Below are 95,828 nucleotides of genomic sequence, written 5' to 3' on the forward strand. Positions count from 1 at the left end.
CGGCAGCGCCCGCACCCGCCACAGCCGCCCGCCGTCGGCCGCGACCGCCCCCTGTCCGCCCAGCGTCATCACGCAGGCGGTGCCGAGATCGGCCGCCAGCCGGTGGCACAGGGCCAGACCGTCGCCGCCGGTTCCCGCAGCACCCCCCACCAGCGCGGCGCCCTCCAGCTCGTTGACCACCAGCACATCGACGCTGTTCGCCACCGCCGTGGCGAGATGCACCGCCGCATCGGCGTCCAGCGCCGGGGCGGGGGCGAGGTTGAGCAGCGCGCGGGCGCCGGCCGCCCTGGCCCGCCGCAGCAGCGCCAGCGTCTCCGCCAAGGGCACCTCCATCTGCGCCACCACGGTGACGCCGGGGCGCAGCGTCGCGTCGGCCACGTCCTCGGCGCGCAGCTCCAGGTTGGCGCCGCTGGCCACGGTTATGCAGTTCTCGGCACGGTCGTCCACCGCGATGGTGGCGATGCCGGTGGGGTTGGCCCCCGCCGTCACGCCGGCGGCATCGACGCCGTTGTCCGTCAGGTTGGCGCGCAGCCGCTGGCCGAACCCGTCGTCGCCGACCCGCCCGACCATGGCGGTGGCGGCCCCGGCGCGCGCCGCGGCCACCGCCTGGTTGTTGCCCTTGCCACCCGGCAGGGTGCGGTAGGACGGGCACAGCACCGTCTCTCCCGGCCGCGGCAGGCTCGGCACCCGCATGATCAGGTCCATGTTCAGCGATCCGAACACCAGGATCACGGGCGTCTCCTTCTCCACTGTCCTTGCCGGATTTGGTAGCGCGTTTCGCCCCCGCCCGCCATGGCCTGCCGTGGCGTCGGCGGAGAAATCGTTCTGCCGGCCAACGATCGGTGCTGTTCCCGCCGCGCCACTTCGTTAGGATGCCGCCGGCTTCCAACCCCCGAGCGAGAGACCGGCAGCACCATGGACCTGACGACGCCCCGGCAGACCGAGATCCTGGCGCTGGCGCGGTCGAGCGGGCGGGTCACGGTGGACGATCTCGCCGCCCGCTTCGCCGTCACCCCCCAGACCATCCGCAAGGACCTGAACGACCTGTGCGACCGCCGCCTGCTCCAGCGCGTGCATGGCGGGGCGGTGGTCGGCTCGGGCACCGAGAATCTGGGCTACGAGGCGCGCCGCATGATGGCGCGGGAGGAGAAGCGCCGCATCGGCGCCCGCGCGGCGGAGCTGATCCCCGACAACTCCTCGCTCTTCATCAACATCGGCACGACGACGGAGGAGGTGGCGCGCTGCCTGCTCGGCCGCAGCGGGCTGGTGGTGGTCACCAACAACATCAACGTCGCCAACCTCCTGCACGCCGAGCCGGGGATCGAGGTGATCGTCGCCGGCGGTGTGGTGCGCCGCTCCGACGGCGGCATCGTGGGCGAGGCGACGGCCGACTTCTTCCGCCAGTTCAAGGTCGACCACGCGGTGATCGGCGCGTCCGCCATCGACGGCGACGGCGCGCTGCTCGACTTCGACTACCGCGAGGTGCGGGTGTCGCAGGCGATCATCGCCAACGCCCGCCACGTCATCCTGGTCGCCGACCGCAGCAAGTTCGACCGCACGGCCCCCGTGCGCATCGGCCACATGAGCCAGATCCACACCTTCGTCACCGACGGGCTGCCGTCCGACGCGGTGGCGACCCTGTGCCGCGAGGCCGGCATCCGGGTGGAGCAGGTGCAGGGCGACCCCGTCGATGGCGAGGCGACCTGACGCGGGACGTTTCCGCGCCCTGTCCGCTATCCTTCCCTCCCATGAAGCTCGACATCACGCTGCGCAGCCTCGCCGGCACCGGCTCCCCCGCGCTGATCCGCCAGATCGCGGGCGCCGGAGCCGTGGCCGACCTGCCGACCGAGTTTCCCAACGTCCGCGACCGCCGCGTGGATACGCTGGTGCGGCTGGAGGACGGGCGCATCCTGCACCTGGAATGGCAGTCGGTGCCGGACGCCGCGATGCCGCGCCGCATGCTCTGGTACTGGCTGCTGATCACCGAGGCCCATCCCGGCGTTCCCCTGGAGCAGGTGGTCGTCCAGATCGGCAACGCCCCGCGCGTCCCCGACCGGCTGGACACGGACACCCTGTCCTTCCGCTACCGCGTCATCGACAGCCGCGACCTCGACCCGGCGCCGCTGCTCGACAGCCCGGCGGTCGAGGACAACATCCTTGCCATCCTGTCCGGCCGGGATCACCTTACGGCCAGGATCGCCGCCATCCTCGCCCGCATCGCCCCGCTGGAGGAGCGCGAGCGCCGCGACGCCCTGACGAGGCTCATGGTGTTGGCGGGGTCCCGCGGATTCATCCATCTGGTTCTGGAGGAGGTCAAGGACATGCCGATCCACATCGACGTCAGTCAGGACCCCTACCTCAGCGAGCTCGCCCGCCGGAACTGGGTCCAGGGGAAGGCCGAAGGCAGGGTCGAGGGGAAGGCCGAGGGTGAAGCCCTCATCCTGATCCGTCTGGTCGAGCGGCGGTTCGGTCCGCTGGCACCGGAACTGCGCGAGCGCGTCCTGTCCGCGGAGCCGGCTATGGTGGAGGGCTGGGCCGACCGGCTTTTCGACGCCGACAGCCTGGACGCCCTGTTCGCCAACGGCTCCGGCAACTGAGCCTCCGCAGTCCCCCGATCACAGGATCATCGTGTTTCCGTCCGCTTCCGTACCCGCCCACCGCCTCAGCGTCGCCCCGATGATGGACTGGTAAATTTATCGAGTGAAATCAGATCATTATATGGCGTCGTGTGCAGTTTCTGCGCAGGTTCGTTCTTGTTCTCCCTCCTCTTCGTTCCTTCGCTGTAGGAGCAGGAGACCGTCAGGCGCGCGTCAGAGCCACACTCCTGTTCGCCGAAAGACGCGTGGGCATGGCGGGTCGATCCTCAGGCTCATATCGCCTTGGATTCGCGAGACGAAAATGCGCGTGACGGAAACCGGGTGATTGGAAGCGGCCTATCGGGTTCGGACTCGTCGGAGAACCTTCGATGCTCCCCGGCTTGGCACTACTCCTCTTCGAACCGTCCCGAATCCACGGAGAATCCTAGGTCGCGGAGATTGTCGCGCACGATGCTCATCACGTCGCCGGGGAAGCCATGCGGGGCGTCGGCGTGGATTTCCAGGGTGATCCGGATCCGTGCGCCGTCCGGCCGTGCCAATTCGGACACCACGCCCTGGGCGACCTGGGGGACCTTGGCGACCCAGCGGACCGGGTCGAGATCGAGCGAGGCGAAGAAGCGGGTCTTCGCCTTGTCCGCAACGACGGCGTCCGTCGCCGCGATGGTTCCGTTCGGCGGCTTGGCCAGGGGCGCGGCGGTGCCGGGCGTCGCGGCGAACGACGGGGCGGCGAACGACGGGGCGGTGAGCGGCTGGGCGGGGGAGGGCACCAGCGTCTCGGCGAGCCCGCGGCGGAGCAGCACGCTGTCGGCGTCGAACGAGACGGTGATGGCCGGCCGGAACGTGACATCCCGGTAGCCGGCTCCGCTCCCGTCGAGGCGGGCGAGGGCGAACAGGGACTCCTCGCCGGTCAGCGCGACGCCGGCGTTGATCGCCTCGGCGAGAACGGCACGGTCGCGCAGCCGGGGAAGATAGACGTACTCGGCGAACCAGGAGGCCACCTGCGCCACGGACAGGTGCGGTGCATCCTCGGGCCACAGTCGGCGCAGGAGGCCGGTCAGGTTCTTGGCGCCGAGCTTCTCCTGAATGGCCTCGCCCTTGAACTTCTCGAACGCGGCGACGTGGAGCGGCTGGTCGCCCGGCCGGACGGCCACATGCTCCAGCTCGAAGGGCTTCCGGTCCGCCCCCGCGTCGAGATCCTTGTGGGGATAGAACCCGTGGATCCAGGCCGAGCGCACGGCCTTCTGGGCGCCCAGCGCGCCGTTGCGGTCCTTTTCCTTGGCGTCGCGTTCCTGCGTCGCGGTCAGGGGCAGGACGTTGTCCTGCGCGTCCCGGACGATGCCGCGCCACGCCAGGGCCTTGCGGACGGCCGAGCGCGCCGTCTCCAGGGCGCCGATGTCCGGTGCCAGGAACACCAACGTGTTCCGGCGCAGCCGCTGGGTCTGCCCCCGGCGGAGCAGCGTGTCCTCGACCATCCGCGTCGCCGCGCTGTCGGCCGCACCCCGTCCGGCGTGGGGGTGGGCGGGACCGAGGATCACGAGGCCCAGCTCGGGCGTGTCGTCCACCTCCGCCGGATCGTCCGGCGCGGCGTGGACGCGGGCGAAGGCGCGGCGGGGTTTGCCGTCCTCCCGCAACAGGCGGACGATCTCCGCGTCCACCTCGTCGACGGACAGGGCGCGCGCCCGGTCCTCGGCCAGCTTGTTGACGGTGGGTTGCGGCGACAGCCAATAGCGGCCGGAGTCCTCGTACAGGAAGGCCGCCCGTTCCGCGTATTCCCGCAGCGCGTTGCCGAACACGTCGAGCTGGTCGCCGGGCATGGCGCAGGCAAGGCGGATGCTCGGCCCGGTGATGCCCTTCGTCGCCTGCTGGGCGGTGGGCACCGAACAGATGAACAGGGCGCGCGCGACACGGGTGGCGGCGCGTGCGCGGGCGATGTTTCGGGTGGGATTCGCCTCCATCTGGGCCGGCAGCGCACCGTTGCCGTCCACCTCTCGGTCGATCACCGCGCCGTAGCTGGGGTCGAGCGGCTCCATCAGCGTCGCCCGCACCCGGTCGTTGCGGATGGGGACATGGGCGGGCAGGATCAACGGATCCTGCCGTTCCTCGTCCCACAGGGTGGTGACCACCTTGGCCAGCAGCTTCAGCACGCCGCGGGTCCGGTGGAACTTCTGGAAGCCCGACCAGTCCTTGGCAAGCCGCGACAGCAGCTCCGGGTGGAAGGGATAGCAGCGCCGCAACTCCTCCAGATAGGCCGGCTCCGACACGCGCGGTGGGAACTCGCCGCGGTTGCGGCGGTAGAGGTCGTGGAACGCCTTGATCGTCTGCTCGCGCGCCTTCTCGCTGCGTGGATCCAGGGCGGCGAAGAGACGGTGGGTGACGATCACCATGGTCTCGTCACCCGAGGCCGGCAGCAGCGGCGACTGGATGCGGCCGAAGATCTTCTCCAGACGGATCAGGGTCTCCAGCCCCTTTTCGGCGCCGGCCTCCTCCTTCGTCTCGGGAAGCGAGGCGACCACGGCCACGCCGGGCACCCGCGCCGCGGCCTCCGTCAACTCCTGACAGAAGGAGAGGTGGGATTCGTAGCGCGGACCCGTCAGTTGCCGGACATAGGCCGTCACCTCGTCCAGCAGGATCAGGCAGGGCGCGGCGCGGCGCATCACCTCCTCCAGCGTGACCGAGCCGGGGCTGCTGCCGGCGGCCTCCGCCTCGGCCACGATGGCCAGTCCCTCCTCCCTCAGGAGCTGCCAGGCGAGGCTTCCCCAGACGGTGCGGACGGTGTGCCCGCCCTCGCGCACCAGCGGCACGTCGGGGCCGCGGTCGGTGCCGACGAAGACGGCGACCCGCGCCGGCTTCCAGTCCCACTGTCCTTTCGAGGCCGTGCGCACCACCTCGCTCAGGACCGGAAGCTCGGCCGGCGCCGTCAGCCCGGCCATGTGGTAGAGGGCGAGCAGGCTGTGCGTCTTGCCGCCGCCGAAGCCGGTCTGCAGCCCGATGACCGGCTCTCCGCCGGCCCCGGTCAGCCGCTCGTAGACGCTGCGCAACGCGCGCAGCAGGCCGTTGGTCGGCAGCGTCATCTGGAAGAAGGCGCGGGCGGTGGCGTACTCCTCCGCCGCCGAACCGGCGATCACGGCGGTCAGGTTGGCGGCGAACTCCGCGTCGGTGAAGCGGTTCTCCAGCACGTCCACCCGCGGGAAGGCCACGGTGCGCCAGGGTTCCAGACGCACCGATCCGTCCGTATCGGATGCCTCCAGCGTCATCGCCGCCTGGCGGGAGCCGCGGTGCGGCCCCTCCTCGAACCCCGCCGGTCGGTCCGTCTCCGCCGTCTCCGCCGGCGGAGCGGCGGGCTGCGGTGCCGCGGCCGCCTCGGGAGCGGCCGCCGGCCCGGCGGTGCGCTCGGCCTCCCACAGGGCCTTCAGGCGCGCGACCTCGTCCGGGGCCTTCACGGCGCGGGCGAGTTCCAGATAGGCGTCGATGTAGCGCAGGGCGTCCCGCACCTCGACCGGGCGGGCGGCGTGGGCGACCGCGTTCCGCCCGTCCCGCGCGCCATAGGCGAAGACCCGCGCCTGGAGCGGCAGGTGGTCCTTGAACACCTCGTTCCAGTTCTGGATCAGGGTCAGCAGCAGGCCGTAGAGGTCGAGATCGCCCTTGGGGTCGCCGCCCTTGGCGCGGCTGGCGTACATCCGCCAACCGCGCCCGAACTTCGCCTCCATGTGCCGCCCCACGAAGGGGGCGAGCGCCTTGGCGAGCACGAACTCGGCCTCGGCTAGCCGCTTGCGGGTCTCGATCTCGTTGGACATGCCGTTCCCTTGTCTTCAGCGGCCCTTGCCCGGAACCCGGCCGCACAGAAATACCACGTCGATTCCGTTGCGCTTCAAGGCAACGTCATGATCCCACCAGTCGCTGTCCACGGCATTCAGGACCGGCGCACCGGACTTCATGGCGACCGTGGCGCAGACCCGGTCGCTCGGGTCGAACGACGCAAGGGCCGGATCCTTCGGGAAGTCGATCACATGGCCGTCCGGGTCGCACGGTGCGTCGACCTGCCGGACCCGCCTCGGGTTGGCGAAATTCCGCGGCACGTGCTGGTAGAACTGGTCGCCCACCCCGGGCTGACCGTCCTGGTTGAGGTGGGTGCGGTATTCCTTGAGCATATGACGGCCGCTGTCCAGCACGGCGACGCCATTGCGCACCATCTCCGTCAGGGCCTTGATGCACGCCTTGCGGCATTCGGGGCTGTAGATCCCGTCCCGGCCGTTCGCGACGATCGGCACGTTGGTATCGACGGCGCCCTTCATGACCGGCTGATCCGGTCCAGGCGGGCCAATTCCGCCGCGGCGGTTTCACCGAAGGCGTCGCCGAAGAAGTTGTCGGGCCAATTCTCGATCTCGCCCAGTTCGTTCAGCCGGAGCGGTTCCGCGTAGGAGGCACCGCGTTGCGCCGAAATGAAATAGAGCTTCGCGTCTTCGGCCGAGGCCGCGGCTTCGGCGATCCGGCGCTGGAGGCGCAGCAGGAGGTGTTCGCTGTGGGTCTCGACGATCACCTGGATGCCCCGGTGCTTCGTCACATACAGGATGAGATCGGCCAACACGCCCTGCGCGCGCGGATGCAGGTGCAGTTCCGGTTGCTCGATCAGAACGGTGCTGCCCTTGTCGACGTAGTAGAGAAGCACGATGACCGGCAACACCTGCGACAAGCCGAAGCCCACATCGGTCAGCGCGACCTCGGCGGCGCCAGCCGACGTGGTGAGCTTGACGCCCCAGTAATTGGCGCCCGGTGCGATTTCCTCCACCGTGAAGCTGTCCACCAGACCCATGTCCTTCAGCCAGTGGGCGATCACCGACTGGAAGGGCTGATATCGTCCGCGGGGCCTGATTTGACGCCGGTCGTCTTCGAGAGTGGCGGCCAGGATCGCCTCGATGGCACGCTCGCCCATCTGGCCCACATCGGAAGGGCGCGTTCTCGACCATGGGTAGTCGCGGCGCGGGTGCATCCGCAATGGACCGAGATAGTACAAATATCTGAATTGCTCTTCGAACGCCCATACAAGATCGCTCAGGAATCCGGCGTTCTGGTAGTATCCCTTGATCTGGTCCGGATAAGCGTATGATTTTTCCGGACCGGCCAGGTCGCCCTTCCGTCCACGGGTTCTTTTGAATTGAAAAGGCTTCACATTTTCCGCGGTCAACTCGAACCCTGACGCGCCGTCGCGGGGGCACAGCCGGAACGACGCGCCGCCCAGCGTGTAGCCGAGTTCGCGGGCTTTCGGCGCGGTGTTCTCGCTGTCGACCCGGCTCGACACGCTCAGCCGGTCGCCCGTCGCGAAAGGCTTCTGGTCGGCGCTTTCGGGGTCGACCAGTTCCAGGTCCTCCCAATAGCGGAAGTCGAGCGTCCACTCGAAGGGACGAGTCTCGTCATGACCATGCAGCAGATCGCGCATGGTGCCGAGGTTCGCGTAGGCGCCGTCGAGAGCCAGGGCGATGTTGCGGTCCGACGACTCCACCGTCTGTTTGAGCAGCAGCAGGAACTGCTGGATCGTCGACTTGCCGGCGCTGTTCGGGCCGAAGAGCACGGTGACGGGGCCGAGCTCCAGGTCCAGTTCCCGGAAAGCCTTGAAGTTCCTCAGCCTCAGTCGCGTCAACATGCGGTCATCCCTTGAGTCGTCTTCGCGGGACGGTGGAGTGCCGATCTCGGGCGAGCCGGCGCGAAGCTTGTACCACTTTTCTGGCGACGGCTCTACAGCAGCACCCCCTGCGCGGGTGCCGCCGGTGCGGTGGCGGCCGCGAGGTCCAGGGCGCGGGATTCGATGGTGGGCCATTCTGTGGACAGGCGGTTCCAGACCAGGGCCTCGGCGGCGTCCTTGCGGTCGCGCTCGGCGATCTGGAACAGGCGGAAGACCAGCGCGATCACCTCGCCGGCCTGCGCGGTCATGCCGGCCAGCAGGCGGGCGGCGGCGTCGATGCCGCCGTCCTCCGCCACCAGTGTGCGGGCGAGGTGCTGGGCGCCCTCCCACACGGCGAAGGCGCGGTCGCTTTCCGAGCGCCAGTCGGCCGTCAGTTCGGCCCGGCGGACCAGCCGGGCCTTGCCCAGCGCGGTGTCGAAGACGCCGGTGCGCTTCAGCGCGTCCACCGAGGTGCCCTTGGCGTTCGCCAGCATGATCAGGGTGCCCGAGGGCTGCTCGCCCCAGCCGTACTCCCGGAACCAGGTGATGGCGACCTGGGTGGGGGCGTCGTATTGGGCGGGGTCGTCCTCCAGCTCCTCGATCAGGTTGTTGATCAGGGCGAGCGCCGTGCGCACCGGCATCGGCGTGTCGTCGGGCTCCAGCACGCGGGCGTAGCGGGAGAACACCCCCATGCCGGGGCCGATCGCCGCCTGCTGGAAGTCCACCGCCCGGATGCCGGCCTCGCGGATCTTCGCCAGCGCGTCCGGCATCTCCCGCTTCAGCGCGCGCAGGAACTCCGCCCGAGTCGACACCCCCGCCCCCTCCGGCCGCTTGCGGCAGACCAGGACGACGGAGGAGGCCAGGGCGTTGATCGTCTTTTTCAGATTGCCGATCAACTCCGTCCGAACCGGCCAAGTACCGTCGAATATCAATCCAGCATCGATTCCAGCCTGAAGGAATGATGCCCAGCCCGTAGAGGAAATGCCATCCTGGCCGGATTCCGATTGCTTAAATGCGTAGAACAGCGTCAAAGGTGAATTGTCTACGGAAGTCCGGCGCATTTCGCTCATGGCCTTCGCCATGCCTTCCAGGAAGAATTGCTCCGCTCTGTCCCGCTTGCCGGAATGCCGGAACGGCGCAGCAATGAGTTCTTCGGTTTTTGGAGTCAGCAGTCGGCGGCAGAGTTCGGACTGGACGCCGGCCAAGGTGCGCCGGAGCCATGGATAAAAATAATCGGAAAGTTCAGCATAACTGATGTTGTCGTAGTAGGGCGGATCGGTCGCAATAATAACGGTTGACGAACCGACCGAACTATCGGTGGCATCTCCCTGCCATACCATGCCGCGAGTGTTTGCGGCAGGGGCGGCTTGAACCACCGTCCGCATGTAGTCGATCTGCCCCATGAAGTTTCCGCTCGAATCGGAGAACGGATTTCCTTCGCAGAAATCCCATGTCATGGCTAGTGCTTGGCGTCCAAACACTTGCTGGATGTTGCCTGCGCCGGTGTCCCAAAAATTCAGCGTTGAGGAGCGATTGGTCAGGCGACTTACCCCCAAGCCCAAGTAAGTCGCCACCGCATCCGCGTATTCCCCATCGCCGGAGCCGTCCTCCGCCACCCGCTCCCGCGCCGTGGCGACAAGGTCGGAGAAGGTGGTGAGGGCGACGATCTGGCGGTCGGTGAACAGGTGGCCCCAGCTGCTGAGGCCGTAGGCCGAGCAGACGCCGCCGGTGATCATGGCGCGGGTGGGGGTGGCGCCGGACAGGAATCCGGCGCGCGCCTCGGCGACGCGCGGCTCGTCGGCCGCCCGCAGCGCCGCCTCCTCCATCGCCGCCGTGGGCGCCCGGTAGACCCGCTGGCGGTCGCCTTCGGCGACCACGGCCATCAGGCGGACGCCGAGCCGGCCGGCCTTCCCCTCCTGCTGGATGTAGGGGCGTTCCACCGGCGATCCGGAGAGCAGGCAGACGAAGGCCTGCGCCTTGGCACTCTTGGTTCCCTTCTTCAGCCGCGCCTCGTCCTCGGCCGGCAGGGGGCCGGTGCGCACCTCGAAGCGGTAGCCATCGGGTTCCTCGGCGTCGAGGACCGGCTCGACCCAGGACTTGCGGTTGTCCTTGGTGGACAGCATGAAGCTCGACACCAGGGGCACCATGGCGCCCCTTGCGGCGGGGTCGGGGCTGCGCACCGTGCGCGCCCACAGCCACGCGATCACCGTCGCCTCGCGCCCGTCGGGCAGGGTGGCCCGGGGGTAGAGGTGGCCGATGCGCCGCTCCGCCTCGTCGCGCATCCAGCGGCCGTAATACCGCACGTCCTCGGCCAGCCCCTCCGCGCCGCGGCCGTTCCAGGCGGCCCCGGCGGCGAGCCGCGCCCGCGCCCCCGGGTTCACCGGCGGGCGGCCGGCGAAGCGCGGCGGGATCTCCACCAGCGCCTTGCCGATCAGCACGGCCACCGGGTTGAGGTCGGAGCCGTAGGCGCGCAGGCCCAGCCGCTGCGCCTCCAGCGGGATGGACCCGCCGCCGCTGAACGGGTCGTAGACCGGCGGGGCCTTCGTCTGAAGATAGGCGAGCACGGCGGCGCGGTCGTCCTCCGGCGGCGGCTCCTCCCCCAGGCCCCAGGCGACCGAGCGCGCGATGTGCCAGCGCGCCCGGCCCAGGACCGTCTCGTCCGCCGACGCCTCCCACGGCACCATGGCGGCGATCACGTCGTGCAGCCGCTTGCGCTCCGCCTCCACCGCGTCCGGCGTGGGGAACCGGTCGGGCCAGGAGGAGGGGTCGTCCACGAGTTGCGCGAACAGCACCGCCCGGCACGCGGCCAGCGGCCGGCGCGCCCACCACAGGTGCAGCGTGCTGGGATGCCCGTGCCGGATCGACTTCTCCCGCGCGCTCGCCGCGTTGATCGCCTCCAGCGGGATCGAGACTTCGATGAGCTTCTTGCGCGCGGTCATGGGATGCCCGGTGGGAGGTGTCGCCGAGCCGGACTGGATAGCCGATCCCGCCGGCCGGGTCACGCGCGGCGTGGGGGCGGACGGGGGATGGTCAGTCCGGCGGTCCCGCCAGCGCCAGCACCTCGGCCAGCTTGAAGATCCGCGCCGTCTCCCGGAAGCCGGGCTCGGCGCCGAACAGCGTGCGCACGTCGCGGACATAGGCCGGTTCGCGCGCGAATCCGTGGTCGACCAGCACCACCGCCAGGACATAGGCGTGCGGCGCGTTCAGCCCCACCAGCATCTCGTTGCGGGTGACGATCACCGCGTCGCCGTCGGCGCGGCGGCCCTTCACCTCGATGAACAGGCGGCGGCCGGTGCGCGGGGCGACGCTTTCGATGTCGTAGCCGACCTTGCGGGCGGACACGTCCTCCGGCCGCCGCCCCAGGCACCGCTCGGCGGCCATCACCGCGTCCATGGCGGCGCGCTCCACTTCCACCGTCTCTTCCGCGAACACCATGGCCGGGACGTCGCCGGCCTCCGCCGGACCCGCGCGGCGGCGCGCCAGAAGGCCGGCGGGAACCACCAGCGCGACGCCCCGCATCTCCGGGGCCAGGGGGACGATCTCGCGCTCCCGCCCCAGCCGGGCCAGCCTCCGTTCCAGGCGGTCGGCCAGATGCCCGGCCCGGCGCCGCGCGACCTCGGCGTTCAGCTTGCGGGCCCTCCCCTCGCGCTCGTCCTCGGCCAGCTTGTGGGCGCGGTCGTCCCAGATGGCGATCTCGCGCATCAGGCGGCTCTTCACCTCCGCCTCGGTGCGGGAGACCAGCCGGAGACGGCGGTCGCGCACCGGCTCCAGGTGTCCGGGCACCAGATGCTCCACCGCGAATGCGACCGCCCGCTCCTCCAGCGCGCGGCCGAGCCAGGGTGCGGCGAGCAGATCGGCCACCGCCGCGCGCTCGGCGCCGTCGGCGGGGCGCAGGTCCAGATGGGGGGCGGGGCCGCCGTCCCGCGCCTGTCCGGCGGCGTCCAGCAGCACGAACTGGAGCCTCTCGGACACCGGGCGGGGCAGCCCGTTGCGGGTGGTCGTCCCGTCGCGGATCGCGTGGGCCAGGATGACCAGGGCGTGGGGCCTCTCCCCCTCGTCGCCGTCGTCCACCAGCACCGCGCCCCGCCGCAGCACCTCCCCGTGGCGACCAAGGACGTACTCCACGGCGGCGTCCAGCAGCGGGTGGCCCGGCGCCAGCAGCGCCGCCTGCGGCGGACCCGCGGCGTGCGTCTTGTCGAAGGCGACGCGGGCGTAACGCGGCAGGACGGGATCCCGGCGTCCCGCAGGCGCCTCGCGGTCGCGCAGCGGTGCCGGCACGTGCGTCACCTCGAACCGGCCGGGTTCGCGCTGGCGCAGGCTTCCACCCGCCGTCTGGAACGCCTCCTCGAAGAAGGCGCGGATGAAGCGCGGTTGCAGGCGGCGCGCCTCGGCCCGTTCCATCTCCGCGCGCACGGTGGCGACGTCGGCCGCCGTCATCGCCTCCGGCGCCAGCCGGCGTTGGGCCACCAGGGCCAGGATGCGGTCGTGGTCGACGGCGCTGTCCACCCGCGTGAACAGCCGCGCGCGCGTCTCCTCCCGCTCGCCGTAGCGGATCGCCTCGACCAGCAGATCCCGCAGCGCGCGCGACTCCAGCAGCTCGCCCAGCACGTCGTAGACCTTGCCGCCGAGCGCCCGGCGCGCCTCCTCGATCTTGTGGAGCAGGCGGGCGAGCACCGCGCCCTCGCGGGTTTCCGCCGCCACGAGGTTCCACAGGTGGCAGACCTCCGTCTGGCCGATGCGGTGGATGCGGCCGAATCGCTGCTCCAGCCGGTTCGGATTCCAGGGAAGGTCGTAGTTCACCATCAGGTGCGCGCCGCGTTGCAGGTTCACGCCCTCGCCCGCGGCGTCGTTGGCGAGCAGGACCCGCACCGCCGGGTCGTCGTTGAAGGCCGCGATGACGGCGCGGCGGCGATCGCGGGGAACGCCGCCGTGCAGTTCCACCACAGCCTCGGGGTCGCCCAGCATGGTGCGGATGCGGTCGGCCAGCCACACCAGCGTGTCCCTGGGTTCGGTGAAGATCAGAAGCTTGCGGCGGGCGCCGGTGCGGGGATCCTGGAGCAGCGGATCGTCCAGGATGGCGGCCAGCTCCCGCCACTTGGTGTCCTCCCCCGACCGGCGCAGGGCCAGGGCCTGCTGTTCCAGCGCCGTGAGGGTGGCGACCTCGGCCTCCAGCTCGGCGATGGTGCGCGCGGCGGTCGCCTGATCGACGATGGCATCCTCCGCCGCCTCCAGCTCGTCGCCGGGGGCCTCGTCCAGCTCGTCCTCGCCGGCCGGAAAGGCCGGCATCGGCGGGAGCGGGCCGTCCGGTCGGCGCTCACGCTCGTCGCCCAGTCGCTGGACAAGGCGGTCCCGGCGGCGGCGCAGCGATTCGTGGATCGCCGCCGGGGAGGACGCCAGACGCCGCTGAAGGATCTGGAGGGCGAAGCCGACGCTCTGGCGGCGCGTGCCGTCGCCCGCGATGGCGTCGGCGCGGTTCATCTCGTCGCGCACATAGGCAGTGACCGCCTCGTACAGGGCGGACTCGGCGGCCGACAGGGCGTAGCTCACGGTGTAGGCGCGCCGTTCGGGAAACAACGGCGTGCCGTCGAAGCGGACAAGCTCCTCCTTCGTCATCCGGCGCAGCAGGTCCGACACCTCGGCGCGACGGGCGCCCTCGCGGACGCGGCCCTCGAAGCGATCCTCGTCGAGCAGCGAGAGGAAGAGCTGGAAATCCTCCTCCTTCCCGTTGTGTGGCGTGGCGGTCATCAGAAGAAGATTGCGGCAACGCCGGCCGAGCAGCCGCCCGAGCTGATAGCGGCGGGTGTACTTGACCTCGCCGCCGAAATAGCTGGCGGCCATGCGGTGCGCTTCGTCCACGATGACGAGGTCCCACTCGGGCGCCGCCTCGACGCGCGCCTGCAGGTCGTCCGACCTGGCCAGCATGTCGAGCCGGACGATGGCACGGTCGTGCTCCAGGAAGGGATTGCCCGAGGCCGACGTCTCGACCGACCCGCGGCTCAGGATGTCGAAACGCAGGTCGAACTTGTCCGCCAGCTCGTCCTGCCACTGCTCGACCAGACTACCGGGCGCGACGACCAGGCAGCGCTCGAGGTCGCCGCGGATCAGCAGCTCCTTGATGAACAGCCCGGCCATCACCGTCTTGCCGGCACCCGGATCGTCGGCGAGGAGGAAGCGGAGCGGCTGGCGCGGCAACAGCTCGCCATAAACCGCCGTCAACTGGTGCGGAAGAGGCTCGATGCGCGCGGTGTGCACGGCCAGGAACGGGTCGAACAGATGGGCCAGGCGGATGCGCCATGCCTCCGCCGCGAGCCGGAAGAGGCCGCCGTCCGCGTCGAAGGCCGGCACATCCTGTGGCGTCGCCCTGGCAAGCGACGGCTCGTCGGAACGGTAGACGAGCCGATGGCCGGGAATCCCGTCACGGCGGTACACGACGTCGGCCGCCGTCGCCCCGATCCAGCGCACGGCCAGCACCTCGACCGGATCCGATCCGGCCAGGCCGCGGAGGTGGGTTCCGGGTGCGAGGTCTTCGAGCTTCATGGCCGGAACAATCGCCTACGCGTCGGGGATGCGCAATCCGATCTGCGGATTCCGTGCCGCGGCATGATCCATGGGACGCCGACACGGATGCCGGTGTTTCGTGACGGACCTGCCGGGGCATTCCCGCGCCCGGCCACATGCCTTGCCTCCCATTTTGACATTGCGTAAAATGTCGTTCATGGTTCGCACACGCAATCCTGAGGACCTGAAGGCAATCGGCAACCGTCTGCGGGTGGCCCGGTTGGCTCTCGGCCTGACGCAGAAGGACCTGTACGGACCCCTGGGTGTCAAGGCGGCGACGTGGAACCATTGGGAAAGCGGCAAGCGCCTCCCGGATCCGTTGGCGATGGCGCGGCTGAAAGGTCTTCACGGCATCACCACAGACTGGATCTTCACCGGCGACGGATCGGCGCTTCCCTTCTCTTTAGCAAGATCGCTCCTGGCGGCCGTATCGTGATCCTGCGCACGCGGCGTTCCAGGCGCTGGGCCGGGGGCCTTCACTCTTGCAGTTATACCACGTGTCAAATAGAGTTTGTCGGCGACGGTCGTGAAAGGCTGCTTTCGCCATGCGTCCCCATCCGACGGCCCCCAACGCTCCAGCTCCCTCCCGCGCGATGCGGGCGGCGGAGTATGTGCGGATGTCGACGGAGCACCAGCAGTACTCGACGGAAAACCAGGACGACGCCATTCGCCAATACGCCGCCCGGCGTGGCATGGAGATCGTGCGGACCTACGCCGATGCCGGCAAGAGCGGGTTGGCCATCGATGGGCGGGAGGGTCTGCAACGCCTGATCGACGACGTGCAGAATGGACGCGCCGACTTTTCGGTGATCCTGGTCTACGACGTCAGCCGCTGGGGTCGCTTCCAGGATGCCGATGAGAGCGCCTACTACGAGTACCTGTGCCGGCGCGCCGGTGTCCAGGTCGAGTACTGCGCGGAGCCGTTCTCCAATGACGGCAGCATGGGTTCCGACCTGCAGAAGATGATCAAGCGCAAGATGGCCGGGGAGTATAGCCGGGAGTTGTCGAACAAGGTCTTCGCCGGCCAATGCCGCCTGATCGAGTTGGGATTCCGTCAAGGCGGTCCTGCCGGGTACGGATTGCGCCGTCAGATGATCGACCAGGACCGGCGAGCCAAGTGCCTGCTGGGCCCCGGGGAGCGGAAGAGCCTGCAGACGGACCGCGTGATCCTTGTCCCCGGCCCCGACGACGAGGTCGAAACCGTCCGGCGGGTGTACCGGGCCTTTGTCCAGGACCGGCGGTCCGAGACGGAGATCGCGATCCTCCTCAACACCGAAGGCAAACGCACCGACTTCGGACGCCCCTGGACACGGGGCACCGTCCATCAGCTGCTGAGCAACGAGAAGTACATCGGCGCCAACGTCTACAACCGCGTTTCCCGGAAGCTGAAGGGCAAGCACGTCGTCAACCGGCCCGAGATGTGGATCCGGGCCAACGGGGCGTTCGCCCCCCTCGTCGATCCACGGATCTTCCAAGCGGCGCAGGAGCTCATCCTCGCGCGCAGCCAGCGCCTGTCGGATCAGGAGATGCTGGAGCGGCTGAAGGTCCTGCTCGCTCACCAGGGATATCTGTCCGGCCTCGTGATCGACGAACGCGAAGGCATGCCCTCCAGCAGCGCCTACCGACACCGTTTCGGCAGCTTGGTGCGGGCCTATTCCCTGATCGGCTACCATCCCGGACGGGACTACCGGTACATCGAGATCAACCGCCGCCTGCGCGAATTCCACCCGCGCGTCGTCGAAGACACCCTCGACCGCATCCGCAAGGTGGGCGGCCGCGTCGTGATCGATGCGCACACCGACCTGCTGCGGATCAACGAGGAGTTCACCGTTTCCCTGGTTCTGAGCCGCTGCCAGGAGACCCCGGCCGGCGCCCGCCGCTGGGTGATCCGGCTCGATGCCGGCTTGCTGCCGGACGTCACCGTGGCGGTGCGCATGGCCCCAGGCTCCGAGGAGGTCCAGGATTACTATCTGCTTCCCGCCATCGACATGGTGGCGGCGAAGCTGCGTCTGGCGGAGGAGAACGGCACAGGCCTCGACGTCTACCGCTTCGGCGGCCTGGATGCCCTGATGACGATGGCGGAGCGTATCCGCCTCAGGGAGGTGCCCAGATGAATTCAAGGACGCCCGCGACCGCACACCACATCGGCGGCCCGTCGGAAATCCAACCCATTCCGATCGACCGCATCCGGGTACTCAACCCTCGGAGTCGCAATCAGAAGGTGTTCGCCAGCCTCGTCGAGAGCATCGCCACCGTCGGCTTGAAGCGGCCCATCACGGTGACCGCAAGCGGCAACGGAGAGCCGCTCTATGATCTCGTCTGCGGGCAGGGGCGCATGGAGGCGTTCAAAGTGCTCGGCGAGACCACCATTCCAGCGGTGGTGGTACAAGCCGACGAGGCGGATCTCTACCTCATCAGCCTGATCGAGAACCTGGCGCGCCGCAAGCATTCCAACCGGGATCTGCTCACCGCCGTGCGCGTGCTGGAGGAACGGGGTTACGGCGCCGGGAAGATCGCACAGAAAACCGGCCTCGACTCCAGCTACATCAACGGCATCCTCGTTCTGCTGAAAGCCGGCGAGGAACGTCTCATCGCCGCCGTCGAGAAGGGCTGGCTCCCGATCAATCTGGCGTCCCAGATCGCCCGCGCGGGCGACGAGGAGATCCAGGTGGCGATGATGCAGGCCTACGAGACGGGGCTGCTGCGCGGCGAGCAACTGATCCAGGTCCGCCGGTTGATCGACCGCCGGCGGGTGATGGGCAAGCAATACGGTCGCTGGGCGAAGACCGACGTGCCGGTCACCCCGCGCAAGCTGCTTCAGACCTACCAGACGGAGGTTCGCCGCCGCAGCCTGCTAGTGAAAAAGGCCGAGATTGGTGAGCAGCGCCTCCTCTTCGTGGTCACGACGTTGCGCCGGCTCCTCGCGGACGAGCACTTCCGGACGCTTCTGCGGGCCGAGGGGATCGACGACCTGCCCAAGGTGCTGTCCGACCGGCTGCCGCGCGAGGCCCGGCCATGACTCAGGTCCAGAACGCTTTCGAAGGGACAACCATAACCCTCCCGGTGGAACGGATCCTGCCGACCCGTGCTTTGAGCAAGGACATCCGCTATTCGCCGAAGTACCGGACCATCCTGGCGTCGATCCGTGAGATCGGCATCATCGAGCCTTTGGCCGTGCATCCGGAAAGTGCAGGAGCCGGGAAGAACGGATACTACATCCTGCTTGATGGCCATCTGCGGCTGGAAGCCCTGAAGGACCTGGGCGCGGCGGAGGCCGTCTGCCTGGTGTCCACCGACGACGAGGGCTTCACCTACAACCGGCGGATCAACCGGCTGAGCCCGATCCAGGAACATCTCATGATCTTGAAGGCGATCGAGAAGGGGCTGTCCCCGGAACGCATCGCACAGTCGCTCAACGTCAACGTGGACCGCATCCGCGAGCGTCAGCAGCTGCTCACCGGCATCGCCCCCGAGGTGGTCGAGATGCTGAAGAACAGGATGGTGAGCCAGGGTGTGTTTGCCATGCTGCGCAAGATGAAGCCCATGCGACAGATCGTGGCCGCCGAGATGATGATATCGGCTGGCCGCTTCACCGCCAGCTATGCGCGGATGCTCCTGGCCACCACGCGCCCCGACCAGCTGGTCGAGGGACGGAAGCCCAAACCTGCAAGCGGCGTCACTCCCGAGGACATAGCGCGCATGGAGCGGGAGATGGAAAAACTGTACCAGGATTATAAACTGGTGGAGGATACACTTGGCGAGACGATATTGGTTCTGGTGGTCGCCAAGGGCTTCATGACCAAGCTGTTCAGCAACGCGGCCATCGCGGACTATCTCGACAAACACCATGCCGACATTGCCAAGGAACTGAGGCGCGTCATTGACGCGGTCACCTCCGACATCCGCGCGCCGGAGCGCGAGTGAGCGTTCCTCTCGCTCCGGCGCGGTGGCGAATTGGTCGCCCCCGGCGGTTGGTGGATCGTTGCCATTGCCCGCCTTGGTCCGGCTGGCCAACGCAACCGAATGCGGCGGATAACTTCGGCGATGACGCCGACGCATCAGACCGGACGCCGACGTCGGCGCGCTGGACGCCGTCGCCGCTGCTGTGCGACCTTCTCATCTCTGATCGATCGTCTGCCGTGCCGGCCTTCGATTGGGGCCTCAGCGTTCTATTCCATAGACAACTTAAACTTGTCATCGTCCTGATGCCGGAATGGACGGCCGTTCCCGAAAAGCGGCCACGGCCGCCTCAGCGATCCAGCCCTTCAGCCGATTGGCGGCACGTTCCTTGGCCGTGTCCGGTACACAGCCAGCGGCGCAGCGTCTTGCGCTCGATGCCAACGCCCGGCCGGTGGCTCAAAGCGTATGGCTCTGTCCGCGCAGGCGCACGGCCTCGGTGTACGTGCCTCCCGGTGTTGGCGGGCGGAGGTCCACGGCCGGTGTTTCCTGGTGCTCACCAACGCCTTGGGACCGATGCTGTGCCACGGCTGGGTGTTGGAGGCGCTGACAGCGTTTGCGGGTGTGCGCAACTCGGCAGTGTCCAAGCACAGATTCAAACGGCCTAAGGGGTAAGGCGAAGCGGCGAGAGCAAGAGTTGGGCGGATTTGGCCGTGACGGGATGAGGAGCTGCGGGGGAGGCCCGCGGCGGCCCGTCGCGGAGACCCGCCATGGCACGTTGCGCCATCCAGCCGGCGCCCGGCGCCGACCGGACCAGCCTTTACGCCGAGATCACCGCCCGCATCATCGCCGACCTGGAGGCCGGCTGCGTGCCTTGGGTTCAGCCCTGGGGCACGGCGGCAGTGAAGGCGCCGCTGGCCATTCCCACCAACGCCGCCACCGGACGTCGCTACTCCGGCATCAACCTGCTGATCCTCTGGAGCGCCGTCACCGGGCGCGGCTTTTCCGGCCAGAGCTGGCTCACCTTCCGCCAGGCCCGTGCCCTGGGCGGCAGCGTCCGCCGGGGCGAGCACGGCACCACCGTGGTTTACGCCCACCGCTTCGTTCCCGCCGACGGGCGCCGCCGGGCCGAGCGCGACGGCGATCAACCCGGCGCCATCCCGTTCCTCAAGCGATTCACGGTCTTCAACACCGACCAGTGCGACGGCCTGCCCGAATCCCTCGCCATCACCGCACGGCCGCAGGCCGAGGGGCGGATCCTGCCGCAGGCTGAGGCGCTGATCGCCGCCACGGGCGCCGACCTGCGGATCGGCGGCGGGCGCGCCTTTTACAGCCCGTCGCTCGACATCGTCCAGGTGCCGCTCCCGGAGGCCTTCGGCGAGCCGATCAACTGGCATCGCACCGCCTTCCATGAGCTCGGCCACTGGACCGGTCACCCGTCGCGCCTTGCCCGCGACGTCTCCGGCCGCTTCGCCTCGAGCGCCTATGCGCGCGAGGAGCTGGTGGCGGAGATGGCGGGCGCCTTCGTCTGTGCCGCACTCGGCATCGTGCCGACGGTGCGCCACGCCGATTACATCGGCGCCTGGATGGAAGTGCTGCGCGAGGACGACCGCGCCATCGTCCGCGCCGCCAGCGCCGCTTCGAAGGCCGCCGACTTCCTGCTCGCCTTCCGACCGGAGGCGGGCGAACCGGAGTTGGCCGATGCGGAGCCGCGGTGAGAGGCAGAGGAGGGCGGGGGATCGGGTGACGGATGAAGAGGTCGGGAGAAAGGCTCCCGGCCGTCCGTCGCGGAGAACCCGACCATGGCCACGCCGAAGATCGTCCTCAACGCCTCGCGCGACATTCCCTTCAACAAGCTGGTGCTGTCCCAGGCCAACGTCCGCAAGGTCAAGGCCGGCGTCTCCATCGAGGAGCTTGCCGAGGACATCGCCCGGCGCACCCTGCTGCACAGCCTCGCCGTCCGCCCGGTGCTCGACGCCGAGGGGGCCGAGACCGGCGTCTTCGAGGTGCCGGTCGGCGGCCGCCGCTTTCGGGCACTGGAGCTGCTGGTCAAGCAGAAGCGCATGAGCAAGACCCAGCCGGTGCCCTGCGTCGTGCGCACCACAGGATTCGCCGAGGAGGACTCGCTGGCCGAGAACGTCCAGCGCGCCCCGCTGCACCCGCTCGACCAGTTCCGCGCCTTCCAGACCCTGCGCGAGGCTGGGCTCGGCGAGGAGGAGATCGCCGCCCGCTTCTTCGTGGCTCCCGGCGTGGTGAAGCAGCGCCTCAAGCTGGCCGCCGCGGCACCAGCACTGCTCGACGCCTACGCCGAGGACCGCATGACGTTGGAGCAGCTGATGGCTTTCACCGTCAGCGGCGACCACGCCCGCCAGGAGCAGGTGTGGGAGGCGCTGTCGCGCGCCTACAGCCGAGAGCCCTACCAGATCCGCCGGCTTCTCACCGAGGGGGCGGTGCGGGCGTCGGACAAGCGGGCGCTGTTCGTCGGGGTGGAGGCCTACGAGGCGGCGGGTGGGACGGTGATGCGCGACCTGTTCCAGCACGACGACGGCGGCTGGCTGCAGGACCCGGCGCTGCTCGACCGGCTGGTGGCGGAGAAGCTCGAGGCCGAGGCCGCCACGGTGCGGGCGGAGGGCTGGCGGTGGGTGGAGGTGGCGCTCGCCTTCCCCTACGGCCACAGCCGGGGCTTGCGCCGTCTGGCCGGCGAGCCGGTGCCGCTGAGCGAGGCGGAGCAGGCCACCTACGACGCGCTGCACGCCGAGTACGAGGGGCTGGAGGGGAGCGAGCCGGCGGAAGCGGAGGAGCTGGATCGGGTGGCGCGGCGCCTCGCCGAGATCGACATGGAGCTGCGGGCGCTGGAGGAGCGACCGCTGGTTTACGAGACGGCCGAGGTGGCGCGGGCCGGGGTGTTCGTCAGCGTCGATGTCGAGGGCGGGCTCCAGGTCGACCGCGGTTACGTGCGGCCGGAGGACGAGGCCCCGGTCGAGCCGGTGGTTCCGGCCGGTGGCGAGGAGACGTCCACCGCCCCGGCCACCGCCCCGGCCGGCGGCGGGAGCTGGCCGGTGGCCGCCCGGCCGGCCGCCATCGCCGGTGGTGCCAGCGTGTCGGCCCCGGTGCCGGTCGCCGGGGCCGCGACCTCGGAGGAAGACGAGGGGCTGCGCCCGCTGCCCGAGCGGTTGCTGATCGAGCTGAGCGTGCACCGCACCCTGGCGTTGCGCGACGCGCTGGCCAACGACCCCGACACCGCCTTCCTGGCGGCGCTGCACGCGCTGTGCCTGCGCACCTTCACCCAGCGCCCCGGCGCCTCCTGCCTGGAGCTTGAGCTGAAGAGCGCCGGCTTCGGGGTGCAGCCGTCCGATCTCGCCGCCAGCGCCGCGGCCCGGTCGATCGACGCCCGCCAGCGCGCCTGGAGCGCCCAGCTGCCGAGCGAACCGGCCGCCCTGTGGGAGACGCTGTTGGGGTTCGACGGCGACAGCCGGGCGGCCCTGTTCGCCCACTGCGTCTCCTTCGGCGTCAACGCGGTGCACGAGCCGTGGAACCGGGCGCCGCAGCGCGCCGCCCACGCCGACCTGCTGGCCGGGGCGGTCGGTCTCGACATGGCGGCGGCCGGCTGGACAGCGACGGTGGACAGTTACCTCGGCCGGGTGCCGAAGGCGCGCATCCTGGAGGCGGTGCGCGAGGCGCGTGGTCCGGAGGCGGCGCAGCTGATCGACCACCTGCGCAAGCCGGACATGGCCAAGGAGGCCGAGCGGCTGCTGGCCGGCAGCGGCTGGCTGCCCGAACCGCTGCGCCGGCCGCTGGAGCCGGCCGGCAGCGATGCCGACGCGGCGGCCGATGCGGCGCGCGATGCGGAGGGGGACGGCGCTTCCCTGCCGGCCTTCCTGACCGGTGACGGGGAGATCCCGGATGCCGGGGACGAGGCGGACCGCACCGAAGCGGCGGCCGCCTGACGCGCGAGCTGCGGAGCGGGTCCGGCCGCTCCGCCCTGGCCCGTAGTCTCCAGGAGATCCCCCATGTCGATTCCCGATTTCGTGAAGGCGAATTTCGCGACGCTGCTGCGCGCCGCGGCGGCCGGCGATCTGGCGCTGGTGCAGGGCACCGACGCCCGCACCGGCGAGACCCGCTTCATTCTGTGCGCTGTCGCGCAACGCGGGGGCAAGGTGGCGCTCACCCCCTTCGGGCACTTGGCCGAGGGTGACCCCTACGAGCTTTACGATCCGCCGTTCGACCCCGGCGACGGGTAGAGGGCGAGGAGGGCGGGGGCAGGGCGAGCCGGAGCGGATCGAGAGAGCGTCCGCCGGCCGCTGGTCTCCCCGCTCTCCCGGACCCTCCGCCATGACCCTGACCGCCGACCGCCGAACCCCTGCTGCCGACACCCGTCCTCCGCCGTCGGTGGACGCCGCGGCGGCCCTGCTCGCCGCCGCGGAGCGGCTGCTGCCCACCCTCGAACGCGGCCGGGCCATCAATGCCGGCACGCTGCGCGCCGCGATGACCGCGGCGTTCGGCGGCTCCGACGCCGAGGGTGCCTGGAGCTGGAAGCTGGCCTACGACGCCGGCGAAGCGGCGCAGGTGCTGTTCCTGCGCCGCTTCGGCCCGGCCATGCGGGCCCGCGCAGCCAGCCCGGCGGCGTTCCTGGCCATGCTGGAGCGGCTGGCGGCGCTGCTGCCCAGCCAGACCCGCCGCTCCGAGGAGAGCCAGGCCCGGCAGCAGTTCTCCACGCCGCTGCCGCTGGCCGGCGTGGCCGCCGCCGCCGGCGCGCTCACCCCGGCCGACCGCGTGCTGGAGCCCTCCGCCGGCACCGGCCTGCTCGCCGTCTTCGCCGAATTGGCCGGCACGAACCTTGTCCTTAACGAACTGGCCGACACCCGCGCCGGCCTGCTGGAGCACCTGTTCCCCGGCGCCCCGGTGACCCGCTTCGACGCGGCCAACATACACGACCATCTCGTCCCCACCATCCGGCCGACGGTGGTGCTGATGAACCCGCCCTTCTCGGCATTGGCGGCGGTGGACGGCCGGGTGGCCGACGCCGCTGTCCGCCACCTCGCCTCGGCCTTGGCGCGTCTGGCCGAGGGCGGGCGCCTCGTCGCCGTCACCGGTGCCGGGCTGGCGCCCGAGCATCCGGCGTGGCGGGATGCTTTCGTGCGCCTGCAGGAGCGGGGCAGCGTCGTCTTCTCCGCCGCCATCGATGGCCGGGTCTACGCCCGCCACGGCACCACGGTGGACACCCGGCTGACCGTCATCGACCGCGTGCCCGCCGACAACCCGGCGGTCTTCCCGGTTTCACCGGGCATGGCTCGCGACGTCGCCACGCTGCTGGACTGGGTCCGGCGCGGCGTACCGCCGCGCGCTTCCGTTTCCTCGTCGGCAGCGGCTCCGTTGCCGGTGCTGACCCGCTCCTCGATGGCACGACCCGAGCGCCGGCCGGCGGCTGTGCCGACGGTGTGCACGCCAGTGTCCGGTCCGGCGGTCACCGAGTTGGAGTACGAGCCGCGCGACTGGACGCCGGAGGCCGGAGCCTGCCTCACCGCCGCGCTCTACGAGCCCTACGCGCTGCAATCCATCGCCATCCCCGGCGCTCAGCCGCACCCGACGCCGCTGGTTCAGTCCGCCGCCATGGCCGCGGTCGCCCCGCCCAAGCCCCGCTACCGCCCGCACCTGCCCGCCACCCTGGTCACCGGCGGCACCCTCTCCGACGCCCAGCTGGAAAGCGTCATCCTGGCGGGCGAGGCGCACGCCGGCCATCTCGCCGGTGCCTGGACCGTGGACGAGACCTTCGACGTCGTCTCGGCGGCGCCGGACGATGCGGAGGACGCGGTGCGCTTCCGCCGCGGCTGGTTCCTCGGTGATGGCACCGGCGCCGGCAAGGGCCGGCAGGTCGCCGGCATCCTGCTCGACAACTGGCTCAAGGGCCGCCAGCGGGCGCTGTGGATCAGCAAGTCCGACACGCTGATCGAGGACGCCCGGCGCGACTGGTCGGCGCTCGGCCAGGAGCCTCTGCTGGTCACCCCGCTGTCGCGCTTCCGCCCCGGTGTGCCGATCATCCTGGAGCGCGGCATCCTCTTCACGACCTACACCACCCTGCGCGGCGGCGGTGGCGAGGGCGCCGTGACGCGCGTCCAGCAGATCGTCGACTGGCTTGGCCGCGCCTTCGACGGCGTCATCGTCTTCGACGAGTCCCATGCCCTGCGCAACGCCGGCGGCACCACCGGCTTCGGCCGCGACGGCGGTCCCTGCACCCCGTCCCAGCAGGGCCGCGCCGGCCTGCGCCTCCAGCATGCCCTGCCGGACGCCCGCGTGCTCTACGTCTCCGCCACCGGCGCCACCACCGTGCACAATCTTGCCTACGCGCAGCGCCTCGGCCTGTGGGGCGGCTCGGACTTCCCCTTCGCCACGCGCGCCGAGTTCGTCCAGGCCATCGAGGCCGGTGGTGTCGCCGCCATGGAGGTGCTGGCCCGCGACCTCAAGGCCCTCGGCCTCTACAGCGCCCGCTCGCTGTCCTTCGAGGGAGTCCGCTACGAGATGGTCGAGCACCGCCTCACGCCGGGGCAGGTCGCCATCTACGACGCCTACGCCGCGGCCTTCCAGATCATCCACGCCAACCTGGCCGCGGCGCTGGAAGCCGCCAACGTCACCGGAGCCGCCGGCACCCTGAACCGCGCGGCCAAGGCCGCCGCCCGCTCCGCCTTCGAGAGCGCCAAGCAGCGATTCTTCAACCATCTGATCACCGCCATGAAGACGCCGACCGTGCTCAAGTCCATCGAACGTGACCTTGCCGCCGGCCACGCCGTGGTGGTGCAGCTCGTCTCCACCGGCGAGGCGCTGATGGAACGCCGCCTGTCCGACATCCCCAGCGAGGAGTGGGAGGATTTGTCGATCGACGTCACGCCGCGCGAGCTCGTTCTGGAGTACCTCGCCCACTCCTTCCCGACCCAGCTGCACGAACCCATCACCGACGCCGACGGCACCCTGTCGTCGCGCCCGGTGTGGCGGGACGGCCAGCCGGTGCTCTGCCGCGAGGCGGTGGAGCGGCGCGACCGCATGATCGAGCGGCTGGCGTCGCTGGAACCGGTACCGGGCGCGCTGGACCAGATCGTCCAGCGATTCGGCGCCGGCATGGTGGCGGAGGTCACCGGCCGCTCGCGGCGCATCGTGCGCAAGACCGATCCTGGTGGGGACGATCGGCTGGCCGTGGAGAGCCGCCCCGGCTCGGCCAACCTCGCCGAAACCCGGGCCTTCCTCGACGACGAGAAGCGCATCCTGGTCTTCTCAGACGCCGGCGGCACCGGCCGCAGCTACCACGCCGATCTCGGCGCCAGGAACCAGCGGCTGCGGGTGCACTATCTGCTGGAGGCCGGATGGAAGGCCGACGCCGCCATCCAGGGGCTGGGCCGCTCCAACCGCACGAACCAGGCGCAGCCGCCGCTGTTCCGCCCGGTCGCCACCGACGTGCGGGCCGAGAAACGCTTCCTCTCCACCATCGCCCGCCGGCTCGACTCCCTGGGTGCCATCACCCGCGGCCAGCGCCAGACCGGCGGACAAGGGCTGTTCCGTGCCGACGACAACCTGGAATCCGTCTATGCCCGTGCCGCGCTTCGCCAGCTCTACGGCCTGCTGCACGCCGGCAAGGTGGACGGCTGTTCGCTGGGGGACTTCGAGGCGGCGACCGGGCTGGCGTTGAGCGACCGCGACGGGACCTTGCGTGAGGAGCTGCCACCGATCACCACCTTCCTCAACCGGCTGCTGGCCCTGACCATCGGCTTGCAGAACACGCTGTTCACCGTGTTCGAGCAGCTGCTCGCCGCGAAGATCGAAGGCGCCATCGCGTCCGGCATCTACGACCGCGGCGTCGAGACGCTGGTGGCCGACAGCGTCACGGTGACGGACCGGCGAACCCTTTACACCCACCCGGCGACCGGAGCGGAGACCCGGCTGTTCAGGTTGGCCCGGCGCGACCGCAACCGGCCGATGGGTCCGCAGGGGGCGCTGGAGACAGGATCCGCGCCGCAGGCGCGGCTGCTGGTGAATGCCCGCTCGGGCCGGGCGGCGGTGGCGGTGCCCGCCGCCGGGCTGATGCTGGACGACGGCACGGTGGAGCGCCGGGTGCGCCTGCTGCGGCCGATGGAGCGCCTGACGGTGACCGTGGCCGAGCTGGCGCAGAGCCACTGGCGCCCGGCCGGGCCGGAGGCCTTCGCCGCCGCCTGGGAGGCGGAGGTCGCCGCGGTGCCGGAGTTTTCCACCAGCACCCTGCATGTGGTGACCGGGCTGCTGCTGCCGGTGTGGCGGCATCTGCCGGACACGAACCTGCGGGTGGTGCGGTTGCAGACCGACGACGGTGAGCGGATCATCGGCCGGGTGGTGGCGCCCGAGTCACTGCCCGAGGTGGAACGCAATTTCGGCGGTGGTGACGCAGCGTTGCCGTCGGCAGAGCAGGCCTGGACCCTGGTGCTGGAGGGACGGGCGGTGCTGCATCTCGCCGACGGGCTGCGGCTGCGCCGGGTCACGGCGATGGGCGGCCACCGGATCGAGCTGTCGGGCTTCACCGAGGGCATGGTGGAGCGGCTGAAGGCGCTGGGGCCGATGTCCGAGATCATCGCCTGGACGCTGCGGCTGTTCGTGCCGGTGGGCGAGCGCGGGCCGGCGGTGTTCGCCGCCCTGCTGGCCCGCCACCCGCTGCTCCGTGTCGTCGACCGGACGGGGCCGTGAGGGGGCATAGCGCCATGTCCGCCGCGTCGGAGATGGCGCAGCGCCTCGCGCGGGAGGCCGAGGCGGTGTGCCGCCACTACCTGCCGCTCGGGCGGCGGCAGGGGCGATACTGGCGGGTCGGTGACGTCCACGGCACGCCGGGGGAGAGCCTCTACGTCCGGCTGCAAGGGGGCGCTGTTGGCAGATGGGCCGACGCCGCCACCGGCGAACACGGCGACCTGCTCGACCTCATCGGGCTCAACCGCGGTCTCGATCGGCTGGCCGCGGTGCTCGACGAGGCCCGTGTCTTCCTCGGTTCGCCGCGGGCACCAACGGAACCGCGGTGGGAGCCTCCAGCCCCCGTCGGATCACCGGGGGCCGCCCGCTGCCTGTTCGCCCGCTCCCGGCCGCTCGCCGGCACGCTGGCCGAAGCGTATCTGCGCAACCGCGGATTTACGAATGTCCGGACCCTCGGTTGCCTGCGCTTCCAGCCGCGCTGCTGGTACCGCGATGGGGGTGACGGGCTCGCCCGAGGCCCGGCGCTGATCGCCGCGGTCACCGGTCTGGACGGTGGCCTCACCGGCGTGCAGCGCACCTGGCTCGACCCGTCCGGTGGCGGCAAGGCGGCGATGTCCTCGCCGCGCCGGGCGCTGGGCTACCTGCTCGGCAACGGCGTCCGCTTCGGCGTGGCCCGCGATGTGCTGGCGGCGGGGGAAGGCGTGGAGACCATGCTGGCGCTGCGCACCGCCCTGCCGGCCCTGCCCATGGTCGCCGCGCTGTCGGCCGGCCACCTCGCCGCCCTGTGTCTGCCGCCGACGCTGCGCCGCCTCTACGTCGCCCGCGACAACGACGCCGCCGGACGCCGGGCGGTGGAGCGCCTGGGGCGCCGCGCCGAGGCCCTCGGCATCGAGGCGCTGGTCCTTGCACCGGTGCTGGGCGACCTCAACGACGACCTGCTGGCGTTCGGACAGGCGGCGCTGCGGGCGCATCTGCGGGCACAGCTCGCCCCGGAGGATGTGGCGCGCTTCCGGATGGGCGGCGGCCGGCGGTGGGGAGCCTGAGCCTCGGCGGACGGGCACCGGTCGGCGCAGGCGGATGCCGGGTCCGGCCGGCGGGAGGCCGCGGCCACGGCCTTCCAGCGGGCGATCGGGTGGCAGCCGGGCCGGTTCCGCAACGGCGGGGGCCGGCTTTCTTCCCCGGCCGGCAAGCCGGCCTTCCTCGCGCGGCAAGAAAGCCGCCCCCCGCCGTCCTCCGCTGGCGCTGCGGCCCAAGAGGGTGCGGACCCGCCCCGCCCGCCACTGGGGGATCGCCACGAAGGCCGCGATGGACGCGGCCGATCCTCCAGCCGAAGGGCCACCGCCATGATCACCGAGACCGCCGCCGCCGGGCTTCATCACGCGTCCTCCCCCACCGACCACGCCCTCACCGAACTCCAGCTCTACGGCCACCGGCCCTTCCAGGATGACCCCGATCCCCGGCCGCTGCCCGACGAGACCGCCATCCGTGCCGCCCTGGCGGACGTCTTCGATGCCCTCGTCTCCACCCTGGCGGACACCCGCCTGGAACCCGACCTCGCCGACCTGCTGTGGTCCACCGTCAGCCTGTTCCACCGCGCCGCCGACCGCGTCCAGCGCGAGCTCGACGACAACGAGGATGCCCAGAAGCGAAGCCAGCGCGAACAGGACGGCTCGGAAATCCGTTCCGTCGAATTGGAGCGGCTGCTGGCCGAGGGACTGACGCTGATCGAGCGCCGCACCGCCATGGAGGCCTTCCGCGACCACGCCGCCGAGCTGTTCGAGCTCCACACCGGGTCCGGCTGGCGGCCGCGCGCCGGCTCGCTGGTGAGCCACCGCACCCTGACGGCGTCGCTGATCGACAGCCGTGACTTCCTAGCCGCCAAGCGGCGGGCGGAGACCGAGCCGCTGCTGCCGGCCGGTCCCCGCATCGCCTTCACCGGTGGCGTGGAGTGCAACGACCACCACCGCATCTGGGCGGTGCTCGACAAGGTCCGCGCCAAGCACCCCGACATGGTGCTGCTGCACGGCGGCAGCCCGAAGGGGGCCGAGCGCATCGCCGCCTGCTGGGCCGAGCACCGCAAGGTGGTGCAGGTGCTGTTCCGCCCCGACTGGGCGCGCCACGCAAAGGCCGCTCCCTTCAAGCGCAACGACCGCCTGCTGGAGGCGCTGCCCATCGGCATCGTCGCCTTCCCCGGCTCCGGCATCGCCGCCAACCTCGCCGACAAGGCCCGGCGCCTCGGCATCCCGGTCTGGCGCTTCGGCGACAGCGGCGCCTGAGCGCCGCCGTTCCGGCGATCCGTCGACGCGGATCGCCGGCTCTTCGTAAATCCGTCACCCTGGACAGCCGGATCGGCGGCTGCGCGCCGATGGTTGTTGAAAAGCCGGGTTCCGGTACCCGGCCTGCTCGAGCCCCCACCGACGTTGCACTGAGCCTCCGCAAGGCTGCTCCGCCGGCAGAGGCCGAGAAGCGGCGTTGTTAGGCTGCCAGCTGTTCCGAGCGCTCTCGCATGCGCTCTACGGCCCCGGAAATCGAGTCGATGTCGGGCTCGAACAGATCGGGCAGTGCGTCGAGCAGCCGTGGCAATTCGAACAACCGGTTATGCGCGAGATGATCGAGCGCCAGCGTTCGGGCAGGACCGTGTGACCAAGCGATCGTGCCGGCCAGCGTCGAGAAATGGGTCTCTTCTTCGATGCCGCGAATCCAAAGCCATGGATCCAGGCGCGTGACCCCGCCACCGGTGACACGCCACAATGGCTTGTAGTCCCGGGCGAAGGTGACGGTGGAACCATCCTTGAGCGTCCAGTAGCCATAAGGCAGCCATAGGCGGCTCGGCGCGAAATCCTCCAGCGGCACCCTCGGGGTCACGACTTCGAAATCAGCGCATATGCTGTAGCCCGTATCGTAGAAGAGGTGCGTGGGGCGTCCCATCGATTTCAGATAGGCCGGGGTTCTGTTCGAGCCGGGTGCCTTGACCCGGACGATGGTGCCAGCCTTGCCGCGCCCGGGCGGACCGAAGAACCGATCACGCCAAATCATTGCGCGGAGCCTGAGGGCCTCGTCGAGTGTCAAATCACCCAGCAAGCGGGACTTGGACAGCGCATACTGTACGTCGCCATGATCGGCCGCCAACCTGTCTGCGAGCGAGAGGATGATGCACTTGGCTTGTTCGAGATTTATCCGCGTGGCAGGCACCGGGCTGGCCGGCTTGGACGAGATCATATCGTGCCAGTCGCGGTAACCGATCGCGCCTGCGACCGCCTCTTGTGCAGCTGATAGTTTCACATGGTGCGCGTGGCGGACGAGCAGCTTTGCAGCCGCCTTGGGCCGGTTGAAGTCGGAGAAATAGAGTCGCATGTGAACCACTCCGGCGGTGCTTGAAGAGGCGTGTCCACTAGGCCCGCGCGCACCTGGAAGGCTCCGGGTCGCGATCACACTCCTGCCCTCGGGCTGCGCCAATGTGGACGGCATGGCCGGATCAGCCGTTCCTAGGATGACGGATTCCTCGACGCGGTTCAACACCGTCCTGCAACCATCGCTGGTCGATCACACGATCAATCGGAAAGCCGGTCACCCTCACGATTTGGCGCCCGCTTTGAGAAGCTCGACGCGGGTTCGGGCCTGGTTTTCTGGTTCATGACAGCCATCTTTTCGATGGCGTGGACGAGCGGCAGGTCGCCAAGGCGCTTCAACTCGGTGCCGACCACGCGGCCGCTGTCGGCTATCAGTACATCGTCACGATGAACTCGGACGCGCTTCCCCGTGATGGGTTCCGGCCTGGGTTCGATGTGCAGGCGTTCGTCAATCCGACGAAGTTGACGGATGCCACGGAGACCGGTGGCTTGTTCGGGCTGCGCTTCAACTGATCATCCCCGCTATCAGGTTGCTGACGCGGGTACAGCGTCAGTGCGCAACACTGTGATCCTGCTCCTGTATCCGGGGGGAATGAATGGCAGCGACGAGGTATCTCGCGGATAGGCTTCACAACCCACCTCTACGGATTGCCGCTGATGAGTAGGCCTCCGGACATGACGGCCAAGCAGCCGTTGCCAGCGATAATGGACGTCAACATCCTGCCCGACATGGGCACAATGGACGGGCAATGGCACTTGGCAGAAAGAACAACCCGTTCTCGGGCTCGGAGGCAGGCGGCCATCGCTGGGCGGTGATCGCCTCTCTGGTGCAGATCTGCAAGCTCAACGGCGTCGAGCTCTTCGCCTATCTCCGTGACATCCTGGAGCGCATGGCGAGCAGGCCCCCCGCCAGCCTCCTCCCGGACCTGCTGCCGTGGAACTGGACGCCGGCCGTCAACACCTGATCCAGTGCCATCCGGTCCCGCTTACGACCGGCGACTGGACCTGATATTTGTGTATGCTGATGGCTTTCCAGGATTGACCGACCATGCCGCCGCACGACGCACTCGGGCCTTTGATCGAGCATCTGGGTGTTTTCATCGCGGCCGTCGCCAGCCCGCTCACGGGCGCTGTCGTCGTGTTTCTCGCCATCGTCGTCAACAGGCAGCCGCTGTTCCTGTTCGCCGCCGCCTCGGCCGGGGTTTCGGATGCGGTGTTGATGGAAGGCTCCCCGACCGTGTCCGTCGGCATGGCCGGGGCGTGCGCGCTGGGTGCGGCGGGTGCGCTTCTCCAGGCGTGGGTCGTCTGGCCGTGCGTGCGGATGGGCAAGCGCATCGCCCGCCATATCCGCTCCCGGGTTTCCGCCTGAGTGTCTGCCGGCACCGGGGGGGCGGCCCTGATGTGCGCCGGCGGTCGCTGACCGCTCCTACGACGCCTCAATGGACACCGGGTCCGTTGCCGGGACCACCAGGATCTTGTCGATGCGGCGCCCGTCCATGTCCACCACCTCGAAACGCGCGCCGCCGAACTCGACCGCCTCTCCGGCCTTGGGCACGTGGCCCAGCCGGTTGAGCACGAAGCCGGCCATGGTGTGGAAGTCGCCGGCCCCGCGCAGGCCGCGCACCCCCACCCGGTCCTCGAACTCGTCCACCGGCATCCAGCCCTCCACCAGCCATGAGCCGTCCTCGCGGCGCACCGCCCCCTCCTCAGGCGCCTCGCCGGCCTCCGGCATGTCGCCGGCGATGGTCTCCAGGATGTCGGTGATGCTCACCACCCCCTCGATGCTGCCGTACTCGTCCACCACCATCGCCATGTGGAGCCCGGTGGTCTTCATCAGGTCCAGCAGCTTCAGGATGGGTGTGCCGTCGTGCACGATCAGCGGCTTCTCGACGCTGGCCTCCAGGTCGAAGGATTCGCCCCGCACGGCGCGGTCGAGCAGGTCGCGGGTGTGGACCACGCCGAGGATCTCGTCCAGCTCGCCCCGGCAGACCGGGTAGCGGGAATGATGGCCGGCCCTGATCTCGGCCAGCAGCACCTCCTGCGTGTCGGCGATGTCGAGCCAGCGGACGTCCGGGCGCGGCGTCATGATGGTGCGCACCGTGCGGTCGGCCAGTCGCAGCACCCCGTCGATCATGTCGCGCTCGGCCGGGGCGAAGACGCCGGTCTGCGTCCCCTCCGAGATCATCGAGCGGACCTCCTCCTCGGTCACCGTCTCCTCGCGTGCGCCATGCAGCCCCAGCAGGCGCAGCAGCAGGTCGGTGGATGCGCCGAGCAGCCAGACGAAGGGCGCAGCGACCCGCGACAGCACCCGCATCGGCGGCGCGATGAGCGACGCGGTGCGTTCCGGGTTCTTCAGGGCGATGCGCTTGGGGATCAGTTCGCCCAGGACGATGGACAGGTAGGTGATCAGCACCAGCACACCGCCGACGCCCAGCATCTCCCCATAGCCGGCCAGCGCCGGAATGCCGTCGAGCCACCGGCCCAACCGGTCACCCAGCGTGGCGCCGCCGAAGGCACCGGCGACCACGCCGACCATGGTGATGCCGATCTGCACCGTGCTGAGGAAGCGGCCGGGTTCGTCGATCAGGCGGAGCGCCGCGCGCGCGCCATGATTGCCGTCCTCGGCCATGGCCTGGAGCCGCGCCCTGCGGGAGGACACGACGGCAAGCTCCGACATGGCGAAGACGCCGTTCAGGAGCGTCAGCGCGACGATGATGGCGATCTCGAACGCGAGCATGGGTTCCTTCCAAGTTGGGGACTGCGGCCCGGTCAGTGCGGACGCCCGTGGTCGGGGCCGGGCCGCCGCCTGGAGCGGCGGACCAGCATGTTGAGCGCCTCGATCAGGGCGGAGAAGGCCATGGCCGCGTAGATGTAACCCTTCGGCACATGCGCGCCGAAGCCTTCGGCGATCAGCGTCATGCCGATCATCAGCAGGAAGCCCAGCGCCAGAATGACCACGGTCGGGTTGGCCTGGATGAAGTTGGCCAGCGGGGTGGCGGCCAGCAGCATCACGGCGACCGTCACCACCACGGCGATGACCATGATCGGCACATGCTCGGTCATGCCCACCGCGGTGATGATGCTGTCGATCGAGAACACCAGGTCGAGGACCAGGATCTGCGCGATCGCCGCGGAGAAGCCCAGCGAGACCCCCCCGCTGTCGAAGAGGTCCGGGCCCGGGTCGGGATCGACGTTGTGGTGGATCTCCTTGGTGGCCTTCCACACCAGGAACAGTCCGCCGGCGATCAGGATGATGTCGCGCCAGGAGAAGCCGTGGCCGAACAGGCTGACCACCGGTTCGGTGAGCTGCACGATGATGGCGATCGTGCCCAGCAGCGCCAGCCGCAGGATCAGCGCCAGGCCGATGCCGATGCGCCGGGCGCGGGCGCGCTGCGCCTCCGGCAGCTTGTTGGTCAGGATGGAGATGAAGATCAGGTTGTCGATGCCGAGCACGACCTCCATCACGATCAGCGTCGCCAGGGCGACCCAGGCGGCCGGATCGGCGGCCAGTTGAGCGATGTAATCCATCAGGGGCATCCGGGTGTGGGGTGTCGGTCGGGCGTCATGGAACGATCGGCGAGCCGGCGGGGTGGCGGGATTGACGCGGCGGAATCATGCCACATCTGTGGGTGCGCCCTGCCACCATGACGGATCGCCCGGAAATGACGGAGAACGCACCGGCTTCCAGCATCATCGAAACGCTTGCCGGGCGGTGCGCCGGCGGGCGCATCACCATCGGCGAGATGACCGACGCGGCGGGCTCGCGCGCCTTCGGCCTCGTGCTGCTGCTGTTCGCCTTGCCGGAAGCCCTGCCGCTGCCGATCGCCGGCATCTCCGCGGTGATCGCGGTGCCGCTCATCGTGCTCTCCGCGCAGGCGGCCCTGTTCGGCGCCGACCCGCGCCTGCCGGAGTGGCTGCGCCGGCGCTCCATCGACGCCGGGCTGTTCCGTGCCGTGGCCGGAAAGGCGGTCCCCATCCTGCGCCGCATGGAGCGGGTGTCGCGGCCGCGCTGGCAGGGCATGGCGCGCGCCGGCCGGGCGCTGGGGCTCGCCTGCCTGCTCCTGGCCGTCATCATCGCGCTGCCGATCCCCTTCGGCAACCTGCTGCCCGCCCTGTGCATCGCCGGCATCGCCTTCGGCCTGCTGCAGCGCGACGGCGTGATCATCGCCGCGTCGCTCGCGGCCGGGGCGGTGGTCGTCACCGGGATGACGGTCGCCGTGCTGGTGGCCGGCGACGCGATCCTGTCGTTGGTCGGTGCGGCGCCCGGCGCGTCGTGACGGCAGGCGCCGGGCAGGGGGGCGCCGGTCGGGATGGCCATCCGGCGTCATGGCGCGGCCGGACGGCGCAGACGCTCCAGGGCCAGCGCCACGCCGGACGCGCCGAGCCCCGCCAGAGACAGCAACAGCAGGGGCGAGTACCAGCCCGCGTTGCCGGCCAGGAGCGCGGTGGCGGCTCCGACGGTCGCCAGCTCCGGGAAGCCGGAGTCATCGCCCGTGCGGTAGGCGCAGGCGGCAGCACCGCCGCGCTTGGGCGTCCGCACGAAGGCCGATGACCGGCCGGCCAGCCCCTCGAACACCGCCCGTGTGTTGGACAGCAGCAGGCCGGCGTTGAGGCCGATGACGGCGGGCAGCAGCAGCAGCGTGCGCGCGGCCAGCGGGTCGGCGGCGCGATCCCGGCCGGCGACCAGCGCCGTTCCCGTCGCGAGCAGGCCCAGCCCACCGGCGGCCATCCCGAACAGCGCGACGGCGACGGGCGGCGTCAGCTCCGCCGCGGCGAGGGTCAGGCTCGTCAGGATCACCAGCACCGTCGCCGGCCACACCGCCCCGTTCGCCATCATCAGCGTCGCCGCCAGTTTGCGGCCGGTGGGGAGGTCGCCGGCCCAAAGGCGCGGAAGCAGCTTCCGCGTGCATTGCGCGAAGCCCTTGGCCCAGCGGAACTGCTGGGTGCGCCAGGCGGTCAAGGTTTCCGGCAACTCGCCGGGAACCACGACGTCGGGGCGCCAGGCTCCGCGCCAGCCGGCGAGATGCGCGCGCACCGCGAGGTCCAGGTCCTCGGTCAGCGTGTCGTGCTCCCAGCCCCCGGCCGCCTCGATCGCCGCGCGCCGCCAGACACCGCCGGTGCCGTTGAAGGGGAGGATGAGGCCGGCGGCGGCACGCGCGCTCTGCTCGATCCGGAAATGCGCGTCGAGCAGCAGAGCCTGCAGGCGGGTCAGCAGATTCGCACGGGCGTTGAGGTGTCCCCAGCGGGTCTGTACGAAGGCCAGCCGCCCGTCCGCCAGCAGCATCGCCATGCAGGCGCGCAGGAAGTCCGGAGAAGGCACGAAGTCGGCGTCGAGCACCGCCACGAACGGAGCCCCGGTCAGCGTCAGGCCGTGAGCCAGCGCGCCGGCCTTGTAGCCGGTCCGGTCGCCGCGGCGGATCAGGCGGATGTCCACCCCGTCCGCCGCGAGACGCTCCACCTCCGCACGTGCGATGGCGGTGGTGTCGTCGGTGCTGTCGTCGAGGATCTGGATCGACAGGCGGTCCGCCGGCCAGTCGAGGGCCGCCGCGGCCGTGATGGCCCGGCGGATCACGTGGCGCTCGTTGTAGGCGGGGATCTGGACGCAGACGGCCGGCAGCCGGTCCTCCGGCGGCAGGGGCGCCACAATGGGGGGGCGATGGCGGTGGGCGAGCACGGCCATCACCAGGAGATTGACCGCGAAGACCAGCAGGACCGAGAATCCGGCCACGAGCGCCATGCACAGCAGTACGGTCATTCGTCCCTACGCCCCCTCCTCCGGTTCACCCGTCCAATAAGGCGGGACGGGGGCCACGGATCGATGAACGCTCCAGGCCAAGGCTCGGCCCGATCTTTGGCACTGCGAAACGGCAAACCGAAGCTGGAAATTTTTCCGGAGAGATGGATTACGGACGGCTTTCGCGCGTATGCGGACGAGTTCGTCATTGGCATGAAGGGCAGGATGGACGTCGCCAGACACCGGCAAGCGCTGCGCCGCTACGCGCTGAGCCTCACCCGCAACCCCGACCATGCCGAGGATCTCGTGCAGGATTCGGTGGTGCGGGCCCTGGCGGGTGCCCGGACGTGGCGTGAAGGCGGCGACCTGCGCCGCTGGCTGATGACCATCCTGCACAACGCGCACGCTTCGCGCCGGCGGCGGGAGAAGATCGAGCTGGCGGTGCGGGAGGCGATGGATGGCGGCGGTTCCGGCTGGTGCCTGCCGCCGCAGCTCGCCCGCGTCGACCTGGGCGAAACCATGGCCGCGCTCGCGAGCCTGCCCCCGGACCAGCGCCTGGTGCTGACGCTGGTGGCGATCGACGGGCTGAGCTACCGGGAGGCCGCGAACGGCCTCGGCATTCCCGTCGGAACCTTGATGTCGCGCCTGGCGCGGGCGCGCGATGCCCTTCGCCGGGCGACCGAGCACACGGCGGGCGACGTGCCGGACGACGGACGCCCGCGTCTCCGTCTGGTGAGGTGACGGCATGACCGCGACGATCGACGAACACGACCTGCTGGCCTACGTCGATGAGCAGCTCGATCCGCAACGCCGCATCGAGGTCGAGCGCTATCTGGCGCGCCACCCGGCGCTGGCAGCGCGGGTCATGCGCGACCTGCAGCAGCGGCACGAGATCGGTCTGGCCCTCGGCATCGACGCCCCCGCGCGGCGCGGCGCCGGCCAGCGCACTGCGGCAGCGGGGCGTGGCGCCCTGGCCCGTATCCTCACGGGAGCGCTGCTCCTGGCGGTGGGCTGGGGCGCGCATGGCTGGGTCGGCGGTGCAACGCCGGACCCGGCGCCGCTGCCGGTGTTCGCCGACGAAGCAATGGACGCCCATCGCGCGTTCGCCGACCACGGCCCGTCCGGCGGCGGTGACGCCCCGCGCCTGTCCCAGGCCGCAGGCGCCCAAGCGACGGCGCCGATCCCGGCCTTTCCGAAGCGGCTGTTCAGGCTGGGCGTGCGGATCGTCCCGTGGGACGAGGGGAGCGCGGCGCAGGTCATTTTCGCCACGCCGGAGGGCGAGCGCGTCACCCTGTTCGCCGCGGAGCTTCCGGACAGCGCCACGAGCCCACCGCAGACGGCCACGGTCGGGGGCGTGTCGATTGTCCACTGGCGCATCGGTCCGCACGCCTACGCGCTCTGCGGGCGCGTGCCGACCGGGGATCTGCTGGAGATGGCCGAGGGCGCGCGGCCGGAGGAACCCTCCCTTTGATCGCGCGGCGCACCCGATCCTCCGGACAAGCCATCGGGGCGGGCACCTTCGGCCTCGCCGGCCGGCCGGCCGACACCAGCGACCCGGCGGTGTTCCGGAAGGCTCTGCACCGCCACACCCTGCACGTTTACCACACGATGGCGCTCGGGTTCGGCACCGGCGGCGTGGCGGCGCTGGCCGCATCCGTCACGCCGTCGCTTGCCGCGTTCCTTGCGGGATCATCCCTGAGGTGGGTGGCTGTGCTGGCCCCCTTCGCGTTCCTGATTCTGTTGTGGTGGCGTCTGGATCGCTGGTCCACGGCGGTCCTCTGGAGCGCCTTCCTGGGCTTCAGCGTGGCGGTGGGGTTGGCCCTGGCCGCCCTGTTCCCCAGCGTCGACGGGCCGCACGAGGCGGGCGTCCTGTTCATTCTGTCCGCGTTGTTCGCGACGACCCGGCTGTGGAGCCGGATCGCCGACGTCGATCTGTCGGAGGAAACCGCGTTTCTCGCCATGGGTCCCATCGCCACCGTCATCGCGAGCCTCGGCGCCGTCGCGGCGGGGGCCGACGGACCGCAGTTCGCGCTCACCACCATCATCGCCGTCGGCGTTGCCGCGCTCACCGCGCTCCAGGCCCGGCGGCTGAGGGAACAATACAGATTGCAGTTCGGCTTCATGCCTGAGCCAAAAGCTGCAATCATGAACGCGTTTTCACTTTACACTGGCCTCATCAATTTCTTTGATGTGGCGCTTCGTATTTTGGGTCAGCGCACCAGATAGGCGTGAGCCCGACAATGGGTACAGTCACCGGAAAAGGAGGAACAGGATGGATCCGACCGAACGCCAGATCATCGACGAGCTGTTCGGCAAGTTGCGCCAGGCCGAAGCCCAGTCCGGCCCGCGCGACCCGCAGGCCGAGGCCTACATCCGCGACCAGGTGGCCCGCCAGCCCGCCGCCCCCTACATCATGGCCCAGTCCATCGTGATGATGGAGCAGGGACTGGCGACGCTGCAGGCCCGCGTCGAGGAGCTGGAGCGCCAGCAGCGCGAGCGGCCCGCGGCGGGCGGAGGCGGCCTTTTCGGCAGCCTGTTCGGCGGCGGCCGTCCGGCCGCCCCGGCTCCGGCGCCGCAGCGGACGGGCATGGGCGCGTCGCCTTGGGGCCAACAGCCGCAGGCGCCCGCCCACGGCGATCCGCGCGTGGCCGCCTACGCCAACCCGCACCAGCCGCGTCCGGGCGGTGGCTTCATGGCCGGCGCCATGCAGACGGCGGTGGGCGTGGCCGGCGGCATGCTGCTGGGCAGCGCGCTCGCCAGCGCCTTCGCGGGCGACGAGGCCGCCGCGCAGGAGCCGCCCGCCGAGGAGCCGCAGGCCGAGCCGTCGGCCTGGGACGAGGGCGGCTTCGGCGAGGACGAGGAGCTGTGAACGCCCGTGGCTGGCCGGCGTGGACGCGCCGGCCGGCCCATTCCCGCGAGGTCCAATGATGCCCGGGTCAACGCGGCACCGCTCAGGGGACGAGCCTGTCCATCGCAGGACGGTCGCTTCTGATTGCCCGGTGCGGATTGTCGGTTTGAAGACGTGAACCTCATGCGCATGGAAGATCGGCTGGAGCGGATGATCTTTGCCAGCCGCTGGCTGCTCGCTCCGTTCTTCGTCGGCCTGATCGTTGCGATCCTGGTCCTGCTGGTCAAGTTCGCCAAGACGCTGCTGGCGCTGGTGCTCGGCGTCTGGGGAGCGTCCGACTACGAGGCGGTGATCGCCATCCTCACCCTCGTCGATACCGCGCTCATCGCCGGGTTGCTGCTGATCATCATCTTCAGCGGCTACGAGAACTTCGTGTCCAAGCTGGGGATCGGCGGTCACGAGGATCGCCCGGCCTGGATGGGCAAGGTCGGCTTTGCCGACCTCAAGCTCAAGCTGATCGGCGCCATCGTGGCGATCTCCGCCGTGGAACTGCTGAAGGCGTTCCTGGTGAGCACCCAGTACACCGACGCGCAGCTTGGCTGGAAGGTCGCGATCCATCTGACCTTCGTGTTCTCCGGCGTGATGTTCGCCGTCACCGACCGCATCGCGGAGGGCGGGAAGGCGACCAGGCTCCTCGCCAAGCCGGGCGCCTCGCCCAAGGAGGCGTGACCCGGGGGGCTGGTGTTCGGCTGAATGGCCGCGGCGATGAGGACGGTCCTCGCCGCGGCCATGCTGCTGGGCCGGCTGGAGTTCTTCATGCCGGTGGTGCTCCTCGGGCGGGCCTTCTGGCGCGGATGGTCCGTCCCGGGGATGGGCCGAACGCGGGGCCTTGACACGGACAGGGTGCGCCGACACCCTTGTCCCAAGGGGACAACCGCGATCTCCCCGTGAGGCGTCAGCCGAAGCGTCGCGTCCTGTGCTCCCATCTTTGAGGAGAGGACGCTGCCATGCCCTCACCCGATACCATCACATCCGCCCAACTCGCCCGCATGATCGGCCTGCCGGACGCCCCGGCGGTGCTCGACGTCCGCGACGACGCCGATTTCGGCGCCGATCCCCGCGGTTTGCCGGCGGCGGTGCGCCGGGACCACCGCTCGGTTGCCGACTGGGCGCCCGCCTTCGCCGGCCGGCGGGCGGTCGTCGTCTGCCAGAGGGGCCTGAAGCTCAGCCAGGGCGTGGCCGCCTGGCTGCGCCATGCCGGCGCGTCCGCCGAGACGCTGGAGGGCGGATTCGAAGCCTGGGCGGCGGCGGGCGGCCCGCTGGTGCGGCCCGACGCCCTGCCGCCGCGCGATGCCCGGGGCCGCACCGTCTGGGTGACGCGCGTCCGGCCGAAGGTCGACCGCATCGCCTGCCCCTGGCTGATCCGGCGCTTCGTCGATCCCGCGGCCGTGTTCCTGTTCGTCGCCCCGTCCGAGGTGATGGCCGTCGCTGAACGGTTCGGTGCCGTTCCCTTCGACATCGAGGGCGCCTTCTGGAGCCACCGCGGGGAGGCTTGCACCTTCGACGTGATGCTGGAGGAGTTCGGCCTGCGCTCGGAGGCGCTGGAGCGGCTGGCCGCGATCGTGCGCGGCGCCGACACCGCACGGCTCGACCTCGCCCCGCAGGCCGCCGGCCTGCTCGCCGCCTCGCTCGGCCTGTCGCGCATGCACCGCGACGACCTCGCCCAGCTGGAGGCCGGCATGACGCTCTACGACGCCTTCTACCGCTGGTGCCGCGACGCGGTGGGGGAGGCGCACAACTGGCCATCGCCGCAGGACCCGGCGACCGCGGAGCGCCGGCCATGAACGGCGCCGTGTCCGAGGCGCCGGCCACCGGCCACTCCCCCGCCGCGGCGGCGGACGCCGTTCCCCGCCCGCCGTCCTTCGGCGAGGCGCTGCGGCTGTGGCTGCGGATCGGGTTGCTCTCCTTCGGCGGCCCGGCGGGGCAGATCGCGCTGCTGCACCGCGAGGTGGTGGAGGAGCGCCGCTGGGTGGGCGAGCGGCGCTTCCTGCACGCGCTCAACTTCTGCACCCTGCTGCCCGGCCCGGAGGCGCAGCAGCTTGCGACCTATCTGGGCTGGATCATGCACGGCGTGCGCGGCGGGGTGGCGGCCGGGCTACTCTTCGTGCTGCCCGGCGCGGTGGTGATGCTGGCGCTGTCGCTGCTCTACGCCACCCTCGGCGACGTGCCGGTGGTCGCCGGGCTGTTCCTCGGCCTGAAATGCGCGGTGCTGGTGCTGGTGGTGCAGGCGCTGCTGCGCATCGGCCGGCGCGCGCTGCGGGGACGCGCCGCCTGGGCGCTGGCGGCGGCGGCCTTCGCCGCCCTGTTCCTCCTGGGGGTTCCGTTTCCGCTGGTGGTGCTGGCCGCGGGCGTCGTCGGCGCCCTGGCGCCCGGAGCCTTCGCCTCCCCCGGCCATGGCGAGGCGGCGGGCGACGCCCCGGCCCTGATCGATGCGATGCTGCGGGCCGACCCGGAGCGTCCGGCCCGGCTGGCGGCCGGGGCGCGCCGGGCCGGCATCGCGGCGCTGGCGCTGTGGCTGGCGCCGGTGGCCGTTCTGGCGGCCGTGGTCGGCGGCACCTACGCCGACCTCGCCTGGTTCTTCTCCAAGATGGCGGTGGTCACCGTCGGCGGCGCCTACGCCGTGCTGGCCTATGTCGCCCAGGACGCGGTGGCGGGCTACCGGTGGCTTTCGGCGACGGAGATGCTGGCGGGCCTCGGCCTTGCGGAGACGACGCCGGGCCCGCTGATCCTGGTGCTCCAGTTCGTCGGCTTCCTCGCCGGCTTCCGGGCGCCGGAGGGGTTGACGGGGGTGGCGGGGGGCGTTGTCGCCTCCCTCCTCGTGCTGTGGGTGACCTTCGCGCCCTGCTTCGCCTTCGTCTTCCTCGGCGCGCCGCTGATCGAGCGGTTGCAGGCCAACCGCCTGCTGTCGGGGGCCCTGGCGGCGATCACCGCGGCCGTGGTCGGGGTGGTCGCCAACCTCGCCCTCTGGTTCGGGCTGCGGGTCCTGTTCCGGAGCCTCAACGCCGTCCAGGCCGGGCCGGTCACCGTCGAGCTGCCGGTGCCCTCCAGCCTGGACCCGGCGGCGCTGGGGATGACGTTGCTGGCGGCGCTGTGCCTGCTGCGGTTGCGGCTGGGGGTGGTCCCGACGCTGGCGGTCACGGCGTCGGCCGGGCTGGCGCTGAGGCTGGCCGGACTGGCGTGATGCGCGCCCGGATGGCCGGGGGAATGCCGGCCCTCCGGGCGCACGGCTCACACCGCCATCACCACGGCGACGTAGCGCACCGCCTTGCCGATGGTGACGAGCGCCAGGAAGACCCAGATGTTCTCGCGCAGGATGCCCGCCACCAACGTGAGCGGATCGCCGATGAACGGCGCCCAGGCCAGCAGCAGCGACCAGAATCCCCAGCGCTGGTACCAGGCGGTGGCCCGGTCGATCAGGGAGCGCTTCACCGGGAACCAGCGGCGGTCCTGGAAGTGGATGAGGTAGCGTCCCAGCAGCCAGTTCACGACCGAGCCAAGCACGTTGCCCGCCGTCGCGACGGCCACCAGCACCGCCTTCGTGTGGGTTTCGGACATGTGAAGCGCACCGAGCAGGATCTCCGACTGGGCCGGAAAGACCGTAGCGGCGAGGAGGGAGGTCAGGAACAGCCCAACGAGGGTGGCGAGATCGTCCATTCTGCGTTCCGCGCGGGGGCCCGCCTCCGCCCGGAACCGCCCAGGCGGAGGCCGGCGGGCTTCACTTCACGCGCTTGACGGCCAGATAGTCGCCACTGGTGCGCAGGCGGATGGTCACGGGCTCCTTTCCGCGGTTGCGCCAGAACCATCCGTGATTGCCGTCGAAGGCGGCCTCCAGCACGCCCTCGTCGCCGGCGGCCCCGCGGCCCTTCTCGTAGCTGAGCGTGTCGTTGGGGGCGTCGTGCGGTTCGCCGTGCGTGTCGAAGTTCACCACGCCGCCCTCGGCCTTCCAGGCGAAGGTCGCCTTGGCGCCCTTGCGCATGTCCAGCTTGACCTCGGCGCCTTCACCGGGCCGCAGCGTCACCGTGGTCTCGTCCGACTTCGCCGCCTCCGCCACCGGCAATGCGGCGCGGGTCGCGCCGGCAGGAACGCCCGGCGGCAGCGTCGCCGCGGCGGCTGGCGGCACCAGCAGGTCCAGCAGCGCCGGCAGGAACGGACCGGAGGCGTCGGACCGCTGGTCCGGCGCCGGCCGTTGCTGCCGTTCGCGGGCGGCCCGTTCGTCCTCCGCCGCCTCCTCGGCGAGGGAGGCCTTGATCTCGCCCATCTCGGTCAGCCCGATGACGCGGCCGACGCCGGTCGGGTCGATGCCGTATTCGGCCGGCAGGACGACGGTGACCAGCAGCACCGCGGCGGTCGCGGCGGCGATGGCGGTGGAACGGAGGAGCTGGCCGGAGGTCGGCAGCTCGTCGGCGGTCGGGCCCTTCATGATGTGCATGGATGCGTTCCCTGTCAGGTGGCGACGGCCCAGCCGGTCAGCTGATGGCCGATCAGCAGGAACCCGGCGGACATCATCGCGACGTTGGCGGTGTAGGCGTGGCGGCGGAAGCTGGCGGTGCGGCGCCAGTAGCCCATGGCGATCAGGATGGTGGCGAGCGCCAGCAGCTGGCCGATCTCCACGCCGACGTTGAAGGCGAGGAGGTTCGGGATCAGCCCGTCGGGGGACAGCTCGTACTCGCGGATCTTGGTCGCGAGCCCCAGCCCGTGGAACAGGCCGAAGACCAGGGTCGCCGCCCTGGTATCGGGCTGGACGCCGAACCAGCGCCGGTAGGCGCCGAGGTTGTCGAGCGCCTTGTAGACGACCGACAGCCCGATGATCGCGTCGATCAGGTAGGAGCTGACGTTGGTGTCGAACAGCACGCCCAGCAGCATCGTCGTCGAGTGGCCGAGCGCGAAGAGACTGACGTAGAGGCCGATGTGCCTGGGCCGGTAGAGGAAGAAGATCACGCCGAACAGGAACAGGATGTGGTCGTAGCCGGTCATCATGTGCTTGGCGCCGAGATAGACGAAGGGCATCAGGTGGACGCCGGTGATCTCCTGGATGTAGCCCTTGTCGCCCTGCGTGACGGCGTGCGCCTGCGCCTCGGTGCCGGTGAGCGCGAGGATCAGGACGAGGGCGACGGCGGCGGGAAGGAGCGGTCGCGGCCATGCTGGCCGCCGGCCGCTCCCGTCGGGGCGTCGGTTCATGCGGGTCGTTCCGGAAGTCTTGTGGTGGACGGCGCGTGGTGGCGCGCGGGACTACGGCCTGAACCCGGATCGTGGCGGACGGTCGAGGGGGTAGAGCGGCTCGCTGGCGCCCGGCCGTGGCGGCCCGCCGTGCCAGACGGCCCCGGCGGCGGACGGGGCGGTGGCCGGCATCACCAGGGCGGCCATGGCAACATGCGAATGGTCCACCGGGTTGTGGCCGGGGCCGTGGCCGACGGGTTGCTCCCCGTCCGCATCATGGTCGTGACCATGGCCACCCCCGTCCTCGATATCCGCCAGGGTCGCGAGGATCGCGCCGGGGTCGTGGGACAGGGTGCTGTGGCTCCCGAAGGACAGCACGCCCGCCACCATCGCCAGCACGACGACGAGACGGAGGCCATTCATCAGGGAGGTAATCGACATGCGGACCGTGGCGGTGGATGACGCGGCGCATCATGGCCGCATCCGCCCGCGCCGCGCAATGGACAAGATCCCCTCCGGGAGGATAGGATCATCCCATGAGCCAGCACGCCTCCCATCCCGACATCGTCCGGCGCCTGAAGCGCGCCGAGGGGCATCTGCGCGGCACGATCGAGATGATCGAGACCGGCCGTTCCTGCCTTGACATCGCCCAGCAGCTCCACGCCGTCGAGAGCGCGGTGCGCGAGGCGAAGAAGGCGCTGATCCGCGACCACATCGACCATTGCCTGGCGGACGCCGTGAACGGCCCGCAGCGCGACTCCCGCCCGGTGATCGAGGAGCTGCGCGACATCACCAAGTATCTGTGAGCCGTGCCGTGTTCTCCCCGCTGCTCAACCTTACCTACCGCCATCTGTTCCTGGCGCAGGTCATCGCACTGGTGGGAACCGGCTTCCTGACGGTCGCGCTCGGGCTGCTGGCCTATGATCTGGCCGGGGCCGAGGCGGGGGCGGTGCTTGGCACCGCGCTGGCGATCAAGATGGTCGCCTATGTCGGCGTCGCTCCGGTGGCCGGCGCCTTCGCCGACCGGCTGCCCCGGCGCGCCTTCCTGGTGACCATGGACCTGCTGCGCGCCGCGGTCGCCCTGTGCCTGCCCTTCGTCACGGAAATCTGGCAGGTCTACGCCCTGATCTTCGTGTTGCAATCCGCCTCCGCCGCCTTCACGCCGACCTTCCAGGCCACCATCCCCGACGTGCTGCCGGAGGAGGCGGAGTACACGAAGGCGCTGTCGCTGGCCCGCCTCGCCTACGATCTCGAGAGCCTCGCCAGCCCGACGCTGGCCGCGGCGCTGCTGACGGTGGTCGCCTACCACGACCTGTTCGCCGCCACCGTCGTCGGCTTCGCCGGGTCGGCGCTGCTGGTGCGCACGGCAGCGCTGCCCGCCCCCAGGCCGGTCCATGGCCGGGGCGGCGTGTACGCGCGCATGACGCTGGGCCTGCGGGCGTACCTCAAGACCCCGCGCCTGCGCGGGCTGCTGGCGCTCAACGGCGCGGTGGCCGCTGCCGGGGCCATGGTCATCGTGAACACGGTCGTGCTGGTGCGGGGGCTGCTGGACGGGACGGATGCCGATGTGGCGGTCCTGCTCGCCGCTTACGGGGCCGGGTCGATGCTGCTCGCCCTTACCCTGCCGCGGCTGCTGGAACGGGTGGCCGACCGGCCCGTCATGCTGGCCGGTGCGGGCCTGCTGGCGGCGGGCCTGCTGGCGCTGGCCGCATTGCTGGCGGGGCGTTCCGCGGGGAGTTGGGCGGCGCTGCTGGCGCTGTGGTTCACGCTGGGCTTGGCGAACGCGGCGGTGCTGACGCCCACCGGCCGCCTGCTGCGCCGCTCGGCCCACGCGGAGCAGCGGCCGGCGCTGTTCGCCGCCCAGTTCGGGCTCAGCCACGCCGCCTGGCTGTTGGCCTACCCGCTGGCCGGCTGGCTCGGCGCCGCGGCGGGGCTGGGTGTCACCGCGCTGGTGCTGGGGGGGCTCGCCGCCGCCTGCACCGCGCTCGCCATGGTCCTCTGGCCGGCGGGGGATCCGGTGGAGGTGGAGCACACCCACGGTCCCCACACCCACGAGCACCCGCACGTCCATGACGAGCACCACAAGCACCACCACGACGGCTGGGACGGGCGGGAACCGCACGTCCATCCCCACCGGCACGGGCCGCTGCGCCACAGCCACGCCTTCGTCATCGACGACCACCACGGCGAATGGCCGCAGCCCACCTGAACGGACGCGGCCCTGGCGCGGTCAGGAACCCGGGCGTCCGGCGAGATGCTCCATCTCCCGCGCCCAGCCGGCGTAGTTGCGGTGGTGCTCGGCCAGAGCCGGGTCGCCGGCGGTGCGGGCGGCGTGGTCGGTCAGCACGGGAAGCTGCCGGCGCGCCAGCTCCGACGCGTCCGCCCGCCGGGTGGCGGTCAGGAAGGACGACAGGCTGGTGAACACCGAGGCGCCGGCCGGCTTCGCCGCCGCGGTCGTCAGCGAATCCAGGACCCAGGGCGTGTATTTCAGCGCATAGGCGGCGTAGGTCCGCATCACCGGCGCCTGCCGCTCCAGCGCCGTCCGCTCGCGGTCGAAGTCGCCGCGGTCGAGGATCGTGCGGTCGCGGTAGACCACCGGCGCCGCCGCCGAGATGTCGCACAGCCAGCCGGCCCGCGGCACCAGCAGGTCGGCCTGCTCCGCCTCCTCCCGGAACGGGTAGAAGGGCATGGTGCGGCAGCGCAGCGGCTTGGCGTCGTGGATGCCGCACAGCCCGTCCGGCGCCAGCGCCGGGCAGGCGAAGCTGGCCGGCAGATAGGCGGCCGGCACGATGTGCACGGCCGCCGCCCGGCGGTCGCGCAGCCGCACCGTCACCCCGAGCCGCTCGGCCAGCGCGAAGGCCTTCTTCCCCTTGGACACCGGCATCCACATCATCGCCAGCGGGAAGCGGCCGGCGTGCTCCAGCGCGTCCTCCGGCGTCAGCGGCAGGACGCCGTGGCAGCACTTGCCGCAGGCGGTGCAGTGGAAACGCCGCTCCATCACCGTATCCCCGGTGGTCCGGTCAGGCCCCGCAGCACTTCTTGTGCTTCTTGCCGGACCCGCAGGGGCAGGGATCGTTGCGGCCGACCTTGACCATGCGGCGCGGCGGCTGCTTGGGATTGACGTCGCCGTCCACGTAGAACCAGTGCCCGTCCTCCCGCCGGAAGCGGGAGAGCTCGTGGTGGCGGAGCTCCTGCCCGTCGCGGCGGAAGCGGATCGTGAACTCCACGGTGCCGGCGTCACCGTCCTCCTCCGCCCGCTGGACGTCGAGCGACAGCCACTCCACCTCCGCGACGTTGCGTTCGGCCTCCGCGCGGTTGAAGTCGGCGCGGATCTCGGGGGCGTGCGTGCGCTCGACATGGTCGAGCGCACCGCGGACATAGGCGGTGTAGCGCGAGCGCATCAACGCCTCGGCCGTCGGTGCCGGCGCGCCGGCGATGATCGGGCCGCAGCAATCGTCGTAGGTCCGGCCGGAGCCGCAGGGGCAGGGCATCTTTCTTCACCATACGTCAAGCGGCGGGAGTCGCGGGGTCCCGCCGGTCATCGAGATACAGTGATTTCCATGGACCGGTCGACGCCAATTCTGACAGCTTGGCTCCGGTCCTGGTGAGAATGCAGTAGCACTTCTGCACGCCACGTCACCCAGGCAGCGCCAGCAGCAGGCGCGAAAGCAGCACGAGGCCGTGCCGCATCCGGTGCAGGCGGCCGTCGTGGCCGTTGGCCGAACACGTAAAGTGATCCGGCGGAAGCTCTGATCAACACGGTCGCGGACGTGAATATCTGGGAGAACGGCGAGCAATGGAAGAGGGAAATTCATGGAGAGTTCCGTAATGAATGATGCTGCTCACTCATATAGAGTCTCCCAGATGCCGGCGGTGTGATAGAGGTACACGGGCATTTTGCACGATACATTCAACGTCTATTCGGCCACGCAAAATTGTCAAGAGGTGCCGCTTCCATCCCGATTGACACCTTGGCGATCAGAGTCATGGTACCGAATTCTGATTACAGAGTGCGGGATTGGCCAACTGCCGTCGTCTGAGCCGAGCCAATAGGCTCTACACAACAGTGGTGTTTCCGTTGCTTGCAAACGGGGACACCGAATCATGAGCAAGGCGCTATCCGGCAAGGCCGCCATGGTCACCGGCGGTTCGTGTGGCATCGGCGCCGGTGTCGCCAAGGAACTCGCCCAGCATGGCCCCGAAGGCGTCCGGGGCGGGATCGCGAAGCCGCTCCAGGGCGGCCGGCCTCGACACATCCCCGGCCAGGGTGCGGAATTCGCCGCCAAGCCCGGTGGCTACGGCGTTCAGCGCCAGCCCGTCGGTGTCGAACAGCACCAGCTTCATGCCGAGCTGCGCGAAATGCTGTGCTGCCGTCCTGCCGATGCCGCTGGCGGCACCGGCAGGACGGCAACCTGTCATGACGCACAGGGATCGCTCGTACCCTATTCCTCGTCCATTCGGAGGCACCCTCCGGCCTCGACCCAGGCGTCGAGAATGGGGTTCGTGATCGGCTGACGGACGTACACCGGGAACGACACCGTGCCCGTTCAGCGGTCATCGAGGTCGCGATGCAGCGGCGACGCGACCGAGGTTGCGTGCTTGTCCTGCGGGATCTCCCGGCTGACCCGGATGTCGTGGACTGTGAACCGAACGCCGGCGGGGGTGATGGCGACATCTACCAGCGCAAGGAGTTTGCCGCCGGCCGGTGCCTTCGGATGTGCCGCACCGGCCACACATCGGCGTCCCGAGCCCCACCAGTCCCCATAGCAGGCCTCGCCGTCATCCATGTCCGTCACCGGCACAGGCCCGGCCGGGACAGACCGCCGCCGCTGTCCCGGACAGCATGCGGGGCGTATGCCGCAGTTGCGGTTTTCCGTATGTCCGGAATTCCACCGTTCCGCAAAGTCGGTGAAGCGTCCGGCCTTGGCATCTCCGGCACCCGTGCCGATCGCAGGAACCAGCCCTGCTTGCTCCCGGTGGCGTAGAGCCCGCGCCGCTCCGCTCCAACCCTGCGGGCGGGGAGATTTCCCCTGCCGGTGCCCGGCATTCCTCGCGAGACAAATTTCCCCGCCCTCCGGGTCCTCCACTGGCGTTCCGGCCCGTCGCCGACGCTCCGGGTGCAACGGTGCGCCTTGCGGGCTCGTCCGCCGGAGCCATCGCAGGGATGGTCCCCGCGAACCAGCGAGCAGGAGACCTACCATGGCCATCACCCTCGGCACCTTCACCCGCCTCGACAACGGCAGCTTCACCGGCACCCTCAAGACCCTGAACGTCACCGCCGGCCTCACCATCGTTCCGGTGGCGCGGGCTTCCGACAGTGCCCCCGACCATCGTGTCTATGCCGGGAACGGCCAGCGCTACGAGGTCGGCGCCGGGTGGAGCCAGACCGCCAGGACCAGCGGCGAGACCTACCTGAACCTCAAGCTGGGCGCACCCGAGTTCGGCCCGCAATGGCTGCGTGCCCGGCTCGTCAAGCTGGAGCGTCCGGGTGAGGACGGCATCACCCACATCGCCCTCTGGGAGCCCCGCGATCCCTGATCCCGAGCCCCGGCCCCCTGCCGCGGGTCACCGCGGCAGGGGGCCTTTCCGGCTTTCCGGAATTGCGGTGATCCTGCCGGTGCGCGGCGGCCGCTCCGAGGCGGAACAAGGAAAAGCGGAGAAAGAGGAAAAGGGCCTCGTCTCGATCCTTCCAGCCTGCCAGCCGGGGCGGGGTGGCGGTCAAGGAGACGCGGTCCCCCCGCAATGCTCCCGTTCCGCTGGCGCTCCACTCCCGCATTCCGGCTCCCCCGCGCCCCGCCTCCCGGCGGCGCCCGTGCGGGCGTCCCTGACCGCCGCCCCGCCGGCTGACGCCGGGCGGCGTCCTCGATGAGGAGGACGTCAACCCCGGAGGTCTCCATGTCCTGCACCGTCACGCATCCGCACGCCGCGTTCGACCACTTCCCCGACCTGGTCGAGAGCCTGCGCCGGGAATTCGGGGCCGAGGGCCTGATGGCCTTGGTCGAGCGCGTCATCGCCGCGGAGGCCGCCGACCTCCACTGGGACGGCCGCATCGCCGAGCGCAACCTGGGCGCCGATGGCAGCGCCGATGACGATGGTGACGCAGGCTTCGAACGGGTCGCCATCCTCGGGGTCTTCCGCGGCTACGGTTACACCGCCGTGTGCATCGTGGATTCCCGACGGCGGGTCCGCCGGATGGCGCGGCTGAGCCGCTTCGACCGCATCGAGGACGCCGAGCGGGCGTTCCTGGACGGCGGGGGATGACCCCGCCCACGCCGAGCGTTCAGCCGATCGCTCCCAGGGCGGAGCGGAATAGCGGCGACGTCCTCGCCGCTTCCGCCGGGGGCGGGAGGCGGCCGGGAACCGCCACGCGGAAGTACCCGACCACGAACATGCGCAGGGCCGGCGTCAGCTTCACGCCGCCGCGGCGCCGGTCGACCAGGCTGCAGAGCTGGTTCAGTTCCAGCCCCTCGCGCCGGCCGATCTCCGCCAGACCGTCCCAGAACGCGGCCTCCATGCGCACCGTCGTGCGGCGGCCGGTGACGACCACGTTCCGGCAGACCTGCCACGACGGGTAGCGCCGACCGCCGACCGACTCCGTCCGCTCCTTGGTCTTGCCCGGACCCGCCATCGTCAATCCCGCCCGCGCCCCGCTTCACCGGTGCCACCCCGGCCGGTCGGCCCGAGTGGCAGTCGAGCGAATTCTTTCACGCGTCGTGAAACTCATCAACGAAGAAATTCACGTAGCGTGAAAGAATGAGCGGACGTCAGGTCGGGCCGTCGCCGGGAGTCTCCGCTGTCGCGCCAGCGGCGTCCGCCGGTGTGCCGAGTTGCGCCAGGATTCGTTGCGCCAGGTCGAAAGGCACGGCGCCGATGATGCCGCGATAAATCCAGTCGAGCGGCACTCCGAAACGGTCGGCGAAGGGCAGCATCTGCATCAGATCGGGAAAGCGCCGGCCGTTCTCATACTGCGACCACGCGCTCTCACCGATCCCGGTGGCGTGGTGGAGGTCGCGCGCCCGCAGGCCGAGTGCCAGCCGCGTCGCCTTGAGGCGGCGGCCGATCTCGCTGCGGCTGTGCGGAGGGGGCGGTGGGTGGGTCACGCCGCAAGAGTGCCGCAGGGGCTTTTCCCAAGTCAGTTAACACCGAAGAGGATATTGATTTCACGTTACGTGAACTCATGTGAGGCGGGCAGGCCATCCGGTGAGAGGCAGACCCGGCTGCGCTGATGCCCGGGACGCATCATATCCCAGTATGCGCATTCTGGGGCAAGGCCGCACACGCCGCGGCGGTGATCCGCCGGCACACGGAACCGACCTTCCGTAAAGCCGGGATTCCGGATCTGAACCGGAAGCATAGACCCGCGATTCATGGGCATATGCGCAAAATGCGGACGATATCCGGCCAATGACTGTTTGATGCGCGAACTGGTGTGCGGCAAGAGAATTGTGGCAGACGAAAGGCATCATACTCCCGTATGCTTGCGCGACGCGCCGATCCGCTCAAGACTCGTGACGCCGTTCGGAGGGGGGCAGATGACCGGGAGGCAGGGCTGGGAGATCGCCGGGATGGACCTTGGGCGTGCGCGCCGGCCAACCGCCGGTCGCCGCCGCCGTCCTATGCATACACCGCTCCATACGGGCGGCGTGGTCGCGATCGCCCTCCGGCCGATCCGCCGGTTCGTCCTGCGTGATGCCTTGCCGGATCGCGGTGTTGGCGGCGCGTCCGGCCGATCCGGGCCCGCGAGGGGGGCGCACGCATGAAGAAGCCCCGCCTCGACGCGCCGGTGTTCGACGAAGCACCCACCGCTCCCACGCTGACCGACTACGATCGGCTGCATCTGGTCACTTACCTGCGTCTGCTGGACGCCGAGGCGGCGGGCGCCGATCCGGACGAGGTGGCGCGGGTCGTCCTGCGACTCGATCCGGCGGCCGATCCCGAGCGTGCCCGGCGCGTCCATGCCAGCCACCTCGCCCGTGCCCGATGGATGAGCGAGAGCGGCTACCGCCATCTGCTCCGGTCGGGCTAAGCCATCATCGCTGCGGTGCGAAATCGGTGTGTGGATACCGGGCCGCATCGGGAGAATTCAGCCTTACCAACGGTTTGCCGGCCGTCGGAGGCGGCGTTGTGGGGCCGGCCACGGACGTGCCGGCCCCGCTCAGGCTCGCTGGCCGCGGCCACGCTCCACATCTCACGGAATCGACGGGCGTCCAGCCCCCCCTCCCGTGACGATGAGGGCGTTGTGATGGGCACGAGAGACTGGCGGTCCAGCAGCGACTACGCCGACCTGGTCGATCTGCCGGTGTCGGGCTGGGCGTGGGAGTTCCTGCGCCGCAACCCCGAGTACCGGGCCGAGGTGCAGGCGGCGGAGTCGCGGCCGAGGTCCGACAACGGTGTTCGCTGGGGCCTGACCTTTCGCCGAAAATCCTGACCGGGACGCCGCCGATACCACCATCTTCTGGCGGCCCGACCTGCTCCCCGGCCTTGTGCGGCTGGTGCCGGCCCCGCCGGGCTCGCCGCCGCTGCGAGCGGGGGCCGACCCGCTGGCCGGGCCGGGACGCCGCGCCACACTGGTGACGCACGAGGGCGTCCACGTCGTCCTCGCCGACGGACCGCGGGAACGACGCCTGTTGGTCGAGGCTCCTGAACTGCCACCACCGGGAACGCCGCTGCGCGCGGCCGTCTCGTTCGACCGGCTGCCGGCACCGCAGATCGCAGCCATCGGGCGACTGGCCGCCTGGATGACGGGGGTGGTCCCGCCGCCCGACCTCACCACCAACCAGACCACCCTCCTACGGCGCTCTCTGCAGGCGCTCGACGCCAGCCTCGCCGGCGCCAGCGTGCGCAAGACCGCCGCCGCGGTGTTCGGCGCCGACCGTGTCGCGGCCGACTGGCTGCGCGACAGCCCGCTGCGCGACCGGACCCGCTATCTGATCCGCCGTGGCCACCGCCTGATGGAGGGCGGCTACCGCGATCTGCTGGCCGGCAGGCCGGGGCGCAGCCCGGCGTAGGTTCGGCGGTTCGGGACCGGGGGGAATTCGGACGCCTTGGTCTTTCCCCTCCCTGGCCCTTCCCGGTTCCCGCGAGCCTCCCGCCATCGCGCGCCGGCTTCCGAGGCGGCGCGCTCCGATCAACGGAGGCCCCACCATGCACGATCCCACCGGCGGTCTGCCGCCGCGCTTTCTGCGCACGCCCGAGGCCGCGCGTCTGCTCGGCCTGTCGGGCCGGACGCTGGAGAAGCACCGCGTCTACGGCACCGGCCCGCGCTACCGCAAGATCGGCGGCCGCGTCGTCTATGCCCTGGCCGACCTGCAGGCCTGGGCCGACCGCGGCCTGCGGACATCCACCTCCGATCCCGGATCCGGCGGCGTGCCGCCGGCCCGGCGCCGCTGACGGAGACCGGCCATGCCGCAACGTCCGTTTCCGGCGGTCCTCGAGGCCGCCGCCCCGCGCGACCTCCGCGACCTGATGGTCTGGCCGTGGTTCAGCTTGGCCAAGACGCCGCGGCACCAGCCGATCCGTCTCGATCATGCGACCGTGCGCCTGCGGGTCGAGCCGGCCGGTTCCCTGGGCATCGCCACGGTGTGGGACGCCGATGTGCTGATCTGGGCGGTGAGCCAGATCGTCGAGGCGCTCGATGCCGGGCTGACGCCGGGGGCGCGCCTTGAAGCACCGCCCCGTCAAATTCTGCGCTTCCTCGGCCGCGGCACCGGCCGCAGCGACTACGCGCGGCTGCGCGCCGCATTCGACCGGCTGGCGGCCACCCGGGTCGAGACCTCCCTGCGCGCCCCGTTGCCGGAGCCGGCACGGTTCACGTGGCTGGATGGCTGGGAGACCACGGGGAACGGCGTCTGCCTGACCGTGCCGGAATGGCTGTCCGCCGCGGCGCGCGAGCGGCGGGTGCTGCGGCTGGACCCGGCCTATTTCGGCCTCACCGGCGGTACGGCGCGCTGGCTGTACCGGCTGGTGCGCAAGATGGGCGGCCGGCAGCGGGGCGGCGGGGCGATCGGCCTGCGCCGCCTGCACGCCCGCAGCGGCAGCCGGGTGCGCTACGTCGAATTCGTACCCCGCATCCGGCGGATCGCCGCGTCCGGCCTGCCGGGCTACCGGCTCACCGTGGAGCGGGGCGGCGGCGAGGAGCGCCTGCGCTTCGTCCGCCACCCCGAAAGCCCGTGCCCATCCACACAGGGCTGTGGATTGGCGGCGGAAGAGCTCGGGCGATCGGAATGGGAGGAACGCGGGACATCACCATGCCGAATCACGGGACATCGCCCCGCCGACTCGGCGTTATCATCTTGTCCCGCTTCGGAAATCCGGCCCTATAACTTTATAACCTCTCTCTATAACAGACTCTTGGCGGCTGACTCACCGAATCCCGCCCCTGTGGATGATTCGTCCGGCCGCCCGTGGAGACGGCCATGATCGCGGCGTTCCTGAACCAGAAGGGCGGCGTCGGCAAGACGACGCTCGCCCTGCATCTTGCCGGCGAGCTGGCTCGGCAGGGCCGGCGGGTGCTGCTGATCGACGCCGATCCCCAAGGCTCGGCGCTCGATTGGGCCGAGCGGCGCAACCGCGAGGGCCTGCCCCGGCTGTTCGCCATGATCGGGCTGGCGCGGGAAACCCTGCACCGCGAGGTGCCCGACCTGGCATCCGGGGTCGAGCACGTGATCATCGACGGCCCGCCGCGGGTCACCGCCCTGGCGCGCTCGGCGATCCTGGCCGCCGGGCGCGTGCTGATCCCGGTGCAGCCCAGCCCGTTCGACGCCTGGGCCTCGGCCGAGCTGCTGCGCCTGCTCGACGAGGCGCGCGGCTGGCGGCCCGGTCTCGACGCCCGCTTCGTGCTCAACCGCTGCATCGCCCGCACCCGGCTGCTGCACGCCGCCCGCCGCGAGCTGGCCGGCATCGTGCCGCCTGTGCTGGTCACGGCGGTCGGCCAGCGGGTGGTGTTCGCCCAGAGTGCCCGCACCGGCCGGCTGGCCTTCGAGCTGGAACCGTGCTCCACGGCGGCGCGTGAGATCGCCGCTCTGGCCGCCGAACTGCGGGAGACCAACCGATGAGCGGACCCATCGGCTTCGGTGCCCGGCCGACCACGCCGGACGCCTGGGTGCGCGACGGCAAGCCGCAGCCAAGGGCGGAGATCCACACCGCCCGGCTGACGGTGGACATCACGCCGGAGCTGCGCGGCCGGATCAAGGTCGCCGCATTCCGCAAGGGCGTCACCATGGCGGCGCTGCTGCGCGCGCTGCTCGAGGACCGCTTTCCGGAGGGGGAAGGACGCTGACCGGCGCGCGGGCGGTGCGGTTCGGCGCCCGATCCGCTTCGGACGGCCCTGGTTCCCCGCCACGAGGACCGGGCCGACCACGCCTGATTCCCGGCCCTTGGGATGACGGCCGGTCAGGGAAGCGGGTTCGTGGCCACCACGTAGCCGGTCGCCGGGTCCGGTTGAACAAGCACCTCCATGGCGTCGATCGGGCCGTGGGCGGCGATGTGCTCGAGGGCGGCTTCGAAGGCTCCCAGCTGAAAACGCCGGCCGCGCGTGGCCTGGGCGATGAACACGACGCCGGCGTGAAGGAGCTGGCGGTTCCGGTAGCGCGCGCGGAATTCGACGATGTTGTTGGTCACGAGCGTGTAGCCTTCGGCCTCGATCAGCGCGAGAAGGACGGGGTCCCCGTCGTTTTCCCGGCCGAGGGTGCGGACATGATACGCTTCGTGCCCGCGATCCCACGCAGCCGCCTCGAGCACCGGAGACAGGTTGGCGTCGATCAGGAACCGGTACTTCACACACCGCGGCCCTTGGCGGCGGGTCTTCCCCGCTGGGGGTACAAGCGGTCGAAGAGGATCGCAAGCTCGATCATCCCGTCGGTGACCTCCGGGAAATCCTCCATGATCTCCCGACGGTCGATCTTGTTCCGGACGAGGCCGGCGATGTGGCGGACCAGCACACGGGTTCCCTTGAAGGTCGGCGCGCCGCCCTGCACGTCCTCGTCCACGGCGATCAGGGCGCGCATGCGATCGATCGTCGCCAGACGTTCCGCCGCCAGCCGGGCAAGCTCGGACGTGCGGAACGTCGTCACCACCATCCGCTCGGTGTGGGCGACGTCCCGGACGTCGGCGAGGGCGCGGGCCTCCCGGATCGTTTCCGCGACCTTCCCCTCGATGCGCTTCTTGACCGGAGCCGGGTACCGCTTGAGCCGCTCCGCCACCGCGAGCTGGAGGGTACCGCGCAGGTCGAGCGTCCGCTGCCGGGGACGCCCGGCCACCGTGGTGACACGGCGGTCCTCGAAGGCCCTGGTGACCACGTCGTAGCCCACGTCGGCCACGAACGAGGCCTCGCGCGCCGTCAGCGTCGTGTCCATCCCGAACGCCATGCCCAACCCCGAAAAAGATGCCCATGCACAGGGTATAATTATGCCGGTCGGAGGCGTCGATCAAGCGGCCGGATCGTGCAGGTCGGCATCGGGATGGTCGTGCCCGGCCGGCACCTCGGCCAGCCGCAGTGCCTCGAGCTGGGCGTCGGTCAGGTCGCCGGGTTCGACGACGCGGCGATCGCGGCGCTTGAGGCGGGCGTACTCCTCGGCCGAGAGCAGCACGAGACGGTCACGGCCGTTCTTGGTGATCGTCACCGGCTCGCTGAGCGCCTTATCGGCCAGCGCGCCGTACCCCTTGATGAACTCGGCGGTGGAGACACGCATCGTCGGCATTCCTCGTATGACTCGGCTTTCCCGAATCATATGAATCCTTCGACTGGGCAGGCAAGGCCGGAGCGGATGACGGCCGGCTTGGGCGCGGCGTCGCAGGTGATCGCAAAAATACAGGAGGCCGGACGCTCCAGGAAGGAATGGAGGCGCAGATTGGGCGCGTGTGTGGAGGGGTGAATATACGGGTCAGCAAGATAAAAGGGCGTATGCGGCGGGCGGTTGCGGTCTTGTGTATCAATGGTTTGTCTGTATTGGGAAGGCGCTTCCGGAATTCATGCGCATACGGAGCCTGATTTCCCGCTACCCGATTGATTTCTGTTCTTGCGTCCTGCCCGGCGGCATCGTCTACGCCGCTGACCGGTCCCGCAGGGTGCCGGCCACGGCAGGGCAAGGAGCGATGTCCCGATGGGGTGGCGCGGTTCGATCTTCGACGGCCTGAGCGCCGACGACGGCTTCAAGGCCCGTATGAAGGCGCTGGCCGACCGCGGCCGGCGCCTGGCCCGCGCCTACACCCGCCGGCCGATGCAGCGGGTGCGCGTCAAGGGGGCCGCGCCGCAGGCCGGCGCCTACGCCCGCCCGGTCACCGTCAAGGTGCTCTACCACGACCGCGCCCGCGGCGCCTATCCGAACACCGTGGCGGTCCTGGCCAACTACCTGGTCAAGGAGGGGCCGCTGTTCGATCGTGACCGCACCGGCATCGACAAGGACGCCGTCGCCGAAGCGTGGTCGAACGACCGCCGCGTCTTCCACGTCATCGTCAGCCCGAACGACGGCCACCGCATCGACGACATGGTGTCCTACGGCCGCGACGTCGTGGCCGCCTGGGAGCGCCGGGTCGGCGAGCTCGAATGGGTCGCCGCGGTCGAGCGCAAGCCCGACATGGCCCACCCGGACGGCAACCAGCACCTTCACATCATGCTGCGCGGCGTCCGGAACGACCGCGACCTCTACCTCGAGCCCGACGTGGTGTCGCGCTGGCTGCGCTTCGACGCCGTCGAGGTGACCACCGACCGCCTGGGCTGCATGACCGAGCGCGAGCGCCAGACCTACGAGCGCCAGCTCATCGAGATGGAGCGCCTGCGCCAGGAGCGTGGCCGGGAACGGGAGGGACGGCAGGAGCCGGGAGGGCGCGAGCTGTGAACCGGCCTTTCGCTCTCCGTCTCGTTGGCTACGCCGCGGTCTGGCTGTTGGTGGTGGCCGTCGTCACCGAGCTGGTCGGCTGGGTCTTCGCCTGGCCGCCGGCGTTCGGCGGCTGGCGGCTGGCCGGGATCGCCCTCTACCCGCCCGGCGCCTTCGTCGGGTGGCACGAGCTCCTGGCCCCGGCCGACCGCTGGATCGTTGTTGCGGCGGTCGGGCTGTGCGTCGCCGCCGCGGTGGCGCTTGCCATACGGGCCTGGCTCGACGGCCGCGGCGACCGGCTGGGCCGCTTCGGCGCCGGCCGCTGGGCCCGCCGTGGCGACGTCCGTCGCAGCGGCCTTCTGTGAGAGCCGTACGATGACGGATCCCTCCGCCATCCTGCTCGGTGCGTACGGGCGACGCCTGCTGCGCGAGCGCACCATGCAGCCGGTCCTGGTGATCGGCCCCACCGGCTCGGGCAAGACCACCACCACGGTGCTGCCCACGCTGTTCACGGGCTGGCGCGACAGCGCCGTGGTCTGGGACTTCAAGGGCTCGCTGGTCCACGACAGCGGGGCGGCGCGCGAGCGAGCCGGCGACGTCGTCGTGCTCGACCTCGCCCGGCCCGGCGGTGCGCGCTACAACCCGCTGATGGCGGTGCGGCCGGGAACCCATCTGGTGCCCGACTGCCAGCACGCCGCCCGCATCCTCACCGAGGGCGAGAAGGAGGGGCACTGGCGCAACGCCGCCTTCTCCTACCTCACCGGCGTCTTCGTCTTCCTGCTCACCGCCGCGGCCGACAGCGAGAAGACCCTGGCCGGCGCCCGCCGCCACATCCTGCTGGGCGACGACGGGCTGCGGCTCATGCTGGCCGCGGGCATCCACCCCACCGCCGGGCGCGCCGCCCAGGAGCTGTGGGACAAGAGCGTCGCCGCGGCCGAAGAGGACCGCGACGACGGCAAGCCGAAGACCGAGCGCGGCGGTGGCACCGTCGACAAGAGCCTGCACTACCGCAAGTCGGTCTACGTGACCGGATCGGTGCTGCTCGCCGAGTTCGAGGATTCCGTGTTGGAGGCGCAGACCGCCGCCAGCGACTTCTCGATCGCGGATCTGGTGGCGGGCGAGCGGCCGGTGACGCTCTACATCGTGGCCCGGCCGATGGACGCCCGCCGGCTGCGCCGGGTGTTCAAGCTGATCCTCACCCAGATGGTCGATTTCCTCACCGTCGACCGCAACCTCGCCGACGACGGAAGGGCGCGGCGCTGGCGGCTGCTGGTGGTGCTCGACGAGTTCCTGCAGTTCCACATGGCCGAGGCCGCCGAGTGGATCCGCTATGTCCGCGAGTACGGCATCCGCCTGCTGCTGCTGGCCCAGAGCCTGGGCGACGTCGAGGAGCAGTACGGCAAGGGGCTGTCGGCCAACTGCCGGCTGGTGGTGTTCCGGCCGAACTCCTCGGACGAGGCCGAGCGGATCAGCCGGATGGTGGGTGAGGCGGTCGAGGAGGTGCCGACGCGCAGCACGTCCCGCGGCGTCTTCGACCTGCTGCCCACCGTCAGCCGCGGCGTCCGCCTCGACCGCCGGCCGGTGCTGCCGATGCACGCCGCCCTGGAGATGGATGGCGACGAGCTGATCGTCTTCGGCTACGGCAAGCCGATCCGCGGACGGCGGCTCCACCCCTACGCCGATCCGCGCTGGGTCGGGCTCTACGGGCCGCCGGTCCGGGTCTGGACGCCCCGGCCCGATGCCAACCGCTGGCTCGGCGCCGGAGCACCCGATGCCGCTGTCGATCCGGCCCCCACCGCCTCGCGCCGCAAGCCTCCGAGGATCTGGACATGACCGATCCGTCCGACGCCATGGCCACCCGGCCGATCTCCGCCCGCGTGCCCACCGTGATCGCCGATCAGATCGAGCTGGTGCAGACCCGCCAGGGCCTGCGCACGCTGAGCGACGCGGTGATCCACGTGCTCGACAAGGGGCTCGACGCCATCGCCGGCGAGCGGGCGAAGACCGAGCGGCTCGAGGCCACCGTCGCCCGCATCGACGACCTGGTGATCACCGTCGTCGCGGTGCTCAACCTGGTGCACGACCTCGACCCGGCCGCGGTCGCCGAGACCAAGGCCGCCGTCCACGAGCGGCTCGGCCACCCGCGCCGCCCCAGCCCCAAGGTGCAGGTGCACGACGGCTTCCATCCCAAGGCTTCCGGCACCGAGGGCGAGGCATGACCGGCCCGGCCGCCGACCCCGACCGGGGCGCGCTGCTCCTGTACGCGCTGGAGCGGCTGCGCGAGGCGCTGTTCGGCGACCTGCTGTCCGGTGGTGTCGCCAACGTTCTGGTGCTGCCACCCCGCCGAGGCTGCACCCGCTGCCGCGTGGTGGTGAAGGACGGGCCGGAGCCGCGCTTCGTCCGGGAGGTCGGCGCGGAGGACGTCATGCGGTTCCTGGCGCTGGTCGCCGGCTTCCACCGCAAGGAGCTGCGCCGCGACCGCCCGACGCTCGACGCCGTGCTGCCGGTCACCGGCGAGCGCATCCACGCCGACATCGAGCCTGTCACCACCGGGCCCTCCTGCTCGATCCGCCGGCCCTACCGCGGACGCGTGACGCTCGACGACTGGGCCGCCTCGGGAGCTGCGACAACAATCCAGGTGACGTTGATCCGCCGGCTGATTCTGGAGCGCCGCACCATCGTGATCGCCGGCGATGTCGATACGGGCAAGACGACGCTGCTGCGTGCCTGCCTGGAGGAGCCGGCCCTGATGGAGGGGCTGCCGGCGGTGCTGCAGGACCCTTATGAGTTCGAGCCGCCATGTCCCTTCGCCTACACCATGCTGGCCGACCCGCAAGCCGAGCCGCCGGTGACCCTGGAGACGCTGGTGGCCGGCGCCCTGCGGGTGCCGATGACGCATCTCGTGCTGGGCGAGGTGCGCCGCGCCGAGGCACGGCAGATGGTGGTGGGGTGGACCACCGGGCATCCCGGCCTATGCACGGTGCACGCCGGCTCGGCCTGGGACGCGCTCGACCGCATCGCCCAGATGGTCGGGCTGGGCGGCATCACCATGGATGCCTTGCAGATGCGCTGGATATCCCGCGCGGTGCACGCGGTGGTGCATCTCGCGCGCGACAGCACCGGCCGGCGCTTCGTCAACGAGATCGTCCGGGTCGAGGGCTACGACCCGGCCCAGGGCTTCGTGCTCCGCCCGCTGGGGGCGGGAGACGCAGACGGTGGAGGACCTCATGGAGTGGATGCGTAGTGTGCGCCGGGCGCTCGCCCCGGCGCTGGTGCTGGCCGGCGCCGCGCTGCCGGCCCGCGCCCAGGTGATCGCCGAGCTGGGCGCCGAGCTGTTCTCCTGGCAGGCGGTGTTCGACGTCAACTTCGTGCCGATCGCCGTCACCGCCGGCCTGCTGCTGGCGCTGATCGCCGCGATGTTCAGCCGCATGGCCGGGGTGGTGGTGTTCGTCTTCACCGTCGCCGGGGCTGCGGCCTATGGCATGCGCGACGGCATCATCGCGCTGGCGGGCTGACGATGACGGCCCCGCTGCCGCCACCATCCTCTTTCCCGGATGGATGGGAGAAGCCGGTGCGCCGCACCTCGGTGCGGCCGACCAAGATGCCGCTCGGCGTGCCGATGGAGCTGCTCGCCGTGGCGGTGTGGCTGGCCGCCGAGCTGTGGCTGGTTTTCGGCGCCGTTCCCCAGGCGGTGGCGGGGTTCCTCGCCGTCTTCCTCACCGCCCGCCACCTCACCCGCCGCGATCCCTGGTGGCTCGAGATCGTCCGCCAGAGTGCGGCCGCCTGGCTGCTGCGCGCCGCCCGCACCCGCGGCCGGTCGCTCGGCCTCTCCGCCTACAAGGCCCCCCGGTAAGGAAGGAAGGGTAGTCGTGCTCGACCTCTCCGCCTTCGACGACGGCTACGACGCGCTGTCGCGGCACCTGCCCTGGGACTGCTTCGTGTGGCCCGGTGTGGTGCTGCTGGAGGAGGACGGCGCCCTGATGGCGGTGGTCGAGTATAGCGGTCGCGACCAGTCGGTGCAGGACCCGGCCGAGATCCAGCAGACCGCCATGGCCGCCGGCAACGTGCTGTTCCCCTTCACCGGTGGCTGGACCTTCCACTTCGAAATGCAGCGCCGCTTCGGCCGCGGCTACCCGCGGAGCACCGGCGTACATCCCGTCTCCGAGCTGATCGACGCCGAGCGCCGCGCCCGGCTCGACTCTCCCGGCCGGCAGCTCCGCACCCGCAGTCTTGTGGCCATCACCTACACGCCGGGCAAACCGGCGACCCGCCGTGTGGCCTCCTGGTTCACCCGCAACCCGCCGGAGCGCGCCCGGCCCGACGTCATGCGCGATCATGTCGAGCCGTTCCGCCAGCTGGTGTTGCAGGTCGCCGGCCTGCTCGGCCGCGCCGTCGGCTGGGCCCGCATGCTGGGTGACGACGAGGTCCAGGCCTTCCTGCACTCCTGCGTCTCGCCGATCGACCAGCCCCGCGTGCTGGTCCCCGACATCCCCGGCTTCCCGATCAAGGCCAACCTCATCGACGTCGGCTTGGTGCCGGGCTCCTTCCCGGCCTGGAGCAACGGTGGGGCTGCATGGCACGTCCGGGTGGTGGGGATCGGCGGCTACCCGCGGGCCACCCATCCCGGTCTGATGAACGCGCTCGACGCGCTGCCATTTCCCATCCGCTGGTCGGTGCGTTTCGAGGCGATGGACCATGTCCAGGCCCGCGGCGTGTTCGCCGCTCTCTGGCGCAAGCACGACGACACCTCCTACGACTGGCGCTCGGTGCTGCTGCGCGCCGTCGGCGGCTTCACGGCACTTCGCCACGACCCGGTCGGCGTGATGGAGGCGCTGGAGGCCGAGGCGGCAAGGCTGGAGGCCGAGCAGGCCGGCACCAGCTCGGGCTGGATGACGCCCACCGCCGTGCTGTGGGGCGACAGCGTCGAGGAGGCCGACGCCCGGTGCTCCGAGCTGGTGAAGGTGCTGCGCGGGCTGGGCTTCACCGCCATCGAGGAGGGGTGGGGGGCCGAGCGCGCGTGGTACGGCACGCTGCCCGGCCATGTCCGCCCCAACCCGCGCAAGGTGCCGCTGACCCAGGTCCAGCTCGCCGATTTCCTCATCCTGTCCTCCGTGTGGGGCGGGCCGCGGGTGAACCCGCACCTGCGCTGCGATCCGCTGATGCAGCTCGAGGCCGAGGGCGGCACGCCGCTGATGCTCGACCTGCACCAGGGGCCGGATGGAGCCGCCCTGGTGATCGGCCCGCCGCGCACCGGCAAGTCCACCGTGCTTGCCATGCTCGGCCACCAGTTCCTCGCCCGCGTGCCGCAGGGCCGGGTGGTGTGGATCGACGTCGATGCCACCGAGAGCACCAGCCTGGTCGCCACCTGGGCCGCCGGCGGCGAGTTCCTCTCCATGGGTGCCGGTGATCTCGCCTATCAGGATCTCGCCCTTCAGCCTCTGGCCGATGTTGACACGCCGGGCGGATTCGCCTGGGGTCACGGCTTCGTGCTGGACCTGCTGCGCCTGCAAGGGGTGCTGGGACCGGGCGGCTTGTCGGCGGCCGAGGCCGGCGACGCGGTCGACATCGCCCTGCGCCTGCTGGCCGCGTCGCCGGCTTCCGAGCGCACCCTGTCGCATCTCGCCCATGTCGTGCAGGACAACATGATCCGCACGGCGCTGGAACCTTACACCCGTGGCGGCCCCTACGGCGACCTGATCGACGCCGCCGAGGACCGGCTGCTGTCCTCCTCCTGGACCACGGTGGACATCGGCGCCCTGATCGACCGCCGCGCGGGGGCGGCGCCGGTGATCCGGGCGCTGTTCCGCCGCTTCTACCGGCTGTTCGAGGACGGCCGTCCGACCCTGTTCCTGGTGGACGAGGCGTTCAAGGCGCTGAAGCACCAGCCGGCCGAGCTCGACGAACTCCGCCGGCGGGGGCCGAAGAAGAACGTCGCCCTGGTGCTCGCCACCCACCAGCTCGACGACATCGAGGGTTCCAGCATCGCGGCGATGCTGAAGACCATCCAGGTCCTGGTGCTGCTCGCCGACCCGAACGCCGCCAAGCGGCCGATCCTGCGCGACTGGGGGCTCAACGCCGCCGAGGCCGGTCTCGTCGCCCGTGCCATGCCGCGGCGCGACGTCTTCTTCAAGACGCCCGAAGGCAGCCGGCTCGGCCAGCTCAACCTCGATCCCGTCGCCTTGGCGGTCTGCGCCTGCGGCGGGGCCGCACACCGGCGCGCCGCCTTCGAGACCATGGCCGACGCCGGCCGCGACGGCTTCGCCGCCGCCTGGCTGCGCCGGCACGGACTTGGCACGGCCGCCGGCACCCTTGAGAAGGGACACCCCGATGAAGGAGTCACGCGATGAAGGCATTCCGCACTCTCCGCACCGTCACCGCGATCGGCATGGCGCTGGCGGTCGTCACCACCACCACGCCGGCCCACGCCTTCCTCGGCGGCGTGTTGAACAGCTTCTTCGGCGGGGGTGGCGGGGGCGGCTGTTTCGCCGACGAGGGCGACGGGCTCCTCGGCGCCGTCGGCTCCGCCGTGTCGGGGCTCGCCGGCGGTGGGGATCCCGCCGGCGGCTGTCCGATCGTCGAGAGCCGGCCGCTCGTCGTCGAGGAGATGGTCCACACCCAGGAGCTCGAGCTGATCGCCCAGACCGCGCACATGCTGACCCAGATCGACAACCTGGTCGCCATGCGCGCCCTGTCCGGCACCGACACGCGCGAAGCCGCCGCCGCCCGGCTGGCCGCGGCCCGCGCTGTCGCGGACCGGACGGAGCGGGTGCGCTGGAGCCTGGACGGGGTGGAGCGCCAGTTCGCCACCCTCTACCCCGACGCCCTGCCGGATGGGCTCTCGGCCGCGGGGGTGCTGGCCCACCGGGCCGAGCAGGCGCGGCTCGCCCGCGACGTCAGCCTGGCCAGCAAGCAGGTCTCCGCCGAGGTGATGACCGCGCTCGCCGGCTACCCGGACCGCATCCGCGAACTGGTGGCGGCGGTGAAAGCCTGCCGCGGCCAGACCTGCGCGCTCGACGCTGGCGCCCAGGCCACCCTGCTCAACGCCGAGCTCGCTGGCCAGTTCCTGGTGCTCCAGGCCGCCCAGGGCCGCGCCGTCGAAGCCCAGCTCGACTACGAGCAGGCCGCCATCGAGCGGGCGCGCCAGAACACCATCATCAGCTGGCGCGGCCTCGCCACCTACGGCGCGCCGGGGAGCTGATCATGACCAACCGTCGGATCCTCCTTGTGTTCGCCCTGCTGTTGGCGATCAGCGTGGCCGGGGCGGCGATCCTCGTCGGCGTGGCCCTGGTCGGCGACCGGCCGTGGACGCGGGAGCGGCTGCTCCAGCACCCCGACTGGCGCGGCATCGACCAGCACCGCTTCCCGCGGGAGTGACCGGCGATGGACGTCAGCGCGCTGTCCGTCGCCCTGCAGCAGCTCACCGCCGCCGCGGTGACCGGCCTCGGCCTGCTCGGACCCGACGCCGAGGCGGCGCTGCGCATGCTGGCGATGCTGTCCTACACCCTGGCGTTGCTGCTCTGGCTGTTCGAGGGCAAGCCCGCGGTGCACGGGCCCTTCCTGCGCATGCTGCTGAAGTTCGCCGTCATCGGCGCGCTGCTGGAGTGGTTCCCGGAGGGCTCGACGGCGCTGATGCAGGCCGCCGCCGACCAGGGGCTCAGCCTCGGCGGCGGGGGCTTCTCGCTCGACGACCCCGGCTACATCGCTCATCTCGGCATCCTGGCGGTGATCCCGCTGATGGAGCGGGTCAAGGAGATGCTGGGACCCATCGACTTCTTCCTCAACTTCGTCGAGATCGTCATCTTCCTGCTCGCCGCCCTCATCGTGCTGGTCAGCTTCTGCGTGCTGGCGATCCAGGTCTTCCTCGCCTTGCTGGAGTACCGGCTGCTGTCGCTGGCCGCCTATCTGGCGATCCCCTTCGCCGTGCTGGGGCCGACCAGCTTCGTGGCCGAGCGCGCCATCGGCTACATCGCGGCCTCCGCCATGAAGCTGCTGGTGCTCGGCTTCATCATCGCCATCTGCGGCACCACGCTGCGCACCATCACCTTCCCGGGCACTCCGACCCTGGCCCAGGCCTTCGGGGTGGCGGCGCTGGCCGCCGCCATCTTCGTGCTGGCGATCAAGGCGCCGCGCGCCGCAGCCGGGCTGGTGAACGGCGGGCCGGTGATGGACGGCGTCACCGCACTGGCCGCCCTGTGGACCGCCGGCTGGCTCGGCGCCCGCACCGTCGGCGGCGCCGCCAGTGCCACCGCGGCTGCCGCCGGTGGCGGCGCTGCGGCGCTCGGAGGATTGCGCACCGCGGTGGGCGGGGCGACCTCTTCGGTGGGCGGCGGTGGCGGGCCGTTGTCGGCACCGGTCGCCGGGCGGCGCTACCCGGCCGGAACCTACGGCGGGTCGAAGCCCGCCCAGCGTCCCAGCGGCTGGGACCAGCCGATGACCGACGCCCAGCGCGCCCAGCTCGACCGTCTCGCGGGCGGGCGCTCCTACGATCCCAACCTCAGCCGAGGCCAGGCCAGCCGCCAGATCCAGGAGTGGGGCGGCGAGGACTCCTGGTACCGCGGCGGCAAGCCCGGCGGCGGAGACCCATCATGACCCGCACCGTCAACGCCTACGACCCGCCGCCGGCCGCCGTGCCCGACAGCGCCAGGTACCTCGCGGCCATGACCTACCGCGCCAGCCGCGAGGCCAAGGCGCTGCGGCTGAAACGCTGGTATCTCGGCCTCACCGTGCTCAGCCTCGCCTGGGCCGGCGTCATGACCTGGGACAACCTCCGCATCGCCGGCAAGCTGGTGGAGATCGCCCGCCACAAGCCGGTCTACCGCGTCGAGCAGGCGCTCGACGGCCACCAGCGCCTGCTGCTCCTCGACGACACCGTCTCGGTGACCAAGGGCGCGCGGGTCAACGCCGTCCACTGGTTCGTGCGCTGGCAGCGCCAGCTCGGCACCGACCCGGTGGTGCTGGCGCGCGACCGCGCCGCCGCCCGCGCCCGCCTGATTGCCGGTGCCGAGCACAAATGGGACGCCCTCATCGCCGCCGACCTCGACCCGGCCGAGGGCTGGACCCGCGACGTCGCCGGCATCCGGGTCCAGGAGCGCGAGGCCGATCCGATGACCGGGGCCGCCGCCTTCACCGTGGTGTGGACCGAGACCGTCTACCGCCACTTCAAGCCGGAGGGCCGGTCGCTGATGAGCGCCGGCGTGGTGACGGTGGACGGCCAGCCGCGCGACGGTGCGCTCGACGGCGTCTCGATCTCCGGCTTCTCCCAGCCCGACGGCACGCCGCTGGCGCTCGACGGGCCGAAGCCCCGCGCACCCGTGCAGCCCCCTCCCGCCCCGGAGACCCGGCCATGACCCGCCCGACGCTCTGGCTCGCCCTGCCGCTGCTCGCCGCCTGCGCCGCCGACGGGCCGCCGGCCGATCCGGCGGCGGAGGACGCCTCGCCGCGGACCTACACCATGGCCGATCTGCGCATCCCGGCGACGGAGGTCGAGCGTCAGCCGCGCGAGAGGCTCCGGCCGCGGCCGTCGCGGGCGCAGACCCGGGCATGGGTCGGCCAGGCCAACGAGGCGGCGTTGGACCTGCCGACGCTGACCTGCTTCAAGGGCAAGAGCTGCGAGTACTGGTACCAGCCCGACCAGCACTTCCTGGTCTACATGGCCGAGGGCAACCAGACCCTGGTCTGCCTCAAGCCCGGCGAGGTGGTGCGCGACATCGTGGCGCCCGGCGCCCAGGTGTGGATCCCGCACCAGCCCTACAGCTACGGCAGGGGGGCGTCCCGCACCGAGTGCATCGCCTTCATGCCGCGGCGCGCCGGGCTCAACCAGCAGATCTCCGTCTTCACCAGCGAGCGCAAGTACGACCTCAACGTCGAGACGCACAAACGCGTCCATCACGTCGAGGTGCGCTGGCGCTACCCCGAGGACTGGCTCGCCGCGCTGAATGGGCAGGCGACCGCGTCCGCCGTCGGCACGCCCCGGAGCGACCGCACCACCGAACTGGCCTACCGCGACCGTCGCTGCGCCTACACGCTCGACGGCGACACCCCGGAGTGGCGGCCGATGCCGACCGCGGATGGCCAGCCGCCGGTGTGCGACGACGGCGAGGTGACCATCATCAACTTCACCCCCGGGGTGCTGGGCGCCCACGGCGCGCCGGTGCTGTGGCGCATCGCCGGGGATGGCACCCGGATGCCGGTGCAGTACGGCCGGATGAACGCCACCTACCGCGTCGCCGGCATCCACGACCACCTGCTGCTCGGCCTCGGCGCGCAGGAGGTGCACATCCGGAGGACACGGCCATGAGCGATCCGTTGCACGCCCCGGCCGACCCGCTGGTGCGCCACCGCGTGATCACCTCCGGCCCGCACGTCCTGCGCATCCTGCTGGTGGCAGGCGCCATGATCGCGCTCGGCGTCGTGGCCTACATGCTGGGCCGCGCCCAAGGGACCGGCTCCGCCCCACGCGCGGCCACACCGGTGGAGCGGCGGGCGCCCAAGCCGCCCTTGCCGAGCTACGCCGACCTGGCGGCCGCACCGCAGCCCCCGCCCGCGCCACGGGTCGGGCCGACGCCGACCACCCCACCGCCGGCCCAGCCGCGCGCCTCGGCTCCACCGAAGGAGGACGAGCTGCGCAAGAAGGCGATGGACGCCGGTGTCGGCGGCTGGAGCCGCAAGGAGCCCGACCCCACCGCGGCCAAGCCGGCCGGCGCGTCGGACGTCACCGGCTTCGGTGCCGACTGCCTGGTGCCGCCGGGCACACCCATCCCGGCGCAGACCATCAGCCGGACGGTGACCGAGCGCGGCGGCATCCTGACCGCCCAGGTGACGCGGGACGTCTGGGACGCCGGCTTCGCCTGCCTGGCGGTGCCGGCCGGGTCGATGGTGACCATGGAGGTCGGCAGCGGCGTGACCAAGGGCCAGAAGCGCATCGAGGTGTCGCGGCCGGTGATCGTGCGGCCCTGGCCGCGCAGCGACATGGTGCAGCCCGCCGCCATCGGCGCCGACGCCACCGGTGCCGCCGGCCTGCCCGGCCGGGTGGAGGTGCCGTGGTTCGAAACCGGCCTGCTGATCGGCGCCAGCACCGCGGTCGACCTCGCCGCGGCGGCCCTGACCGGCGGCGGCAGCCTGCTTGGCACCATCCTCGGCCGCGGCATCGAGAGCCCGCTCGACCGCGCCGCCAAGGACATGCTGGAGCGCGCCCCGGTGATCACGCTCGACGCCGGCGAGCCGCTGCTCCTGGTGCTCCGCGGCGCGCTGCGCGCGGCTGATTTCCGGTCGTGAGTCCATAGGACCATCAGGACGGCTCGTAGGTTCAACCGGTCCTTCCTCCCGCCGGTTCCAGCCTCTACCAATCCCGCAGGTTCCGCCGCGATCCTGACATTGCCATCCTTCGCGCCTGGGCCGGGGTTGGCGCGATCGCGGCGCGATCACTGTCTTTGCGTCGTGCGCTGAATGCGGCTGAGCCACGTCGCGACGTCGGCTGTCGTATGCTCGCGTCATCATGACACTGCCGATGGCGGCGACTGCTGATTTAGCTAACCGTTTGGTCGTGTTCGATTTCGTCACGTCGCGGAGGAATGTGTCGTACCGGGCATCGTAGGGTGGTCGTGCGGAGCTGATGCCGCACTGGATCGCCCTTCGACTCCGTGACCGTGCCGGACCACTCGGTCGCAGCCGTCCACCACCTTTGCGTCCTTCATGCTCGCCAGGAAGGCGTCGTCCTCCGCTTCGATGAGCGGCTCCAGCAGCCGGCAGGCGCCAGCGCGCAGGATGGCCCTCAACGGACCGTCGATCTCTGCCGGCTGACGTGGCCGGACAACCTTGCTATCCTCGTCGATCGCGTGTCGCTCTCCTTTAGGTTCAGGCTGGTTCCTCACCTGCCTCGGTACGCCACCTTCCTCAGGCCATCATCACCCAAATTCCCGGGTAGCTCGTGTCGAGTTCATCGAAGATTGGAGCGAGGTTATGAGGCACGAGATGCAAAAAGCTTATGGAGGGCGTCTGGTCTCAGATGTGTGTATCGCCGCAGCATCTTCCAGTCTTTGTGCCCGGTAACGAGCGCGACCTGCTCTATTGTGAATCCTGCTTCAAAAAGACGGCTTGTCGCCTCATGGCGAAGGTCGTGAAAGTGGAGATCATGAATCTTCAGATGTTTGCAACCACGGCGAAATGCCGTTCCAATTGACTTGCTGTTAAAGGGAAAAATTCTATCGTCACTGTTGTTGCGGAAATTTCTCTGCTCTTCAATGATCGACCAGGCGTCATAGCCACTTGCTGAAAACAGAGGTATCCGCTGATTGTTTCCATTTTTATGCCGTGGATCTTTTCGGTTTCGAATGAGAAGCATTCGGGTGCGAGCTTCAACATCCGACCAACGTGCCAAGCATATCTCTTCTTGGCGCATGGCTGTTGCCACGGCGAAGCGGATGATACGGCCGAGCGGAGCAATCTGGCGCTGTTTCTCGTCAAAATGGGCTATGAGTCTGTCGAGCTCGTCTTGTGTAGGGCGACGATCGCGTTCTTCACCTCTCCCGACAAGGCCAAGCCGTTTGAGGGCAATGCGAGCCAGATCGACCGGCTCAACCTTTACCGCCAATCCGTGAACAGCCGCAGCGTGCGACAGTATATGCTTGATCATCCCAATGTCGATGCCGAGGGTCACGGGGCCTGCGCCCTGAGCGGCGCGTTCTCGGCCGAAGCGGATCAACCGCTCCCGATCAAGTGAGGCCATGCTGAGTTTACCCAGCTGTTGTCGGAGGATTTCCAATGTTGCAGCTTTGGAGCGCCGGGGCGCCTTGCCGACAGCGCACATATCATCGATATGAAGCTCAATGAGTTCGCCAAATGTTTTCAAGCGTGCTGTGCGTGAATCACGTGGAGCCTCGCCACGATCGATTTGGCGCTCGGCCTCAACCGCCCATTGGCGCGCATCCTCCCGACGCAAGAATGTTTCGCTCACATAGCGCCCTTTGCGTCGCACCTGGACCCGCCAAGACCCTGAGGGAAGCTTCGTGAAGCTGGCCATTTCGTGTGCGCTCCGTGTGCACTGCGCCGTCGAAACGGGGCGAAAAACGTCGCATTATGGCGCGCTGTCGTGTGCACTCGATGCGACCTAATGAATTGAGCGTACAGGAAAAATCATGATTTTTCAACCACATAGACTGGCCGTGGCGCCGATGATGGACTGGACGGACCGGCATTGCCGGTTCTTCCACCGGCTGCTGACCCGCCGCACGCTGCTTTACACGGAGATGGTCACCACCGGCGCCATCCTGCACGGCGACCGCGAGCGGCTGTTGGGCTTCGACCCCGCCGAGCATCCGGTGGCGCTCCAGATCGGCGGCTCCGACCCGGCCGATCTGGCGGCCAGCGCCCGCATCGGGGAAGAATGGGGCTACGACGAGATCAACCTGAACGTCGGCTGCCCCAGCGACCGGGTGCAGTCCGGCCGCTTCGGCGCCTGCCTGATGGCGGAGCCGGATCTGGTCGCCCGCTGCGTCGGCGCCATGCGCGACGCGGTGCGGATTCCCGTCACGGTCAAGTCGCGCATCGCCATCGACGCCATGGAGGAGTGGCCGACGTTGGAGGGCTTCGTGCGCACCGTGTCCGCCGCCGGCTGCACCCGCTTCGTCGTGCACGCCCGCAAGGCCTGGCTGAAGGGCCTGAGCCCCAAGGAGAACCGCGACGTTCCGCCCTTGCGCTACGACCTCGTGCACCGGCTGAAGGCGGAGTTCCCGCATCTCGACATCTCCATCAACGGCGGCATCCGCACGCTCGCCGAGGCGCAGGCCCAGCTCGCGCACGTCGATGGCGTGATGATCGGCCGCGCCGCCTACGAGACGCCCTTCATCCTGGCCGACGCCGACCGCCTCCTTTACGGCGAGTCGGCGGAGCCGCCGGACGCGCACGCGGTGGTGCGCGCCATGCTGCCCTATGTGGAGGCGGCGCGCCGCCGCGGCGCGCCGTTGTCCGCCATCACACGCCACATGCTGGGGTTGTTCCAGGGCCGCCCCGGCGCCCGCGCCTGGCGCCGCCACCTGAGCGAGAACGCCCACCGCCCCGGCGCCGGGCCGGACCTCCTGCTGGCCGCCGCGGCCTTCGTTCCGGAAGCGGCGCCGCTCGCGCGAAGCGCGTGACCAAACACCGGCGAAGCGCGTGACCAAACACCAGCGAAGCGCGTGACCAAACACCGGCGAAGCGCGTGACCAAACACCAGCGAAGCGCGTGACCAAACACCGGCGAAGCGCGTGACCAACACCGGCGAAGCGCGTGACCGCCACAGGCGGTGATTGCGCCGGCGGGATTGCCTCGGGCACCATGGCATGCGTTCCGCCATGGGGGAGAGGGCGATCATGCTGCGCGTGCTGCTGGTGCTGTGGCTGTGTCTGGCCGGACTGACCGCGACCGCGGCGCGGGCGGAGTTCGCACCGCCCGGTCTGGGGAACGACACCGACGCCTACGTCAACACCCTGCTGTCCAAGGCGCCGCCGCAGCCGCAGCCGGCCAACCGCGACAAGGCGTTGAAGGACGCCCGCGCGGCCGTCGGCCGCGGCGACTTCCCCAAGGCCGTCGCCGGTTTCGAGCAGGCCATCACGCTGGGCGCCGACGGCACCGCGCTGTGGATGGAGCTGTCGGAGGCTTGGGCCGGCGGTGCCAGGCCCAACCGCGACCGGGTGCTCCAGGCCGCCTACCAGGCCTACCGCATCGCCGGCCCCGGCGAGGAGCAGGCGGCCCCGCTCTGGCGCCTCGGCGTGTTGCTGGACGAGAGTTTCGACCGGCCGGAGCAGGCGCTGCGCGCGTTGCGCGAGCTGGCGGATTCCGGCCAGGGCCGCAGCGACCAGTTCCTCGCCCAGTCCTATCCCACCCTGAAGGAGCGCATCGCCGCGACCCGCCAGCGGGTCGGGCTGAACGTGCGCCGGGTGTCGGTGGACACCAGCCAGTCCATGGCCCGCGTCTGCGTCGCCTTCACCGACGCGCTGAGCGGCAAGCGCGGCGTGCGGTTCGAGGATTTCGTGGCGGTGGAGCCGGCGGTGCCGCTGGCCGCCAGCCCGGCGGGGGAGGAGCTGTGCCTGACCGGCTTCGCCTTCGGCTCCGGCTACAAGATCACCCTGCGCCAGGGGCTTCCGGGCGAGGAGGGGCTGGCGCTGCGCAAGGACGATGTCCGCACCGTGCGCATCGGCGACCGCCCGCCGTCGGTCGCCTTCCGCGGCGACGCCTTCATCCTGCCGCGCGGCGAGGCCGACGGCATCCCGGTGGCGGCGGTCAACGTCGATGCGGTGGCGCTCAAGGTCTTCCGGATCAACGACCGCGGCCTGCCCGGCCTGCTGCGCAACCAGCAGTTCCTCGGCGGACTCACCCCCTACGAGGGGCAGGACATCGCCGACAACATGGGCGAGCTGGTGTGGGAGGGGCGCATGGACGTGCCCGCCGCCGCCCGCAACGCCGAAAACGTCGTCGCCTTGCCCTTCCGGCAGGCGGTGAAGGAGCCGCAACCCGGCGTCTACATCGTCACCGCGGAGGCGGCCGACGTGCCCGACCGCGAGATCCCCTATGTCCGCGCCACCCAATGGGTGCTGGTGTCCGACATCGGCCTGACGGCGATGGAAGGGAAGGACGGGCTGACCGTCTTCGCCCGCTCCTTCGGCACCGCCAAGCCGATGGCCGGGGTGGAGCTGGCGCTGGTCGCCCGCAACAACGCCGAGCTGGCCCGCGTGCGTACGGACGGGGAGGGCAGGGCGCGCTTCGCCCCCGGCCTGATGAAGGGGGCGGGCGGGCGCCAGCCGGTGGCGGTCATGGCCTACGCCGGGGCCGACTACGCGGTGCTCCAGCTTCTCTCCGCGGCCTTCGACCTGTCCGACCGCGGGGTCGGCGGTCGGCCGGTGCCGGGGCCGATGGACGCCTTCCTTTACAGCGACCGCGGCGTCTACCGCCAGGGGGAGACGGTCAACCTGTCGGTCCTGCTGCGCGACGACCGCACGGTGGGGGTGGAGGGGCTGCCGCTGACCCTCACCATCCTGCGCCCGTCGGGCACCGAGTACCGCCGGGTGGTGGTGAAGCCCGACGCCGGCGGCGGCGCGTCCTTCGCGCTGAAACTCTCCGCCACGGCGCCGCTGGGCGGCTGGACGGTGGTGGCGCACACCGATCCCGGCGCCGACCCGGTCGGCACGCTGTTCTTCCAGGTCGATGATTTCGTGCCCGAGCGGCTGGCGGTGGATCTCACCCCCGCCGCCCCCTTCCTCGTCCCCGGCACGCCGATGGAGGTGCTGGCCAAGAGCCGCTTCCTCTACGGCCCGCCCGCCGCCGGGCTGGACGGGGAAGCCCAACTGGCCCTGCAAGCCGATCCCGATCCCTACCCACGCCACGCCGGCTACCGCTTCGGGCTGGCGCAGGAGCGGGTGAACACCCGCGTCGAGCGGCTGGAGTTCCCGACCACCGACGCCAACGGCGAGAGCCGCATCGCGGCAAGCCTGCCGCCGCTGCCCGACACCACCCGCCCGCTGCGCGCCGAGATCCGCGTCGCGGTGGCGGAGCCGGGCGGGCGGCCGAGCCGGCAGACGGTCACGGTGCCCGTGCGCACCCAGCCCTTCGCCATCGGCGTGAAGCCGCGCCACAGCGGCGACCGGCTGGCCGAGGGGCAGCCGGCGGTGTTCGATGTGCTGGCCGTCGCCCCGGACGGCGCCCCCATCGCCAAGGCCGGCCTCGCCTGGGAGCTGTTCCGGGAGGAGACGACCTTCAACTGGTACTACCGCGACGGCCGCTACAATTTCCGCGCAAGCACCCGCGACCGCAGCCAGCGCGCCGGCACCCTGGACGCCGCACCCGGCCGCCCGGCGGAGCTGGCGCTTGGCCCGATCACCTACGGACGCTACCGGATCGAGCTGTCGGACAAGGCTACGGGCGTCGCCACCTCCGTCCGCTTCGCGTCCGGCTGGCAGCCGGCGACCGAGGCGACCGACGCGCCGGACAAGCTGGAGGTCACCGCCGACCGCCCCGTCTACAAGCCGGGCGAGACGGCCAAGATCCGCATCGCCCCGCCCTTCGCGGGGGAGGTGCTGCTGACCGTCGCGTCGGACCGGCTGTTCGACAGCCGCAGCTTCAGCGTGCCGGCGGAAGGCACGACGGTCGATGTGCCGGTGGATGGCGCCTGGGGTCCCGGCGCCTACGTCACCGCCACCGTCTACCGTCCGCCGGTCAAGGGCAAGGAGCGCCAGCCGGTGCGGGCCATCGGTCTGGTCTGGCTCGGCATCGACCCGGCCGACCGCACCCTCACCGTCACCGCCGAGGCGCCGGAACTGGTGCGCCCGCGCCAGCCGCTGCCGGTGACGCTGCGCGTCGCCCACACCGGTGCGGCGGAACCCACCTTCGTCACGCTGGCCGCGGTGGACGAGGGCATCCTGCGGCTGACCGATTTCGCCTCGCCCGACCCGGCCGGGCATTACTTCGGCAAGCGGCGGCTGGGCATCGACATCCGCGACGATTACGGCCGGCTGATCGACGCCATGGACGGCAATTTCGGCCGGCTGCGCCAGGGCGGCGACGCCAGTTCGGTGGGGCTGCCGGTGGTGCCCTTCCGGGTGGTGTCGCTGTTCCACGGGCCGGTGGCGGTGGGGGCGGACGGCACCGCGCGCGTCACGCTCGACATCCCCGATTTCAACGGCGAGCTGCGGCTGATGGCCGTCGCCTACTCCAAGACCCGAGTCGGCTCGACCGCGAGGCCGCTGACCGTGCGCGACCCGCTGGTGGCGGACGCGGCCCTGCCGCGCTTCCTCGCCCCCGGCGACGACAGCCGGGTGACCCTGAATCTGCACGCGGTGGACAGCCCGGCCGGCTCCTACGCCATCGCGGTGACCGGTCAGGGGCCGGTGGCGGTCGACCAGGGCGCCTTCACCGTCGATCTCCAGGCGGGGGAGCGGCGCACCATCGTACTGCCGCTGCGCGGGCTGGGTGCCGGCATCGGCCGGGTGACGCTGGCCGCCAGCGGCCCCGGCGGGCTGGCCGTGTCGCACGACTACGACATCACCGTACGCCCGTCGCGCCCGGTGGAGACGGTCTTCACCACCCAGCAGATGGCCCCCGGCGCCACCGCCAGCTTCGGCGCACCGCTGCTCGCCTCCTACGTGCCGGGGACGGCGGCCTTGTCCGTCACCTACAGCGCCGGCCCGCCCTTCGACCTCGTCGGGCTGCTGCGGGCGCTCGACCGCTACCCCTTCGGCTGCCTGGAGCAGACGGTCAGCCGAGCCATGCCGCTCCTGTCGGTGCGTGAGCTGGAGTCCGCCATCGGCGTGTCGAAGGCCGACGGCACGCTGGACGCGCGGCTGGATCAGGCCATCGCCCGCACGCTGGACCGCCAGCGTTACGACGGCAGCTTCGGGCTGTGGTCGGCCAATGGCGACACCGACGGCTGGGTCACCGCCTACGCCATGGAGTTCCTGACCCGTGCCCGCGCCAAGGGCCGCGACATTCCCGAAAAGCCCTTCCGCGACGGTCTGGACTGGCTGCGCCGCCACGCGGTGGACGGCGGCACCGACAATGGGGCTCTCGCCAGCCGCGCCTACGCCCTGCATGTGCTGGCGCTGGCCGGGGTGGTGACGCCCAGCCCCGTGCGCTACTTCGCCGACGCCTTCCTGGGCAAGCTGCCGACCCCGCTCGCCAAGGCGCAGGTGGGGGCGGCGCTGGCCCGGCTCGGCGACACGGAGCGGGCCAACCGCGCCTTCACCGCCGCCACCAGCCGGCTGGCCCGCGACCCCTGGCACGAGGATTACGGCTCCACCGTCCGCGACGCCGCGGCGCTGGTCACCCTGCTGGCGGAGGTGGACGCGCTCGGCACCCGGCTCCCCGCACTGATCGACCGGCTCCCCGCCAACGACACCTCGGTGCGGCTGACCAGCCCGCAGGAGCAGGCGTGGCTGGTGCTGGCGGCGGAGTCGCTGATGAAGGGGGCCACCCCGCCGCGCGTCACCGTCGGCGGCCGTCCGCGCGGCGGCGACCCGGTCAGCCTGCTGCCCACCTCGGCCGATCTGGCCGCCGGGATCAGCGTGGCGAACGCCGGCACCGCGCCGGTGTGGCAGGCGGTGTCCGTCTCCGGCGTGCCGGCCGACCCGCGCCCGGCGGCGCGGGAGGGGCTGCGGGTCAAGCGCAACTTCCTGACCCGCGGCGGCGAGCCGCTCAACCTCGACGCCATCCGGCAGAACGACGTGTTCGTCATCCTGCTGGAGGGGGAGGCCTCGACCAAGCTGCACCACCAGGCCATCGTCACCCACCCGCTGCCCGCCGGTTGGGAGATCGAAAGCCTGAACGCCGGCGACCTGCCCTGGATCGGCGAACTGACCGGCACCCAGACGGTGGAGGCGCGCGACGACCGCTACGTCGCCGCGCTCGACCTGACCGAGGAGCAGCCGACCTTCCGCCTCGCCTACCTCGTCCGCGCCGTCACCCCCGGCGGCTACGAGCTGCCCGGCGCCATGCTGGAGGACATGTACAAGCCCCGCTTCTTCGCCCGTCAGGCGGCCGGGCGGATCACCGTGCACCCGGCGCAATGACAGGGCGGGTAAAAACCCTCTCCCCCCCGGGGCGGGAGAGGGTTGGCCCCCTCACCCGACGCCTTCGGCGTCATCCTCTCCCCGGCGGGGAGAGGGTTGTTGCCGCCGCGCGCGCCATGCTGCGCCCTAGAGGCAGGCGCCTCGCCCTGGCCCTCGCCGCCGCGGCGACCCTCGCCGGCGCCGCCGTCGCCCTCGACAGCGCCTTCCCTCCGGACCTCTCGCGCCTCGCCGACCGGTCGGTGATGGTCACCGACCGCAGCGGCGCGCCGTTGCGGGCCTTCCTGAACGGCGCCGACTCCTGGCGCCTGCCGGCCACGGTGGAGGACGTCGCCCCCGTCTATCTCGACCTGCTGCTGGCCTACGAGGACAAGCGGTTCCGCGATCACATGGGTGTCGACCCGCTGGCGGTGCTGCGCGCGGCGGGGCAGAACCTGACCGCCGGGCGCGTGGTGTCCGGCGCCTCGACCCTGACCATGCAGGTCGCCCGCCTGCTGGAGCCGAAGCCGCGCACCCTGTGGGCCAAGCTGCGCGAGGCGCGGCTGGCGCTGGCGCTGGAGCGGCGCTTCGACAAGGACGCCATCCTCGGCATGTACCTGACGCTGGCCCCCTTCGGCGGCAATCTGGAGGGCGTGCGCGCCGCCACATCCGCGCTGTTCGGCAAGCGCCCGGCGGAGCTGACGGTGGCGGAGGCGGCGCTGCTGGTGGCGCTGCCCCGCTCCCCCACCGCGCTGCGCCCCGAGCGGTCGCCGGAGCGGGCGCGGGCCGCGCGCGACGCGGTGCTCGACCGGGCCGTCGCCGTCGGTGCGCTCGACGCCAAGGCGGCGGCCGAGGCGAAGGCGGAGCCGGTGCCCGACCGGCTGTTCCCCATGCCGGCCACCGCCCCCCATCTGGCCGAGCGCGCCCGGCGGGAGGCGCCGGGACAGGCGGTGGTGCGCACCACCATCGACGGGCCGCTCCAGCGCGCGCTGGAGGATCTGACCCGCCGCTCGCTGGCCGACCTGCACGACAAGGCCGGCATCGCCGTCGTCGTGGCCGACCATCGCACGCGCGAGGTGCTGGCCTACATCGGCGCGCCCGACGCGCTGGACCATCGCCGTTTCGGCCCCATCGACATGGTGGAGGCCCGCCGCTCCCCGGGTTCGGCGCTGAAGCCCTTCATCTACGGGCTGGGCTTCGACGACGGTGTCATCCACCCGGAAACCCTGATCGCCGACGTCTCCACCCGCTTCGGCGACTACGCCCCGCGCAACTTCGACCGCGACTTCTCCGGCGAGCTGACGGTGCGGGAGGCGTTGCAGCGTTCGCTGAACGTGCCCGCGGTGCTGGTGCTGGACAAGGTCGGCCCCGTCCGCTTCACCGAGGCGCTGCGCCGGACGGGGGTGCGGCTGGCGCTGCCGCGCGGCACAGCACTGCCCGGGCTTCCCGTGGCGCTGGGTGGCGCCTCGATCAGCCTGTGGGACATGGCCGCACTCTACGCCGGTCTGGCGCATGAGGGCAGGGTGGCGCCGCTGCGCATCCGGCCCGACGCGCCACCCGGCGAGGAGCACCGGCTGATGGAGCCGGAATCGGCCCGCCGCGTGCTGCGCATCCTGGAGGGGGCGGCGCTGCCGCCCGGCATGGTGCAGGCGGCCGACGTGCGGCGGCGCGCGCCCGTCGCCGTGAAGACCGGCACCAGCTACGGCTTCCGCGACGCCTGGGCCTTCGGTGTGTCGGGGCGGCATGTGGTGGGGGTGTGGACCGGGCGGCCGGACGGCACGCCCAGCCCCGACCGCTACGGCCGCAACACCGCGGCCCCGCTGCTCCACCGGGTGTTCGACCTGCTGCCGTCGGACCCCGCCGGCCCCGTCGACCGGCTCGCCACCGGCCGCCCCGCGGCTCTGCTCGACCGCATCGGCGCTGGCTTGCCGGGGCTGGACGTCCCGGAACGGCTCCGCCTGGTCTTCCCGGCCGACGGCATGGCGCTGGAGGCGATGGGCGGCGACGGCCAGGCCGCGCCGCTTCCCCTGGAAGCCTCGGGCGGGCGCCGGCCGCTGGCGTGGCTGGTGGACGGCCGGCGCGTCGCGGTCAGCCCGGTGCGCCGCGACATCCTCTGGCGCCCGGACGGTCCCGGCACCGTCCGCATCACCGTGGTGGACGCCGACGGTCGCAGCGACAGCGCGGTCGTGGACGTGCGCTGACAAACCGGCCCTGAAAAACAAAGCGGCGGGCGCCGGGTCCGCATGACCCGACGCCCGCCGCTCCTCACCTCACGACCGTCAGCGGTTCCACCAGCCGCGGCGCGGCTTGGCTGCCGGTGCCTTGGGCTGGGACGGCTCGGCCGTCGCTTCCGGGGCAGTGGCCTCGGAGGCCGTAGCCTCCTCGTCCGGGGCCGCCGCCGGAGCGGGCTCGGCAACGCTGGCCGGGGCCGCGCTCCCGGCCGGCTCGGCGGCCTTCTTCGCGCGGGCCGGCCGCTTCTTCGGCTTCGCCCCGGCATCCGGCTCGACGGGTGCCGGCTCGACGGGCGCCGGTGCGGCCGCAACGGGGGCCGGGGCCGGCTCCGCCGTCACGGCGGGCGCCGCGTCGACGGCGGCCGGCTCGGCGGCCTTCCTGGCGCGGCTCGGCCGCTTCTTCGCCGCCGCGGGGGCGGGCTCGGCCACCGCGGGTGCGGGTGCCTCGACCACGGGCTCGGCCACCGCCTCGGCGGGTGCCGGCTCCGCCGCCTTCTTGCCGCGGGTCGGCCGCTTCTTCGGCTTGGCCGCGGCGTCCGGTTCGGCCGCCACGGGTTCGACCGTCACGGGTTCCGCCGCAACGGGTTCTGCCGCAACGGGGGCCGGGGCCGGTTCCGCCGCCACGGCGGGGGCCTGGGCGGGCTCCTCCGCCGGCGCGGTGGCGGCCTTCTTCGCACGGCTCGGCCGCTTCTTCGGCTTGGCCGCGGCGGCTTCCGCCGGTTCCGCGACCGTCGTCTCGGCGGCCGGCTCCGGCACCGTCTCCACCGGGGCGGCTTCCACCGGCGCCGCCTCGGCGGCGGGTTCGGCCGCGGGCGTCGGTGCGGCCTCGGCCGGGGTCGGCTCCGCACCAGCCTGGGCGGCCTCCTCGCCGCTCAGGATCCAGTCGAAGTCGATCGGCTCGACCGGCGGGAAGGAGCCCGGCGGCGGCACCACCGCGCGCACCGTGGCGGGCTTGGGCGCGTCGCCCTCGGCGGCTTCGACGCCCGTCGTCTCGGCGCCTTCCACCGTCTCGCCATTCTCGTCGCGCTGGCGCGTCCGCCGGCGTCCGCCACGCTTGCCGCGGCGCCGCTTCTTGTTGCGGCCCTGCGGGTCGTTGGGATCGAAGCCGGCGTCGCCGCCCTCACCCTCCTCGTCATCGTCCTCGTCGCCCTCGGCGTCCGAGTCGGCCTCCGACGGCTCCTGAGCCTCGGCGGCCTCTTCGACCTGGGCCACCAGATTGGCGGCCTCGGCGACGGCCGGCGGGCCGGCCGTGCCCGGCCGTGCCTCCTCCCGCTCGCCGTTGCGGCCACGGCGACGGCGGCGGCGGCGGCGGCGGCGGTCGCCGTTGTCGCTGCCGTCGGCGGCGCGCTCGCCGGCCTCGCCGGTGCCCTCCGCCTCGTCCTCCTCGTCGCCTTCCTCCTCGGCCTCGGCCTCGGCGGCGGCCAGCTCGCGGTCGGTCTCGGCCATGACGCGGTCGGCGCTGACGGGGGCGGTGCCCTCCTCACCCGGCAGCTTGGCCTTGACGCGCTCCAGCCGCAGGTCCGGCGCGATCAGCGTGTCGTCGGCCAGGAGCTGGACGCGGAAGCCGTAGCGCTCCTCGATGCGGGCGAGGTCGGCGCGCTTGTTGTTGAAGATGTAGAGCGCGATCCGCGTCGGCACCGACACCGCGATCTCGCTGGAGCGCTTGCGGATGCCCTCCTCCTCGATGGCGCGCAGCACATGCAACGCCGCCGATTCCACCGAGCGGATGACGCCGGTGCCCGAGCAGTGCGGGCAGCGCTCGAAGTTGGTCTCCAGCAGCGACGGGCGCAGCCGCTGGCGCGACAGCTCCAGCAGGCCGAAGGGGGAGATGCGGCCGAGCTGGATGCGCGCCCGGTCGCTCTTCATCGCCTCCTTCAGGCGCCGCTCCACCGCCACGTTGTTGCGCGGGTCCTCCATGTCGATGAAATCGATCACGATGAGGCCCGCGAGGTCGCGCAGCCGCAACTGGCGCGCCACCTCCTCGGCGGCTTCGAGGTTGGTCTTGAACGCCGTCTCCTCGATGTTCCGCTCGCGCGTGGACTTGCCGGAGTTGACGTCGATGGCGACCAGCGCCTCGGTCGGGTTGATGACGATGTAGCCGCCGGAGCGGAGCTGCACCACCGGCTGGTGGATGGCGTCGATCTGCTGCTCGACCTGATAGCGGTGGAACAGCGGGATCGACTCGTCCTGATAGGCCTTCACCCGGCCGGAATGGGCGGGCATCAGCATGCGCATGAAATCCTGCGCGGTGCGGTAGCCGTTCGCCCCCTCCACCCAGATCTCGTCGATCTCACTGGAGAACACGTCGCGGATCGCGCGCTTGATGAGGTTGGCCTCCTCATAGATCAGCGCGGGGGCGGTGGATTGCAGCGTCTGCTCGCGGATGTCGTCCCACAGGCGCAGCAAGTATTCGAGGTCGCGCCGGATCTCCTGCTTGGAGCGCTCCAGGCCGGCGGTGCGCAGGATCACGGCCATGCCGCGGGGGATGTCGAGATCCGACAGGATCTCCTTCAGCCGCTTGCGGTCGGTCGGGTTGGTGATCTTGCGGCTGATGCCGCCGCCGCGCCCGGTGTTGGGCATCAGCACGCAATAGCGGCCGGGCAGCGACAGGTAGGTGGTCAGCGCCGCGCCCTTGTTGCCGCGCTCCTCCTTGGTGACCTGCACCAGCATGATCTGCCGGCGCTTGATCACCTCCTGGATCTTGTAGCTGCGCAGCGGGCGGGGGCGGCGGCGCTGCTCGTCCTCGGCCTCGTCGCCGCCGATGACGTCCATGGTCTCGCCGGCCTCGCGGCCGGCCTTGCGGGCGGCGCGGGTCTCCGCCTCGTCGGAGCCGTCCTCCTCGGAGTCGTCGGCGTCCCCGGCCTCGCCGGTCTCCGCCTCACCCTCGCCGATGAAGGCGCCGTCGTCGGTCTCGCCGTCGAAGGAGGCGGCCGGCGGCTCGCCGGCATCCTCGCTCCCGGTCTCGGCGGCTTCGGCCGCCGGATCGGCGCCGGCATCGGCCTCGGCATCCGAGGCGGGCTCGTCGCTGCGGGAGTCGTCGTCGATCGGGTCCGGCATGGGGGAGCCGGCATCCTCGCCGCGCTCATCGCCCCGTTCCTCGCTCAGCGCGTCGCCGGCCATCGCCTCGGCCAGCGCCGGCTGGTTCCGGTCGGCGGCGCGCTGGGCTCGGCGCTCGGCCTGCTCGTCCAGGCGCCGTTCCTCGGCGGCCTGCAGGCGCTCCTCCTCGGCAATCAACGCCTCGCGGTCGGCCATCGGGATCCGGTAATAATCCGGGTGGATCTCCGAAAAGGCCAGGAAACCGTGCCGGTTTCCGCCATATTCCACAAAGGCCGCCTGCAGGGACGGCTCGACGCGCGTCACCTTGGCGAGGTAGATGTTGCCTTTGAGCTGTTTGCGCGAGGCGATTTCGAAGTCGAGTTCTTCGAGCCTGTTTCCACTCACCACGGCGACCCGGGTCTCTTCCGGATGCGTGGCGTCCACCAGCATGCGCTTGGTCATCCAATATCCCCATGACGCACCACGGGCCATCCCGCGCGACCAACGGGCCGCCCGGATGCGTCATCCGTTTGGGCGAAGCATGCGGCACCGGCCCCGAGGCGTCGAACGGCGCTCGCGTGGAGCAGCCAGGACGCGTCGGACCGCGGCAGCCGGGTTCCACCCCTTGCGGGACGGGACCAGCTTCGAGGTTCCTGTCCTCTCACCAGACGATCCATCAGCGCCACGCCACGGCGCGCAACCGAAAGCAGGAACGCCGGTCACGCGCACATCCGCGGGCGACGCCGCCTTTGCCCCCCACGGGAGCCGGCATGGCCGGGTGTCCGAACGGGTATTGGCGGATCGCGGTATGTCGCACCGGACAGCATAAGCAAGAGCCCACACGAACACAACGGTGGAATCGGCGATGGAATCCGCACGCGCGATTTCTCACGGCCCGCGCGGTTCCTCCCGCTGTGGCATTCCCGGCACGCCGGGCATGGATCTCATCCGCGGTCTGATCTTTGCCGTTGAACCGTTTGATTTTCATACGGTATAGGAAGCGCTTGTCCCGCTCGCCCAAGGCACAGGTGCGCATGCCCCGGATGCTCGCACGGATCGCGGCGCTGCTGGTCGTCCTCGTCGGCGCGGCGTTCGGCCCGGCCTTCGGATCGGGGGCGTCCGGTGCGGCGCTGGCCGCCTCCTCCGGCCGGGGGGCCGAGGTCGCCCAGGCGACGGCGGCCCTTCCGGCCCCGATCTCCAGCGTCGCCGTGCTCGACGCGCGGCTCGGCGTGCACGCCGACAAGACCCGCTTCGTGCTGGAGCTGTCGCAGGAGGTGCCGTTCCGTGTGACGGCGCTGGCCGATCCCTACCGCGTCGTGGTCGACCTGCCGGAGCTGGCCTGGCCCGGCGGTGCGGTTCCCGTGCCCGGCAAGGGTCTGGTGGTCAGCTACCGCTACGGCCTGTTCGAGCCGGGCAACCTGCGCATCGTGTTCGACACCTCCGGCCCCGTGCGGGTGCGCGAGAGCTTCATGCTGCCGGCCCAGGACGGTCGCCAGCCGCGCCTCGTGCTCGATCTGGAGCCTGTTGACCGGCGCGCGTTCGATCGCGCCTACGCCGCCGCCGTGCTGGCCCCCGGCGGGGCCGGCGCCGCCGGCGTCGCGACTCCGCTCCCCGCCCGCCCGCCGGTGCTGCCGGTGGCCGCCGCCATGGTGGTGCCGATCCCGCCGCCGCTGCCGCCGCGCCCGGTTCCGGTGCCGGAGAAGCCGGTGGTCGCCATCGATCCCGGCCATGGCGGCGTCGATCCCGGCGCGGTGGGGGTGGGCGACGTCTACGAGAAGACCATCACGCTCGCCACCGCCCGCGAGCTGCGCCGCCATCTGGAGGCGACCGGTCGCTACCGCGTGGTGATGACGCGCGACAAGGACGTCTTCGTGCCGCTGCGCGACCGCGTCGCCATCGCCCGCGATGCGGGGGCCGACCTGTTCATCTCGCTGCACGCCGACAGCATCGGCTCCACCGCCATCCGCGGCCTCTCCGTCTACACCCTGTCCGACCAGGCCTCCGACCGCGAGGCGGAGATGCTGGCGGCCAAGGAGAACCGCGCCGACGCCATCGCCGGCATGAACCTCGCCAGCGAGAACGATCAGGTCGCCTCCATCCTGATCAACCTTGCCCAGCGCGACACGATGAACCACTCCAAGCGCTTCGCCAACACGGTGCTGGAGCATCTGCGCCGCGAGGTGAAGCTGCTGCCGGCCAAGCCGCACCGGCAGGCCGGCTTCGCCGTGCTGACCGCCCCCGACGTGCCATCGGTGCTGGTGGAGATGGGCTACCTGTCCAGCCCCGCCGACGCCAACCTGCTGACCTCCCAGGCCCACCGCGAGAAGCTGGCGCGTTCGCTGACCCGTGGCATAGACGCCTATTTCACCTGGCTGGCCAAGGTCAGCCGGTCGTAAGGGGCGACCCGACCGATTTCGCCACCCGCGGGCCACATTTGTCCGGCATGCGTTGAAGTGAGTCGGCGCGCCCGCCCGCGCGGTGTAGAGTGGCCCCCATCGGGCGTGCACCGTGGCCGGGGGGCGCGGTTCGCGACCGTTCGGCTGTTCGGGATCCGCCATGCGCTTTCTCTTGTCCGCCCTGATGGGACTCGTGATGCTCGGCCTCGCGGGGGCCGGGGCGCTCGTCTACGTCGTCGATTACTACGACCATGATCTGCCCGATTACACGCGGCTGGAGACCTACGAGCCGCCGGTGACCACCCGCGTCCACGCGGGCGACGGCCGGCTGATGGCGGAGTTCGCGTCGGAGCGGCGGGTCTTCGTGCCCATCGACGCCATGCCCAAGCGGGTGACCACCGCCTTCCTGTCGGCGGAGGACAAGAATTTCTACGACCACCGCGGCATCGACCCGCTGGGTCTCGCCCGCGCGGTCCTGACCAACCTGGAGAATCTCGGCTCCGACCGGCGGCCGGTGGGCGCCTCGACGATCACGCAGCAGGTCGCCAAGAACATGCTGCTGACCAACGAGGTCTCCTTCACCCGCAAGATCAAGGAGGCGATCCTGGCCATCCGGCTGGAGCGCACCCTGTCCAAGGACCGCATCCTCGAACTGTACCTGAACGAGATCTTCCTGGGCTTCCGCTCCTACGGCGTCGCCGCGGCGGCTCTCAACTACTTCAACAAGGCGCTGGACGAGCTCACCATCGCCGAGGCCGCCTACCTCGCCGCCCTGCCCAAGGCCCCCAACAACTACCACCCCGAGCGCCAGCGCGACGCCGCCATCGCGCGCCGCAACTGGGTGATCGCCCGCATGTTGGAGGACGGCCACATCACCGCGGAGGAGGCCAAGGCCGCCCAGGCCGAGCCGCTGACCATCCGCCGCCGCGACGAGACGGAATACGTCACCGCCGAGTATTTCGCCGAGGAGGTGCGGCGCGAGGTGGTGAAGCTCTACGATGAGAAGACGCTGTACGAGGGCGGGCTGTCCGTGCGCGCCTCCATGAACCCGGTGCTGCAGGAGGTGGCGACCCGCAGCTTGCGCAACGGCCTCGTGGCCTACGACCGCCGGCACGGCTACCGCGGGCCGGTGGCGCGCTGGGAGAATTTCGACAACTGGGCGAAGAAGCTGGCCACCACCCCGCCGCCTCCGGGGGCGGAGGGCTGGAAGCTCGCCGTTGTGCTGAAGGACGAGGACCCGCAGGCGGTCGAGGTCGGGCTGGCGGACGGCACCCGCGGCCGCATCCCGCTGGCCGAGCTGCGCTGGGCCCGCGCCTGGAAGGAGGGGGAGAAGCTGGGCCCCGAAATCCGCCGCGCGTCGGACGCCGTGAAGCTCGGCGACCTGGTGCTGGTCGAGCCGGTGCAGAAGGACGACAAGGGCAAGGATTACCCCGCCGGCAGCTACGCGCTCCGCCAGATCCCGGCGGTGCAGGGCGGGCTGGTGGCGCTCGACCCGCACACCGGCCGCGTGCTCGCCATGGCCGGCGGCTTCTCCCCCGCGATGAGCCAGTTCAACCGCGCCACCCAGGCGCAGCGGCAGCCGGGCTCCTCCTTCAAGCCCTTCGTCTACCTCACGGCGCTGGACAACGGCCTCACCCCGTCCTCGCTGGTGATGGACGCGCCGTTCGAGTACAACCCCGGCGGTGGCCAGCCGATCTGGCGGCCGGAGAACTACTCGCACGAGTTCTACGGCCCGACCCCGCTGCGCGCCGGCATCGAGAAGTCGCGCAACGTCATGACCGTGCGCCTCGCCCAGCACATCGGCATGGCCAAGGTGAAGGCGACGGCGGAGAAGTTCGGGATCACCGACAACCTGCAGCCCTACCTGCCGATGTCGCTGGGGGCGGGGGAGACGACGGTGCTGCGGATGACCACCGCCTACGCCATGCTCGCCAACGGCGGCAAGAAGATCACGCCGACCTTCATCGACCGCATCCAGGACCGCACCGGCAAGACCATCCTGCGCCACGACGCCCGCCCCTGCGAGGGCTGCCGCAACGTGGCGTGGTCGCCCGACGTGAAGGTGCCGGCGGTGCCCGACACCCGCCAGCAGATCGCCGACCCCCGCACCGTCTACCAGATGGTGTCGATCCTGGAGGGGGTGGTGCAGCGCGGCACCGCCACCCGGCTGCTGTCGCTGAACAAGCCGCTGGCCGGCAAGACCGGCACCACCAACGACGCCAACGACGCGTGGTTCGTCGGCTTCTCCCCCGATCTGGTGGTCGGCACCTACATCGGCTTCGACCAGCCGCGCTCGCTGGGGGCCCGCGAGACCGGCGGTTCCGCCGCGGTGCCGGTCTTCAAGGACTTCATGGAGGTGGCGCTGAAGGACAAGCCGGCCACCCCCTTCCGCGTGCCGCCGGGGCTGCGCATGGTGCGGGTCAACCCGGAAACCGGCCAGCTCGCCCAGCCCGGCGAGCGCCGGGCCATCTGGGAGGCTTTCCTGCCCGGCACCGAGCCCAACCCCGACGTGCCCATGGCGGTGCTCGACGGCTCCGGCCAGACCGGCGGTGCCGACGCCTGGAACGGGGCGATCCCCGGCTCCGGCTACGGCACGCCGGGGGTGGAGGGCGCGTCGGCCTACGGCGGCCCGACCTTCCCCGGCGCCACCGGCACCCCGCCGGCGGCGACCACCCAGGGCACGGGGGGGATTTACTGAGGGTGCGGTGATCGGTAAACGCGATGGGGATTGCCGGCAGCGCCGCCGCTTCCTATCCTCGTGATGTCAAGCGGTCGATCGTGAATGCCGGGAGGACGAATGGCCGACGTTGTCGAGCAGCAGATCCGTCTGGCAACCCGATATGGCGCACGGCTGCCACCGGAGCTGGTGCAGCATGTGTTGGGGGCGGTCGTCCCGGCCGCGCGTGCCGCAACGGTCATGGCGGTGGAAGGGCGGGGTGTGTTGCCCGGGCGCCGGCCGTATTGGGTTGGTGCCATGTCGGACATCCGGTTCCGGGCGGCGACGGCCGAGCGGGACGAGTTGGTGTTGATGTTCGAGGCGCCATGCCTCGCCGCCGCCGCACCCCACCTGTACGCCCAGCGGGATTTTTGGCGGGAGCCTCCGGAGAAGGACGCCACGGCTCTGGACCTCCTGTCCCAGGTCGTGGCCGACGTTGGCGCCGACAACCGTGACAGCGACTCCTATGACGGGCATGTGCTGCGCACGCTGGCGCGTTTCGGTCGGGTTTTCGCGGATTCTGCCGATGCGCGCATCGCGCTTTGCGGCCGGATGGCGCATCCGGCCCGCACCGAGTTGACGGCGCGCACCGTCGATCAGGCGCACGCCCTGACGGGTGCGACGCCGCCCCCGCGTGCGTTGCGGCTGGTGGGAACGCTCGACATGATCCGCGAGTCCATCCAGGGTTTCGCCATCCGGCTGGAGGACGGCGGCGAGCTGTCCGGCATCCACTCCGGCTCGATGGCGGAGCTGGCCCCGCTCTTCGGCCGACGGGTTCTCGTCCATGGTCGGCTGATCTACCGGCCCTCCGGACGTGCGCTGCGCATCGACGCCGAACGCTTGGAGGCCGCGGACGATTCTCCGAACAGCTTGTGGACCAGACTTCCCGAACCGCCTCCTGGCCGGCCGCTGGCCGTGACGCTTCGACGCCCGCAGACACCCCGGACCGGAATCGCCGCCCTGATCGGTGGTTGGCCCGGCGATGAGACGGATGAGGAAATCCGCGAGCGGCTGGACGTCCTGTCGTGACCGTTCTCCCCGCAAACGCGCTCATCGTGCTGGACACCAACGTCCTGCTGCATCTCCTCAAAGGGCACGCAACGGGGCTGGCGATCGAACGGGCGTTGCGGCTTTCATCGCGGCCGGAACGCCCGCTCCTGTCCTCCATCGTCGAAGGGGAATTGCGCGGGCTGGCCGCCGGATGGAAGTGGGGGCCCTCGCGCTTAGCCCTCCTGGAGGAGCGGTTGGCCGAGCTGGTGCCGGTGTCCGCTGGCGCGCCGGAAGTCGTCCGTGCCTATGGCGAGCTGTACGCGCACCAGAGTGCCTTGGGACGTCGCACCGGCGAGAACGACCTGTGGATCGCCGCCACCGCGTCCGCGGTCGGCGGCATCGTGCTGACCTGTGATGGGGATTTCATGCGGTTCGACGGCGACCGGGTGCGCTGGATCCATGTGGATGTGGCGACCGCCGCCCTCACGGCGTCATGGTGCCGACCCCCGCCACCACCGGTCCCCCGCAGCCGCCATGGCCGGCCAGCTCCACTTTCAGCCGGTCCAGGATCACCCGGACGCCGTCGCGGTTGACGTGCAGGGGGTCGGCGAAGTGGGCGTCGTCGGCCACCGCCTCGCGCAGATCGATGACCGGCACGTCGGCCGGCAGGCGGGCTTTCAGCGCGTCGAAGAAAGGGCCGTAATTGGCGAGCTTGGCGATGAAGGGCCGGTAGAGCGGGGTGATCACCACCACCACCGTGGTCCCATGCTCCCGCGCGCTCTCCACGATGTGGTCGAGGGCGGCGAGGTTGCGGGCGTGCGGCTGCCACGTCTCCGGCGGCGCCCGCTCCACCATGGCGCGGTAGCTGGTGCCGATGCGACCGGTCAGCGTGCGGTCGGCGGCGTCCTCGCGCAGCAGCCCGAGTGCCGTGCGGATCGTCTGGTTGCTGTTGAAGGTGAGCAGCCGGAAGGCGTGGTTGGAGGCCCAGAGCGTGGCGTCCGCCTCGTGCACCAGCGCGTCCACCCGCTCCGACCAGGCGCTCAGCATGGGCGCGTCGGCAAGGTCGCGCGGGTCGTCCACCACGCTGGTCGGCTCCAGGATCAGCAGGCGCGGCGCCCCGTGCCGCTCCAGATAATCGTCCCACAGGGCGGCACTCACCACCGTCGGCGCACCGCCCATGCCCAGGTTCAGTGCCCGGCCGCAGGCGGCCTCGGCCACCGCGTCGGCGGGGAAATGGTTGTCGGCGCGCGAGTTGCCGAGGATCGCCACATCCACCGGCGGCCCCGGCCGGTAGACCGCGACGAAGCGGTCGGAGCTGTCGAGCAGCAGACGCTCCAGGCCGCTCGCGAGCGTGCGGTCCATGGCGAGCACAAGGCCGAGGATCAGGCCGACGCAGGCCATCAGGCGCATCATCGGTGCGGGTCTCCCTCAAAACTGGAAGTAGATGAAGGCGCGGTTCTGGAAGCTGCCGAACAGCAGGATCAGCACGATCAGCGAGGAGCAGGCGGCGCAGCGCGCCAGCACCCCGCCCTGCGCGTAGCGGGCGGCCAGCCCGGATTCCGCCGCGGCGTCCACCGCCAGCACCACCAGGGCCGCCAGCGCCACCCGCAGCATGGCGCTCGACTGCTGCATGCCGTGCTGGAAGACGAAATCCCCCTGCGCCAGGATCGACAGGATCGTGCCCATCGACTCCAGGCTGTCGGCGCGGAAGGGCAGCCAGGCCAGCGTCACCAGGGTGAAGACGAAGGCGACGCCGACGATCCGCCCGATCCAGGCGGCGCGCTCCGGCAGCGCCAGACCCCAACGCCGGGTGGTGCGGCGCGCCATGTCCTCGCCCAGCATCAGCGCGGTGTGGAAGGCGCCCCACAGCACGAAGGTCCAGTTGGCGCCGTGCCACAGGCCGGACACCAGCATGGTGACGGTCACGTTGCGCAGCCGCAGCCAGCGGGTCCGGCTGCCGCCCATGGGCATGTAGACGTAATCGCGGAACCAGGTGGACAGCGAGATGTGCCAGCGCCGCCAGAAATCCGAGAAGCCGCGGGCGAAATACGGCCGGCGGAAGTTTTCGCACAGCGTGTAGCCGTAGATCCGCGCGATGCCGATGGCGATCAGCGAGTATCCGGCGAAATCCCCGTAGATCTGCAGTGAAAAGCAGACCAGCCCGATGGCGTGGCCCATGGCGTTGTACAGCTCGGGCTGGGCGAAGCGGGCGTCCACCACGGCCGCCGCGTTGTCGGCCAGCCCCAGCTTCAGGAAATATCCCCACACCACCATCTCCAGCCCGGCGAAGCGCATGGCGAAGGGCACCGCGGCCGGGCGGCTGGTGATCTGCGGCAGCAGGTCCCGCGCCCGCACGATGGGGCCGGCGACGAGCTGTGGGAAGAAGGCCACGAAGGTGGCGTAGTTCAGCAGCGACCGTTCGGCTTTGAGCTGTCCCAGATACACGTCGATGGTGTAGCTGAGATTCTGGAAGGTGTAGAAGGAGATGCCGACCGGAAGCAGGATCGACAGCGTCGTCCGCCCCACCTCCAACCCCAGCGCCGCCAGCGCCGCCTCGGCGCTGTCGATGAAGAAGTTGAAGTATTTGAAGAAGAACAGGATGGCGAGGTTGCTGCCGATGCTGAGGAACAGCCAGACCCGCGCGCGGCGGCGGTCCGGCGCCTCCTCCACCTTCAGCCCGCACCAGAAATCGATGGCGGTGGTCAACGCCAGCAGCAGACAGAAGCGGTAATCCCACCAGCCGTAGAAGACATAGCTGGCGACCAGCAGGAACGGCGTGAACATCCGCGTCCGCGCCAGTGTCAGGAAGGCGGCGGTGAAGGCGGTGATGAAGAGCAGGAAGTTGAGGCTGGCGAAATTCATCGGGCCGCCCTGGTCGTGATCGAGCTTGGCGGGACGGTATCACGCAAAGTTCGTGCGGAAATCGCGGCAAACGGGGCGCGATTGTGGCGCCGTGGGCTTAGCCGTTCGGGGGTGATCCACCCGTCCTGGGCGCGCCGAAGGGGGTGGGTGCGGCGCGGCCCCGGCATCCCGTCTTGCGGCACCCGCGAATTGGGGGGTGCAAAGCCGCGCTTCAGGCGCTACATATCGGCGCGGATTGTGTTCAACCCTGGCTGACGAGGAGGCACGCGATGCGGGCCGAGATCGAGGCGGCCGCCAGCGAGATCAGAGAATCGCTGGCGCTGCTGAGGAGGCATCTTTGACTGGGACAACGCGCTGCGTCGTCTCGACGAACTGAACGCCCTCTCCGAGGACCCCAAGCTCTGGGACGACCCGGAGCGCGCGCAGAAGATCATGCGCGAGCGCACCCAGCTCGACAACTCCGTCTCCGGCTACCGCGCGCTGGAGCGCGACCTCAGCGACAGCCTCGAACTGATCGAGATGGGCGAGGCGGAGGGTGACCAGACCGTGGTCGCCGACGCCGAGAAGCAGCTCTACGGCCTGCGCGACCGTTCCCGCAAGCTCCAGATCGAAAGCCTGCTGTCCGGCGAGGCCGACGGCAACGACTGCTACGTCGAGGTGAACGCCGGGGCCGGCGGCACCGAGGCGCAGGACTGGACCCTGGTGCTGGTGCGCATGTATCTCCGCTGGGCCGAGCAGCACGGCTACAAGACCGAATGGCTGGAGGAGAGCCCCGGCGAAGAGGCCGGCCTGAAGTCCGCCACCGTGCAGATCAAGGGCCCGAACGCCTATGGCTGGCTGAAGACGGAGGCCGGCGTGCACCGCCTCGTCCGCATCAGCCCCTACGACAGCCAGCAGCGCCGCCAGACCAGCTTCGCCGCGGTGTCGGTCAGCCCGGTCATCGACGACAAGATCGTGGTCGAGATCAACGAGAAGGACTGCCGGATCGACACCTTCCGCGCGTCGGGCGCCGGCGGCCAGCACGTCAACAAGACCGACTCGGCGGTGCGCATCACCCACCTGCCGACCGGCATCGTCGTCGCCTGCCAGCAGGAGCGCAGCCAGCACAAGAACCGCTCCAAGGCGTGGGACATGCTGCGCGCCCGCATCTACGAGATGGAGCTGAAGAAGCGCGAGGACGCCGCCGCGGCGCTGGAGGCCCAGAAGACCGACATCGCCTGGGGCCACCAGATCCGCAGCTACGTCCTGCACCCCTACCAGATGGTCAAGGACCTGCGCACGGAGGTCGAGACCTCGCAGAGCCAGGCGGTGCTGGACGGCGACCTCGACATGTTCCTGGAAGCCGCACTCGCCTCCCGCATCAAGGGCCAAGCCGACGCGCAGGACGGCCGGGGGTAGGCGCAAACCCTCTCCCTGGCGGGGAGAGGGCTTCCCGTCACCCGCCCCGCGCCGCACGCCCCGCCAGCTCCCGCATCACGTCGCGCGCCGTCTGTTGCTCGCGCCGCAGGACGGGCAGGGCGTCGGCGGCGAAGGCGCGCAGCTCGGGGTCGTCCAGCTCCTGTGCCGACGCCTCGAAGAATTTCAGTGTGCGCGCCAGCGTCTCCTCCTGCGCGTTCATGTAGCCACGGTCGAAGCGGTTGCCGCCGGCCTCCTCCAGCGCGCCGATGCGGTCGGCCTCCGACGGGGGCAAGGTGGCGGGCAGGGTCACGCTCTTCTGGCGGGCGATGGCCCGAAGCCGCTCCAGTGCCGCGGCGTGGGCCTCCACCATGCGGCGGGCGTACTCGCGCACGGCGGCGTCCTCGGCCCGCTCCATGGCCTTGCGGCCGAGCCGCATCTCCGCCACCGCGGTCAGGGCCACCTCGGCCATGAAGTTGCGCTCCTGCCGGTCGAGCGGCCCGTGCTGGGCGCTGTGCGGCTGGGCGCCCTGATTGGCGCCGTGGGCGGGCAGGGCGAGGGCGATGGTTCCGGCCAGGACGGCCGCGAGAAGCAGGCGCATCGTGCGCTCCCTGCGTGGTGGCCTGGATGTGCCAACACGGGCCGGGGCGCCTTGTTCCGGAACGGAAAAACCCGCCCCGGCTGACCGGGGCGGGTTTTTCCGACGTGCAAAAGCGACGGTGGCGCGGCTCAGCGCGACATCAGCGGGTGGGGACCGCCGGGGTCTTGGAGTAGTCGTAGAAGCCGCGGCCGACCTTGCGGCCGACCCAGCCGGCCTCGACATACTTCACCAGCAGCGGGCAGGGGCGGTACTTGCTGTCGGCCAGCCCCTCGTAGAGCACCTGCATGACGGCAAGGCAGGTGTCCAGACCGATGAAGTCGGCCAGCTCCAGCGGCCCCATCGGGTGGTTGGCGCCCAGCTTCAGCGCGGTGTCGATGGCGTGCACGCCGCCCACGCCCTCGTACAGGGTGTAGACCGCCTCGTTGATCATCGGCAGCAGGATGCGGTTGACGATGAAGGCCGGGAAGTCCTCGGCCACCGCGGCGGTCTTGCCGATGCGTTCGGTCAGCTCGCTGACGGCCTTGAAGGTGGGCTCGTCCGTCGCGATGCCGCGGATCAGCTCGACGAGCTGCATCACCGGCACCGGGTTCATGAAGTGCATGCCCATGAACTTCGACGGCCGGTCGGTGGAGGCGGCCAGACGGGTGATCGAGATGGACGAGGTGTTGGTCGCGACCAGCGCCTCGGGCTTCAGGTTCGGCACCAGTTTCTTGAAGATCTCGCGCTTCAGCGCCTCGTTCTCGGTCGCCGCCTCGATCACCAGATCGCTGTCGCCGAACACCGCCATGTCGGTGGAGGTGCTGATGCGGCCGAGGGCCGCGGCCTTGTCGGCTTCGCTCAGCTTCCCCTTCTGGACCTGACGGTCCATGTTCTTGGTGATGCCGGCGATGGCCTTCTGCAGAAGCTCTTCCTTGATGTCGAGTATGACGACGTCGCAGCCCGCGGCGGCGCAGACGTGCGCGATCCCGCTGCCCATCTGGCCCGCACCGATCACGCCGATTTTCTGGATGGTGGACATGGAGCTTTCCCGCGTCTGTTGATGTTGTGGCCGGTGTTGGTCTTCTTGTGCGTTTTCTTTATTGCAGCTTTTCGGTGAGCTCCGGCACCGCCTTGAAGAGGTCGGCGACGAGGCCGTAGTCGGCGACCTGGAAGATGGGCGCCTCCTCGTCCTTGTTGATGGCGACGATCACCTTGCTGTCCTTCATGCCGGCCAGATGCTGGATGGCGCCGCTGATGCCGACCGCGATGTAGAGCTCCGGCGCCACGATCTTGCCGGTCTGCCCGACCTGATAGTCGTTGGGCACGAAGCCGCTGTCCACCGCGGCACGGGATGCACCCACCGCGCCACCCAGCTTGTCGGCCAGCGCCTCCAGCAGGTGGAAGTTGTCGCCCGACTGCATGCCGCGGCCGCCCGACACCACCACCCGCGCCGCCGTCAGCTCCGGCCGCTCCGACTTCGACAGCTCCGCGGACACGAACTTGGACAGGCCCGGATCGCCGGCCGCCGCCACCGCCTCCACCGAGGCGGAACCGCCCTCAGCCGGGGCGGCCTCGAAGGCCGTGGTGCGCACGGTGATCACCTTCACCGCGTCGGCGCTGGTCACGGTGGCGATGGCGTTGCCGGCGTAGATCGGGCGCGTGAAGGTGTCCGGCCCTTCGACGGACAGGATGTCCGACACCTGCGCCACATCGAGCAGGGCCGCCACCCGCGGCAGCACATTCTTG

At 70.9% G+C, this 95,828-nt stretch carries 84 protein-coding genes and 3 pseudogenes; 56 read left to right on the forward strand and 31 right to left on the reverse strand.

From position 1 onward, the window contains the following. Window positions 1-732: PfkB family carbohydrate kinase (locus HL658_RS30385; protein ID WP_180283593.1), on the reverse strand; the 732-nt coding region annotated here is incomplete at its 3' end. A 183-nt stretch (window positions 733-915) separates the two neighbouring features. Here HL658_RS30385 and HL658_RS30390 point away from each other — a divergent pair. Together HL658_RS30390 and HL658_RS30395 are read left to right on the forward strand one after the other, a co-directional pair. Beyond that, window positions 916-1,707, forward strand: a complete 792-nt coding sequence (locus HL658_RS30390) for a DeoR/GlpR family DNA-binding transcription regulator (protein ID WP_180283594.1) — start codon at window positions 916-918, stop codon at window positions 1,705-1,707. A gap of 41 nt (window positions 1,708-1,748) precedes the next feature. Then, entirely contained in the window at window positions 1,749-2,597 is an 849-nt protein-coding gene (locus tag HL658_RS30395; protein ID WP_180283595.1) for a DUF4351 domain-containing protein, read from the forward strand. A gap of 386 nt (window positions 2,598-2,983) precedes the next feature. Here HL658_RS30395 and HL658_RS30400 read toward each other — a convergent pair whose 3' ends face one another. The 5 genes from HL658_RS30400 to HL658_RS30420 all read right to left on the reverse strand — a co-directional run bounded on the left by HL658_RS30400 (window position 2,984) and on the right by HL658_RS30420 (window position 14,790). After that, complete coding sequence (locus tag HL658_RS30400; RefSeq protein ID WP_180283596.1) at window positions 2,984-6,391, reverse strand: DUF499 domain-containing protein; 3,408 nt, start codon at window positions 6,389-6,391, stop codon at window positions 2,984-2,986. 15 nt (window positions 6,392-6,406) lie between these two features. Next, the gene (locus HL658_RS30405) at window positions 6,407-6,889 is read right to left on the reverse strand and encodes a hypothetical protein (protein WP_180283597.1); all 483 of its coding nucleotides are present in this window, start codon (window positions 6,887-6,889) and stop codon (window positions 6,407-6,409) included. Further along, on the reverse strand, window positions 6,886-8,235 hold the full coding sequence (locus HL658_RS30410; RefSeq protein WP_180283598.1) for a DUF3696 domain-containing protein: 1,350 nt from the start codon (window positions 8,233-8,235) through the stop codon (window positions 6,886-6,888). The genes HL658_RS30405 and HL658_RS30410 overlap by 4 nt, the downstream gene beginning before the upstream one ends. Before the next feature lie 92 nt (window positions 8,236-8,327). Next, window positions 8,328-11,192 (reverse strand): DUF1156 domain-containing protein, encoded by a 2,865-nt coding sequence (locus tag HL658_RS30415; protein ID WP_180283599.1) that lies wholly within the window; start codon window positions 11,190-11,192, stop codon window positions 8,328-8,330. Window positions 11,193-11,283: 91 nt separating this feature from the next. Then, window positions 11,284-14,790 (reverse strand): protein NO VEIN domain-containing protein, encoded by a 3,507-nt coding sequence (locus HL658_RS30420; RefSeq protein ID WP_180283600.1) that lies wholly within the window; start codon window positions 14,788-14,790, stop codon window positions 11,284-11,286. Window positions 14,791-14,890: 100 nt separating this feature from the next. Between HL658_RS30420 and HL658_RS30425 the strand changes: the two genes are divergently transcribed. The 10 genes from HL658_RS30425 (at window position 14,891) to HL658_RS30470 (ending at window position 29,681) form a co-directional block, all read left to right on the forward strand. Then, window positions 14,891-15,247, forward strand: coding sequence for a helix-turn-helix domain-containing protein (locus HL658_RS30425; RefSeq protein ID WP_343055389.1), 357 nt, complete (start codon window positions 14,891-14,893; stop codon window positions 15,245-15,247). 157 nt (window positions 15,248-15,404) lie between these two features. Beyond that, window positions 15,405-16,925: a recombinase family protein gene (locus tag HL658_RS30430; protein ID WP_281378916.1), complete on the forward strand. Its 1,521-nt coding sequence runs from the start codon at window positions 15,405-15,407 to the stop codon at window positions 16,923-16,925. Beyond that, a complete protein-coding gene (locus HL658_RS30435; protein WP_180283602.1) occupies window positions 16,922-17,830 on the forward strand; it encodes a plasmid partitioning protein RepB C-terminal domain-containing protein in 909 nt (302 codons plus the stop codon). Before HL658_RS30430 ends, HL658_RS30435 begins: the two co-directional genes overlap by 4 nt. Continuing rightward, complete coding sequence (locus HL658_RS30440; RefSeq protein ID WP_180283603.1) at window positions 17,827-18,735, forward strand: plasmid partitioning protein RepB C-terminal domain-containing protein; 909 nt, start codon at window positions 17,827-17,829, stop codon at window positions 18,733-18,735. The genes HL658_RS30435 and HL658_RS30440 overlap by 4 nt, the downstream gene beginning before the upstream one ends. A 743-nt stretch (window positions 18,736-19,478) precedes the next feature. Continuing rightward, the gene (locus tag HL658_RS30445) at window positions 19,479-20,426 is read left to right on the forward strand and encodes an ArdC family protein (protein ID WP_180283604.1); all 948 of its coding nucleotides are present in this window, start codon (window positions 19,479-19,481) and stop codon (window positions 20,424-20,426) included. Between the two features lie 84 nt (window positions 20,427-20,510). Next, window positions 20,511-22,655 carry a ParB/RepB/Spo0J family partition protein gene (locus HL658_RS30450; RefSeq protein ID WP_180283605.1) on the forward strand — a complete coding sequence of 715 codons (2,145 nt, stop codon included), beginning with the start codon at window positions 20,511-20,513 and terminating at the stop codon, window positions 22,653-22,655. A 63-nt stretch (window positions 22,656-22,718) separates the two neighbouring features. Next, a complete protein-coding gene (locus tag HL658_RS30455) occupies window positions 22,719-22,949 on the forward strand; it encodes a DUF6117 family protein (protein WP_180283606.1) in 231 nt (76 codons plus the stop codon). A 91-nt stretch (window positions 22,950-23,040) separates the two neighbouring features. Then, a complete protein-coding gene (locus HL658_RS30460) occupies window positions 23,041-27,408 on the forward strand; it encodes a strawberry notch family protein (RefSeq protein ID WP_180283607.1) in 4,368 nt (1,455 codons plus the stop codon). Between the two features lie 14 nt (window positions 27,409-27,422). After that, entirely contained in the window at window positions 27,423-28,448 is a 1,026-nt protein-coding gene (locus tag HL658_RS30465) for a DUF7146 domain-containing protein (protein WP_180283608.1), read from the forward strand. 300 nt (window positions 28,449-28,748) lie between these two features. Then, window positions 28,749-29,681: a DUF2493 domain-containing protein gene (locus HL658_RS30470; RefSeq protein WP_180283609.1), complete on the forward strand. Its 933-nt coding sequence runs from the start codon at window positions 28,749-28,751 to the stop codon at window positions 29,679-29,681. A 199-nt stretch (window positions 29,682-29,880) separates the two neighbouring features. Here HL658_RS30470 and HL658_RS30475 read toward each other — a convergent pair whose 3' ends face one another. Further along, on the reverse strand, window positions 29,881-30,759 hold the full coding sequence (locus HL658_RS30475) for a hypothetical protein (protein WP_180283610.1): 879 nt from the start codon (window positions 30,757-30,759) through the stop codon (window positions 29,881-29,883). A 263-nt stretch (window positions 30,760-31,022) separates the two neighbouring features. Between HL658_RS30475 and HL658_RS30480 the strand changes: the two are divergent. The 3 genes and pseudogenes from HL658_RS30480 to HL658_RS30490 all read left to right on the forward strand — a co-directional run. Continuing rightward, a pseudogene (locus HL658_RS30480) lies at window positions 31,023-31,268 on the forward strand (DUF2326 domain-containing protein); the annotation flags it as partial. 230 nt (window positions 31,269-31,498) lie between these two features. Beyond that, a pseudogene (locus HL658_RS30485) lies at window positions 31,499-31,720 on the forward strand (transposase domain-containing protein); the annotation flags it as partial. Between the two features lie 83 nt (window positions 31,721-31,803). Beyond that, complete coding sequence (locus HL658_RS30490; RefSeq protein WP_180283611.1) at window positions 31,804-32,124, forward strand: hypothetical protein; 321 nt, start codon at window positions 31,804-31,806, stop codon at window positions 32,122-32,124. Between the two features lie 57 nt (window positions 32,125-32,181). On the opposite strand, the gene HL658_RS30495 is transcribed toward HL658_RS30490, so the two are convergent. After that, window positions 32,182-33,492: a hemolysin family protein gene (locus HL658_RS30495; RefSeq protein ID WP_180283612.1), complete on the reverse strand. Its 1,311-nt coding sequence runs from the start codon at window positions 33,490-33,492 to the stop codon at window positions 32,182-32,184. Between the two features lie 32 nt (window positions 33,493-33,524). Then, window positions 33,525-34,283: a TerC family protein gene (locus HL658_RS30500; RefSeq protein ID WP_180283613.1), complete on the reverse strand. Its 759-nt coding sequence runs from the start codon at window positions 34,281-34,283 to the stop codon at window positions 33,525-33,527. 134 nt (window positions 34,284-34,417) lie between these two features. Here HL658_RS30500 and HL658_RS30505 point away from each other — a divergent pair, with 134 nt between their 5' ends. Further along, the gene (locus HL658_RS30505; RefSeq protein ID WP_180283614.1) at window positions 34,418-35,032 is read left to right on the forward strand and encodes an exopolysaccharide biosynthesis protein; all 615 of its coding nucleotides are present in this window, start codon (window positions 34,418-34,420) and stop codon (window positions 35,030-35,032) included. A 47-nt stretch (window positions 35,033-35,079) separates the two neighbouring features. Here HL658_RS30505 and HL658_RS30510 read toward each other — a convergent pair whose 3' ends face one another. Then, window positions 35,080-36,510, reverse strand: coding sequence for a glycosyltransferase (locus tag HL658_RS30510; RefSeq protein ID WP_180283615.1), 1,431 nt, complete (start codon window positions 36,508-36,510; stop codon window positions 35,080-35,082). A gap of 204 nt (window positions 36,511-36,714) precedes the next feature. On the opposite strand from HL658_RS30510, the gene HL658_RS30515 reads away from it, so the two are divergent. The 7 genes from HL658_RS30515 (at window position 36,715) to chrA (ending at window position 42,578) form a co-directional block, all read left to right on the forward strand. Further along, window positions 36,715-37,230: a sigma factor-like helix-turn-helix DNA-binding protein gene (locus tag HL658_RS30515; RefSeq protein WP_281378917.1), complete on the forward strand. Its 516-nt coding sequence runs from the start codon at window positions 36,715-36,717 to the stop codon at window positions 37,228-37,230. A gap of 4 nt (window positions 37,231-37,234) precedes the next feature. Beyond that, window positions 37,235-37,960: an anti-sigma factor family protein gene (locus tag HL658_RS30520; RefSeq protein ID WP_180283617.1), complete on the forward strand. Its 726-nt coding sequence runs from the start codon at window positions 37,235-37,237 to the stop codon at window positions 37,958-37,960. Continuing rightward, window positions 37,957-38,715 (forward strand): Bax inhibitor-1 family protein, encoded by a 759-nt coding sequence (locus HL658_RS30525; protein WP_180283618.1) that lies wholly within the window; start codon window positions 37,957-37,959, stop codon window positions 38,713-38,715. The genes HL658_RS30520 and HL658_RS30525 overlap by 4 nt, the downstream gene beginning before the upstream one ends. Before the next feature lie 46 nt (window positions 38,716-38,761). Further along, window positions 38,762-39,358 carry a DUF2076 domain-containing protein gene (locus tag HL658_RS30530; RefSeq protein WP_180283619.1) on the forward strand — a complete coding sequence of 199 codons (597 nt, stop codon included), beginning with the start codon at window positions 38,762-38,764 and terminating at the stop codon, window positions 39,356-39,358. Between the two features lie 162 nt (window positions 39,359-39,520). Further along, on the forward strand, window positions 39,521-40,066 hold the full coding sequence (locus HL658_RS30535) for a TIGR00645 family protein (RefSeq protein ID WP_246338060.1): 546 nt from the start codon (window positions 39,521-39,523) through the stop codon (window positions 40,064-40,066). A 278-nt stretch (window positions 40,067-40,344) separates the two neighbouring features. After that, window positions 40,345-41,181, forward strand: coding sequence for a chromate resistance protein ChrB domain-containing protein (locus HL658_RS30540; protein ID WP_180283620.1), 837 nt, complete (start codon window positions 40,345-40,347; stop codon window positions 41,179-41,181). Continuing rightward, complete coding sequence (gene chrA, locus HL658_RS30545; protein ID WP_180283621.1) at window positions 41,178-42,578, forward strand: chromate efflux transporter; 1,401 nt, start codon at window positions 41,178-41,180, stop codon at window positions 42,576-42,578. The genes HL658_RS30540 and chrA overlap by 4 nt, the downstream gene beginning before the upstream one ends. A gap of 47 nt (window positions 42,579-42,625) precedes the next feature. Here chrA and HL658_RS30550 read toward each other — a convergent pair whose 3' ends face one another. From HL658_RS30550 to HL658_RS30565, 4 genes are all read right to left on the reverse strand, one after another. After that, window positions 42,626-43,051 (reverse strand): YqaA family protein, encoded by a 426-nt coding sequence (locus HL658_RS30550; RefSeq protein ID WP_180283622.1) that lies wholly within the window; start codon window positions 43,049-43,051, stop codon window positions 42,626-42,628. A 61-nt stretch (window positions 43,052-43,112) separates the two neighbouring features. Next, window positions 43,113-43,826, reverse strand: a complete 714-nt coding sequence (locus HL658_RS30555; protein ID WP_180283623.1) for a transmembrane anchor protein — start codon at window positions 43,824-43,826, stop codon at window positions 43,113-43,115. A gap of 14 nt (window positions 43,827-43,840) precedes the next feature. After that, entirely contained in the window at window positions 43,841-44,575 is a 735-nt protein-coding gene (locus HL658_RS30560; RefSeq protein WP_180283624.1) for a HupE/UreJ family protein, read from the reverse strand. Window positions 44,576-44,626: 51 nt separating this feature from the next. Further along, entirely contained in the window at window positions 44,627-44,977 is a 351-nt protein-coding gene (locus tag HL658_RS30565) for a hypothetical protein (protein ID WP_180283625.1), read from the reverse strand. 113 nt (window positions 44,978-45,090) lie between these two features. Between HL658_RS30565 and HL658_RS30570 the strand changes: the two genes are divergently transcribed. Together HL658_RS30570 and HL658_RS30575 are read left to right on the forward strand one after the other, a co-directional pair. Then, window positions 45,091-45,360, forward strand: a complete 270-nt coding sequence (locus HL658_RS30570) for a metal-sensing transcriptional repressor (RefSeq protein ID WP_180283626.1) — start codon at window positions 45,091-45,093, stop codon at window positions 45,358-45,360. Next, on the forward strand, window positions 45,357-46,763 hold the full coding sequence (locus HL658_RS30575; protein WP_425485395.1) for an MFS transporter: 1,407 nt from the start codon (window positions 45,357-45,359) through the stop codon (window positions 46,761-46,763). The genes HL658_RS30570 and HL658_RS30575 overlap by 4 nt, the downstream gene beginning before the upstream one ends. 21 nt (window positions 46,764-46,784) lie before the next feature. Here the strand turns inward: HL658_RS30575 and HL658_RS30580 are convergent, their stop codons facing one another. From HL658_RS30580 to HL658_RS30595, 4 genes are all read right to left on the reverse strand, one after another. After that, entirely contained in the window at window positions 46,785-47,552 is a 768-nt protein-coding gene (locus HL658_RS30580) for a YkgJ family cysteine cluster protein (RefSeq protein ID WP_180283628.1), read from the reverse strand. Between the two features lie 22 nt (window positions 47,553-47,574). Next, window positions 47,575-48,045 carry a YchJ family protein gene (locus tag HL658_RS30585; protein ID WP_180283629.1) on the reverse strand — a complete coding sequence of 157 codons (471 nt, stop codon included), beginning with the start codon at window positions 48,043-48,045 and terminating at the stop codon, window positions 47,575-47,577. Between the two features lie 625 nt (window positions 48,046-48,670). Then, window positions 48,671-48,973 carry an SDR family oxidoreductase gene (locus tag HL658_RS30590; protein WP_180283630.1) on the reverse strand — a complete coding sequence of 101 codons (303 nt, stop codon included), beginning with the start codon at window positions 48,971-48,973 and terminating at the stop codon, window positions 48,671-48,673. Window positions 48,974-49,101: 128 nt separating this feature from the next. Then, on the reverse strand, window positions 49,102-49,341 hold the full coding sequence (locus HL658_RS30595; RefSeq protein ID WP_180283631.1) for a hypothetical protein: 240 nt from the start codon (window positions 49,339-49,341) through the stop codon (window positions 49,102-49,104). A gap of 412 nt (window positions 49,342-49,753) precedes the next feature. On the opposite strand from HL658_RS30595, the gene HL658_RS30600 reads away from it, so the two are divergent. Both HL658_RS30600 and HL658_RS30605 read left to right on the forward strand, forming a co-directional pair. After that, complete coding sequence (locus HL658_RS30600) at window positions 49,754-50,092, forward strand: DUF736 domain-containing protein (RefSeq protein ID WP_180283632.1); 339 nt, start codon at window positions 49,754-49,756, stop codon at window positions 50,090-50,092. 357 nt (window positions 50,093-50,449) lie between these two features. Beyond that, window positions 50,450-50,815, forward strand: a complete 366-nt coding sequence (locus HL658_RS30605) for a hypothetical protein (RefSeq protein WP_180283633.1) — start codon at window positions 50,450-50,452, stop codon at window positions 50,813-50,815. Window positions 50,816-50,834: 19 nt separating this feature from the next. Here HL658_RS30605 and HL658_RS30610 read toward each other — a convergent pair whose 3' ends face one another. Continuing rightward, window positions 50,835-51,182 carry a ribbon-helix-helix domain-containing protein gene (locus HL658_RS30610; RefSeq protein ID WP_180283634.1) on the reverse strand — a complete coding sequence of 116 codons (348 nt, stop codon included), beginning with the start codon at window positions 51,180-51,182 and terminating at the stop codon, window positions 50,835-50,837. Between the two features lie 136 nt (window positions 51,183-51,318). Then, window positions 51,319-51,654 carry a helix-turn-helix domain-containing protein gene (locus tag HL658_RS30615; protein ID WP_180283635.1) on the reverse strand — a complete coding sequence of 112 codons (336 nt, stop codon included), beginning with the start codon at window positions 51,652-51,654 and terminating at the stop codon, window positions 51,319-51,321. 656 nt (window positions 51,655-52,310) lie between these two features. Between HL658_RS30615 and HL658_RS30620 the strand changes: the two genes are divergently transcribed. From HL658_RS30620 to HL658_RS30650, 7 genes are all read left to right on the forward strand, one after another. Further along, the gene (locus HL658_RS30620; protein WP_180283636.1) at window positions 52,311-52,580 is read left to right on the forward strand and encodes a DNA -binding domain-containing protein; all 270 of its coding nucleotides are present in this window, start codon (window positions 52,311-52,313) and stop codon (window positions 52,578-52,580) included. A 216-nt stretch (window positions 52,581-52,796) separates the two neighbouring features. Then, window positions 52,797-52,982: a transcriptional regulator domain-containing protein gene (locus HL658_RS30625; protein ID WP_180283637.1), complete on the forward strand. Its 186-nt coding sequence runs from the start codon at window positions 52,797-52,799 to the stop codon at window positions 52,980-52,982. A 64-nt stretch (window positions 52,983-53,046) separates the two neighbouring features. Beyond that, the gene (locus tag HL658_RS30630; protein WP_343055390.1) at window positions 53,047-53,562 is read left to right on the forward strand and encodes a DUF2285 domain-containing protein; all 516 of its coding nucleotides are present in this window, start codon (window positions 53,047-53,049) and stop codon (window positions 53,560-53,562) included. A gap of 136 nt (window positions 53,563-53,698) precedes the next feature. Continuing rightward, window positions 53,699-53,944 carry a helix-turn-helix transcriptional regulator gene (locus HL658_RS30635; RefSeq protein ID WP_180283638.1) on the forward strand — a complete coding sequence of 82 codons (246 nt, stop codon included), beginning with the start codon at window positions 53,699-53,701 and terminating at the stop codon, window positions 53,942-53,944. Window positions 53,945-53,956: 12 nt separating this feature from the next. After that, window positions 53,957-54,973, forward strand: a complete 1,017-nt coding sequence (locus HL658_RS30640) for a replication initiator protein A (protein ID WP_180283639.1) — start codon at window positions 53,957-53,959, stop codon at window positions 54,971-54,973. Next, window positions 54,970-55,608 (forward strand): ParA family partition ATPase, encoded by a 639-nt coding sequence (gene parA, locus HL658_RS30645; protein ID WP_180283640.1) that lies wholly within the window; start codon window positions 54,970-54,972, stop codon window positions 55,606-55,608. Before HL658_RS30640 ends, parA begins: the two co-directional genes overlap by 4 nt. Then, entirely contained in the window at window positions 55,605-55,832 is a 228-nt protein-coding gene (locus HL658_RS30650; RefSeq protein WP_180283641.1) for a ribbon-helix-helix protein, read from the forward strand. Before parA ends, HL658_RS30650 begins: the two co-directional genes overlap by 4 nt. Window positions 55,833-55,945: 113 nt before the next feature. Here the strand turns inward: HL658_RS30650 and HL658_RS30655 are convergent, their stop codons facing one another. From HL658_RS30655 to HL658_RS30665, 3 genes are read right to left on the reverse strand one after another with little or no spacing between them, the layout of a single operon-like run. Continuing rightward, on the reverse strand, window positions 55,946-56,332 hold the full coding sequence (locus HL658_RS30655; protein ID WP_180283642.1) for a DUF5615 family PIN-like protein: 387 nt from the start codon (window positions 56,330-56,332) through the stop codon (window positions 55,946-55,948). Next, window positions 56,329-56,919, reverse strand: a complete 591-nt coding sequence (locus tag HL658_RS30660; RefSeq protein WP_180283643.1) for a DUF433 domain-containing protein — start codon at window positions 56,917-56,919, stop codon at window positions 56,329-56,331. The genes HL658_RS30655 and HL658_RS30660 overlap by 4 nt, the downstream gene beginning before the upstream one ends. A gap of 60 nt (window positions 56,920-56,979) precedes the next feature. Further along, window positions 56,980-57,252, reverse strand: coding sequence for a type II toxin-antitoxin system prevent-host-death family antitoxin (locus HL658_RS30665; protein ID WP_211109895.1), 273 nt, complete (start codon window positions 57,250-57,252; stop codon window positions 56,980-56,982). A gap of 402 nt (window positions 57,253-57,654) precedes the next feature. On the opposite strand from HL658_RS30665, the gene HL658_RS30670 reads away from it, so the two are divergent. The 14 genes from HL658_RS30670 to HL658_RS30735 are packed head-to-tail and all read left to right on the forward strand — an operon-like array spanning window position 57,655 to window position 69,642. Further along, complete coding sequence (locus tag HL658_RS30670; protein ID WP_180283645.1) at window positions 57,655-58,389, forward strand: hypothetical protein; 735 nt, start codon at window positions 57,655-57,657, stop codon at window positions 58,387-58,389. Then, window positions 58,386-58,733: a hypothetical protein gene (locus tag HL658_RS30675; RefSeq protein ID WP_180283646.1), complete on the forward strand. Its 348-nt coding sequence runs from the start codon at window positions 58,386-58,388 to the stop codon at window positions 58,731-58,733. Before HL658_RS30670 ends, HL658_RS30675 begins: the two co-directional genes overlap by 4 nt. A 10-nt stretch (window positions 58,734-58,743) precedes the next feature. Beyond that, window positions 58,744-60,201, forward strand: a complete 1,458-nt coding sequence (locus HL658_RS30680; protein ID WP_180283647.1) for a type IV secretory system conjugative DNA transfer family protein — start codon at window positions 58,744-58,746, stop codon at window positions 60,199-60,201. After that, window positions 60,198-60,587, forward strand: coding sequence for a hypothetical protein (locus HL658_RS30685; RefSeq protein ID WP_180283648.1), 390 nt, complete (start codon window positions 60,198-60,200; stop codon window positions 60,585-60,587). The genes HL658_RS30680 and HL658_RS30685 overlap by 4 nt, the downstream gene beginning before the upstream one ends. Then, on the forward strand, window positions 60,584-61,612 hold the full coding sequence (locus HL658_RS30690) for an ATPase, T2SS/T4P/T4SS family (protein ID WP_180283649.1): 1,029 nt from the start codon (window positions 60,584-60,586) through the stop codon (window positions 61,610-61,612). The genes HL658_RS30685 and HL658_RS30690 overlap by 4 nt, the downstream gene beginning before the upstream one ends. Beyond that, window positions 61,596-61,883, forward strand: a complete 288-nt coding sequence (locus HL658_RS30695; protein ID WP_180283650.1) for a hypothetical protein — start codon at window positions 61,596-61,598, stop codon at window positions 61,881-61,883. Before HL658_RS30690 ends, HL658_RS30695 begins: the two co-directional genes overlap by 17 nt. Before the next feature lie 56 nt (window positions 61,884-61,939). Then, window positions 61,940-62,221 (forward strand): VirB3 family type IV secretion system protein, encoded by a 282-nt coding sequence (locus tag HL658_RS30700; RefSeq protein ID WP_343055391.1) that lies wholly within the window; start codon window positions 61,940-61,942, stop codon window positions 62,219-62,221. A gap of 16 nt (window positions 62,222-62,237) precedes the next feature. After that, entirely contained in the window at window positions 62,238-64,715 is a 2,478-nt protein-coding gene (locus HL658_RS30705) for a conjugal transfer protein TrbE (RefSeq protein WP_180283652.1), read from the forward strand. After that, window positions 64,712-65,566, forward strand: coding sequence for a hypothetical protein (locus HL658_RS30710; RefSeq protein WP_180283653.1), 855 nt, complete (start codon window positions 64,712-64,714; stop codon window positions 65,564-65,566). Before HL658_RS30705 ends, HL658_RS30710 begins: the two co-directional genes overlap by 4 nt. Window positions 65,567-65,568: 2 nt before the next feature. Further along, window positions 65,569-65,742: a hypothetical protein gene (locus HL658_RS30715; protein WP_180283654.1), complete on the forward strand. Its 174-nt coding sequence runs from the start codon at window positions 65,569-65,571 to the stop codon at window positions 65,740-65,742. A 6-nt stretch (window positions 65,743-65,748) separates the two neighbouring features. Continuing rightward, window positions 65,749-66,957 carry a type IV secretion system protein gene (locus HL658_RS30720; RefSeq protein WP_180283655.1) on the forward strand — a complete coding sequence of 403 codons (1,209 nt, stop codon included), beginning with the start codon at window positions 65,749-65,751 and terminating at the stop codon, window positions 66,955-66,957. Continuing rightward, window positions 66,954-67,715 carry a hypothetical protein gene (locus HL658_RS30725; RefSeq protein ID WP_246338062.1) on the forward strand — a complete coding sequence of 254 codons (762 nt, stop codon included), beginning with the start codon at window positions 66,954-66,956 and terminating at the stop codon, window positions 67,713-67,715. The genes HL658_RS30720 and HL658_RS30725 overlap by 4 nt, the downstream gene beginning before the upstream one ends. Next, a complete protein-coding gene (locus tag HL658_RS30730) occupies window positions 67,712-68,665 on the forward strand; it encodes a TrbG/VirB9 family P-type conjugative transfer protein (protein WP_180283656.1) in 954 nt (317 codons plus the stop codon). The genes HL658_RS30725 and HL658_RS30730 overlap by 4 nt, the downstream gene beginning before the upstream one ends. Next, the gene (locus HL658_RS30735) at window positions 68,662-69,642 is read left to right on the forward strand and encodes a TraB/TrbI/VirB10 family type IV secretion system protein (protein WP_180283657.1); all 981 of its coding nucleotides are present in this window, start codon (window positions 68,662-68,664) and stop codon (window positions 69,640-69,642) included. Before HL658_RS30730 ends, HL658_RS30735 begins: the two co-directional genes overlap by 4 nt. 356 nt (window positions 69,643-69,998) lie before the next feature. Here the strand turns inward: HL658_RS30735 and HL658_RS38290 are convergent. Both HL658_RS38290 and HL658_RS30740 read right to left on the reverse strand, forming a co-directional pair. Then, window positions 69,999-70,199: pseudogene (locus HL658_RS38290) on the reverse strand (IS256 family transposase); the annotation flags it as partial. 125 nt (window positions 70,200-70,324) lie between these two features. After that, window positions 70,325-71,386: a site-specific integrase gene (locus HL658_RS30740; RefSeq protein ID WP_180283658.1), complete on the reverse strand. Its 1,062-nt coding sequence runs from the start codon at window positions 71,384-71,386 to the stop codon at window positions 70,325-70,327. 151 nt (window positions 71,387-71,537) lie between these two features. On the opposite strand from HL658_RS30740, the gene dusA reads away from it, so the two are divergent. The 3 genes from dusA to pbpC all read left to right on the forward strand — a co-directional run bounded on the left by dusA (window position 71,538) and on the right by pbpC (window position 80,077). Then, window positions 71,538-72,497: a tRNA dihydrouridine(20/20a) synthase DusA gene (gene dusA, locus HL658_RS30745; protein WP_246338064.1), complete on the forward strand. Its 960-nt coding sequence runs from the start codon at window positions 71,538-71,540 to the stop codon at window positions 72,495-72,497. Between the two features lie 216 nt (window positions 72,498-72,713). After that, window positions 72,714-77,900 (forward strand): alpha-2-macroglobulin family protein, encoded by a 5,187-nt coding sequence (locus HL658_RS30750; RefSeq protein WP_180283660.1) that lies wholly within the window; start codon window positions 72,714-72,716, stop codon window positions 77,898-77,900. A 116-nt stretch (window positions 77,901-78,016) separates the two neighbouring features. Continuing rightward, entirely contained in the window at window positions 78,017-80,077 is a 2,061-nt protein-coding gene (gene pbpC, locus HL658_RS30755; RefSeq protein ID WP_180283661.1) for a penicillin-binding protein 1C, read from the forward strand. A gap of 78 nt (window positions 80,078-80,155) precedes the next feature. Here the strand turns inward: pbpC and HL658_RS30760 are convergent, their stop codons facing one another. Further along, a complete protein-coding gene (locus HL658_RS30760) occupies window positions 80,156-83,605 on the reverse strand; it encodes an Rne/Rng family ribonuclease (RefSeq protein ID WP_180283662.1) in 3,450 nt (1,149 codons plus the stop codon). A gap of 581 nt (window positions 83,606-84,186) precedes the next feature. Here HL658_RS30760 and HL658_RS30765 point away from each other — a divergent pair. The 4 genes from HL658_RS30765 to HL658_RS38295 all read left to right on the forward strand — a co-directional run bounded on the left by HL658_RS30765 (window position 84,187) and on the right by HL658_RS38295 (window position 89,838). Continuing rightward, complete coding sequence (locus HL658_RS30765; RefSeq protein WP_246338066.1) at window positions 84,187-85,539, forward strand: N-acetylmuramoyl-L-alanine amidase; 1,353 nt, start codon at window positions 84,187-84,189, stop codon at window positions 85,537-85,539. Between the two features lie 160 nt (window positions 85,540-85,699). Next, window positions 85,700-88,237 (forward strand): penicillin-binding protein 1A, encoded by a 2,538-nt coding sequence (locus HL658_RS30770; protein ID WP_180283664.1) that lies wholly within the window; start codon window positions 85,700-85,702, stop codon window positions 88,235-88,237. A 99-nt stretch (window positions 88,238-88,336) separates the two neighbouring features. Next, entirely contained in the window at window positions 88,337-89,284 is a 948-nt protein-coding gene (locus tag HL658_RS30775; protein WP_180283665.1) for a hypothetical protein, read from the forward strand. Window positions 89,285-89,310: 26 nt separating this feature from the next. Then, window positions 89,311-89,838: a type II toxin-antitoxin system VapC family toxin gene (locus tag HL658_RS38295; protein ID WP_425485397.1), complete on the forward strand. Its 528-nt coding sequence runs from the start codon at window positions 89,311-89,313 to the stop codon at window positions 89,836-89,838. Here the strand turns inward: HL658_RS38295 and HL658_RS30785 are convergent. After that, window positions 89,729-90,658, reverse strand: a complete 930-nt coding sequence (locus tag HL658_RS30785; RefSeq protein ID WP_180283667.1) for an SGNH/GDSL hydrolase family protein — start codon at window positions 90,656-90,658, stop codon at window positions 89,729-89,731. The two genes, HL658_RS38295 and HL658_RS30785, sit on opposite strands and share 110 nt — an antisense overlap. 15 nt (window positions 90,659-90,673) lie before the next feature. Beyond that, entirely contained in the window at window positions 90,674-92,107 is a 1,434-nt protein-coding gene (locus tag HL658_RS30790) for an MBOAT family O-acyltransferase (protein WP_180283668.1), read from the reverse strand. A gap of 269 nt (window positions 92,108-92,376) precedes the next feature. On the opposite strand from HL658_RS30790, the gene prfB reads away from it, so the two are divergent. Continuing rightward, a protein-coding gene (prfB, locus tag HL658_RS30795) for a peptide chain release factor 2 (protein ID WP_180283669.1) occupies window positions 92,377-93,505 on the forward strand; the annotation gives its coding sequence in 2 pieces (ribosomal slippage) (window positions 92,377-92,445 and window positions 92,447-93,505; 1,128 coding nt in all). Window positions 93,506-93,542: 37 nt separating this feature from the next. Here the strand turns inward: prfB and HL658_RS30800 are convergent. From HL658_RS30800 to HL658_RS30810, 3 genes are all read right to left on the reverse strand, one after another. Beyond that, the gene (locus tag HL658_RS30800; RefSeq protein ID WP_180283670.1) at window positions 93,543-94,103 is read right to left on the reverse strand and encodes a DUF4142 domain-containing protein; all 561 of its coding nucleotides are present in this window, start codon (window positions 94,101-94,103) and stop codon (window positions 93,543-93,545) included. 139 nt (window positions 94,104-94,242) lie between these two features. Further along, complete coding sequence (locus HL658_RS30805; protein ID WP_180283671.1) at window positions 94,243-95,121, reverse strand: 3-hydroxybutyryl-CoA dehydrogenase; 879 nt, start codon at window positions 95,119-95,121, stop codon at window positions 94,243-94,245. A gap of 58 nt (window positions 95,122-95,179) precedes the next feature. Next, window positions 95,180-95,828 (reverse strand): electron transfer flavoprotein subunit alpha/FixB family protein (locus HL658_RS30810; protein ID WP_180287698.1); only part of this gene is annotated, 649 nt, incomplete at its 5' end.

Origin of the sequence: Azospirillum oleiclasticum, from assembly GCF_013423485.1 — a bacterium.
Lineage (GTDB): Bacteria > Pseudomonadota > Alphaproteobacteria > Azospirillales > Azospirillaceae > Azospirillum > Azospirillum oleiclasticum.

What these genes read in the sequence shown, in the direction of transcription:
- HL658_RS30390 (WP_180283594.1), top strand. Translation starts at nt 916, where the DNA reads ATGGACCTGACGACGCCCCGGCAGACCGAGATCCTGGCGCTGGCGCGG.
- HL658_RS30395 (WP_180283595.1), top strand. Translation starts at nt 1,749, where the DNA reads ATGAAGCTCGACATCACGCTGCGCAGCCTCGCCGGCACCGGCTCCCCC.
- HL658_RS30400 (WP_180283596.1), bottom strand. Translation starts at nt 6,391, where the DNA reads ATGTCCAACGAGATCGAGACCCGCAAGCGGCTAGCCGAGGCCGAGTTC.
- HL658_RS30405 (WP_180283597.1), bottom strand. Translation starts at nt 6,889, where the DNA reads ATGAAGGGCGCCGTCGATACCAACGTGCCGATCGTCGCGAACGGCCGG.
- HL658_RS30410 (WP_180283598.1), bottom strand. Translation starts at nt 8,235, where the DNA reads ATGTTGACGCGACTGAGGCTGAGGAACTTCAAGGCTTTCCGGGAACTG.
- HL658_RS30415 (WP_180283599.1), bottom strand. Translation starts at nt 11,192, where the DNA reads ATGACCGCGCGCAAGAAGCTCATCGAAGTCTCGATCCCGCTGGAGGCG.
- HL658_RS30420 (WP_180283600.1), bottom strand. Translation starts at nt 14,790, where the DNA reads ATGAAGCTCGAAGACCTCGCACCCGGAACCCACCTCCGCGGCCTGGCC.
- HL658_RS30430 (WP_281378916.1), top strand. Translation starts at nt 15,405, where the DNA reads ATGCGGGCGGCGGAGTATGTGCGGATGTCGACGGAGCACCAGCAGTAC.
- HL658_RS30435 (WP_180283602.1), top strand. Translation starts at nt 16,922, where the DNA reads ATGAATTCAAGGACGCCCGCGACCGCACACCACATCGGCGGCCCGTCG.
- HL658_RS30440 (WP_180283603.1), top strand. Translation starts at nt 17,827, where the DNA reads ATGACTCAGGTCCAGAACGCTTTCGAAGGGACAACCATAACCCTCCCG.
- HL658_RS30445 (WP_180283604.1), top strand. Translation starts at nt 19,479, where the DNA reads ATGGCACGTTGCGCCATCCAGCCGGCGCCCGGCGCCGACCGGACCAGC.
- HL658_RS30450 (WP_180283605.1), top strand. Translation starts at nt 20,511, where the DNA reads ATGGCCACGCCGAAGATCGTCCTCAACGCCTCGCGCGACATTCCCTTC.
- HL658_RS30455 (WP_180283606.1), top strand. Translation starts at nt 22,719, where the DNA reads ATGTCGATTCCCGATTTCGTGAAGGCGAATTTCGCGACGCTGCTGCGC.
- HL658_RS30460 (WP_180283607.1), top strand. Translation starts at nt 23,041, where the DNA reads ATGACCCTGACCGCCGACCGCCGAACCCCTGCTGCCGACACCCGTCCT.
- HL658_RS30465 (WP_180283608.1), top strand. Translation starts at nt 27,423, where the DNA reads ATGTCCGCCGCGTCGGAGATGGCGCAGCGCCTCGCGCGGGAGGCCGAG.
- HL658_RS30470 (WP_180283609.1), top strand. Translation starts at nt 28,749, where the DNA reads ATGATCACCGAGACCGCCGCCGCCGGGCTTCATCACGCGTCCTCCCCC.
- HL658_RS30475 (WP_180283610.1), bottom strand. Translation starts at nt 30,759, where the DNA reads ATGCGACTCTATTTCTCCGACTTCAACCGGCCCAAGGCGGCTGCAAAG.
- HL658_RS30490 (WP_180283611.1), top strand. Translation starts at nt 31,804, where the DNA reads ATGCCGCCGCACGACGCACTCGGGCCTTTGATCGAGCATCTGGGTGTT.
- HL658_RS30495 (WP_180283612.1), bottom strand. Translation starts at nt 33,492, where the DNA reads ATGCTCGCGTTCGAGATCGCCATCATCGTCGCGCTGACGCTCCTGAAC.
- HL658_RS30500 (WP_180283613.1), bottom strand. Translation starts at nt 34,283, where the DNA reads ATGGATTACATCGCTCAACTGGCCGCCGATCCGGCCGCCTGGGTCGCC.
- HL658_RS30505 (WP_180283614.1), top strand. Translation starts at nt 34,418, where the DNA reads ATGACGGAGAACGCACCGGCTTCCAGCATCATCGAAACGCTTGCCGGG.
- HL658_RS30510 (WP_180283615.1), bottom strand. Translation starts at nt 36,510, where the DNA reads ATGACCGTACTGCTGTGCATGGCGCTCGTGGCCGGATTCTCGGTCCTG.
- HL658_RS30515 (WP_281378917.1), top strand. Translation starts at nt 36,715, where the DNA reads ATGGACGTCGCCAGACACCGGCAAGCGCTGCGCCGCTACGCGCTGAGC.
- HL658_RS30520 (WP_180283617.1), top strand. Translation starts at nt 37,235, where the DNA reads ATGACCGCGACGATCGACGAACACGACCTGCTGGCCTACGTCGATGAG.
- HL658_RS30530 (WP_180283619.1), top strand. Translation starts at nt 38,762, where the DNA reads ATGGATCCGACCGAACGCCAGATCATCGACGAGCTGTTCGGCAAGTTG.
- HL658_RS30535 (WP_246338060.1), top strand. Translation starts at nt 39,521, where the DNA reads ATGCGCATGGAAGATCGGCTGGAGCGGATGATCTTTGCCAGCCGCTGG.
- HL658_RS30540 (WP_180283620.1), top strand. Translation starts at nt 40,345, where the DNA reads ATGCCCTCACCCGATACCATCACATCCGCCCAACTCGCCCGCATGATC.
- chrA (WP_180283621.1), top strand. Translation starts at nt 41,178, where the DNA reads ATGAACGGCGCCGTGTCCGAGGCGCCGGCCACCGGCCACTCCCCCGCC.
- HL658_RS30550 (WP_180283622.1), bottom strand. Translation starts at nt 43,051, where the DNA reads ATGGACGATCTCGCCACCCTCGTTGGGCTGTTCCTGACCTCCCTCCTC.
- HL658_RS30555 (WP_180283623.1), bottom strand. Translation starts at nt 43,826, where the DNA reads ATGCACATCATGAAGGGCCCGACCGCCGACGAGCTGCCGACCTCCGGC.
- HL658_RS30560 (WP_180283624.1), bottom strand. Translation starts at nt 44,575, where the DNA reads ATGAACCGACGCCCCGACGGGAGCGGCCGGCGGCCAGCATGGCCGCGA.
- HL658_RS30565 (WP_180283625.1), bottom strand. Translation starts at nt 44,977, where the DNA reads ATGAATGGCCTCCGTCTCGTCGTCGTGCTGGCGATGGTGGCGGGCGTG.
- HL658_RS30570 (WP_180283626.1), top strand. Translation starts at nt 45,091, where the DNA reads ATGAGCCAGCACGCCTCCCATCCCGACATCGTCCGGCGCCTGAAGCGC.
- HL658_RS30580 (WP_180283628.1), bottom strand. Translation starts at nt 47,552, where the DNA reads ATGGAGCGGCGTTTCCACTGCACCGCCTGCGGCAAGTGCTGCCACGGC.
- HL658_RS30585 (WP_180283629.1), bottom strand. Translation starts at nt 48,045, where the DNA reads ATGCCCTGCCCCTGCGGCTCCGGCCGGACCTACGACGATTGCTGCGGC.
- HL658_RS30590 (WP_180283630.1), bottom strand. Translation starts at nt 48,973, where the DNA reads ATGACAGGTTGCCGTCCTGCCGGTGCCGCCAGCGGCATCGGCAGGACG.
- HL658_RS30595 (WP_180283631.1), bottom strand. Translation starts at nt 49,341, where the DNA reads ATGGATGACGGCGAGGCCTGCTATGGGGACTGGTGGGGCTCGGGACGC.
- HL658_RS30600 (WP_180283632.1), top strand. Translation starts at nt 49,754, where the DNA reads ATGGCCATCACCCTCGGCACCTTCACCCGCCTCGACAACGGCAGCTTC.
- HL658_RS30605 (WP_180283633.1), top strand. Translation starts at nt 50,450, where the DNA reads ATGTCCTGCACCGTCACGCATCCGCACGCCGCGTTCGACCACTTCCCC.
- HL658_RS30610 (WP_180283634.1), bottom strand. Translation starts at nt 51,182, where the DNA reads ATGGCGGGTCCGGGCAAGACCAAGGAGCGGACGGAGTCGGTCGGCGGT.
- HL658_RS30620 (WP_180283636.1), top strand. Translation starts at nt 52,311, where the DNA reads ATGAAGAAGCCCCGCCTCGACGCGCCGGTGTTCGACGAAGCACCCACC.
- HL658_RS30625 (WP_180283637.1), top strand. Translation starts at nt 52,797, where the DNA reads ATGGGCACGAGAGACTGGCGGTCCAGCAGCGACTACGCCGACCTGGTC.
- HL658_RS30635 (WP_180283638.1), top strand. Translation starts at nt 53,699, where the DNA reads ATGCACGATCCCACCGGCGGTCTGCCGCCGCGCTTTCTGCGCACGCCC.
- HL658_RS30640 (WP_180283639.1), top strand. Translation starts at nt 53,957, where the DNA reads ATGCCGCAACGTCCGTTTCCGGCGGTCCTCGAGGCCGCCGCCCCGCGC.
- parA (WP_180283640.1), top strand. Translation starts at nt 54,970, where the DNA reads ATGATCGCGGCGTTCCTGAACCAGAAGGGCGGCGTCGGCAAGACGACG.
- HL658_RS30650 (WP_180283641.1), top strand. Translation starts at nt 55,605, where the DNA reads ATGAGCGGACCCATCGGCTTCGGTGCCCGGCCGACCACGCCGGACGCC.
- HL658_RS30660 (WP_180283643.1), bottom strand. Translation starts at nt 56,919, where the DNA reads ATGGCGTTCGGGATGGACACGACGCTGACGGCGCGCGAGGCCTCGTTC.
- HL658_RS30665 (WP_211109895.1), bottom strand. Translation starts at nt 57,252, where the DNA reads ATGCCGACGATGCGTGTCTCCACCGCCGAGTTCATCAAGGGGTACGGC.
- HL658_RS30670 (WP_180283645.1), top strand. Translation starts at nt 57,655, where the DNA reads ATGGGGTGGCGCGGTTCGATCTTCGACGGCCTGAGCGCCGACGACGGC.
- HL658_RS30680 (WP_180283647.1), top strand. Translation starts at nt 58,744, where the DNA reads ATGACGGATCCCTCCGCCATCCTGCTCGGTGCGTACGGGCGACGCCTG.
- HL658_RS30685 (WP_180283648.1), top strand. Translation starts at nt 60,198, where the DNA reads ATGACCGATCCGTCCGACGCCATGGCCACCCGGCCGATCTCCGCCCGC.
- HL658_RS30690 (WP_180283649.1), top strand. Translation starts at nt 60,584, where the DNA reads ATGACCGGCCCGGCCGCCGACCCCGACCGGGGCGCGCTGCTCCTGTAC.
- HL658_RS30695 (WP_180283650.1), top strand. Translation starts at nt 61,596, where the DNA reads ATGGAGTGGATGCGTAGTGTGCGCCGGGCGCTCGCCCCGGCGCTGGTG.
- HL658_RS30710 (WP_180283653.1), top strand. Translation starts at nt 64,712, where the DNA reads ATGAAGGCATTCCGCACTCTCCGCACCGTCACCGCGATCGGCATGGCG.
- HL658_RS30715 (WP_180283654.1), top strand. Translation starts at nt 65,569, where the DNA reads ATGACCAACCGTCGGATCCTCCTTGTGTTCGCCCTGCTGTTGGCGATC.
- HL658_RS30720 (WP_180283655.1), top strand. Translation starts at nt 65,749, where the DNA reads ATGGACGTCAGCGCGCTGTCCGTCGCCCTGCAGCAGCTCACCGCCGCC.
- HL658_RS30725 (WP_246338062.1), top strand. Translation starts at nt 66,954, where the DNA reads ATGACCCGCACCGTCAACGCCTACGACCCGCCGCCGGCCGCCGTGCCC.
- HL658_RS30730 (WP_180283656.1), top strand. Translation starts at nt 67,712, where the DNA reads ATGACCCGCCCGACGCTCTGGCTCGCCCTGCCGCTGCTCGCCGCCTGC.
- HL658_RS30735 (WP_180283657.1), top strand. Translation starts at nt 68,662, where the DNA reads ATGAGCGATCCGTTGCACGCCCCGGCCGACCCGCTGGTGCGCCACCGC.
- HL658_RS30740 (WP_180283658.1), bottom strand. Translation starts at nt 71,386, where the DNA reads ATGGCCAGCTTCACGAAGCTTCCCTCAGGGTCTTGGCGGGTCCAGGTG.
- dusA (WP_246338064.1), top strand. Translation starts at nt 71,538, where the DNA reads ATGATGGACTGGACGGACCGGCATTGCCGGTTCTTCCACCGGCTGCTG.
- HL658_RS30750 (WP_180283660.1), top strand. Translation starts at nt 72,714, where the DNA reads ATGCTGCGCGTGCTGCTGGTGCTGTGGCTGTGTCTGGCCGGACTGACC.
- pbpC (WP_180283661.1), top strand. Translation starts at nt 78,017, where the DNA reads ATGCTGCGCCCTAGAGGCAGGCGCCTCGCCCTGGCCCTCGCCGCCGCG.
- HL658_RS30760 (WP_180283662.1), bottom strand. Translation starts at nt 83,605, where the DNA reads ATGACCAAGCGCATGCTGGTGGACGCCACGCATCCGGAAGAGACCCGG.
- HL658_RS30765 (WP_246338066.1), top strand. Translation starts at nt 84,187, where the DNA reads ATGCTCGCACGGATCGCGGCGCTGCTGGTCGTCCTCGTCGGCGCGGCG.
- HL658_RS30770 (WP_180283664.1), top strand. Translation starts at nt 85,700, where the DNA reads ATGCGCTTTCTCTTGTCCGCCCTGATGGGACTCGTGATGCTCGGCCTC.
- HL658_RS30775 (WP_180283665.1), top strand. Translation starts at nt 88,337, where the DNA reads ATGGCCGACGTTGTCGAGCAGCAGATCCGTCTGGCAACCCGATATGGC.
- HL658_RS30785 (WP_180283667.1), bottom strand. Translation starts at nt 90,658, where the DNA reads ATGATGCGCCTGATGGCCTGCGTCGGCCTGATCCTCGGCCTTGTGCTC.
- HL658_RS30790 (WP_180283668.1), bottom strand. Translation starts at nt 92,107, where the DNA reads ATGAATTTCGCCAGCCTCAACTTCCTGCTCTTCATCACCGCCTTCACC.
- HL658_RS30800 (WP_180283670.1), bottom strand. Translation starts at nt 94,103, where the DNA reads ATGCGCCTGCTTCTCGCGGCCGTCCTGGCCGGAACCATCGCCCTCGCC.
- HL658_RS30805 (WP_180283671.1), bottom strand. Translation starts at nt 95,121, where the DNA reads ATGTCCACCATCCAGAAAATCGGCGTGATCGGTGCGGGCCAGATGGGC.